Raw genomic sequence first — 114,640 nt, forward strand, 5'->3', positions numbered from 1 at the left:
CAACGGCCACGCCCGGGCCTGGGCGGCGGTGACCGCCGGGAACGTGCGGCTGAACCAGGCGCTGACGGCAGGGTGGAAGCCGCTCAGGGCACTGTCTGCGGGGATGGGCAGGTTCATGCAGCAATTTATGCGGGTGGGGGGCGCAAGATGCAAGTACCACTGGCTGGTCGGTAAACCTGTGGCGAGGGGGCTTGCCCCCGTTGGGTCGCGAAGCGGCCCCAAAATCCGCAAACGCGGTGTAACAGGCAAACCGCCTTCAACAATTTTGCGACTGCTGCGCAGCCGTACGGGGGCAAGCCCCCTCGCCACAGGGGCCAGTGGCAGCACTGCAAAACTCAGGCATCTACACTTTACGGGTGACGGTTGCGCACTAAACCCGCAAAATGCAACGATTCCGGCAATTATCAACGACATCGCCAGGGCGCGGTGTCGATAACGCCATTGTTTCAATCAGACTGGGCCTGCTGACTCTATGCGAATGCGCCTTATGTTACTGGGCGGCGGAAATGCCCTTGGGCAGGCGCTGATTCGCCTCGGTGCGGAGGAAGACATCGGTTTCCTCGCCCCCCGCCCGCCGCAAGACGGCTGGGATGCCGCGAGCCTGACACAATTGCTCGACGACACCCGTCCCGATGCATTGATCAACCTTGCCTACTACTTCGACTGGTTTCAGGCCGAGGCAGTGAGCGAATCGCGCCTGGCCGGCCAGGAGCGCGCGATCGAGCGTCTGGCGGAACTGTGCCAGCACCACAACATCGTCCTGCTGCAACCTTCCAGCTATCGCGTGTTCGACGGCTCCCGTGCCACGGCCTACAGCGAAAAAGACGAACCGGTGCCCCTGGGCCTGCGGGGTCAGGCCTTGTGGCGGATCGAGCAAAGCGTGCGCGCCACCTGCCCGCAACACGTGCTGCTGCGTTTCGGCTGGCTGCTGGACGACAGCCCGGACGGCGCCCTTGGCCGCTTCCTCGCCCGTGCCGAACAACCCGAAGAACTGCTGATGGCCGACGACCGGCGCGGCAATCCGACGCCGGTCGACGATGCTGCCCGCGTGATCATTTCAGTGCTCAAGCAACTCGATTGCGCCGCACCGCTGTGGGGCACCTACCACTACGCCGGGCATGAGGCGACCACGCCGCTGGCGCTGGGGCAGGCGATTCTGACCGAAGCCCGCAGCCTGCATCCGCTGGCCATCGAAGCCCCGACCGCCCAGGCCCACGCCGCGCGTCCGGATGCTGCCGAAGAGCCGCAACACGCGGTATTGGCCTGCAAGAAAATTCTGCACACCTTCGGGATCAAACCACGCGCCTGGCGTGCGGCGCTTCCCGGTCTACTGGACAGGTTCTATCGCCATGGCTGACGGCCCCGTTTTTATCACCGGTGGTGCCGGTTTCATTGGTTCACACCTGACTGACGCGCTGCTTGCCAAGGGCCATGCGGTGCGGATTCTCGATGACCTGTCCACCGGCAAGCGCAGCAATCTGCCGCTGGACAATCCCAGGGTCGAACTGATCGTCGGCGACGTGGCCGATGCGGCTTTGGTTGCCCAAGCGATGGCCGGTTGCAGCGCCGTGGCGCACCTCGCGGCCGTGGCTTCGGTGCAGGCCTCAGTGGACGATCCGGTGCGCACGCACCAGAGCAACTTCATCGGCACGCTGAACGTCTGCGAAGCCATGCGCCAGGCCGGGGTCAAACGCGTGCTGTTTGCCTCCAGCGCAGCGGTGTATGGCAACAATGGCGAAGGCGAGTCGATCGACGAAGAGACGCCCAAGGCGCCTCTGACGCCTTACGCGGTGGACAAACTGGCCAGCGAGCAATACTTCGACTTCTACCGCCGCCAGCATGCGCTGGAACCGGTGATTTTCCGCTTCTTCAACATCTTCGGTCCGCGCCAGGATCCGTCCTCGCCGTACTCCGGGGTGATCAGCATATTCAGCGAGCGTGCACTGAAGGGCTTGCCGATCACGGTGTTCGGCGACGGTGAGCAGACCCGGGATTTTGTCTACGTCGAAGATCTGGTCGACTTGCTGGTGCAGGCCATCGAGAAGCCCCGGGTCGAAGACGGTGCGGTCAACGTTGGCTGGAACCAGGCGACGACCCTCAAGCAAATGCTCGAAGCGCTCGAAGCCGTGGTCGGCAAGTTGCCACCGGTGAGCTACGGCCCGGCGCGCTCCGGTGACATTCGTCATTCCCGGGCGAATAACCGGCGTCTGTTGGAACGTTTCACTACCACGGAGCAGACACCAATGCGTGTCGGGCTGGCGCGGTTGCTGGGGCGCTGATGGTTTTACAAACCTGAATCGCGAACATGAAAAAGGCGCCCTTTGACAGGCGCCTTTTTCACGGCCGGAATTTACGTTACAGCTTGTGCAATTCCTGTGGCGAGGGAGCTTGTCGGAGCGCCGCATCGTCCCGCTCGACTGCGCAGCAGTCGTAAATCCAGTCAACGCGGTTTGTTTGAATCACCGCTTTTGCCGGTTTTAGGGTCGCTTCGCAACCCAGCGGGAGCACGCTCCCTCGCCACAACAGCCAGGTTCACCACCACGTGAACATTCTTCCAGCGATGTCGCTTAGAACTTGTAGCCCAGGCCGACCATGTACACAAACGGATCGACGTCTACGTTGACCTTGGCGCGGGTGCCCGGTGCAATCGAGTTGTTCTCGACGGTGGCGCGGGTATCGATGTCGATGTAGCGCACCTGGGCGTTGAGCATGACATGTTCGGTCAGCATGTAGTCGGCACCGACCTGCCAGGCCAGACCCCAGGAGTTCTTCGCGTTGAAGTTGCTGAAGCCGGCGGACTTGGCTTCGCTGCTGAGGCTTTCGTCGTAGATCCAGGTGTAGTTGATGCCACCACCGACGTACGGCTGAAAGGCCGACTTCGAATCCAGCGGGTAGTACACCACGCTCAGGGTCGGCGGCAGGTGTTTCAGGGAGCCGAGTTTGCCATTGGCGGCAGGCAGGGCGGTGCCTTTGAGTTTCACGTCATGCTCGAACGGAGTGGCGGCGAGCAGTTCGATCCCCCAATTGTTGGTGAGCATATAGGCGAAGTTCAGGCCCAGCTGTGTGTCGCTGTCCATGGTCGCCTTGCCGCCCAGGTTGGTACCGGCCAGCGGACCTTGGTCGACCTTTACGCTGGAGCTGTCGGCTTTCGGGTTAACGGTGATGGCGCCCGCACGAAGGATGATGTCGCTGGCCTCGTAGGCGTGGGCGAGCGGGGCTGCGAGCGCGAGGGCAACCAGCGAAGCGCTGAGCATGGACTTGTTCATGGGGGGCTCCAGAGGACGTTAAAAATTTGCGATGTCCAATGGTAAGCCGGCTAACTATTCGGTCTTTTGATGCAGCTCAATGAAAGTGGGAAGGGGTTGGATTTTATGGTGTTTTTGCTGGCCTCATCGCGAAGAGGGACTGACAGACAGCACAAAACCACCGGAATCACTCCGGCAATTCATACAGGTAAATCTTTTCCGCCTCCATCTGATACCCGGCATCCGCCAACTCGCTGGTGGACGCCTTGACCTGTAACGCGCCTTCGATCCAGTAAGGCTGATACAACTCGTCGAGCTTCACGCCGACTTCGCTCTTGACGTGCACGATCTGGTTCGACGGCGGTGGCGGCACATGGATGCAGGCGCCGAAATACGGTACCAGCAGAAACTCCGTGGTGCGGCCTTCCTCGCTCACTTCCAGCGGCACGATGTAGCCCGGCAGGCGAATGTTCTGGCCGTCGAGGGTCTTGACCACCGGTGCGTTGGGCATGTCCTGTTTGGCTGCTGGTGCCGACTCTGCCGAGAGCGTGCTGCTCATCTGCGACAGATCGTGCAGCGGCGTCATGTTCGGCACTTCTTTCGGCGCGTCAGGCGGGATCATCTCCGACCAGGTCAGGTCTTTTGGCTGTGCGGCCCACAGGGGCAGGGCGACCAGCATCAACAGCGAAAGTACAGCGCGGGGCATTTTCAATGTCCTCATAAGCGGATCGACAGGCCATCGGCCAGGGATTGGCGATAGGCGCGCCAGGCCGGCACGCTGCCCATCAGCAGCGCGGCGATCAGGATGCCACCGAGCAGCGTCCATTCATACTCGCTCGGCCACGAGAGCGGCAGGAACAGGCCGTAGTTGGCTTGCACATAACCCTGGGCCGCCGCGATGCACACATACAGCAACGCCACGCCGGCGATCACGCCCGACAGCGCCAGCGCAAAGGCTTCGAGCACCAACAGCGTCGCGATGTGCCAGGGGCGTGCGCCCACCGAGCGCAGGATCGCCATTTCCCGGCGGCGTTCATTGAGGCTGGTGAGAATGGCGGTGAGCATGCCGATCAACCCGGTCAGCACCACAAACAGCGAGACCACGAACAAGGCTTTTTCCGCGGTGCCCATCAGACTCCACAGCTCTTGCAACGCCACACCCGGCAGGATCGCCAGCATCGGCTCACCACGGAATTCGTTGATTTCCCGCTGCAGGGCAAAGGTCGAAATCTTGTTGTTGAGGCCGAGCATGAACGCGGTGATCGCTTGCGGCGTCAGGTCCATGTTGCGCGCCTGATCGGCGGTGATGCGCCCCTCGCCCCGGGCCGGCACGCCGTTGTGCCAGTCGATGTGAATCGCTTCCATCCCACCGAGGCTGATGTGCAGCGTGCGGTCCACCGGGGTGCCGGTGCGCTTGAGAATGCCGACCACGGTGAACGGTTTGTCGTCGTGCTTGACCAGGCTGATTGCCGCCACGCCGTGGGCCAGCACCAGTTTGTCGCCGAGATTGTAGTGCAGTGCATCGGCCACTTCGGCGCCGAGAACCACTTCGAACGGGTCAGTGGCAAAGGCCCGGCCATCGGCCAGTTCCAGGTGTTGTTGGCGTCCGTATTGATAATGCTCGAAGTAGGCTTCGGTGGTGCCCATCACCCGGTAGCCGCGATGGGAGTCGCCGAGAGACATCGGAATCGCCCACTTCACTTTCGGGTTGCTGGCGAAGTGTTCGAAGCTGTCCCAGCGGATGTTGTTGGTGGCGTTGCCGATGCGGAACACCGAGTACAGCAACAGGTTCACCGAGCCGGAGCGGGCGCCGACGATCAGATCGGTGCCGCTGATGGTGCTGGCGAAACTGGCCTTGGCTTCGGTGCGCACGCGCTCCACTGCCAGCAACAGGCACACCGACAAGGCAATGGCGAACGCCGTGAGGATCGCGGTGAAGCGACGGTTAGCCAGGCTGGCCATGGCTAGACGAAACAGATACATCTCAGACCTCGGACGGGGTAGCGGCGCGATTGAGTTCGGCCAGCGAAAGGTTGTGGTCGAACAGCGGCGCCAGGCTCTGGTCGTGGCTGACGAACAACAGGCTCGACCCGGCTTCGCGGCACTCGGCGAACAGCAGGCGAATGAAGTTCTCGCGGGCGTCGTAATCGAGGGCCGAGGTCGGCTCGTCGGCGATAACCAGTTCCGGTTGCCCGATTAGCGCGCGGGCGGCGGCGACTCGTTGCTGCTGGCCGATGGAAAGCGAGTCGGCGCGGCGACCGAGGATGTTTTCATCCTTTAAACCCAGGTGGGCGAGCAGCGTGGCGGCGGCTTTGTCGACACTGCCGTGGCGTTGTTTCGCCCGTTCCGCGCGCAGTTTCGAGAAGTGGCAGGGCAGTTCGACGTTTTCACGCACCGACAGAAACGGCAGCAGGTTGAACTGCTGAAAGATGTAGCCGGTGTGATCGACGCGGAAGTGGTCGCGGGCGCCGGCCGAAAGTTGCGTCAGTTCCTGGCCGAGCAGGCGGATGCTGCCGCGATCAGGCTTCTGCACGCCGCCGAGCAAGCCGAGCAGGGTGGTCTTGCCGCTGCCGCTGGGGCCTTTGAGGAACAGGGTCTCGCCGCGCTCCAGGCGAAACGCCGGGATGTCCAGCAGCGGCGGGTGACCGGGCCAGCTGAAGCTCAGGTCGGACAGTTCGATGAGTGCTTGGGTCATGTGAAACCGGTCTGGTTGGTGGTGAGTGAATTCAGAACTTCAGGGCCGCAGCCTTGGCCGTCACATCAACCCCTTGCTGCCCGCTCGGACCGATCAGTTGTACCTGAATTTTTTGGGTGGCTGGGAAGCTGGTGAAAATATTCGCCAGGTCCAGCGACTTCAGTGCCGCAGGCGTGGCGCAGGTGAACTGATAGCGAGCGTGGATTTCGCTGTGATCGTGATGATGTTCGTGGCCGTCTTCGTCCTTGGCGTCTTCATCGTGATCATCGTCGGCATCGGGCTTGTCGCCGAACAACGGGCTTTCCAGTTCCTGGTTCTCTACCACGCAACCGGCGGCTTTTGGCAGGTTGAACAGGGCCAGTGGTTGCTCAAGTTGTGCGCGGGTGGCGGTGACTTTGGCTTTGTCTGCGTCGCTGGTGGCGACGTGCTCGAAACCCACCAGGTTCATGGCCGGGCTTTCCAGCTCCAGCTCCAGGGTCTTGCCATCCAGCACCGCGTTCAGGCGTCCCACGCCATGTTCGTGGGCACCCAGGCTGCCATGCTCATGATCGTGTTCGTCGGCGGCATGGGCGATAGCCAGCGGCAACATGGCAAACGGCAGGGCGAGAAGCAGACGACGCATGACGAGTCTCCGAAAAGTAAAATGAAGAAATTGTTATGTAATCTTATAACGTAAGTGCGGAGAGTTTGACTGCCCGCTTGGCGTTGCACAAGTCCCATGGGAGCATGCCGGGAAGAAATGTGCGGGAGCAGACCTATGTTGCGAATTCGCGGAAGCATCGGCGACTGGCCGGTGGATTTGACCCTGGAGATGGACGACGCGGACTGGGCGCGGCTAGGGGCGCAGTTGCAGGTGGAAAAATCCCCTGTCAGCGCGCCAGCGGCGAAACCGCTGAATCCGGATGATGCGCTGTGGCAGATCGCCAGGGATTTGCTGCGCAAGGCCGGGCAGTTGAGCGGGCCGGACTTGCTCGATCAACTCGAAGGCCTGACCGGGAGCGCGGCGGCGGGCAAGCGCCTGCTGGTGCGTTTGCGCCATAGTTCGGATGTGAAGGTAGTGAGCGGCGGGGATACGCCGCTCTACAGCTGGATCGAGACGGCTTAGTACAGCGCGGCAAACAACTTGCGGCGGTAGGTACTCACCAACGGATGATCATTGCCCAGCAACTCGAACACCTGCAGCAAGGTCTTGTGCGGCAAGCCTTCGTTGTAGCTGCGATTGCGGATGAACAGCTTCAGCAAGGCATCCAGCGCGGCATCGTACTGCTGACGGGCCAGTTGCTGGATCGCCAGTTGATAGACCGCCTCATCGTCCAGCGGGTCTTTTGCCAGCCGGGCCTTCAGGTCGGCGGCATCCGGCAAGTCCTTGGCCAAACCGAGAAACTTGATCTGTGCCTTGGCGCCAGCCAGCGCGGCCTTGTGCTCGTCGCTCTTGACCGCATCCAGCACGGCTTGCGCTTCGCCCAGTTCACCGCGCTCGGTCAGGCAGCGGGCGTAGAGGATCAGTGCCTTGGCGTTGGTGTTGTCTTCACCCAGGATCACCTTGAGCAGCGCTTCGGCATCGGCAAAGCGGCTGTCATCGAACAGCGCCTGGGCTTGTTCGAACGGATCGGCAGCGGCCGGTGGCGGCATCTGCACATGGGGTTCGAGCAGGGCGCGCACGGCGGATTCCGGCTGGGCACCGGCAAAGCCGTCTACCGGCTGACCGTCCTTGAACAGCACCACGGTCGGCAGGCTGCGGATGCCGAAGCGGGCGACGATGTCTTGTTCGAGGTCGCAGTTGACCTTGGCCAGCAGCAACTCACCCTGATAGCTCTCGGCAATGCTCTGCAACATCGGCATCAGCACTTTGCAGGGCGCGCACCATTCGGCCCAGAAATCCACCAGCACCGGCTTGTGGAAAGAGTTCTCGATCACCGACTGGTCGAAATCGGCAGTCGTGGCGTCGAAGATGTACGGCGTTTCCTGACTCATGGGCAATCTCGTAAAAGCGTGAATGGGGCAACTATACGGTCAGGCGCGGGCGGCGTGGTAGAGGCTCACATGCCGAAACTCGTGGGGCTCGGCCAGATCCGGTAGGGTCATCGCCTCCAGCATCTCTATGCGCCGGTATAACGGATGGCGGAAGTCCCGCACTCGGGAATCCGCCACCAGCGCCTCTCGGCCGCGGCTGAGGAACTGGTCGAGCAGCGGCAGGTTGGCCCGGTCGTACAGCACATCCGCCACCAGGATCAGATCGAAGCGATCAGCCTCGGCGAAAAAATCCGTCGAGTAGTTGAGCTCTACGTCATTGAGCTCGGCATTGGCCCGACACGCGGCAATCGCCAGCGGGTCGAGGTCGCAGGCCAGCACTTCCAGCGCCCCGGCCTTGGCAGCGGCAATCCCCGCCACGCCAGACCCGGCGCCAAAATCCAGCACACGCTTGCCTTCGACCCAATGCGGGTTGTCAGCGAGGTAACGGGCCACGGCCAACCCGCTGGCCCAGCAAAAGCTCCAGTACGGTGGCTCATGCAGGATGCGCCGGGTTTCTTCCGGGCTGAAGGCGCGGTCCATGTTGTCGCCGTCGATCAGCCACAACTTCAGGTCGGTCCCTGGTAACTCACAGGCGACCAATTGCGCATCACCGAGTAGTTCACCCAACGCCTTTTGCAGGTCGAGCGGTGCATTCATGGGGCTTTGACGAATTGCAGTTGGCCCAGGGCCTGGGTGGTCGGCTGGGTAATCAGCTGCGACGGCAGGTGCAGGATCAACTGTCCGGACTGGCTGGCGCGGCCTCGCAGTTCAACGCGGGCCCCGGCCGGGAAGGATTCCGGGTTGAAACGCAGGTGAAACGCCAGCACCTGGTTGTTGCCGATCAGGCTGGAACTGGCGAGCAATTGCTGCGGGCGGTTCTTTTCGTCGATCACCAGCAATGCCAGTTCGACTTCAGCGCCGGCTGGAACGCCTTGTAGGGTACCGCTCAGTTCACGCTGATAGGCAGGCAGGGGGCCGAGGTTGGCGGCCTCCCGGGCCTTCTTCTGCGCTTGCTGCGGCGCCGGGCCAGGCGTTGGCGGCTGGGGCTTGGGTGCATCGCTGCCGCAAGCCACCAGCAGGCTGAAAACACTGAGCAAAATGAGCGGACGTAACGACATTGGTGGCTCCATAAAGCTGAATTCCATGGATCAAGTGATCATCCCGTCTGTATACCGCAAACCCTATGGCTTGTCTTGCCACCGGGATGCGCTACCATGGCCCTCCCTTTTTTTGTTGCCTGCCACCATGCACTGTCCCTTCTGCGGTGCCAACGACACCAAAGTCATCGACTCGCGTCTGGTCGCCGAGGGCGAACAGGTGCGCCGCCGGCGTGAATGCCTGGCCTGCGGCGAGCGCTTCACGACGTTCGAGACGGCTGAACTGGTGTTGCCGCGCCTGATCAAAACCGACGGCAGTCGCCAGCCGTTCGACGAAGAAAAACTCCGCGCCGGCATGCAGCGCGCGCTGGAAAAGCGCCCGGTGAGTGTCGAGCGCCTCGAATCGTCGCTGGTGCACATCAAACACAAACTGCGCGCCACCGGCGAGCGCGAGGTCAAATCCCTTGTGGTCGGCGAACTGGTGATGGCCGAGCTGCAGAAGCTCGATGAAGTCGCCTACATCCGCTTCGCTTCGGTATATCGCCGCTTCCAGGACCTCAACGAGTTCCGCGAAGAGATCGATCGCCTGGCCCGTGAACCGGTGAAAGAATGACCACGCCCGCAGAACAAGCCATCCTCGATGCTCATTTCATGGCCCGTGCCCTGGAGCTGGCGCGCAAGGGGCATTACACGACGCACCCCAATCCGCGGGTCGGTTGCGTGATTGTGCAGGGCGGGCAGATTGTCGGCGAAGGCTGGCACGAGCGCGCCGGCGAGCCCCACGCTGAAGTCCACGCCTTGCGCGCGGCCGGTGAGCAGGCTCGTGGCGCCACCGCTTACGTGACCCTTGAACCTTGCAGCCACCACGGCCGCACACCGCCTTGCGCCGATGCACTGGTCAATGCCGGTGTGGCCAGGGTGGTCGCGGCGATGCAGGACCCGAACCCGGAAGTCGCCGGTCGTGGTCTACAACGCCTGGAACAGGCCGGTATCGCCACCGAAAGCGGCGTACTGGAAAGCGAGGCGCGAAAGCTTAACCAAGGTTTCCTGAAACGCATGGAACACGGCTTGCCATTCGTGCGGGTCAAGTTGGCCATGAGCCTGGACGGGCGCACGGCGATGGAAAGCGGCGAAAGCCAGTGGATCACCGGTCCGGCCGCACGTTCTGCGGTGCAACGCCTTCGTGCCCAGGCCAGCGTGGTACTGACCGGCGCCGACACGGTTCTGGCGGACAACGCGCGGCTGACCGTGCGAGCCGATGAGCTGGGGCTGGATGCCGAGCAAACCGCACTGGCCATGAGCCGCCTGCCGCTGCGGGTGCTGGTCGACGGTCGTCTGCGGGTGCCACTGGATGCACCGTTCTTCAAGGCCGGCCCGGCGCTGGTTGCCACCTGCGTGGCGGTGGAAGAGCAATACGCCAATGGTCCGGAATGCCTGATCGTGCCGGGTTACGACGGCCAGGTCGATCTGCGTCAGCTATTGGTTGAACTCGCAGCCCGTGGCGTCAACGAGGTGCTGGTTGAGGCCGGTCCGCGCCTGGCAGGTGCCTTTGCCCAACTCGGTCTGGTGGACGAGTTCCAGATTTTCATTGCCGGCAAGTTCCTGGGCTCTTCGGCGCGGCCGCTGCTGGACTGGCCGCTCGCGCAAATGAAGGATGCGCCCGAGCTTAAAATCATTGAAATTCGCGCAGTGGGCGATGACTGGCGAGTCATTGCCATTCCTACGTCAACCGCGAGCGTATAATTTCCGGTCAACGCTACAGCGCTGGCTTTGTTCTCGAGGAGAACCTCATGTTTACCGGCATCATCGAATCCATCGGCAGTATTCGTGCATTGACCCCAAAGGGCGGTGATGTGCGGGTTCACGTCGAAACCGGCAAGCTCGACCTGAGCGACGTCAAACTGGGCGACAGCATCGCGGTCAACGGCGTGTGCCTGACTGCCGTTGAACTGCCGGGCAATGGCTTTGCGGCGGACGTCAGTTGCGAAACCCTCGACTGCACCGCCATGAACGACCTGAAAAGCGGCAGCCCGGTCAATCTGGAAAAAGCCCTGACCCCGACCACTCGCCTCGGCGGGCATCTGGTCAGCGGTCACGTCGACGGCGTGGGCGAAGTGGTTGCCCGTACCGAGAACGCGCGCGCCGTGGAATTCCGCATCCGCGCGCCAAAGGACCTGGCCAAGTACATCGCCCATAAAGGCTCGATCACCGTCGACGGCACCAGCCTCACCGTGAACGCAGTCGATGGCGCCGAGTTCCTGCTGACCATCATTCCCCACACCCTGAGCGAAACCATCATGGCGTCGTACCAGCCTGGCCGCCGGGTGAATCTGGAAGTGGATTTGCTGGCCCGTTACCTGGAGCGTCTGCTTTTGGGCGACAAGGCCGCAGAGCCAGGCTCTTCGCAAAAGCCTGGCAGCACCATTACCGAAAGCTTTCTGGCCCAAAACGGCTACCTCAAATCCTGACTCAAGGGGGTGCCTTGTGGCGCTCAATAGCATCGAAGAACTGGTTGAAGACATCCGCCAAGGCAAGATGGTCATCCTCATGGATGACGAAGACCGCGAGAACGAAGGCGACCTGATCATGGCCGCCGAGTGCTGCAAGCCCGAGCACATCAACTTCATGGCCAAGCACGCCCGTGGCCTGATCTGCATGCCGATGAGCCGCGAGCGCTGCGAACTGCTCAAGCTGCCGTTGATGGCCCCGCGCAACGGTTCCGGTTTCGGCACCAAGTTCACCGTATCGATCGAAGCGGCCACCGGTGTGACCACCGGTATTTCCGCCGCCGACCGTGCGCGCACTGTGCAGGCTGCCGCCGCCCGTGATGCCAAGGCTGAAGACATCGTCAGCCCGGGCCACATCTTCCCGCTGATGGCCCAGGCCGGCGGTACCCTGGCCCGTGCCGGCCACACCGAAGCGGCGTGCGACCTGGCGCGCATGGCCGGTTTCGAGCCGAGCGGCGTGATCTGCGAAGTGATGAACGACGACGGCACCATGTCCCGTCGCGCCGAGCTGGAAGCATTTGCCGCCGAGCACGACATCAAGATCGGCACCATCGCCGACCTGATTCACTACCGGATGATCCACGAACGTACCGTTCAGCGGATTGCCGAGCAGCCACTGGACAGCGAACTGGGCCAATTCAACCTGGTGACCTATCGTGATTCCGTGGAAGGCGACGTGCACATGGCGCTGACCCTGGGCAACGTGTGTGCCGAAGAACCGACCCTGGTTCGGGTGCATAACATGGACCCGCTGCGCGACCTGCTGATGGTCAAGCAACCGGGCCGCTGGAGCCTGCGCGCCGCCATGGCCACGGTTGCCGAGGCCGGCAGCGGTGTTGTGCTGTTGCTCGGTCACCCGCTCGATGGCGACGTGTTGCTCGCGCACATCCGCGAAACCGCCGATCACGCCGCGGTGAAAAAACCGACCACCTACAGCACTGTCGGTGCCGGTTCGCAGATCCTGCGTGACCTCGGCGTGCGCAAAATGCGCCTGATGTCGGCACCCATGAAATTTAATGCGATATCCGGTTTCGATCTGGAAGTTGTAGAATACGTGCCCTCCGAATAATGACCGGTTGTTTCCGGCCTTGAATTCGCGGTTCAAATATCACCGAGGGGCGCGTACGAGACGCGTCCCGGCTCTTTAAGAGATCTATCGAATGACCCTGAAGACCATCGAAGGTACCTTCATCGCCCCTAAAGGCCGCTACGCTCTGGTAGTGGGCCGTTTCAACAGCTTCGTCGTTGAAAGCCTGGTCAGCGGTGCAGTTGATGCCCTGGTTCGCCACGGCGTGAGCGAAAGCGACATCACCATCATCCGCGCGCCTGGCGCCTTCGAAATTCCGCTGGTTGCGCAGAAAGTCGCCCAGAAAGGCGAATTCGCGGCAATCATCGCCCTGGGCGCGGTCATTCGTGGCGGCACTCCGCACTTCGAATACGTGGCTGGCGAGTGCACCAAGGGCCTGGCCCAGGTGTCCATGGAGTTCGGCGTTCCGGTCGCTTTCGGCGTCCTGACCGTTGATTCCATCGAGCAAGCCATTGAACGTTCCGGCACCAAGGCCGGGAACAAAGGTGCTGAAGCTGCCCTGTCCGCTCTGGAAATGGTCAGCCTGCTGGCGCAGTTGGAGGCCAAGTGATTAGCGACGAAAGCGATCGTTTCAACCCGCGCGATCCAAAGCCTGCGGATGCCGGCAAGCCATCGAAAAGCGTCAAGCGTCGCGAAGCCCGTCAGCTCGCAACCCAGGCGCTGTACCAATGGCACATGGCCAAGCAGTCGCTGAACGAGATCGAAGCGCAGTTCCGGGTCGATAACGATTTCAGCGATGTCGACGGCGCGTACTTCCGCGAGATCCTGCACGGGGTTCCGCAGTTCAAGACCGAAATCGACACCGCGCTCACGCCATGCCTGGACCTGACCATCGAAGAGCTGGACCCGGTTGAACTGGCCGTTCTGCGCCTGTCCACCTGGGAGCTGCTCAAGCGCGTCGACGTGCCGTACCGCGTTGTGATCAACGAGGGTATCGAACTGGCCAAGGTCTTCGGTTCCACCGACGGTCACAAGTTCGTCAACGGTGTGCTCGACAAGCTGGCCCCGCGTCTGCGTGAAGCTGAAGTCAAGGCGTTCAAACGCTGATTAGCGCTTGGATCTAGTGTCCTGTCTCGCCGATACGTTCGTTTTTTAGCGAGTGACTGGTGTTGTCAGACAAGGCGCCGCGACGAGTCATAGCGTGCTATGGCGAGGAGCGGCAACGCAGTATGGCGACACCAGACGCCGCTAAAAAATGAACAGTATTGGTGAGACAGGATACCCAATGGGTGAGTTTGAGCTGATCCGCAATTTCTTCGCCGCCGCGCCTTGTGCGCAGGGCGGCGAAGGCGTTGCCCTCGGGATTGGCGATGACTGCGCCTTGCTGGCTGTTCCCTCCGGGGAACAGATGGCGATCTCTACCGATACGTTGGTGGCCGGCGTGCATTTCGCCGATCCCTGCGATCCGTTTCTGCTCGGTCAGCGCTCGCTGGCCGTTGCGGTCAGCGACCTGGCCGCCATGGGCGCTACCCCGATTGCCTTTACCCTTGCCCTGACCTTGCCGACGGTGACCGCCGATTGGCTGCAAGCCTATGCCCGAGGTTTGAACCAGATGGCGCGAAGCTGTGGCGTGGCGCTGGTGGGCGGTGACACGACCCGCGGGCCGTTGAGCCTGACCATGACCGTGTTCGGGCGCGTGCCGGCCGGTCTGGCGCTGACCCGCAGCGGTGCGCAACCGGGCGACCTGCTGTGTGTCGGCGGCAACCTGGGCAATGCCGCCGGTGCCTTGCCCTTGGTGCTCGGCCAGCGCACAGCCGAAGCGAGCATTGCCGAGCCGTTGTTGGCGCATTACTGGTCGCCGCAACCGCAGCTCGGCTTGGGTCAGGCGCTACGGGGCAAGGCCACTTCGGCAATGGATATCTCTGACGGACTGCTCGCGGATTGCGGGCATATCGCGCTGGCGTCGAAGGTCGGTATCGAGGTCGAGCGGGATCGTTTGCCGCTGTCGCAGAGCCTGGTCGACTTTCTCGGCCAATCGGATGCACAGGTTGCGGCCTTGAGCGGCGGCGACGATTACGTCCTGGCCTTCACCTTACCGTCCGTCGAGTTGCCGCTATTGCTGGCCGATGGCTGGCCGATCCATGTGATTGGGCGCGTCGTGAATGGGCAAGGTGTGACACTGCTGGATGCCAACGGACAAGACATCACCCCGCAAGCCCGGGGTTATCAACATTTTCGGGAGTCACCGTGACAGATCATCCCAAACAGGTTCCGGCGGAATTCGTACCGCCGTCGGTCTGGCGTAATCCATGGCATTTCCTGGCGTTCGGCTTCGGCTCCGGCACCTTGCCAAAGGCGCCTGGCACTTGGGGGTCGCTGGTTGCGCTACCCTTTATTCCGTTGTGGCAAATGCTGCCCGACTGGGGTTACTGGCTGATGCTGGGCATCACCATGCTGTTCGGCTTCTGGCTGTGCGGCAAAGTGGCCGACGATTTGCGGGTACACGACCATGAAGGCATCGTTTGGGACGAAATGGTCGGGATGTGGATCACCCTGTGGCTGGTGCCGGAAGGTTGGCAGTGGTTGCTGGCGGGTTTCTTGATGTTCCGCTTCTTCGACATTCTCAAGCCATGGCCGATACGCTGGATTGACCGGCACGTACATGGCGGCGTGGGCATCATGCTCGATGATGTCCTGGCCGGGGTGTTCGCCTGGTTGGCGATGCAGGGACTGGTGTGGTTTTTCGCCTGACCGGGGATTTCCAGGCGTTGATCATGAGAGCTGTTTATCGGGGGAAGCGGGGGATGGCTGTACGCGGATTGATGGTGATGGCGTTCGCGATGTTTTGCTCTTTTGTCCAGGCGGGGGGAGGGAGTGCTGCGCCGCCGTCGGTGATTCATCTGGCCAGCGAAGACTGGGAAGACTACACCGCCGCTGACGGTCATGGACTGGGTTGGGACGTACTACGGCAAGTGTTCGAGCCGGCGGGCGTCAAGGTCGACATCCGCACCGAACCCTACTTGCGTTCGCTGGGCCTGGCCGAACGTGGCGAAGTCGATGCCTGCGTCGGATCCTATCGTGACGAGTCCGAGGGTGTGCTCTATCCCCATTGGAGCTTCGACACCGATCACATCTATGCCCTGGGCCTGGCCAGCAGTCCGGTACCCACCCCGCAAACCCTGGGCAATTATCGACTGGCCTGGGTCCGCGGCTACGACTACCAGGATTACTTGCCCAATGTGCGCCACTTCGACGAAGTGCAGCGGCGTACCGGCATCGTGTCGATGCTGATCCACAATCGTGCCGACTTCTACATCGATGCCCTGACCGAAGTCGATTATGTCATCAACCGCGCCAAGGATCCGTCCCAGCTGCGGCGCACCCATATCGCCGAGTTGCCGCTGTATCTGTGCTTCGCCAAGACCCCGAAGGCGCGCACGTTAATGGCCCTGTTCGACCAGCGCATGGAGCAACTGGTGAAACGCGGCGAGCTGAAACCGATTTTTGAACGCTGGAAACAGCCGTATCCGTTTGATTCGAATGCTTCCCAGAGCCGATGACCGACACAGAACCCTGTGGGAGCGAGCTTGCTCGCGATGGCAGACTTTCCGTTGACGAATACGCTGCCGATACACCGCAATCGCGAGCAAGCTCGCTCCCACAGGGTATGTACCGGGGCGTATATCAAACATTTTGATAGTTATCGCCGATAATTCAGCCTAAGCGTCCTCCGGAACCTGCTGTTACAATGCCGGCTCTGCGAATCTTCAGACTTTTAGATCAGGAGCACACCGGTGCCTGTCGCTTTTGTCGCCGCTTGCAAGCTGCCAACACCTTTTGCGCAATTCACCATGCATGGCTTTCTCGATGAAGCCACCGGCCGCGAGCACGTTGTGCTGAGCCTGGGTGAGTTCGATGACGGTGCCCCGGTACTCGGCCGGTTGCACTCCGAATGCCTGACGGGCGATGCCCTGTTTAGCCAACGTTGCGACTGCGGCTCGCAACTGGAAGCTGCCTTGCAGGCCATCGCCCGTGAAGGTCGTGGCGTGTTGCTCTACTTGCGTCAGGAAGGCCGTGGCATTGGCCTGCTGAACAAGATCCGCGCCTATGAGCTGCAAGATGGCGGCGCCGATACCGTTGAAGCCAACGAACGTCTGGGCTTTGCCGCCGACCAGCGTGACTACGCCATGTGCCTGCCGATGCTGGAGCACATGGGCGTGAAGTCCCTGCGCCTGATGACCAACAACCCGCGCAAGGTCAAAGCCTTGACCGACATGGGGATCGTGGTCGCCGAGCGCGTGCCGCTGCACACCGGCCACAACCCGCATAACCGACTCTACCTGGCAACCAAGGCCAGCAAGCTCGACCACATGATGGGCAATGAGCATCAGGGCGAGGTTGACCGGGCGTGACCCGCGGTCAGGTGCGGCGGCGACTGTCCGTCAACTGGTGGCAATACCTGGCACTGGCCTTGTTGCCGCTGTTTGTGATCAATGTGCTGTTCGGCCAGGGCGAAGCCATTCTGCCGGTGCTGGTGATGCCGTTGTTCATCGCCGGAGTCGCCTCGATGTTTGTCAGCCTGAAGTTTTTCGGCGCCTACAAACACGCGCTGATCGCCACCCAGAAAGCCCTCGATACCCCTGACGAACCTGCCGCCTGGATCAGTCTGGCGGCCAAGCGGCGCACCGCATTCCTGGCCGCCGGGCTGCCGGCCTGGATCGGTGCCCTGGCGGTGTTCGTCGGTCTCGAAGCCGTGCCGCTGATGTTGCTGGCACTGTCGACCGCCGTGCTGTTCTACCTCTACCGTATTCCGCGTCAACTCGGTTGATGCGCGCGCTCTGGCTGGCGGTGTTGCTGCTGGCCGCCAGTGGCCCGGCCATCGCGGTCGAACGGGTTGTCAGCCTCGCACCGTCGCTCTCTGAAATCGTCGTTGAATTGGGTTCCGCCGACCTCTTGGTGGGTGTGCTGGACGCTGGTGAACGACCTGCCGAACTCAAGGACCTGCCTTCCGTTGGCCGCTATGGCCAGCTGGATATGGAGCGCTTGCTCAGCCTGAAACCCGATCTGTTGCTGCTATGGCCTGGTAGCGTCGGCCCGGCCCAGCGTGACCAGCTCAAGCGACTGAATATTCCCACCTACGTCGCCGAACCCCACAGCCTGGACCAGCTCGCCGCACAGATCGAGACCATAGCCGCTCAGCTCGGTCGACCTGAGCGCGGAATTTCATTGGCCAGCGATTTACGCCAGCGGCTGGATGAGTTGCGTCAGCGCTATCGCCGGGACAAGCCGTTACGAGTGTTCTATCAAGTCTGGGATCGGCCGCTGTACACGGTTGGTGGTGAACAGATCATCAGCGATGCGCTGGAGGTCTGCGGTGCGCAAAACGTGTTTGCCGACCTGAAACTGCCGGCACCGCAAGTCAGTGTGGAAGCGGTGTTGCAGCGCAATCCCGAGGTGATTCTGGCCAGCGAACAGGCGCAGCTCGATGCGTGGAAAGCCTGGCCGCAGGTGGCGGCCGTGGCACAGGGACAGTTGCGCCTGGTGACGGACAAGGGCCTGGAGCGGCCGAGTGGGCAGATGATTGAGGCAACTGCCAAACTCTGCCAGTTGATTGCACCGAATTTGTAACTGTGGCGAGGGAGCTTGCTCCCGCTGGGCTGCGAAGCAGCCCAAAAACTAACACTGCAATTTGTCTGATTGCCCCGGTCAGCGTTGATTGCGACTGCTACGCAGTCGAACGGGAGCAAGCTCCCTCGCCACAATGATTCGCGCCAGCCTCAGCTCTCCGGCGTCCAGGTCACCCCGAACATCCACGCCCGACCTTCCTCGCGATACCCGTACTGGCTACCTTGGAAGCTGTACAGCGCCCGGCTGTAACCCTTGTCCAGCAGGTTATCGACCTTCAGCTCCAGTTGGACTTCACGATTGAGCTCCCAACTGCTGCGCAGCCCCAACAAGGCATAACCACCCAACGGTTGTTGATTGTTCAAGTCGTCAAAGCTGCTGCTGACCGCTTGCCAACTGGCGCCGAGGCCCAGGCGATCGAACTGACGGTCCAGATCCCAGCTCAAGGTGCGCCGCGCGCGACGGGCCAGGGTGTGGCCCGTGTCACGATCTCGTGGGTCGATGATCGCCACGCCCAGATTGCTCTGCCAGCCGAACAGTTCCTGCTTCAGCGCGGCTTCGAAGCCGTTGATCCGCGCCGAGGCGACGTTTTCAGGGCGTGAGTTGCTGCCGAAAATGATCGCGTCTTCAAGGTCGGTGCGATACAGCGACGCCTCCAGGCGACTGTTCTCGGTCAATTGGCTGCGCCATTGCAGCTCATAGCTTTTCGAGGTTTCAGGCTTCAGGTCGGGGTTGCTGAAGTCCGGGTAGTACAGGTCGTTGAACGTCGGCGCGCGGAAGCCTTCGCTGTAGGTCAGCAGCACTTCGTTGTCCGGGTTCAGCGGCAGGGTGAAGGTGCCACTCCAGGTGTTCTGGCTGCCGAACTGCTGGTTATCGTCGTGACGCAGGCCCAACTCCGTGGAGAAACTGTCTGCCTGAAAGCGATGCTGGATAAACGCGGCTCGGTTCCAGCGGCTGTCTTCGTCGAACGCCGTGGTGCTGTTGATCCGGTCTTCGTACCAGTCACCACCGAGCATCAGGCTGTTGCGCTCGTTGAGCGTCAGGTCGTTCTGCCAGGTCACCGAGTCGCGATAGGTGTTGAATACGGTGCGTTCATCGCTGAGCTTGTCGAGGGTCTTCTCGCGGTTTTCACTGTGGCCGACATCAACGCGGGTTTTCCAGAGATCGTTGATCCGTGCATCGACATAGCTGCTGACACTGCTTACATCGAAGTCGCTGTAGGGCTGTTGCTGGACCGACTCGAACGTATTCATGTCGAAGCGGCCGAACGGGTTGTCGAACTCGCTCTTGCCACGGTTATCCAGCAGGTTGGCGCCGACTTCGATGTCTTCCGTCAGGGCGTGACTCAGGCTCAGGCTGAGCGACTTGTTACGATATTCGTCATGGTCGCCATCACTGGGATACGACTCATGGGTGCGATTGATGCCGGCGGTTTCATCGAGGCTGGCGCCGAGGTTGAAGCGGGTTTGCTCATCACCGCCGGACAAACCGAGACTGCGCTCCCATGTCTGGTTGCTGCCAAATCCCATGTGCAATCGAGGTTGCAGGCCTTGCTCACCACCACGGCGGGTGAAGATCTGGATCACCCCGCCAATCGCATCGCTGCCATAAATCACCGAGCGGGAGCCGCGCAGCACTTCCACGCGCTCGACCTGCTCGATATTGATGTGTTGCAGGTTGCTGTCGCCGGAGGTCGAACTGCCGATGCGTTGGCCATCCACCAGCACCAGGCTCTGGGCCGACTGGGTGCCACGGATGTAGACACCCGGAATGCTGCCGCGCCCGCCGGACTGCGAGACTTGCACACCCGGTACCCGCCGCAACAGGTCAGTGACGCTATCGGGTTGCAGGCGATCGATGTCTTCGCGGGTGAATACGGTGTTGGCGGCGCTACTGTCGTTACGCGCTTCGACCTGGCGGTTGGCGCTGATCAACACGTCGGGCAGCTTCAGGGCCTGGTCGCGTTCGAAGGTGTCGGCCAGCAATTGACCGGCCGGCAGCAGGGTCAGCGTCAGGGCGAAGGGGGAGAGTTTCATGGGGAGTCCGTTGGTGCTTTGAGGCGAATACAGTTTTGATAGACGCTGAAAACCACTGTGGGAGCGAGCTTGCTCGCGATAGCGGTGTATCAGTCAGCATTTGAGTCGACTGACAGGCCGCCATCGCGAGCAAGCTCGCTCCCACAGGGTTTTGCGTTTAGATGTTGAGCAGTTGCAGGCGCTCACGAATGGACGCTTCGATTCCCGCCTCATCCAGACCGCACTCAGCCAGCATTTGCGCAGGCTTGGCGTGTTCGACGTAAATGTCCGGCAAGCCCAGGTGCAGCACCGACTTGAGGATGTTTTCGCGGGCGAGGAATTCGCTGACCGCGCCACCGGCGCCGCCCATGATCGCGTTTTCTTCGACGGTCACCAGTAGCTCGTGGCTGCCGGCGATTTCGCGAACCAGCGCTTCATCCAGCGGCTTGACGAAACGCATGTCGACCACGGTCGCGTCCAGCGTCTCGGCGACTTTCAGGGCTTCGGCCAGTTGCACGCCGAACACCAGCAGGGCGACTTTGCTGCCCTGGCGGCGGACTACGCCTTTGCCGATCTCGATAGGCTCGAGGTCTTTCTCGATGGTCGCGTTCGGGCCGTTGCCCCGTGGATAACGCACCGCCGCCGGGCCTTCGTACAGATGGCCGGTGGTGAGCATCTTGCGCAGCTCGTTTTCATCGCTCGGGGTCATCACCAGCATGCCGGGGATGCAGCGCAGGTACGAAAGATCGAAGCTGCCGGCGTGAGTCGGGCCGTCTTCGCCCACCAGACCGGCGCGGTCGATGGCGAACAGCACGTCGAGATTCTGCACGGCGACGTCATGCACCAATTGGTCGTAACCGCGTTGCAGGAACGTCGAGTAGATTGCCACCACCGGTTTCGCGCCTTCGCAGGCCATGCCGGCGGCAAACGTCACCGCGTGCTGCTCGGCAATGGCCACGTCGAAGTAGCGCAGCGGGAAGCGTTCGCTGAAAGCGACCAGGTCCGAGCCTTCCTTCATCGCCGGGGTAATCCCGACCAGGCGTGGATCGGCAGCCGCCATGTCGCACAGCCATTCGCCGAACACACCGGAGTACTTCGGCCCGCTGGCCTTTTTCGGCGCGGCGGCCGGGGCGTCCAGGGGTTCAAGTTTGGTGATGGCGTGGTAACCGATCGGGTCGACTTCCGCTGGGGCGAAGCCTTTGCCTTTCTTGGTGACGACGTGCAGGAACTGCGGGCCTTTCAGATCGCGCATGTTGCGCAGGGTGGCGATCAGGGTCGGCAGGTCGTGGCCATCGATCGGGCCGATGTAGTTCCAGCCCAGCTCTTCGAACAGCGTGCCGGGAACCAGCATGCCTTTGGCATATTCTTCGGTCCGACGGGCGATTTCCCAGGCACCGGGCAGGCGCGACAGCACTTTCTTGCTGCCTTCGCGCATGCTCGCGTAGGTGCGGCTGGAAAGGATCTTCGCCAGGTAGTTCGACAAGCCACCGACGTTGCGTGAGATCGACATGTCGTTATCGTTGAGGATCACCAGCATGTTGGCGTCCACTTCCGGCGCATGGTTCAGCGCCTCGAACGCCATGCCCGCGGTCAACGCGCCGTCGCCGATCACCGCGATCGCCTTGCGCTCGCTGTTTTGCAGGCGGGCGGCAATCGCCATGCCCAGCGCGGCACTGATCGAGGTGCTGGAGTGGCCGACGCCAAAGGTGTCGTACTCGCTCTCGGAGCGGCGCGGGAACGCAGCGACGCCGTCCTTCTGGCGCAGGGTGCCCATGCGCTCGCGGCGACCGGTGAGGATCTTGTGTGGATAAGCCTGATGACCCACGTCCCACACCAGCCGGTCGTCCGGGGTATCGAAGACGTAATGCAGCGCGATGGTCAGCTCGATCACGCCCAGGCCGGCACCGAAATGCCCACCGGTCTGGCCGACCGTGTAGAGCAATTCCAGGCGCAACTCATCGGCCAGGGTTTCCAGCTCGGCTTCGCCTAACCGGCGCAGGCCGTCCGGCGTGTTCGCGCGGTCGAGCAGGGGCGTGGTCGGGCGCTTGCGGGGAATCTCATGAAACGTCGTGGGCATCAGGCGAATCGTTATAGGTATAAAAGATGCGGCAGTTTACCTGATGCATCGTCCCCTGCCCACGCGTTGGTCTTTTTTGGCGCAATCGCCTTCAGCTGCGGCGATCGACGATATACCGGGCCAGATCGCGCAACGGCTCGGCCGCCGCGTCAAACGGTCGCAGAGCGTGCAGGGCCTGGTCGCGCAGCTCCAGGGCATAGGCCTTGGCGGCGTCGAGGCCGAGCAGGGCCGGGTAGGTCGGCTTGTCCCGGGCAATGTCGGCGCCCTGGCGTTTGCCGAGGGTTTCGGTATCGCTTTCGACGTCGAGAATGTCGTCCTGCACCTGGAATGCCAGGCCGATGGCCTGTGCATAAGTCTGCAGGGACTTGAGTTCGTCTTTCTCGGCACGGCCGCTGGCCAGGGCACCGAGCTTGACGCTGACCTCGATCAACGCACCGGTCTTGTGCCGGTGCATGTACTCCAGGGCTTTCTGGTCGAGCTTCAGACCGACCGAGCCGAGGTCGATGGCCTGACCGCCGACCATGCCCGCCGGGCCTGCGGACAGTGCCAGGGCGCTGACCATTTGCAGGTGGACCTCGGCGTCCAATGTGCTCAGGCGCGGGTCGAGCAGGGCGCTGAAGGCCAGGCTCTGCAAGCCGTCGCCGGCGAGGATCGCGCAGGCTTCATCGAATTTCTTGTGGGTGGTGGGCTGGCCGCGACGCAGGTCGTCATCGTCCATCGCCGGCAAATCGTCATGCACCAGCGAATAGGCGTGGATCAGCTCCACGGCACAGGCCGCGCCGTTGGCTTGCTCGGCTTTGCCGCCCAACGCTTCGCACGCGGCGTAGGCCAACAGTGGACGCACCCGTTTGCCGCCATTCATCACGCTGTAGCGCATGGCTTCATACAGACGCGCCAACTCGGGGCCCGGTGCAGTGAACAGGGTTTCCAGAGCCGCATTGACGCGGGCCTGGCTGGTTGCCGAGTACGCAGCAATCATTCTGGCTGATCCGCGTCGAAGGGTTCCTCGGCCAACTCGCCATCGCGCTCGAGCAGCACCTGAACCTTTTGCTCTGCCTGGGCCAGCGCCGCCTGGCAATCGCGGGTCAGACCGATGCCTTGCTCGAAAGCGGCCAGCGAGTCCTCCAGCGACAATTCGCCATTCTCCAGACGCTCCACCAGCGTTTGCAGGTCGGCGAGGGACTGTTCGAAATCCAGTGCAGCTTTTTTGCGGGCCATGGCGGCGATTTCCGGTTGACGTTAAACCGGCGCGACACTAGCAGATAGGGGGGGTATGGGCAAATGAGCGGGGGGATTTGCTGTCGCAATTTCTGGATGAACAAACACTGTGGAGAGGGAACAAGCTTCCTGTCTACAGGCATCAGGTGTCCGTCGTATCGGGGTATTTGATCTGGTACCGGGTACTGCGCCCACCACCGGGCAGGCGTTGCAGGCAGTCTTTGTTCAGCAGTTCGCTCAGATGACGGGTCGCGGTCGCTTTGGATACTTTGGCGACGGCCTGGTACTGAGCCGCACTGATGCCGTGCTCGAAGCCTCTTTCGCCGCCATCGAGCAAGCGATTAAGTACCTTTGTTTGCTCGGCCGACAGCTCGGATCTCTGGTGTGCCTGCCAGAATCGCGCCTTACCCAGCACACTGTCGATCCGCGTCATAGCTTGTTGCAGGCTGCGCAGAAGAGTTTGCAGGAACCACTCCAGCCACTCAGTGACATCTGTCGTAGCCTTTTGACTGGTTTCCAGCACCCGGTAGTAACCGGTGCGATCCTCAAGAATGCTTGCCGACATTGCGTAAAAACGAATCGCCTGAGCCTCGCCCTGTGCCAATGCAAGATCGGTGATGGTGCGTGTGAGACGACCATTGCCGTCATCAAAAGGGTGGAGTGTGACAAACCAGAAGTGTGCGATGCCAGCACGCAGCAATGGGTCGAGTCCGGCCTGGTTTCGGCCGCTCTCAAACCAGTCGAGGAAGATTTCGAGTTGACGCTCAAGGCCCAGACGAGGCGGCGCTTCGAAGTGCACGGTCGGCTTGTCGAGACGACCGGAGACGACCTGCATCGGTTCGTCGCCTCGCAATGCACCGACACGTATCGCCCGGGCGGCGAGGTCGCCGTCCTGCTCCGGAAACAACCATCCATGCCAGTGCAGCAAGCGATCCAGCGTCAGCGGCTCGGCAAAATGCTGAGTAGCATCGAGCATCAATTGCGCAAGACCTTCACTGCGTTGGCTGACTCTATCGCCATCAAGTAGATCCAGGCCCAAGCGTCGAGCCAGCGACGAACGAACGGAGCCGACGTTCAGTTGTTCTCCTTCAATGGCCGAAGAGGTGACGATGTTTTGCAACAACGCATCCAGCTCACTTTGCGCGCTCAGCGAACTGCCCACGGAACTGGCCATGCCCATTAGCCGACCTTGAGCTTGAACGCACTCGCGTAACAAGGGCGCCAGGCGTTCGGCATTCCAGGTGAACCCCGGCCAATCAGGCTGCTGCCATATCCATTGAGGTGTCATGAACTTGATGCTCTAAGTGGGCGGTGAGCCGATTGGAAAGGTTATTCGGCTCACATAATGAGCCGAATATGGCTCGTATTCGGCTCACCGTCCACCCGTTACCGTGATTCCCACCGCAATTTCGGAGCTATCCGATTGTTAAAAAACATCCGAATGGCTAACCTTTGCGCCATCTACGACCCAATAGTCACGGGTCTTTCAGACGAAACGCAGTATTCACATCTGTGACGCGCCCAGGATCAGGCGCAAGGTTTCGTCCTGCATGGCAGGAGGCGTCGCATGCGCTCATTTCTTTTGCTGCTGATCGGGCTGGTTTTCGCGCCTGTGATTCTGGCTGCGCCGAATGCCGAGTTGTCGGAGCCGGTGGGTGGCTGGCGTTACAACGGTCTGCTGGACCGTAGCGAAAACCCGCAAGTCGCCTATCCTACGCCGCCGATTGATCGGGGCGTGCAGCGCAATCGCACGATGATCGAAGGCCAACTGAAGGCCCTCGGCACCCAGCGCGGGCCGCACACCTTGGCGGTCAACGGCAATCCGCTGAACCTCTATACCGACGAGCAAGGGCGTTTTGCCCGGCCCTATGCGTTTGGCGCCGGCTCCAACGGCGTCGAAGTGCGCAGCGCCGAAGGCCAGTCCCTCAAGCGTGTTCAATTCTATGAAGCCAACAACCTGCGCACCCCGGCGCGGATTCGCGTGGTGCTGGGTTGGGATGATCCGAAAGCCGAACTCGACCTGCATATTGTCACGCCCGATGGCCAGCATGCCTTCTGGGCGCACCCGGCCTTGACCAATGGCGGCGGTCTCGACCCTGACGGCGTCGATGGCCCGGGTCCGGAAATGTTCACCATGACCGCACCGCTACGTGGCACCTATCTTGTTTACGTGAACTATTGGGGCAACTTCGGCAGCGGCGGCTATAACTTCGATGAGTCCGGCAATCAGAACGAGGTCATTACCTCGCAAATCAATCTGGTGCTCAACGAAAACACCGTCGATGAAAAACGCGAGACGTTCATCGTGCCCCTGCGCGCAATCGGCGACCTGCTGCTGGTCAAGACTTTCAACTACTAAGCATCCCCGCTCCACGGATGAACATCGGGTTTTGTGAACATGAGTGATAGCACTGTTACTCCGGCCGCTGGCGCACCAGCGGCCAAATCTTCCCTGCATTGGCCGACGCTGCTGATCGGGATATGCCTGGTCGTTGGCGTGGCTGCTGGGTTGGGGTGGTTCATGCACAAACCCAAGGCCCCAGCGCCTGTGTTGGCCAGTGACAAACTGGGCATGAGCCGCCCGGATGGCCTGCTGGAAACCCATTCCCTGAGCCAGTTGCCCAAGGACCTGCTGGCGGTGCCGTTCTTCAAGGAAACCCTGACCGAAGACTTCGTCTTCTATTACGAAACCCATGCCGACCGCCTGGGGTTGATCGGCAGCTTGCGGCGAATCATCTACGAACATGACCTGAAACTGCAGGACACCTTGATCGAGCAACTGTTCGATCAACCGGCGGACGTAGCGTTGTGGCGCGGGGCGGATGGGCGGCTCAAGGATTTCCTGCTGGTGATGGATCGCGGCGGGTTGGCCAAGGTGCTGGAGCCGCTGGCCAAAGTGGCGCTGGACGACTCGCAGTTGAGCAAAGTCGCTGACGTGAAGGTCGGCACCGACGACGTGGGGCTCTATCAACTCAGTTACAACGCGAGCAAGGCGCTGCTGTTCGCGTCCCATGGCGACAAATTGGTGGTGCTGTCCAATCCGGCGAAACTCTACGATCCGCAAAGTGGCGCAACGGAAGAATCGGGCAGCGTGTCGACCACGGCCATTGCCGCGTTGCTCAATGGCGACAAACTGTTCCCCGAAGCCTTCGGCCTGCCGCCTCGTACGCCGGAGGTGAAACAACGCCTGTCGGTGAATGCCAGCGTGCTGGCCATGGGTTATCAACGCTTCATTCCGAATTTCGCCGGTTTGCGTTTCGACATGGACGACAAGGGCTGGCACAGCTTCCTGGCCATGGATGAACTGGAGAATCAGCCGGACTTCGATTTCAAACCGATCTGGCAAGCCATGCCCATGGGCGCCAGCGCTTGCGTGGCGTTGCCGCTGGCTGCCGAGCAACAGAAACCGCTGCTGGTGAAACTCGGTGCCGAGGAGAAGGTGGCTCAGGCGCTGACCGAACACATGGCCGGCGCGGCGGGCCTGTGCTGGTATGCCGATTCGCGGTTGTATACGCCCTTGCTGGTGGCAAGCCTCAACGATGACGACAGCGGCAAACTCGATGGGGATTTGGGCAGCCTGTTCGGCTCGATGGTCGGCGGCTACGAGAGCAATGTCGAAGAAGGGGCCTTCCCGGTGGCAGAAAAACAGGAAGGCCAGAGCCACCAGTGGCAACGTCAGGTCAGCTCCAGTTTCGGTCCCTATGCGGCCAAGGACGCTCAAGACCCCGACGCCATCACCGGCAAGGCGTTCATGAAAGTCAGTCTGGCGCGGCATGGTTCGACGCTGCTGTTTTCCCTCGACGACAAGCTTGTGGACAAGGCCCTCGGCACCCTCGACAAACGCTTCCCGCCGATGGCCGATGTGGTGCCCAAGGACCTGCTGATGCCGGTCTATTTCGGCCCGGATTCCATGGCGCAACTGATGCAGCAGGAAACCCTCGACAGCCTGCCCCAGGACATGGAGCCGGTGTTCTACAACGCCGCGCAAACCTACCTGATCCCGAAACTGCGCAAGCTCGGCGGCTACGGTAAATACGCCCTGACCTTGCCCGAAGGCAGCGAGCCGGACGGCCACTGGCAGTGGCTGCCGCTGGAGTGGAAAGCCCTGTGACGGCATTGATCCGAAGTCTCGGCCTGCTGGCGCTGTTGCTGAGCGCGGGTGCCCGCGCTATCGAGGCGCCGTCGCTCGACCCACAGCAATCCCAGGTCTTCCGTGCCTGGTTCGTGCGCATCGCCCAGGAGCAACTGAGCCAGGGGCCGAGCCCCCGTTGGTATCAGCAAGACTGCGCCGGGCTGGTGCGCTTCGCCGCCAATGAAGCGCTGAAAGTCCATGACGACAAATGGCTGCGCAGCAATGGCCTGTCCAATCGTTACCTGCCGCCGGAGCTGCAACTGAGCGACGCCCAGCGCGGTCTTGCCCAGCAATGGCAGCAGGGCGGCGGCAAGGTCGGGCCATACGTCAATGCAATCAAATTGATTCAGTTCAACAGCCATCTGGTCAGCCGCGATGTGTCTCAAGCACGCCCTGGCGACCTGATGTTTTTCGATCAGGGCGACGACCAGCACCTGATGATCTGGATGGGCCGTTACATCGCCTATCACACCGGCACCAGCACACCCACCGACAACGGCATGCGTTCGGCAAGCCTGCAGCAACTCATGACATGGAAGGACACCCGATGGATACCCGACGCAGCCAACCCCAACTTCATCGGCGTCTATCGACTGAATTTTGTTTCCCAATGACCGGTGCCCGCATGCTGCGTTTTCTGTCTCTGATGTTGGTATTGGTGCTGCCGTTCTCGGCGGTTGATGCCGACGACTCGGTCCCGTCCAGCGGCTATGCGCCGGTGGCCGGCGAGAGTTTTTTCCTGCTGGCCGACAGCAGTTTTGCCAGCGATGAACAGGCGATGGTGCGTCTCGAAGCGCCGGGCCGCGACTATCGCCGGTTTCGCATGGAGCCCTACGGCGGCGCCGACATTCGGGTGTATCGCATCGACAGACCGCTGGATTTTCTCAAGCGCCAGAAGAACCTGCATCGAGTGGTCAGCGATGGCCAGTTCAAGGGTGAAGGTCTGTCGAACACCCTCGCTTACCTGTGGGATAACTGGTATCGCAAATCCCGTCGGGTGATGCAGCGGGCGTTTTCCTACGAGTCGCGTAAACAAGTCACCGAGGAAGTGCCGGAACTGAAGATGGGCAATGCGATGGCCGCGCCAACGCCCTACGATGCGCAGCCGCAATTCGCGCTGATACCGGGTTTGCCGGTGGTCAGCCAGTTCCGTTATCCGTTGTGGCAGGCCAAGCCGATCCAGCCACCTGCGGGGGTGAACCTGGCCGGTTCTTCCAGCGAGTTCGTCAGCGTCGCGCCGGGCAACGTGTACATCCCGTTGGGCAATCTCAAACCAGGTCTTTATCTGGTGGAAGCGCTGATCGGCAAGTACCGTGCGACCACTATGGTGTTCGTCTCCAACACCGTGGCGGTGAGCAAGATCGCCGGCGACGAATTGCTGGTGTGGGCCGCGCGCAAACACGAAGGCAGTTCGGTGCCGAAGGTCAATGTGCTGTGGACTGACGGCCTCGGCGTGATGAGCAGTGGCGCCACGGATGCCGATGGTTTGCTACGCCTGAAACACGTCAGCCCCGAGCGTTCGTTCGTGATCGGCGAGGACGAAGAGGGCGGGGTGTTCGTCTCCGAGAACTTCTACTACGACAGTGAAATTTACGACACTAAACTCTATGCTTTCACCGACCGGCCGCTGTATCGGCCGGGGGACTGGGTGTCGCTGAAAATCGTCGGGCGTGAATTCAAGAACGCGCGGGACTCGGTGCAGCCAAGCGCGGCCGACGTCAATGTGACCGTGCTGGATGCGACTGGCACGGCGCTGCAATCCCTCGATCTGAAACTCGATTCCAAGGCTGGCACCCAGGGCCGTTTCCAGTTGCCGGACAACGCTGTGGCCGGTGGATATGAATTGCGTTTCAACTACAAGGATCAGGCCTACAGCAGCGCCTTTCGCGTCGCTGAATACATCAAGCCGCACTTCGAGATATCGCTCAATCTGGCCAAGCAGGATTACCGTACTGGCGAGCCGGTCAAGGGCAACCTGGTGCTGCTGTACCCGGACGGCAAGCCGGTGGCCAATGCGAAATTGAGCCTGAGCCTGCGCGCCCAACAGCTGTCGATGGTCGACAACGAATTGCAATACCTCGGGCAATTTCCGGTGGAGCTGACCAGTACCGAATTGACCACCGACGCCAAGGGCAATGCGTCCCTCGATTTGCCGGCCGCCGACAAACCGAGTCGTTACATGCTCACGGTGTTTGCCAGCGACGGTGCGGCGTATCGGGTCAAGACCACCAAGGAAATCCTCATAGACCGCGGCGCGGCGAATTTCCGCTTGAGCGCGCCCAGGCGCTTCAGCGCGGTGGGTGACAAGGTTGCCTTCAGCTACACCCGCGAAGGCGAGCAGGTCGACGCCGTTACGCCAGGCAGTTTCAGTTGGGTACGCCTAGAGGACCAGAGCACCGGCGAAGGCAAACTCGCGGCAACCGACAAAGGTTTCACCCTGGCCTTTGACCGGCCGGGCACCTACAACCTGACGCTCAAGGATGATCATGGCCGGGTGGTCGGCGCCACCGGCCATTCGGTTACCGGCGAAGGTGTCAAAGCCGTACCCGGCACCGTGGAAATCGTCCTCGACAAGCCCGAGTACATTGCAGGCGATGAAGCGCTGGCGCTGATCACTTTCCCGGAACCGGTCAGCGATGCACTGCTGTCTCTGGAGCGCGACAAGGTCGAAGCCACTGCGCTGCTGTCCAGGGGAGGCGACTGGCTGAAGATGGAAAAGCTCAGCGATACCCAGTACCGCGCGCGCATCCCGGTGAAGGAAGGTTTCGCGCCGAACCTGACGTTCTCGGTGCTGTACACCAAGGGCGGCCAGTACAGTTTCCAGAACGCCGGCATCAAGGTGGTAACGCCACAGATCGACGTGGCCATCGCCACCGATAAAGAAACCTACCAGCCGGGCGAAACCGTCTCTGTAGACCTGACCACCCAGTTCGCCGGCAAAGCGATTCCCGCGCACCTGACGGTCAGCGTGGTCGATGAAATGGTCTACGCCCTGCAACCTGAAGTCGCGCCGAGCATCGACCAGTTCTTCTATCACCCACGCCGCAACAACGTGCGTACCAGCGCCAGTTTGTCGTTCATCAGTTATGACGTCGCCTTGCCGGGCAGCCCCGGTGCACCGGGCAAAGCCAATCGCAGTGAGCGGGGCGTGAAGGTGTTGGAGCGACCCCGTCGTGAGGATGTCGACACCGCTGCGTGGCAACCTGAATTGCTGACCGATGCCAACGGCAAAACCCGCTTCACCTTCAAGATGCCCGACTCCCTGACCCGCTGGCGCATCACTGCCAGGGCCATTGCCGATGGCGGTCAGGTCGGGCAGAAGAAGCAATTCGTGCGCTCGGAAAAACCGCTGTACCTGAAGTGGAGCGGCCCGACTCGATTCCGCGCTGGCGACAAACCGGAGCTCGGTGTGTTTGCTTTCAGCCAGGCCGAGAAACCGGTCAAGGCCGAACTGGTCACCCATTTCGCCGGCAACGAACAGCGTGTGCCTGTGACCCTGAACAGCGGCATCAACTACATCCCGTTGCCGACCTTTGAACTGGCCAATGGCGAGTGGAGCGCCGAACTGGTGCAGGATGGCAAAACCGCTGATGCCCTGGCGGTACACTTGAGCGCGACCGGTGAAGGTTGGCAGGTGACTCAAACCCAGAGCCTTGATGCGGGTGAGGGCGATACGCCGCTGACGTTGCCGGCAGACGCCAGTGATATCCGCCTGCGTCTGGACGACAGCCCGCAAGCGTTGTTCCGTTCTGCACTCGACGATCTGCTGAGCTACCCCTACGGTGGCGTCGAGCAGACCGCCAGCCGCCTGTTGCCGTTGAGCATTGCCTACCCGACGCTGGCGGCGAATGCGCAGATCCGCGATCGCCTGCGCCTGATCATGCAAAACAGTCGCTTGCGCCTGGTACAAATGGCCGGCCCTTCGGCGAGCTTCACCTGGTGGGGCATGGACGGCGAGCCGGATGCCTTCCTCACCGCCTACGCCTATTACGCCGACTGGCACGCCAGCCAGGTGCTGGAACTGAGCCTGCCGCCGGAGCATTGGCAGCGGGTGCTGGAGGTCTACGCCAAGCAGGCGAAGAACACGCCGCTGTTGCAGCGGGCGCTGATCCTGTCGTTCGCCAAACAGATGCAGTTGCCGGTCAATACCTTGCTCAGTGGCTTGATGGATGACCTGGCGAAAGCGGGCGAGGGCACTGCCGCGAACCTGATGGAAGACGGCGAAGACAGCCTCGTCATGAGCGATCCGGATTCAGCCTTGGGGCTGGCGGGCGCACGAGTGCTGACGGCATCGCTGGCCAGGCAGGCGAAGGTCGCATTGCCGGATGCGTTCAACCGTCAACTGGCCGACGCACAGCAACGTCTGGCGGTCAGTTCCCAGCCGTTTGCCGAAGCGCTGAACCTGTCGCTGCAACCCTTCGATCAGTCTCACGCCCAGGCCTTGCTGCAACGCCTGTTGCCGCAGCAATCGACCCTGGAACGTGCATTGGCACTCACCTGGCTGCAACGCAGCATCGAGCAGGCATCGCCCACCATTGCATTGGCGCCTGGTGACGGCTGGAAGAAGCAGTACGGGGTTTCTGGTGAGATGTATTGGACGTGGCAGGGGCCTGCGCCAGTGCCGACGGTATTGACGCTGACTGGCGCGCAAGAGCGTCCGCTGCGCGCTGCATTGAGCTACCGCAGCCAACTGCCGGCGGTCGATCCGATGGCCGTGACCATCACCCGTCGCCTGTCGCGACTGGTGCCGGGGGATGAAGCCTTCACCTTCAAACTCGAAGCGGTCGGCAACGCGTCGTTGTCCAGCGACAACCTCTATCTCGATGAAGTGATCGTCACCAGCAAAGCCGCCAGGCCGTTGCGCTATGGCCTGCTGGAGGTGCCGCTGCCACCGGGTGCCGATGTCGAACGCACGACCTGGGGCATCAAGCTCATGGGCAAGGCTGGCACCGAACCGACATCGCTGGAGAAGGCGCGATTCGAACCGGGGCAAATGGCTTATGCCGTTCCGGTCGATGCCTTGAGTGGCGAATTGCGCCTGCGGCACTTGGTGCGTTTCTCGCAGAAGGGGCAGTTCAACTTGCCGCCGGTGCGTTTCACTCAAGTTTATGCGCCGCAGCATCAGGCGCTTGAACAAAAAGCCGCCCTTGGCCAGGTCACGGTTCACTGACGTGCACAGGCTGCTGATAGGTTGGTTGCTGTGTTTGATCCCTGTGCTGGCAACGGCGCAGGACGAACCTTTGCGCCTGGCCTTCAAGGGCGATTTGTTGTCGCTGAGCCGAACGCAGGTGATCACCCGCGAGCCATTGCCGCCGACCTTGCAGACGCCACTGGGCAGTGTGTGGAAGTTGTTCGTCTACGCCTGGCTGGTGGACACCGGCGCGCGCGAGCCGGCTTACGAATGCCGCGGGCAGTCGAAAGAAGAGGTTTATTGCTGCACGGCGGGCGGCAGGATCGAGCGTGATCAGGCGTTGGTGAAGTCATGCGGTCTGTATTTCGAACCCGCGCGGCTGGGCATTCGTGATGCCGACTGGCGAGCCTATTGGCAGGCGCGGCAGGCGCCGCAATGGTTGCTGGATTTGCCTTCGTTGCAACCAGCTACCCGGGTTTCGGTGGCGGAACTGTTGAAGGTGTTGGCCGTGCTGCCGGCGCAGGATCAAGCCCGGCGAGTTTTGCTCGATGTGCTGCTCAATGCCGCTGATGGTCATGTCGTCGGCGAACTCGGCAGCCGCCTGCGGGTGAAGACCTGGAGCTGGCTGGCGGATCAGGATGCAACATCGCGTCAGGGCGGGTTTGCCGGTTGGACGGCGGACGGTACCCCGGTCTGGGCCGGTGGACGCGGTACCAGTCAACGGGTACTTCGAGATTACGCGCAGGCACTGTCTACGGTGATTCCTGTTGCATGGCCTACGGATGCAGGGCAGTGCGTAGAGGTCGACCTGTTCTCCCGCTATCCGCTTCGGCGCGTGCTGTCAGGGAGCGGTGTGGTGTCCTCCGGGGCGTTGCAGGGTGATTACCGCGTCGAATTCGCCAACGGCAATGGGCTGGATATCCACAGCGACGGCGAACTGTTTCTGCTGAACCACAAGCTCGTGGCTCGTCTGGATCGCGAAGAGTACGTCGCCCGCGTTCTCCAGCGCGAAGCCAGTGCCGAACCGGTCGAGGCCGCCAAAGCCCTGACCGTGGCCATTCGCACATACTTGCTGCAAAACGCCACGCGCAGCGGTGACTGCCTGAGCATCGACGACAGCAGCAGCCGCCAGCGGGTCGCACCGCGTCCGGCGTCGTCCGAGTCTCGCGATATCGCGGCGTGGACCAGCGACCTGGTGCTGGCCGGCAGCACCGTCACCTACCATTCCGATCAACCCGGACCGGACAAATTGTCCTGGCAGCAAGCCGTCGAACAGGCCCGTGCCGGCCAGCGCTACGACGCCATCCTGCTGCACGCCTACCCACGCGCCAGTCTCAGTCGCTGGGACAACCCGGTCGCGTCCTGCGAAGCGTTGCCCGCCGCACAAGAATGGCTGCAGAAACAACGGCGCGGCTGGCGCCAGAAACTTGAAAGCGAAACCGGCTACAGCGAAGTCAGCACCTTCGCCGTATGCCGCCTGGCCTTCGGCCGCCCCTATATCGACCGCGAACGTCTGCGCATCTACGTGCGTGGCGCGCAGACACTGCAAGACCGCCTCGACCTGACCCATGAATACCTGCACCTGGCCTTCGAAGCACATCCCAATGGCCAGGATGAAACCTACATCGAAGGGCTCGCCCGCCACCTCTTGCTGGAATAGTCCATGAAGCTCCGTTATCCACAGGTCTTGCTGTTGCTCTGTTCGCTGGTGGCGTTGCCATCGGTGATGGCGGCTGACAGCGTCAAACTCGACACCCCCGCAGGTGGCTGGCGCACCGGCGCGCCTGAGGGCGAAGGGGAAAACTTCCGACAGACCGTCAACTACCCGGCCTCGTCGGTGAATACCCCGGCAGGGCAGGCCAACACCGCTCGCATCAGCGGGCAGATCAAGGCCACAGCCAAATCCACAGACCCCGGCCGGCTGATCGTCAACGGGGTGAGCATGCCGCTGAAAATCGACCCGGCCGGCCGCTTCGATCGCCCGTTCTCATTCCCCAACGGCAGCAACAGCGTCGAGGTTCGCAGCCCTGATGGCCAACAACGTCAGCGCACGCAATTTCTCAACAGCAGCGGCGGTGCGACTCCGGCCAAATTGCGCGTTTTGTTGTCCTGGGACAGCGACAACACCGACCTCGACCTGCACCTGATCACCCCCGACGGAGCGCACATCTGGTACGGCGACCGGGTCGCCCCCAACGGCGCCGCGCTCGACGTCGACGTCACCACCGGCTACGGCCCGGAAATCTTCGCCATGCCCGCGCCGATCAAAGGGCAATATCTGGTCTACGTGAACTACTTTGGCGGCGGCTACAGCAGTGATGAAGAGGGGCAGGAAGACGCGGTCCAACCGCTGACCACGGCGCAGGTGACGGTGATTACCGAGGAAGGCACGCCGAGCGAGAAGATGGAAACGTTCCTGGTGCCGATGCGCGCGGTGGGGGAGCTGACGTTGGTGAAGTCGTTCAGCTATCCGTGAGGTTGAGGTACAACTTGCGCAGGGTTTGCACACGATTGCGCCCGTGATCCTTGGCGCCATACAGGGCTTCATCCGCCTGTGAAAGCAGGCTCGAAAGCTCGTAGCCCGACTCGCCGGTGGTGACGACGCCGATACTGACACTGAGTATCCCCGGCTCCAGCAGCGACAGCCGGGAAAACGCCTGACGGATGCGTTCAGCCACCTGAACCGCCTCCTGCTCATCCGCCCCTTTGAGCAGGCAGGCAAACTCTTCTCCCCCGATACGACCGAACACATCGTGATTGAGCAGGTTGCCTGTCAGAATCCGGCTGAACGCGATCAGTGCCTGATCCCCCATCGGATGGCCAAAGCTATCGTTCAGGCGCTTGAAGTGATCCAGGTCGCACAGCAGCAACGCAACGGGTTCTGCCCGGCGCTTGCAGTTGGTCAGCAATTGTTCACCGTGCGACATGAAGGCGCGACGGTTGCCGATCCCTGTCAGCGGATCACAGAACGCGGCAGCTTTGAACTTCAGCTCCGCGCGCTCCTTGACCATGGCCAGCGTCACATAAGCGATCCCGATGACATACAGCATGGATTCGAACAGCATGAAGGAGAAAAAACGTACGCCATCGCCGATGCCTGACAGCGCTTGATCCAGAGGCAGGCTCTTATCGATCACGCTGCGAACGATATAGAAAGCCGTGTGCAGCAGCGTCAGAACCAGCGCCGGCATGTACGCAACTTCAAGCTTTTTCCGGCTGCGCCAGAACTCCGATGCCGTCAGCACGCCATAACCGGCCGTCAGCAGTGAATACACCACGACTCGCACGGGCATGGCGTCATAGAACGCCGGGATAAGGCACAGGATCAGCCAGATGCCGGCGCCCGCGAAAACTCCCGGCAGCGAAGGCGCGCGCCCGACAAATACGCGCATGGCGGTCCAGTTCATCGCTGCGCTCAGCAACAGAGCCATGTTGCCGAAAATCAGCGGGATAACATCGACCCCACGACCCCGCCAACTGACCAGCACCACGCCAAGGGCAGCCAGCAGCATCATTGCACCCAGATAAGCCAGAGGCCGCTCACGGGTTTCACGCCACCAGGCATGACAGGTCAACAAACCCATCAGAATGAAAACGAAGACCGAGACTACCAGCAGGGTCGGGATGTGCAGATCCATTGCGAAGGTTCCCGTTGAGCTTGAAAGCGAAGTCCGACCGGCAGAGCTTCTCCGGGGTAAGGGTAGCGGTCTTTGGACTGGGTGGATTTAGCATCGGCCATTTTGGCTTGGCAAGTGTTCTCTGGGTGGGATGGAGGCTTATTAGCGTTGTTTCATGCAGAAATACATTGTGAATGTTTCTGCGTCGGTATCAGGAGTAATTGAAAGGGCCCTCCAACCGACATGGAAATGCCCTGACGTGAATGATCTTCGTAGCGATACCTCTCTCGATTCTGCTTTCAACGAAATCACCCAACTGATTGTGACCGCGCGACAACGCGCCATGCAGGCGGTCAACACCGAACTGATTGAGTTGCACTGGCAGGTGGGGGCCTACATCAGTCGCAAAATTGAAGCGGCGGAGTGGGGTGATGGGGTGGTGGCACAACTGGCTCAGCACCTGGCCTATACGCAGGCTGGATTGCGGGGGTTCACCCGTGCGAATCTTTTTCGCATGCGCAAGTTTTACGAGGCTTATAGGCATGACGCAAAAGTCGCAGCACTGCTGCGACAATTGCCCTGGACCCAGAATCTGATCATCCTCAATCAGAGCAAACGCCCGGAAGAGCGTGAGTTTTACCTGCGCATGGCAATCCAGGAAAAGTGGTCGAGCCGCGAACTGGAACGTCAGTTCAAGGCGGCTCTGTTTGAGCGTTCAGTGGTCAGCCCGGCAAAAGTCTCAGCACCGCTGCGACAAATTCATCCCCAGGCCCTGGACGTGTTCAAGGATGCCTACGTGGTCGAGTTTCTGGCTCTGGAGCGTGGTCATGCAGAGACAGACTTGCATGGAGGCCTGCTGCACAAGCTCAGGGATTTTCTGATCGAACTGGGCAGGGACTTCTGCTTTGTGGGTTCGCAATATCCGTTGCAGGTAGGTGGACGGGACTTTGCGCTGGATCTGTTGTTTTTCCACCGTGGGCTGAACTGCCTGGTGGCGATCGAACTCAAGGTCGGGCGCTTTGAGCCGGAATACTTGGGGAAGATGGATTTTTATCTTGAAGCGTTGGACCGTAATGTCCGCAAGCCACACGAAAACCCGGCGCTCGGTGTATTGCTGTGCGCGAGCAAAGAGGACGAAATCGTCGAATACGCCCTGAACCGCTCACTGTCGCCTGCCTTGATCGCGGAGTACCACACCCAATTGCCAGACAAGAAACTGTTGCAAGCCAAGCTGCAGGAGTTTTATGCACTGAATACTGAAGGGGTTGAGTGAGTTTTGTTGTGAATCACTTTCGTTCAGGCATTAAAAAGCCGGCTTGTGGTTAGCTTTTTATTGATTCATGTTATTGAATTTAAATGATTTATTAGTTTTGTAGGGTGCGCCGTTCCCCCATTTGTTCCCCCACTTTTAGAAGTTTTGCACGACGGTTGACCGGCTTTTTGTCCTTTGACACTTTGATTTTTTGTGCGCCTTTTTCTCATCTGTCTGCAGTTAAGAAAGGGCCACGGATGTCTCGTTAACGCGATAAAAAATGCTCGGACACGAGGCGTCGTATTAGAGCTGACTGGGGTGATAGCTTCAAACAGGCTGCAACCCAAGCGCTTTTTTCATCACAATTGACTGAAGCGTGGCAAAGTCCGCTTATTTTCACCTTAGCTCACACATAATCCAGACAAGGACACACGGCGTGCCGATCAAGACGGACGTTTGGACTGTCGGCTCCATGCCGACCAGGTTGCTGCAAAGCAAGCTCGCAACCGAGCAGCTACTAGAAGACATGATCGTAAATGCTCCGAGCATACTCTCGGATGAATGGATGCTTATAGGGAGACAAGAAAGCACTGGCATGGGCGGGCGCATCGATTTGCTAGCCATCGCGCCTGACGGTGCGCTAGTGCTGATTGAGCTCAAGCGTGACCGCACGCCCCGCGAGGTGGTTGCCCAAGCACTTGACTACGCAGTTTGGGTCGAAAGTCTTCGTGCTGATGAGATTGGCGCTATTTACAAGCGATTCCGACCTGGCTGCATCTTGGACGACGACTTTCGTGAGCGCTTCGGCCGCGCCTTGGACGATGATGAATTGAACAAGAGCCATCAACTCATCATTGTTGCGACTGAATTGGATGCCAGCAGTGAGCGCATCGTCGCGTACCTCAGTGAGCGGGATATCCCAATCAATGTCCTGTGTTTTCAGGTTTTTCAATCAGGTGGCCAGCAACTATTGAGCCGTTCTTGGTTACTCGACCCTGTCCAGACTCAGGTCAATGCAGTGTCGGCGGGTGAGGGGCACAACGAGCCTTGGAATGGCGAATTCTATTGTTCGTTCGGAGATTCCACTTCCCGCTCCTGGGAGGATGCTGTTGAGTTTGGCTTCATCTCCGGAGGCGGAGGTGCCTGGTACAGTCGAACCCTTCAATTGCTTTCACCAGGGGATAGAGTTTGGGTAAATATTCCCCAGCAAGGCTACGTCGGTGTCGGTCGTGTTCTTGGATCGTCCACACCTGCGGCGGACTTCACTGTCATGCATGACGGAGTTGAAGTACCGGTGCTTGAAGTCGCTACCCGCGCAAACTATCACGCCGAGTTTGTCGACGATCCTGAACGCTGTGATCACTTTGTATCAATCGAATGGCTTCAGACAGTATCGATAACTCAAGCGGTGCGGGAGGTTGGAATGTTCGGAAACCAGAACACAATTTGCCGCCCCACCACACCAAAATGGCGATGGACGATCGAACGGCTGAAGCAGCGCTTCCCTCGTTATGATGATATTGACTCGGTAAAGGTGACAGTTGTGTAGTCGTAAACGGCCTGATAACTCGTTTTACAGGCGGTGTAGTCGTGGCTAACGCAGCCAGCCCGCTTTAAATTCCCTCCACCTCAATCCCATGCTCGGCCAACCATTCTTTGCGCTGTGCATAATCGGGCATGGCGCGCTCGAGCCGTAACCAGAACTCTGGGGTGTGGTGCGGCTCGTGGAGATGGACCATTTCGTGGGCCACTACATATTCGGCGATGCGTTTGGGTAGCAGGATGCTCTTCCAGTGGAAGTACAGCATCTCACCTTTGCCGCACGAGCCCCAGCGATAGCCAAGATCCTGCACCCGCACCCCTTCTGGGGAAACATCCATACGTCCTTGGTATTCCTTTGTCCGTAAGGCGAGCCAATTACGGGCATGCAGGCTGTACCAGCGAACAAAGTGTTCCCTTGCCTGTGGTAGCTGGCTGCGTAGCAGCAGAAAGCGCCCACCCGTCAGTTTCAACGGTACGTCCTGCTCGTCGATCAGCTTGAGCCTGTAACTGCGACCAAGATATAGGAAGCCTTCGCCATCCACATACTCCTTGGTTGGCACGGCACGCAGCAGGCGCTCCTTCTCGGCCAGGCGAGAGTAAATCCAGAAGCTCTTTTCCTGCACGAATCGGCTCAGCGATTCTTCGTCCGCCTCAGGCGGTGCCGAGAGCACCAGCGTGCCGTCACGTTCGACGGTTATCTGTAGCGTCTTGCGTCGCGCACTGCGCCGCAGCGTCAGACACAGATCGTTTACCGTCAGGCTGGCCGTCATGCTTACACCTGCATCAGCTTGTCGTGGCTGGCCCGAGCCTGATCCAGTAGCCGGTCGGCCAGTATTCCCGCGGTGTCGGAATCGACAAACGGCGGCCGCAAAAGCATCAGGTGGTCGAACAGTCGGCCGGTGAGGTCTTCCTGCGCTACTCGCTTGCGAGGACTCCAGATGTCCCGGTGGCTCTGCAGTTCATCAACCAGCAGATCGACCAACTCCACCGTCACATCTTTCAGCCGTAACAGTTCAGCCGGCTGAGGGTCCACTTCGAAACAAACGACATCCAAGACGGTGCGCAGGAAGGGCGCGTAATGCTCGGGAAGATCGGTCGGAGCAGTGTCTTCGTTGATCTGTCCCGAACGCAAGTCGGAAATTATTTTCTGCAACTGAGTGACCAGCGCATCCCACTGCTCATCGAGCGATTTGAGGATGTCGTTCAGCCGCTCGGACAGTTTGCGGAACAGCACGGGGTCTTCATCTGCATGTTTGCGGATGTGAGAGCGGATGGCGTGCTCCATTTCCGAGGCTTTGGCGCGGTCGTTGGCACTGCGTGATAGCTGTTTCTCGAAATCAGTATCGGTCAGCTGAATGGGCGGGATTTTCGGATCGACACCAAGGGATATGACGTGGTCGTCGATAAGTTTGCGCACCTTGGCCCCAATATCCTTGCCTAGTACCGGAAGGTCCTTATAACGGTTGCGGGCGCGAGCATGGATATAAGCCAGACGCTTTGCGTCCTTGATGAAGGGCAGCCCCTCTGGGCGCGGTAAAATGGTATCGAGCGAAGCGAGGAAGGCCTTGAGTTTGACGGCAAACTCCGCTCGCACCTTCTCCTGATCAAGGGCGGCTAGGCAGCCTTCGGTATCGTCCAGCGACTCGATACCCTGGCGGCGCAGCACGTCCACTACCCGCAGATGACGGTCTCGTAGGATTGGCACCTCGTCCTTGATGCTGACCAGCGCACCCTCGATATCCTCGTCGGCATAGGCCGCCAAGGCTTCTTTCAGGTGGTTGGCCACGCCGTAGTAGTCCACCACGATGCCACAGCGCTTGCCCTGGCCGGTACGGTTCACCCGGGCAATGGCCTGCAGAAGCTCTGCCTCCTTGATCGGTCGGTCCAGATACATCACGCCTTCGATGGGGGCGTCGAAACCGGTCAGCAGCATCGACTTTACGATCAGGAAGGCCAGCGGATCGGCCTTGCCCGGCTGCTCATGCCGTAGCGGCTTCTTGAAACGCTTGATCAGTTGTTCGTGTTTCCCGCCGTCGGTCCAGGTTTTCCACGACGAGTCGTCGTTATTGCTCCCGGAAATGATCGCGGCGAATTCAAGGCTACGCAGCGTGTCGCGGTAGCGCCAGGCCTGGATGCGCGCCTGCACTTTGGGTGGCCGCATGCACAGAGCTTCATCGTCGAGCATCTTGTCGGCAGCTGGCAGTGCTTCTGCCTCGCTCAGCAGTTCGTCACGAGCGCTCTGTAAGGCGCTGAAATAACGAATGGCGGCCAGCCGACTGTAAGCTACTACCTGAGCTTTGTAGCCGTTGGGCAGGATATTCGTGACGTAGTGGCGAAGGATGTCACGCGCTTTGTCGTCGATCAGGGCCGGGGCATCGAAGATATGGCCCTTGGTGGCGTACTTCTTCTTGATCAACTCCAGCTCTTCGCTACTGTGTTCGCGGAAGAGATCCTCGAACAGCTCATCCAGGCTGGCTCCGTCCTTGACCGCGCCATGGGCTGTGCGCCCTTCGTAGAGCACAGGCACCGTAGCGCCATCAGCTTCGGCTTCCTTGATCGTGTATTTGTCGATAAACGCACCGAAAATTTCATGGGTGCGCTTCTTGTCGCCCATGATGATCGGCGTGCCGGTGAAGCCGATGCGTGCGCAATTGGGCATTCCAGCCATCAGGCTGGCCTGCAGGTCGCCGGCCTGGGTACGGTGCGCCTCATCCACCAGCACCAGAATACTTTCGTCGCTGTTCAATACTTCGATGGGTCTGCTGACCCTGTAGGAGCCACGACTCTCTGCAACCTTGAGCTCTGCGCCGAGCGTTGCGGGCAGATCGTTCTCGCCGGACAGCTCTTCGTCCTCCAGTTCAGAGCTTCGGTACTTCTGGATAGTGGCGAAGATCAGTCCCGGTCCCTGACGCCGAGCCAGCACCTTCACACCCTCGGTGCTGGAAGCCACTTCCGGCAGTTCGCCGGTCAGCGTGGCAGTTGCCGACAGCTGGCTCTGCAAATCTTTGCGGTCTGTCACCACGATGACTTTGAAACGCCGTAGTTGGGTGTCCGTGCGCATCTTGCGTACCAGAAACACCATGGTCAGGCTCTTGCCAGAGCCCTGGGTGTGCCAGACGATACCGCCGCGCTGGTCGTATTCGCCATGCTCGTGGCGGGTCTGGCCGGTCTTCAGTCGGGTGATGGCACGGTTTACAGCACGGTATTGCTGGTAGCGGCAGACGGTCTTGATGGTCTGCCCGCTGACCTGCATAAACAGCATGAAATGCTGCAGCACATCCAGCAGCTGCGCAGGGGACAACAGGCCGACAATCAGCCGCTCCTGCTCGGACAAGACGGACTTGCCCAGCCGGCCTGCTACTTCCTGCTCGCTGCCCTGGCCATCCGGTCCGACTACCGTTTTCCACTGCGCAAAATGAGCGAAACCGGAGCCGATGCAACCGACTCGCGCCTCATCGAAGCTGCTGGCGATCAGTAACTGTACGCTGGCGAACAATGCTTCGTTGCCTTCGTTGTCTTCAACTTCGAAGGCCGCCTTGCGTTGGTTGCTGTAACGGCGCAGTTGGTCCACGGCCTCTGTCAGAGGCTCGGGTATGGATGGGCTCTTGCACTCCACTACTACCAGCGGAATGCCGTTTACCAGCAACACTAGATCAGGGACGATGAATTTTTTGCCACTGTTGTAGCCTGGCGGGCAGTCCACCCGATATTGGTTGATCACAGTCAAGTGGTTGTTGGCCGGCGTCTCCCAGTCGATGTACTGGATCGTCTGCCCACGACCGCCATCCCAGCCAGGAAGACCATCCACTGTGATGCCCTTGAGCAGCAGCTCGGTGGCCTTCTGGTTGGCTTCCATTAGCTTGGCGGTGCCAAGGCGGGTGATCGCTGCAACGGCTTCGGCGATGCGCTCGTCATCCAGCCAGGGTTCTTCGCTATCGCGCAGGTTGATGGCCCGCAGCCGCTCACGCAGCTGGGCTTCCTGGATGACTTCGGCAAAATTGTTGCGACCCGTCACGGCCGGGATGTCGAGATTCCCCTCGATGTGTGTCCAGCCCAGTCTTTGCAGCTGTGCGACAAAGGGTTGCTCAACGTCGTCCAGTTCCCAGCCCATCTCACCACTCCATTTTCAATGGATGAAATCTTTCCGATTTCACCCCGACTCCATCAGTTTTACTTGGCGCCCATACGGGCGGATGTCAGTTGATAGAGACTCAATTTTCAGCCAGCTCCTGCTCGATCTGCTCGATGCTGGGCAGGGTGGTTTGCAGCTCGGCCGGCAGCGCCTCCATCAATTGATACTCCGCGACGCCCATGGGTTTGGCGCTATCGCGCAGGGCGTATTCTGCCACTACCTTGTTTTTGCTCTTGCACAGCAGCAGGCCTATGGTGGGGGCATCGTGTTCGCCTTTCATCTGTACATCCACGGCCGTCAGGTAGAAGCCCAGCTGGCCCAGATGCTCGGGCTTGAATTTGTCGGCCTTCAGTTCGATTACCACATAGCAGCGTAGTTTTAGATGATAGAACAGCAGATCGATGAAAAAGTCGTCGCCGCCCACTTCCAGCGGCACCTGCCGTCCAACGAATGCAAATCCAGCGCCTAGCTCCAGCAGAAAACGGGTTACATGCTGCACCAGGGCATGTTCGATTTCGCGCTCGTTCGCTTCCCGGTTCACATCGAGAAAGTCGAAGACATAGGGGTCTTTCAGCGTCTGCTGGGCCAGGTCCGAGCCCGGTGCCGGCAGCTGCGTAGCGAAGTTGGTTTGCGCCTTGCCTTCTCGCTCCAGCAAGCGGGTTTCGATGTGCATGCCCAGCACGCTGCGCGACCATCCGTATTCTACGGCTCTTTGGGCATAGGCCAGGCGCTGCTGCGGATCTTTCAGCTTGGCGAGCAGCGCCAGGTTGTGGCCCCAAGGTAATTGTCCAACAGCCTGTTGGACGATTTCAGCGTTCGGCCAAGCCTCGGCAAAGGCGCGCATATACATTAGATTGGCGCGGGAAAAGCCCTTCATATCGGGGAATGTCGTGCGCAGGTCGTGAGCTAGTCGCTCGATCACCTTGGCACCCCAGCCCTCACGGCTCTGCCGCTCGAGTATGTCGCGTCCGATCTGCCAGTAGAGCAGCACCAACTCGCGGTTCACTGCCTGCACTGCACGCTGCTGGGCGTAGTGAATGCGGGTTTTCAGTTCGGCCAGCCAGTCGGTGTAGCCACTGGGCGGGTCGATTAGCGAGGTGGCGCTTGAGTCAGTCATGGGGTGGATCCTTCCAGTAACGGTGTGACGCGTACGCGACCGGTGAGGAGGTCGTTCATTAGGCCGGTTTTTTCAAGCTGCATCTTCGCCAAGGCAGCTTTTTCGGTATCTATCCGGTTACTGACTTGCTGCAGTCGTGCCTCGATCGCACGTTGCTCATCACGAGAGGGCACTGGCAGCAAAAGGCTTCGTAGCGTTTCGGAGCGTATCGCCATCATCGTACCGCCTTGCTGGTCCTTGGTGAAATGCTGAGCCACCCATGGTGAATAATTCACCTGAAGCATTGCCAAGTAAGGAGAATATCGGTTTTTGTCGAGCGAAATTGTCCACGTGTGCTTCGAGGACAATGCTTGGCCTATGTCATCGGGAACCAGGCAGCATCTACCGACTGTCCCCATGATCGTGATCATCAGGTCGGCCGGCCTCACGGCATACCGCGAGAGCTGCAGAAATTTTGCAGGTGTTACGAGGCGCTTGAATTCAGCTACGAATCGCTCCGTATGTACATTATCAATTCCCAAAAGCGGCAAGCCTGATTCAACGAGTTCATCCTTCAGAAGTGCACTACCGAATGGTCCTGAGCGCATAGCGGGGTCAGTATCCGCCAAAAGGTTTTCAAGCTGTTCGACATACCAATCCTTCGGAATCCAACCCAACGACGACGCCTTATAGAGCTGTGGTGCCTCGCTCTGGGACGGGCGCAGTTCGCCATTGGCGTCTATGCCACGGGTCAGTAGATCGTGCAGCAGGCCCTGCTTGACGGACTTGAGTTTGTCGATGATTGCCTCTGTTCCGCGGATGGCGGTGTCGACAGTGTCAAGTACGTTAGCCAATATTCTTTGATGATTTTGGGGTGGAAACGAGATCGGCAATGTAACCATGTCTCGCTGGAAAATATGCGGAATAGAGCTTCCGGAAACCTTATCTTCGAGAAGTTTTTTGAAGCCGTAACCATTGAGCACGTGGTATAGGAAGCGATAGTCGATTTCTTTGTGTGGCCTCAAAAGCATCATCGTGCCATTGATGGTCGCTTTTCCTGGGAGTTGATCAACCCTAGCAACACGCCCGATGGTCCCATCCTTGGTCAAGATGACATCGCCCTCGGATAGTGCAATTTCCCAAGACTCTTGATACCTAAAGTCTGAGATATGGTCGCAGCTCTCCCATTCGATTACCCCGCGCTCAAGATGTTTGCCTGCGATCAAATAGGGGCCGGATTCGGTGTATTCGGATGAGGACAAGCCTCTCCAGCCGATTCGAGCCTTGATGTAGCAGTACTTCCCCAAAGTCTCTGTCAGCCACTGCTCAGACATACCCCAATCCCCTCAAGAACCCCTGCAACGTCAGCGCTGCTGCATCGCGTTTTTGCTCAATCTCGGTTAGCGTTATCCGGTACTTGTCCCACCAGTTGTCGAAGGCGGCGACTATCTGCTTCCGCTGGGCGGCAATGTAGCGCTCGACGATGGCCTGCATGTCATTGTGCAGTATGGTCAGAAGTAGGTCGGCAGCGGCCTTGGGCGTCAGGCCATCGACGGCCTGATTAAGATGGCTGTTGAAGCTTTCTTTTTTGGTCTTGAGCCGTTTTTTCACCTCGATCAGTTCTACCTTCCAGGCTTTGATCTGGGCTTCGTCAACGATGTTTTCCTCGTCTCCTTCGGTTGCTTCGTTTTCGCCTTCAGCTTCTTCGCCATCCTCACTCTTGGTTGGGACGGAGGCCTTGAGCTGGCTTTCCAGTTCGGCTTTCTTTGTGTCCAGTTCGGCTAGTTCGGTCACAAAGGAGCCGAGTAGGAACTTCACCAGCTTGTGCTCCAGCGGGCTCTCCTTGCTTGCTTTGTCTTCCAGCGCAGTGACGATACTGGTACGCCAGGCATCGATCACGCTCTTGCTATCCCGGGCCATCAGGGTGAGGAAGTCGTATTTACTCTGGTACCAGAATCCGGCAACTATGCCGCGCACCTGGAAAGGGTCGAGCAGGCCAATGCTTTCCAGTGACTGGCTGAAGCTCTGCAGCAGCTCGCTGCGCAGGCTGACCAGGCTACTGGTGTTGTCCGTTTGCCCAGCCAGGGCAGTAATGCGCGGGCTGTGCTCGCCCCACCAGCTTTCGAAGGTATTACGAATAGAGGCTTCCTTGGCTTGCAGACCGGCATTGCCTTCGATGGCCGGTTTCAGTGCCTGGCGGCTGTCCAATTCGGGGCGGAAGTCGTAGTAGCGCCCGTCGCGGTCAATAAACAGATCCAGCGGGTCGAGGCCGTGGGCATTGAAAAGGCTAGCCTTAGCTGCCACTTCGGCCCAGGGCACGCCGCCGAGCAGGTGGGCGCGTACGTCGTGAGGCTCGGGTGGTGGAGCGTTGTCCACGTAGCGACGGATGTTGAGGTTGTAGTTGTTGGCCCGGAGGGTGGCGATGTCCACTATCTCGGATAGGCCGTCAATCTGGCGGAATTCATCGAAGGCGGTGGCGATTTTCTCGATATGTTCGGGCAGGAGGAAGCTCTGCGCGCGCCCCTCGAAGTATTCACGGTCGGCGTTGATGAACAGCACTTTGCCTTGGCGCTCGGTCGGCTTGCCGCTGACGCGATTGGCACCTTCCTGCTTCTGTTGGCGAAGGACCATGATGCAGGCCGTGATGCCGGTACCATAAAAAAGGTTGGCCGGCAGACCGATAATCGCCTCGAGAAGATCGTCCTCGATGATACCGGCGCGGATGCCTTTCTCCTCTCCGCCACGGAACAGCACTCCGTGGGGCAAAACTGTGGCAACCATACCTTCGTCGCGGCAGACGGCGAGCATGTGCTGAAGGAACATCAAGTCGGCCTTCTTAGATCCCAACGGTACCTGACCGTAATTGAACCTTTCAGGGTACTGCGGATTCCACGCCGGCTGGCCATTGGCATCTTTCTCGGTGTGGCCCCAGTTGATAGAGAACGGCGGATTGGTGAGGATGCGGTCGAAGCGCAATAGCTCACCACCTTCCGTATGGCGTGGATCGCTCAGGGTGTCATCGTTTTGCAGGTCAGCGGTGCTGATGCCGTGCAGAAGCATGTTCATCTTCGCGATGGACCAGACGGTGCCGTTAAACTCTTGGCCAAACAGGTTGGCCTTGCGGCCATCCTCGCCGTGCTCGTCGATATGTTCCTTGGCGGCAATCAGCATGCCGCCCGAGCCGCAGCAAGGGTCGTAGATGTCGTGTTTCAACTTCGGCTTGAGCAGGCGAACCATCAAGCGAACCACCGAGCGTGGGGTGTAGAACTCACCGCCCTTTTTGCCGGCAGAGTCGGCGAACTCGCCGATCAGGTATTCGTAGGCGGCGCCGAGCAGGTCGGGAAACTCAAAGTCAGAGTTGCATAGAGGCACCAGACTGAAATGGCTGATCAGCTGACGCAACTTAATATCGGGGATCTTGCTCTGGCCGACCTTACGGGTGAAGTCGATGTGTTCCAGTACCCCTTCCAGGGAAGCGTTATTCGCCTCAATACCTGCCAGCGCTTTGTTTAGCAGATCGCCGACATTGATGTGCGCCTCGTTGAGCAGGTGCTTGAATCGCGAGGAACTTGGCACCCAGAAAGCGCCGTCGCGCCTGTACCAGCGCGGATTCTCGGCAGAGACAAATGCTTCGGCCTGGCTTTTGCCAGCGTTAATTTCCTGCGCTACGACTTCCTCGTAACGCTCCTCGAACACGTCGGAGCAGCGTTTGAGGAACAGCATGCCAAAGATGTATTCCTTAAACTCCGAGGCATCCATCTTGCCGCGCAGAATGTCTGCGGCCTTGAACAGGTGACGTTCCAGTTGCTGAAGCGTGAGGGGCATTACAGTTTTCCTTTTCGTCGCCCTGCGAGCGACGTATTCCCAGAGGATATAAATGATGGGTGGGATTCTAACTCAGGATGCCTCAGCAAGCTGTCTGGCAGTACTGGACGCGATGTGTGTGGCGTCCACGATTGGTCGGGTCTTCCCTGTCCGTATAGTGCCGCCATTCGTTCAGGGAGTGCCGGACAAGGCCGCGGGCCTGGCGCATCATTTCCTTGCCGTGGCGAATGAGCACTGGACAAAGTGCTGGGCAGAAAGGAAAAGGGCCACACCTTGCACGAGCCTTAAATAGGTATTTTGTATGGTGCTGACACCAGACGAACGGTAAGTTACACAGAGCCTAGATATTCTGCTGCTCTGGAAGTCTGCAGGAAATTAGCTGTGCTCCTGCTGGTAGTTAAGTGTCGATCAGCTAGTTATAGATTTTGGTATCGAATTCGGCGCCTCTAGACTTCGATAAGTTTCTGTCTGCGTAGCCCTTGGTAAATATGTCAGGGCCCAAAGAATACGGTCTGTAAGAAAGACCGGTACTCGTTCGAAGCGGCTAAATCAGTACTTATTAAGGTCGCCAGTATTGATAGGGATATCGACCCGAAAGAAATCGATTGGTTGCTGGCAGGTTTCTTCGAGTTAAGGTATAGGGGCTTTACCTTTGTCCTGCGGGTTGAAATATAAACTTATGCCAATGTGTTTGACATTGAAGGGGGTGCCTGATCGTTCGTGGGTGTGCGTTGTATGAAAAACAAAGTCGGGCCTATCTTCGCAGTCAGATATTGAGAGGTTGGTCAGCCCTTGGGCAGTAATTCTCTCTCGCCATTCTTTAACTACGGCTGCACAATTTTTGTTTTTTATATATATAATAAGAGCTCCGCAATCTTGGTTGGTGTCTCCGGTGGTGTAGCGAGTGCACAGTTGCTGGAAGCCTTGGAATAAATAATCGTACGACCCATGTATTTTAGCCTCTCCAATCCAGAGGTAGTTGTTTTTTCCTCTGACGGATAAATCTGTATGTCCTCCTATCTTAGTCTCGTGGCCTGCCGCGTAACCCATGCCTCGAAGGATGCTTAGAATTTCTAAGGTAAGTCTATCTTCACCATCATCTTTTCTGAGTTCGGGGTTTTCTTGTAATGTGGACACTATACTATTTAGGTCAGAGTACAAGGTGTCTATGAATTGTTGGTAGGTGCTCGCGGTGTATCGTCTTATCGAGCCAGCGAGGCCAGCAACACCAAGCTGGTCTGCAAGTTCTTTGATGTCTTTAAGGGTGAATCTGTCAAGTATGTTGCTCTCGGTTTCACCCATTCTCAATTTCTCTAGAAGGAATGAAATATGGATATATATAGCGGTCATAATCTTTGACCGGATAACCAGTATCAGGATGGATTAGCGAACCTGTTATTTCTGCATGGTAAACAGTTTCGTCATCGAGAGGTATGATGTTGTCGTCTATTATTAGCTCGAACTTCATCTCAAGCAGCTTAACCCTCTCTCCTGAAAGGTATTGAGCAACTTGTAATAGCATTTCGGGTCGCTGTGTGCCGATGACTTGTGCAATGGAAGAGTAGGTGAGATGTTTGATGTCTTTTTTGTGCGCAAAAACATATTCAGCTAGACAAGCAAAAACCTTCTGATTTTCAGAAGGTCTAATGTCCTCTGCGATAGTTGCTAGCGCATAATCAAGCTTCATGGTGTCATTGATTCAAATATCTTGTCCATGACAAAATCATAGTCTATATCTGAGGCGCAAGATAGGACGAAGGCTGTGTCAATCGTCGGATTTGCTGAACTGGTTAAGGCAACAGTTCCTGGGATCACTAATTCAACGTAGCCCTGCCGAGAGGGGCTATTCCAGCATTTGGATAACATGTGAGGATTTAATTCAACGATTCCCGCGACCCCTCCAGCATGATAGGTGTCATCTCTGAAATCATGTTGCTTGGTACGCATTTTGCCGCGATGAACACCGGCGCTATCTGTTGTATGGCCTATCTCGGCTATTCTTCCATCTCCAGAAGAGTAGAGTTTTTTAATGCAAGGAAAAAAATTTATGGCGCCCGAAATGATTTTGGTGACGTCGAAAGCTGCCTCGATTACTTGAAGAACTTTACTTTCTAATATTAGCAGTCGACGCTCAATGTCTTTGGTTTTTTGTACGTCTAGTCCGTCCATACGGATCTGTAGAGTACCACTTTCTCTGTCAACACAAACGACGTCAAATAGTTGAACAGCCCTTTTGCGAACACCGTAAATCTCATCGAAATCACCATAATCATTTTGGGCGTTATCAGTCAATGATTCGGCAGGAAGTATTTCTTTCTCGACTACGTATTGCTTGGAGCAAAACACGAAAGACGATCTATCCTCGGTGGTGTAGTAATCGGCACAGGATAAGGTAAGTGGCGCAGCTACAAGATCATCATGCTCTAAAGGGAGCGGAAATCTTTTGTCATAAATAGTTTTTTTCTCAACTAGCTCCATGCTGAAGTGTTTTATCAGCTCGTCGTAATCTCCAAGTAGTTTAAATACCTTAATGAGTTTGTTGCCATTGAGCGTCAGATCTACATAGACTGCCTCTAAGCCAGTCGCGTAAGTCGCTGAGGTTTTCGGCGAATTTAAGTGTTCAGTAAGCTTGTCGATAGTGCGTTCCCAGCCCAATGATGCGGCTAAGTCGTTCTGGTGTAACGCATTTCGAAAAAGTGAAAAAGAAATTTTTCTTTCGTTTAATCCGTCAGCAAAATCAATCGCGCTCATCCCAAAATTCCTGCACTTGAGCCATTTTCCATGACACGCCTTTGGTCCAGAGGGTGCCGTTCCTTATTTTCAGAGTCGATAGCTCATAAGCGTCTAGTGCGATGTCAATTGCCAGCAACGCTACTATTTTGCAATCGCTCTGTCTACTGTCCACACTGGTCGGTTGCTGCTGCTCGGATTGGCTAATTTATCCTGGGGTCAGGGACATGGATTCTCTATTTTGCTAATGGGTACTTCTGTAGTGCTTTTGGACGAAAACATGGCTTTCCAAGACGGAGCGCTATCAACTGAATGGTTAATCGGTAGCGGTAGCGCGTTGCTTCTGCCCGACTTTCCAGTCTGTTATTTAGGAACCATGCGAGATGCTTTTTCCGCCACGTCCATGGATTGTCTCGCTGCCATCGCTGTTGGATGGCCGCTTGTATGAATCGGGCTTGCCGTAGGTGTCGGTGCTGTGTGGCTTGCGAGCCGCTCAGCACGCCGTTCAGGAACAGTGCCATATCGAAGGGCTTGGTCACGCTCTGCCTCCAATGTAGGCCGAAACCACATCGATGCGGTGATGACCGAGCTCAACGCTGATCTGTTGGCGCGCCCGTTGATCAAGGTCGCGGTCACCGCGATAGCCGGGACCACCATTGATTGGTGCTGCGTGGCCCGTGAGCTGCTCGTAACGCTCGCAGGCGTAGGCCGCTCGCAGTTCATGAAAACCCTTCAACCCTTGTTCATGCAGTATTTCGCGGGCAGAGCGCACGGTTTTTTGTAAGAACGTGGCGTAGCTTTCATCTCGGGCCAGCAAGTTGCGGCTGCCGGTCGGTGATGCGCTTTGAGCCAGCAGTAACGCCCTTTTCACTTGTTCATTAGCCTCGACCCATCGCGGCGCTGAAGCTCCCGAACGGCCGCCTTTGGTGCCGTCCTGAATGTTGATTCGACCAAACTTCTCGGCTTCACGTTGTAATCGAGGCAGATCTGCCAGGATCGCTTCGCGCAAACGTATGCCGGTTTCACGGGCCAAGTGCACGATGGCGCAGATGCGATGGTGTCCCTGATTGCGGAGTGCCTGAGTAATGCGCTCAATCTGCTGTCGATCCTGCCCTTGTGGCGCGACGGTGCGGATCGTCGAGCGCTGCCGCCCTAACGTCTGGCTCGGGCTCGGGACTTTCACATACTGATCACCGCGCAGCGCCGCGAGTGTGCGGTTGACGCTGGACAATCGGTTTTGCGCGGTGGCGATGCTGAGGTCGCCGCGGTCGATTTGCTGACGCAGGTACTGGGCATAGTTGAGGAGCGTCTGCCGATCGATTTGCCGCGCATCGTTGTAGCCAGGGCCTTGAGCGGACCGGCACCACTTAACGAACGCCAGCCAACGATCACTATGGGCTTTGACCGTGGCGAAATGGCCGCCGCCGAACAGATCCTTGAGCGCCTGCGGACCGGCGTAGCTCAGTTGGCGACCATAACCAAAGTTGCGACCGTCACGTCTGCCGACCAGGGCCATCCTGGAGCTCCTTCGCTTGTTGGTGTAGGTAAGCCAATAGTTCGCGCCACTGGCCGTTCACGCGGGGGAGTTGGCCCCAGTCACTGGGGCGAAAACACAGCCGGTTGTCCAGGCAGAACAACTCGGCACCTTCCTGGTATAGGCGCTCAATCAGATCGCTGATGTGTGAGCTATCCCCTTGGTTTTTGGCGACAGCGGCGACAGTGGCGACAAACCCCGCGGTACCTGGCGTGGAGCGTGGCGACAAAGTGGCGACAGTGGTGGCGACAAGTTGTAAATGATGAGCGTTTTTCGCCTGGGCGCGCCGGTTGCGTAGGGCTTCATTGAGTCTAAACATGGCGCACCTCGAAGGAGTGTCCGTCCGTGCCCAGCCATTGATGGGTGATCAACTCGACCAGCAGGGCTAACGTGTGATGGCTGCTTTTGCGTGCGAAGCGCGGGCCGTTGCGCAACAGATCTCGAACTGTGAAAGGTGGCCACTGTTTTTCCTGCAGCCAGCGCAGTAGCCGATCGGCTTCTTCCCGCAGGGTGTTGATCGGTTCCTGCTCGGTAAGCCGTTGGATCTCGGTCAGGTAGTAATCCATCAACGAGGAAGCGCGCTGGATGTGCGTGACCTCGATCAGGTCGCGGTCTTCCAGTACCGCAAAGACGCCGGCGATCCGTAGCAGATTGTCCGCAGCCTTGGAGGCGCTGGGGCGCACGTTGGCCAACTCGTCGAACTCGCCCAGTTGGGCTTCGATGGTGTCGTGCAGGTTGATCCAGGTTTGCCGAGCCAGGCTTCTCAAGGGCAGGGCTTTGGGTTGTAATGCGCCATCGCTGTCAACTGCCCAGGGGCGCTGCAGCAAGTCGGTGATTCGCTGGGTGTAACGTTTGAGGCTGATGTCTTGGGTGAGATCCACCGGCTGATAAAAACGCTGTCCGGCCAAGCTCTGTGGCCAGGTGATCAGGCAACGGGCGAAGATGCCTTGGCCGTTGAGCAACGGATCCTTGAGCAGTTGTCCCGCCAAGTAAGGTTGCAGCATCAAGTGCAGGCTCAAGCGCCGGTCATAGGCGCGCAGGCTTTCTCCGGCCATGGAACGAGAGCGATCGATGGGGTTACCGTCCCACAGCGAGGACAGGGTGGTCACGGCCTTGAGGCGGTTGTCCCGGCTCATGGTGCTACTGCCGAGGAATTGGCCTCCCTCGTCGCTGAACAGTCCCATGCTTGGCAGCCCCAAACACAGGCTTTTGGTCAGGGCTTCGATGGTCGGTTCGCTGCTGATCAGTCGTGGCGCTACGGGCTCTGGCTCTATCTGGATTGGCGTGCCTGTGTAGCTATCGATCGTTGCCATCTGTTTCCGAGATTGCACCAGCGTGGCGCGGTAACGACTGAGTTTTTCGCGGTAGGCCTGCCATTGCAGGCGTTCCCACTCGCGGGCTGACTGCAAGGCCAGCTTATCCACCGCCGTCTTACGGTCACCGGAAGCCGCAATGGTGAGCAGGTACAGCGACAGCGGATAAACTCGGCCATCCAATTGCACATTGGCATGCCCCTGAGTGGCCAAGGCCGAGGTTGCCAGCACCGATTGCGCTGCCATGGCCTGCGGCACACCCATCACCTCGGCCATGCGCTCGACGGCCGGCCCGAGCAGATCACCGAGGGCGGCCACCGGATAATCCAAGGGCGCCTGGCTGGCCTCCAGCAAGGGTTGGGGGGGCAAGCTCCAGCTTGATTGCAGCATCATCGTTCTCCTGTTATCCCAGTGTTGCCCTCACACTCCCGCCACGGATGTTGAGTGTTATCAGGGATAAAGGCCCCTGCGGCCTGTGAGGGTGTTCACTGACGCGGAACGGACGGCTCTTTACGACCAAGAGCTTGGGCAACTCCCATGAATCTGGCCTCCTGGACGCATCCGAGGATGCGGGCGGGTGGAGGCTGCACCGGCTGACGAATCCAGTACCGCGAGACCATGGGTGGGTGAAGGCATTAACGTAGTGATTGGGGCATGCCTGACTGTCAGTCAGGTGCAGCCTGTCCTGGGCTGCGGCATCGTCGCCAGCGTTAATGCGAGACGTGTCGAATCGGTTTTGTCACGCCGATTGTCACGAGGTGAAGTGCCGCAAAGCCCGATCAGACGTAGGCTGCAGCAGGGTGATGAGCGCCCGTCTCTTTCCAGGAGAAAGAGACGGGCGCAGTCTGGCGCAGCGAGATGAGCCAAAGGAGGAGGTTGCTGCAGGGCAGAAGTGAAGAAGCAAACAGTCTGCGGCACAGACGCACAGGAAGAGTAGGCATCCATCACAAGGGGATTGTGACCGTGCGAGCCACCGGACGCTGATCGCACTTAGGATTGAACCACCACTGTGTGGCGTAGCCTCGAAGGTTCGGGCTACCTGGGCTGGTGCTGTCAACGACAGCGATCCATGCGCCAGTAACTACGCCTGTGAATAAAATCGGTCAAGCCGTTAACCGACGCCGGCGACAAAAGTGGCGACTGTCGCCATAGGTGTCGCCAGCCTCAAAGCCACGGCTGACGGGGCTTGTCGCCGCTGTCGCCGCTGTCGCCAGTATCCTTAGCAATTAGCTGTTTGCCGGTAGGAGAAGTGGAAGGTCAGCCCACCGTCGTCGTTCCTATGAATCCCACGGAGATGCGAGGAATGCATAGCGCTTGAATGTCGTGGTGATCTTGATATCGCTAGGTTAAATCTCCGGCAGGCGGCGTGAGCAAGCTCACTTGGCCGGAGCTTTTTGAGTAAAAACGCAAAGGGCCAGACGTGTCTGGCCCTTTGATTCTCATGCTTCAAAGCGGGTGGATGCGGGAGGTGGAGAAGACTGTAATTGCACCAGTCGTTGCTGCAAACGTAACAAGAAGCCTGCCTCGAAGGAGTCCTGGCAATCGCCCGCCCAATGTCTTTTACGGTGGTGGGAAAGGGCCCACCAAAGGGGAAGTGACAATGAGTCCTTCAGCCACTCTTCTGCACATCGCACGCCGTCTTCGATCATGGGGGCGTAGTCGCTACCCCAAGGCGTTCGGATGCCGGGTCTGCCATCTGCTGCGGGAATCGAGTAGTACTCTTTATGTTTTCGCCTCGCGCGCTCGGGCGGCCGTCCCAGTAATCGTTGGAAGGCCATGTCATACAGCACTGCCGCATCGTCCAGCAGTTCAACCACCAAATCTTGCTGTTCCGTGGCGTGCAAAATCAGGCTCTGTGCGCCGTTCAGGCGAAGGCACGCTGATCGGAGCAACGTAGCGGCGGCCTCTTCTTGACTCAACGACGAGGTGTCGATGCTTTTGGGTTTGGGTAGGCTGTTTAGCAAGGAGTGATCAAGCATAGGGAAGTCCTCCCCATTGGATAACAACGATGGTTAAGCACGAAGGGTGGTGCGCGGGCGTAAAAGGGGGATAGGACATTTTCCTTATCTCCTCGGACGGTTAAGGAACCATCCACCCCTTCGTTCTGACACGATTGGGTGGCGGACCGTACGGGAGTCAGAAACCGGCGTCCGAGGGAACCGGCCAGGCCGAAGCCTGTCCCGCACGGACCGCCATAGAAAAGCAGCAGCTAAGCCTTTGTAAGCACTTTCTACTAGCTATGGCGCTATGCGCCTCGAACGAATCAGGTTCTGACACCTGGCTGCGGGATTGACCGCGGCGGTAAAAGGTTAATCGTTAAATTGTACGGAAACAAGGATCGAGGAGGAGGGAGCATGAAGGCGACAGCGCGCCATCGAACTACATCCATTCTCCCAACTCTTTATTTCCGAGTGATCAAATGGCTATTTTGCTATTTAAGGGTGCGCGGTTCAGAGGCTTGGCTGTGACATTCAATATGTCGCGAATCCTTGATAGGTCGATAGGCTCTAGTAGGCGGTTGTTCGGGACGGAGAGCGGATTGGATGATTGGGCTCCTTGAAAGTCTCCGGATACCCAACGAATTTCGATGGAGACTTTGACAGGCGGTGGGGGCTATTTTGTTAAATAGCAATATCCGGCAGAGTTATGTCTCCGCCAGTGACTCCTGTAGGTTTGCTCGGATTTGTAATGACTGGTCTGGAAGGACTCAAGGTCGTCGGTTTTGAAAACGATCGGTTAGAATCAGCCAAAAGACCAAGCTCGGTTGTAGTGGCGGATACGGGGTGCCTTTAGCTGAATATCGTGGTAAGGCTAAAGTAGGTAAAAATTTTTTGGCAGGTCTGTAGGGATTTCAAACTATGCTGCTAAAAAATGAGGGTCGAAGAGAGGTGTTTTTATTCGTTGAGCTAAATGCGCTATTATGATATGCAATATTTTTTGTAAAATTCACGCTAAGTTGAGGGTTGAGAAGTAAAATGAAAATTTCTGACATGATGAACAGTATCAATGCACAACAGGTTTCTCCGCTAGAGGAAATGAAAAATTATATAGTTTCCCTCGCTCGGGAGCTGCGTCTAGATGAAGGGCACGTTTTACCGACAAATGTTTTGCTTCACAAAACAATAAACTTAAATCCAAAGCAGCGCGATGCGTTGGAACCAGCCATAAACTCCTTGATAGATGATGGTTTTTTTGAAGAGCGTGATGGCAAAGCCTTTTTGACTGGTAAAGGGAAAGATTTACTCTACTAAATATGGTGATTTATTGTTTTTACTTGTCAGGGTGGGCTAGTGCCTGCCCTGGTTTAGATGTGTAGGTTATATAAGTCCGTATAGGTTAAAAGTCTTTATGTGCGGTGCTTGCGGGTGTATAGCTTCTGCTTGGAAAGAATCCGCAGCTAAACTTGAAGATCGCTTAAGCTATCGTATACGGATTTTTTCAATAGGCGCTGACTAAAAAAAAGCAGGAAGTCTTTGACGTCGCGGAATGGTAATTCCAAAGCTACTCATTGTAAGTGGTAGTATCGCTGCTCACTTTAGACGTAGCGTACCGCGCCCAAAGCTCCATCAATTCTCGACGTTTATTGAAGAAATCAGAGCGAGAGTACGCACTCTCTGTTTCACCTCGCTCATCATGAGCCAGTGCCAGTTCACAAATCTCTCGCGGAATGTTGGTCTGCTCGCCCGCCCAGTCTCGGAAAGTTGAACGAAACCCGTGTCGAGTGATGCTTTCATAGCCGAGAGCGTGCAACAAGTTACGAATACCGTTGGCATGCATGACCCCGCTTCGGCCGCGACCTGGAAACACGTATGGGCTCTCGCGGCTTAACGTCGGGAGATTCTTCAGCAATGAAACGGCCTCGGGGGCGAGTGGGATCGCGAAGGCTTGACGGGTTTTCATTCGTTCGTCGGGTAACGACCAGCGGCCTGCCTCAAGGTCGAATTCATCCCAACGTGCGAATCGGACCATGTGTGAGCGGGCGCCAGACAGGATCAGCAATTGAGTCGCGATAGAAACGTGGCTGGAATCCTTGTGCAGGATTTCCATGAGTCTTGGTAGGTCCTGCCATTTCAATGCCGGGTGATGTTGGCGTTTACGTGCCTTCTTCTTCTCATTGCGGCTGAGGAGATTTTCCAGATGGCCGCGCCAGCGAGCCGGATTTTCTCCAGTCCTGAGCCCCCGCGCTCTTGCGGCATCGAGTATCTGTTCGATTTGCCCTCGAACCTCGTCTGCCGTCCGTGTTTTGATTGACCAGATTGGCTGTAACGCCTTGATCAGATGTTTGGTCTCGATCTGGTCGGCTGACAGCTTCCCTATTGTAGGGAAAGCATAGAGCTCAAGTTTCCTCAGCCAGCCCTTGCGCCATTTCGCCGACCAGCTTGATCCATGGGCGTCTCGGTAGTCAGAGGCCAGCTTCTCGAAGGCAATCAACTGCGCCAGTTCCCGGCGTGTTGCTTCCCGCTGAGCGGCTTGTTCCACCTGTCGTTTCGCGAGTGGATCAGTGCCGTTGAGGATATGAACTTTATTTTCATAGGCGGCTGCACGGGCTTTTTTCAGGTCGAGCTGAGGGTAGCTTCCCAGACCCATCTCCCTGCGTTTTCCATTCAATTGAAAGCGGAGTACCCAGGTTTTTCGTCCTGAGGGTTTCACCAAAAGACGAAGCCCGTCACCGTCTTCGTACGTCCCAGCCTCAACCATATTTTTGACTTGATTGGCGGTCAGTTTGCCCATTTTTTCGCCCTCTGTTCCCCCACTTGTTCCCCACTTATACGTGGAACGCCTCGGATCAAAACGGAATTCACAGGAACGAAAATAGGCCGAAACCCTTGATCTAGCAAGGCGATCGCGGTTTTCAGTAGATGAGGGTGGCTTTCAAAAAGGCATTAAAAAGCCGGCTTGTGGCCGGCTTCTCGGGGACTGGCTTGGATCATTTTTGGTAAACCGCGCCAGCCTTCAAAACGTACACCCGGATCTTGCGTCCGGCTGTGGGACCTGGTGAGAAAGTCATCTGTCAGGCCAGAGCATCTGAGCCGCAGGGCGGATCGATGCGCAAATGTGGGGCGCAGCATACGCAGGTTTGATGGAAATTCCCAGCGGGAAGTGCCGGGCAGAGCCGTTTGGCCACCCGGGTGGGCGGCCGATGGGCGTTCTGGAGTGCTTAAAGAAACGGCACCGTCGGCCGTCGTTTGTTCAGGGTCGACCACCAGAATACCCAGCCCAGTACCCTGATGTTCTGCTCTTCGATTTGTGCGGTCCTGAATATTTCATCCGGGTATTCGGCGCGGTTGTGGCTGCGCAGTCGCAGGGAGTTGCCCGGTAGTCGGTGCAGGTACTTGATGCGCAGCATGCCGTCATGTTCGATGGCGTAGATCTCGCCATCGACAATCTGGGTCAGGCCACGGTCAATCGCCAGGGTTGAACCGTCTTCGATTTTCTCACCCATGCTGTTGCCGCTCATCAGGGCGCAGATGGCGTCGGCGTGGTTGATTTCCAGGGAGTCGAGGTGGCTGCGGGGCAGACGGATGGATTTCTCGGAGTCTTCTATGACGTGGGTTTTGTTGGAGCCCGGGGCGGTGACAGCTTCCTTGAGGAATGGCAGTTCGACGTCGACAGGCTCGATGACCGTGTAGACACCACGGATGGTCTGGGCATCGAAGGTGTTGCCGGTTTCGTCGAGCAGGCGCAGATGTTGGGCATCTTTCGAGCCTTCACCGGTTTTCAGCCAGTCGCTGCTGACGGAGAGTTTTCGAGCGACTTCCTCCATGCAATGGGCAGGCACACCGCGGGTGTACCAGTTATGTACATTTTGCGGAGCCGTATCCAGGAATTCGGCAAATCCGGTGGTCGTGATGTTCGCTGCTTCGAGGAGCGCTTTGAAGCGTGGGCCGCTAGTGTTCTTTTTCATGAACGCGAGTCTACTGGCGGCTAACAAGGGTTTGAATAAACGCCTCGTTCAAATTTCGCGGGAAATTTACGACTGGATGTAAGACGCTCTTGGGGAATTTTAAACAAGCAAAAACCATTGGAGGGTCTATTTAAACGGGGTGTTTGGCGTGCTTATCAAGCACCCACAAAAAACCCCGGATTACCCGGGGTTTTTCTTGCCGCTTACAGCTAAAAGCCAGCAGCCGAGCTTAGCCTTTGTAGGCAGCAACCGACTTGGTGATCGCTTCGCGGGCGGCGTCTGCGCCGGCCCAGCCTTCGATCTTCACCCATTTGCCTTTTTCGAGATCTTTGTAGTTCGCGAAGAAGTGCTCGATCTGCTGGATCAGCAGCGCTGGCAGGTCGGTGTATTCCTTCACATCGACGTACAGCTGGGACAGCTTGTCGTGTGGGACTGCGATGACTTTGGCATCACCGCCGCCGTCGTCGGTCATGTTCAGGATGCCGACCGGACGGGCGCGGATCACTGAACCTGGAGCAACCGGGTAAGGGGTTACGACCAGCACGTCGAGGGGATCACCGTCGTCAGCCAGGGTGTTCGGGATGTAACCGTAGTTGGCCGGGTAGAACATTGGGGTGGCCATGAAACGGTCAACGAACAGGCAATCGCTGTCTTTGTCGATTTCGTATTTGATCGGCGCGTGGTTGGCCGGAATCTCGATCGCGACGTAGATGTCGTTCGGCAGGTCTTTGCCAGCCGGAATCTTGCTGTAGCTCATTGGGCGTTGCCCCCGTTAGTTGACCAAAAACACTTGGCCGGATTGACCAAAAAGTGGCGGCGATTATAGGCATATTCCCGTGTCGACGCCATGGACCAGAAGTCGTATGGCGCTCACTGGTGTGCCTGATAGACAGGGTCATGCGCCTGAAGTTGCTTCAACCTCGCCAACGGGTCCTGGCGATAGAACAGCTTCAACTGCTGGTACACCTGTGGATAAGCCTCGTGGAGCAAATCCGGGGCGCTGAAGAAGTATTCGCTGGTGACGGCGAAGAACTCGGCAGGGTTCTCGGCGGCATACGGGTCGATGGCTGTTTCGGCATCGGGATTGCGTTCCAGTTGCCGGTCGAGGTCGTCGTAGGCCTCTTGCATGACGCTGGCCCAGTCGCTGACGCGCATGTCGGGATGCAATGGCGGCAGGCCGTTGGCGACGCCGTTGAGCATGTCGAGCTTGTGTGCCAGTTCGTGGATCACCAGGTTGTAGCCTTCCCAGCCACCACTGGCCATTACGCCGGGCCAGGCGAGGATGATCGGGCCTTGCTGCCAGGCTTCACCGCTGTGCTCACCGTCCCATTCGTGCTCGACGCCGCTGGCATCGCGATGGCGCTGGGGGCTGAGGAAGTCGTCGGGGTAGAGGATGATTTCGTGGAAGCCCTGATACCAGTTCAGGTCGCCGAGGTGCAGCAGCGGCAATTGCGCCTGGGCCGCAAGCAGCAAGCGTTGTTCCTGATGCAGTTCGACACCGGGCAGGGCGCTCAAGTGCTTGTCTTCGAGGAACAGCACGCAGGCTTCGCGCAGCCATTGGTCTTCGGCGGCGCTGATGCCATCGAGAAAGCTCAGGTGATGGCGCACCCGTTGCCACATGTCATCGGCAATCGGGTGCTTCGCCAGAGTGCGCCGGCGACGCCAGGCGCTCAGGGACCACATCGTGTCAGCGCGATTCGGCTTTGGAACTCGAGCCGGCGAGGCGGTTACGCACCATGCCAATGATCATCGGCACCAGCGAGAGCAGGATGATGCCGACTACCAGCAGCGACAGGTTCTTCTTGATGAACGGTACGTTGCCGAAGAAGTAACCGAGCGTCACCAGCCCGCCGACCCACAGAACGGTGCCAAAGACGCTGAAGGCGAAGAACCGCGGATAAGGCATTTTCCCAACACCGGCGACGAACGGTGCAAAGGTGCGGATGATCGGCAGGAAGCGCGCCAGGGTCACGGTTTTGCCGCCATGCTTGTCGTAGAAGTCGTGGGTTTGTTGCAGGTAGTCGCGACGGAAGATCTTCGAATTCGGATTGCTGAACAGTTTTTCACCCGCCGTTCGTCCGATGATGTAGTTGGTGCTGTCGCCCAGAATCGCCGCCAGCATCAGCAGGCCGCCGAGCAGTACCGGGTCCATGCCGCCACCGGCTGCCACGGCACCGGCGATGAACAGCAGGGAGTCGCCCGGCAGGAAGGGCATGACCACAAGGCCCGTTTCACAGAAGATCACCATAAACAGAATGGCGTAGATCCATGCCCCGTAGTTGGTTACAAGCATGTCGAGGTAGACGTCGAGATGCAGGACAATGTCGATCGGGTTGAAATCCATGGATAGCACCTGTGGTGACGGCCCGACTCAGCAGGCCTGTGCGGATGACTTCGCGTAAGACTACGGATAGGGGTAGTTTTTCTTACAAGCCGGGAATATCGGGATTATACGAGGCGAGAGGTGAAAATCGCGTCGAGATTGTAGCGGGGAATTTCATCGCAGGGCTGATGTTTGATAACGAACAGGTGGGAGCAAGCCTGCTCGCGATGCCGGCGCATCGTTGGGCCAGTCTAGTCCGGTCGATGCCATCGCGAGCAGGGTGCAGGTGATTCAGAGTTCGTCGCTGATCGGCAGCACATAGTTCTTGAATTCGGTGTCTTCCTTGAATCCGATGGACTCGTAGGTTTTCTGCGCGACTTTGTTGTTGCTGCTGGTGGAAACACGCATGCGCACGGCATTGGTTTCCTTGGCCATTTTTTTTGCGGTGCGGATCAGGTTGTCGGCCACCAACTGGCGGCGGGCGTCCTCGGCGACATAAATATCGTTGAGGATCCACACACGTTTGAGCGAAAGCGAAGAGAAGCTCGGGTAAAGCTGACAGAAACCCATCAGTTTGTTGCTGTCGTCATCGGACAGGGCCAGGTAGATCACCGACTCCTTGCGACGCAGGCGTTTTTCGAGGAACGCCCGGGACGAGTCCGGATACGGCAGGGAACCATAAAACTCGCGATATTTGACGAACAACGGGGTCAGCAGGTCCAGGTGTTCGAGGGTCGCTTGAATAATCCGCATGGTAGGTCTCGTCTTCAAGTGGCTGTCTTACGTCTCTGACGGCGATGGGAAACCCTTGGCGGCCGCGCAACGATCCTGCCTGAAACTGGTACGAATGTGCAATGCGGAGGTGGTTCAGGCATTCGGGGGGCCGAGCAGGAAATTACCTTTCATGTCGCCTCCTGTGTCCGACTCCAGTGTCTGAACCTGCGCTTCGTCCTTCAGATTGACCCCTGACAACTGCCGCCGGCAGGCTTCACGCATCAAATACAGCAAACGGTGTGCCGCCATGCCGTAGCTCAGCCCTTCAAGCCGGACATTGGAGATGCAATTACGGTAGGCATCGGTAAGGCCGACCTTGGGATTGTAGGTGAAATATAAACCGAGGCTGTCCGGGGAGCTGAGGCCAGGGCGTTCGCCGATGAGAATCACGGTCATTTTTGCGCCAAGTAACTCACCGATCTCATCGGCGACGGCTACCCGGCCCTGTTCCACGAGTATGACTGGCGCAACAGTCCAGCTGTCGCCTGCCATTTGCTCTTCGAGGCGTGTCAAAAACGGCAGGGTATGGCGATGAACGGCCAATGCCGACAGGCCGTCGGCGACCACAATCACCAGATCCACGCCTCCCGGATGGGCCGTCGCGTAATCACGCAGGGTCTGCGCCGATGCATCACTGAGTTTTCGCCCCAGATCGGGGCGTTGCAGGTACGTGTTGCGATCCGTCGCAGCACTGTGTAGCAAAAGACACTCGCGATCACGTTCGGCCAATTGCGCGCCGAGGGAGGCATGGTCAAACGGCAAGTGCACCGCATCCCGCGCCTGAGCGTGGGCATATTGGAAGTCCAGTTGCGCGTGGGTGGGAATGCTGGTGCCGGTGCGGCCCAGAGCGATTCGCGCTGGCGTCAGGCGCCGCAGTTCCAACCAGGGGTTGTGTGGATCGAAGGGTAGTTTATCCATATCAATGCTCATCCCAGTTGCGCCAAGGCCTGCCGGAAGGCTGGCGGCAGGCTGTCGCCGAAGAGAACCCTGCCATCGGCTTGAGTGAAAATGCCCATTTTCGCCAGCCACTGTTCGAATTCCGGAGCGGGCTTCAACCCCAGGGTCTGCCGAGCGTAGAGCGCATCGTGGAACGAGGTGGTCTGGTAATTGAGCATGATGTCGTCGGAGCCGGGGATGCCCATGATGAAGTTGATCCCGGCGACGCCCAGGAGGGTCAGCAGGGTGTCCATGTCGTCCTGGTCGGCTTCGGCGTGGTTGGTGTAGCAGATGTCGCAACCCATGGGCACACCGAGCAATTTGCCGCAGAAGTGGTCTTCCAGGCCGGCGCGGATGATCTGTTTGCCGTTGTACAGGTATTCCGGGCCAATGAAGCCTACGACTGTGTTGACCAGGAACGGTTTGAAATGCCGCGCCACGGCATAGGCCCGGGTTTCGCAGGTTTGCTGATCGACGCCATGGTGGGCGTTGGCCGACAGGGCGCTGCCCTGGCCGGTTTCGAAGTACATCAGGTTCTGGCCCAGCGTGCCGCGATTGAGGCTCAATCCTGCGTCGTAACCTTCCTGCAATATATTGAGGTTGATGCCGAAACTGGCGTTGGCCGCTTCGGTGCCGGCGATCGACTGGAACACCAGGTCCAGCGGTACACCGCGATTTACCGCTTCGATCGACGTGGTGACATGGGTCAGCACGCAAGCCTGGGTCGGGATTTCGTAGCGCTGGATGATTGCGTCGAGCATCTCCAGCATGGCGCAGATCGAGGCGATGCTGTCGGTGGCCGGGTTGATGCCGATCATGGCATCGCCGTTGCCGTGCAGCAGGCCGTCGAGAATGCTCGCGGCGATGCCGGCCGGTTCGTCGGTGGGGTGATTCGGTTGCAAGCGCGTGGACAGGCGACCGCGCAGGCCCAGGGTGCCGCGAAACTGCGTGACCACGCGGATTTTCTGCGCCACCAGCACCAGATCCTGCACACGCATGATCTTCGACACGGCGGCGGCCATTTCCGGAGTCAGGCCAGGGGCGAGGGCGCGCAGGACCGGCTCGTCGGCGGCATCGCTGAGCAGCCAGTCGCGAAAGCCGCCGACGGTAAGGTGGCTGACGACCGCGAAGGCTTGTTTGTCGTGGGTGTCGATGATCAGTCGGGTGACTTCATCGGACTCATAGGGAATCAACACTTCCTGCAGGAAGTGGGATAGCGGGATGTCGGCCAAAGTCATCTGTGCCGCGACGCGCTCGCCGTCATTGAGGGCCGCGACACCGGCCAGAAAATCCCCGGAACGCGCCGGACTGGCCTTGGCCATCACATCCTTGAGGCTGTCGAAGCGATAGGTCTGGGCGCCGACGGAATGGGCATATACGGCCATGGGGCGGGGCCTCCTGATCAATTCAAAAATTCGATCCGCTTTTCTGTGGGGAATTGCATGCACTTCAATAATGCAGGCGCCAGGCTCGGGGCCCGGCGCCGGTGCATTCATATACCTTCGAGCATAGCGTCTGCCGGTGCCTCGGAACGTTGCTTGGCGGTCAACTGGAAGTACAGGTAACCGGCAACCATGAAGCCGAGGAAAACCAGGCCGATCAGGGTGTTGAACCAGGCCATCGCCACCAGGCACACCACCGCCAGGAACAACGCGATCCCCGGCACGATCGGATAGCCCGGCGCGCGGAAGGTGCGCTCCAGGTTCGGTTCGGTCTTACGCAGCTTGAACAGGCTCAGCATACTGATGATGTACATCACGATGGCGCCGAATACCGACATGGTGATCATCGCCGCCGTCAGGGTCATGCCTTGCAGGTTGACCAGGCCGTCGCTGTAGATCGCCGCGATGCCGATCACGCCACCGGCCAGAATCGCCCGATGCGGCGTCTGGAAGCGCGAGAGTTTGGCCAGGCCTTTGGGCAAGTAACCGGCGCGAGCCAGGGCGAAGAACTGCCGGGAATAGCCAAGAATGATCCCGTGGAAGCTCGCCACCAGGCCGAACAGACCGATCCATACCAGCATGTGCATCCAGGTCGAATTATTGCCGACCACGGCTTTCATCGCCTGGGGCAACGGATCGTTGATGTTCGACAATTGACGCCAGTCGCCGACGCCGCCGGCCATCACCATCACGCCGATGGCCAGGAACACCAGGGTCAGAATGCCGCTGACGTAGGCCTTGGGGATCGTGCGTTTCGGGTCCTTGGCTTCCTCGGCGGCCATGGCCGCGCCTTCGATGGCGAGGAAGAACCAGATCGCGAAGGGAATGGCGGCGAAAATACCGGGAATCGAGCCCATCGTGAACTCGTTCGAACCGGACCAGCCATTGAGTACGAAGTTACTGAAGCTGAAGCCCGGGGCGACCACGCCCATGAACACCAGCAATTCGGCGACCGCCAGCACAGTGACCACCAACTCGAAGGTGGCCGCGATGCTGACGCCGAGGATGTTCAGGCCCATGAACACGAAATAGGCGCCAACAGCGGCGATTTTCGGGTCAAGTTCCGGGTATTGCACGTTGAGGTAGGCGCCGATGGCCATGGCGATGGCCGGTGGCGCAAAGACGAATTCGATCAGGGTGGCGATGCCGGCGATCAACCCGCCTTTCTCACCAAAGGCCCGGCGGCTGTAGGCAAACGGTCCGCCAGCGTGGGGAATCGCCGTCGTCAGTTCGGTGAAGCTGAAGATGAAGCAGGTGTACATCGTCGCCACCATCAACGCGGTGACGAGAAAACCCAGCGTGCCTGCGGTGCCCCAGCCGTAACTCCAGCCGAAGTACTCGCCGGAAATCACCAGGCCGACGGCAATACCCCATAAATGCAGGGTGCCGAGTGTGGGTTTGAGCTGTGTGGAAGAAGTAGTCATAAGTCCTCTCTAATTTTTATTGTTCGATCTTTTGGACTTTCGGGTACGACGGGTTGGGTGCAAATCCTGAATGATGGGTAGGCAAGGCCCGTGCCAGAGCGGCCAGGCCTTGAGTGTTGAGTCATTTAGGATGCCATCGCGAGCAAGCTCGCTCCCACAGGGTTCTGTGTCAGGTCTCAAAAGGTGGATTCACCACAAAAACCTGTGGGAGCGGGCTTGCTCGCGAAGGCGGTAGAAAGGGCGACACAGAAACACCTGTGTCGCCCCCGGTTTTTAGAAGAAGCCCAGCGGATTGATGTCGTAGCTCACCAGCAGGTTTTTGGTCTGCTGATAGTGGTCGAGCATCATCTTGTGGGTTTCACGACCGACGCCGGACTTCTTGTAACCACCGAACGCGGCGTGCGCCGGGTACAGGTGGTAGCAGTTGGTCCACACCCGGCCGGCCTTGATGGCACGGCCCATGCGGTAGGCGCGGTTGATATCGCGGGTCCAGAGGCCGGCACCCAGGCCGAACTCGGTGTCGTTGGCGATGGCCAGGGCTTCAGCTTCGTCCTTGAAGGTGGTGATGCTCACCACCGGGCCAAAGATTTCTTCCTGGAACACGCGCATTTTGTTGGTGCCCTTGAGCAGGGTCGGCTGGATGTAATACCCGCTTGCCAGGCTACCCTCGAGTTTTTCCACCTTGCCGCCAGTCAGCAGCTCGGCGCCTTCGCCCTTGGCGATTTCCAGGTACGAAAGGATTTTGTCGAATTGCTGCTCGGACGCCTGGGCGCCGACCATGGTGTCGGTATCCAGCGGGTCGCCACGCTTGATTTGCAGGACCTTCTTCATCACCACTTGCATGAATTCGTCGTAGATCGACTCTTGCACCAGGGCGCGGGATGGGCAGGTGCAGACTTCGCCCTGGTTGAAGAACGCCAGCACCAGGCCTTCGGCGGCCTTCTCGATGAAGGACGGTTCGGCCTTCATGATGTCTTCGAAGAAGATGTTTGGCGACTTGCCACCCAGTTCAACAGTGGACGGAATGATGTTTTCCGCCGCGCATTTCATGATGTGCGAGCCGACCGGGGTCGAGCCGGTGAAAGCGATCTTGGCGATGCGCTTGCTGGTGGCCAGCGCTTCGCCGGCTTCGCGACCGAAACCCTGGACGATGTTCAGCACGCCGGGTGGCAGCAGGTCGCCGATCAGTTCGAGCAGCACGGTGATGCCCAGCGGGGTTTGCTCGGCGGGTTTGAGTACCACGCAGTTGCCAGCGGCGAGAGCCGGGGCGAGTTTCCAGGCGGCCATCAGGATCGGGAAGTTCCACGGGATGATCTGCCCGACCACGCCCAGGGGTTCATGGATGTGATAGGCCACTGTGTTGCCGTCGATTTCGGCAGCACTGCCTTCCTGAGCGCGAATGCAGCCGGCGAAGTAGCGGAAGTGGTCGGCGGCCAGCGGGATGTCGGCGTTGAGGGTTTCACGCACGGCTTTGCCGTTGTCCCAGGACTCGGTGATCGCCAGCAGCTCCAGGTTCTGTTCGATGCGGTCGGCGATTTTCAGCAGCACCAGCGAGCGCGCCTGGGCGGACGTGGCGCCCCAGGCATCGGCAGCGGCGTGGGCAGCGTCCAGGGCCTTGTCGATGTCTTCGGCCGTGGAACGGGGGAATTCGGCAATCGGTTGGCCATTCACTGGCGAGGTATTGGTGAAGTACTGACCTTTGACAGGCGCGACGAACTCGCCGCCGATGTAGTTACCGTATTTGGCTTTGAACGAAACGATAGCGCCTTCAGTACCGGGGTGAGCGTAACGCATGGTGGTCTCTCCTTGCTTTTGTGCTTATAGGGAGTCGCGCATGTGCGCTTGCTTTAAGCGTAGAGCAAGGGCCGGGCCAGTGCCTTGCATGTCAGGTAAATCAAGGCCTTGCGAGGTTTTTGTCGGACGGGCGGGCAGCGCCTGTGACGCTTTCGGTACAGCCATGGTGACACTTTGTACCCTTTGTGGCACAGCTCGTGACCAACCGGTCTTGCAGGCATTGCAATGCGGGCCGGGCTGGAGGATGCTCGGCATCACCTCATGCACGGGACGCCGAGCCCCGGGGAGAATAATAAGAAATGCACGACAATCATTTGAGTCGCCATGCCCAGCAAGTATTGACGGTGACTCAGGGCAAGACCCACCTCCACGGTCCTGGCAGTGATCCGTCCATCGCCCGTTCCTGGCTGCGCTGCCTTGAGGACTATCACCTCGATCCGGCCCTGAGCATCGCGCCGACGGTGCTGGAACATGGCCGTGTCCTGGAAAGCCGCGAGCGCTTGCAGCAAGTGCTGCACATCGCCGGCAATGAAATGACCAGCCTGCATCAACAACTCTCCGGCGCCGGCCATGCAGTGCTGCTGACCGACGCCCGCGGCGTGATCCTCAACTGCGTCACCGCGCCCTCCGAGCGGCAGATTTTCGAGCGTGCCGGCCTCTGGCTCGGTGCCGACTGGAGCGAGGCCTGCGAAGGCACCAATGGTATCGGCACCTGCCTGGTGGAACGTCAGTCGCTGACCATCCATCAGGACGAACACTTTCGCGGCCGCCACACCGGCCTGACCTGCTCGGCGAGCCCGGTCTTCGATCCCCATGGCGAATTGCTGGCGGTGCTCGACGTGTCGTCGGCGCGGCGTGATGTGTCGCGGCAAAGCCAGTTCCACACCATGGCGCTGGTCAATCTGTCGGCGAAGATGATCGAGAGTTGCTACTTCCTGCGCTGCTTCGACAATCAATGGTTGCTGCGTTTTCACTTGCAGGCCGAGTCCGTCGGTTTGTTCAGCGAAGGGTTGCTGGCGTTCGACGGGGAAGGGCGCATTTGCGCGGTCAATCAGAGTGCGCTGAACCTGTTGGGACATATTCGTGGCGGGTTGCTGGGTAAGCCGGTTGAGGCGTTTTTCGATTGCTCGCTCGATGAGTTGCTCGGACGCGCGAGCACCAATGCCGCCGCCAGTTGGCCGTTGCGCACCCGTGATGGTCGCAAGCTGTTCGCGGTATTGCGCGGTGAGGCACGGCGACCGCTGCCGATTCCGATGGTGCCAGCGGCCAAGGTTGCACAAGCGCCGCGCCTGTCGGGCATTTGCCTGGATGACGCGACGTTGCAGGCGGACTTCCGCAAGGCCTTGCGCGTCTATGAGCGCGACGTGCCGCTGCTGATCAACGGCGAAACCGGGTCCGGCAAGGAGGCCTTTGCCAAAGCGGTGCACCACGCCAGCCAGCGGGCGGAGAAAGCCTTTGTCGCCCTCAATTGCGCGGCCATTCCCGAAAGCCTGATCGAAAGCGAGCTGTTCGGATATCGCGGCGGCAGCTTTACCGGTGCGCGCAAAGAAGGCATGCGCGGCAAGTTGCAACAGGCCGACGGCGGGACGTTGTTCCTCGATGAAATCGGTGACATGCCACTGGCCTTGCAGACGCGCTTGCTGAGGGTGCTGGAAGACCGGCAAGTGGTGCCGATCGGTGGCGAACCGGAAGCGGTGAATGTGCGGATCATCAGCGCCACTCACCGCAACTTGCTGGATCGTGTGCAGGACGGCAGCTTCCGTGAGGATTTGTATTACCGCCTCAACGGGCTGGAAGTCGCGTTGCCGGCCTTGCGTGATCGTAGCGACAAATCTCGGTTGCTCGATTTTTTGCTGGCCGAGGAGGCGGGCGGAGAAACGGTGTTGATCGACGGGCCGGCGCGGGAGGCCTTATTGGGGTTTGCCTGGCCGGGCAACGTGCGGCAGTTGCGAAATGTGCTGCGTACGTTGTCGGCGTTGTGTGAGGGCGGGCGGATCGGGCTGGAGGATTTGCCGGCGATGATTCGTTCGGCCAGGCCGGCGGTGGCACAGGCTATCGAGGAGCCATCGGAGCATCCACTGGAAGATGCCGAACGGCTGGCGTTGCTCACGGCGCTGGGGCAGACGCGCTGGCATATGACTCACACGGCTGAGCAGTTGGGGGTCAGTCGAAACACCCTCTATCGGAAGCTGCGTAAACACGGGATTGCCCGGTAGACCGTGCCGCGCCCTTCGCGAGCAGGTTCGCTCTCACAGGGTCTGCGCAGGCCTTGTGGGAGCGAGCCTGCTCGCGAAGGCGTCTTCATATACTGAAACACAAGGTGCGATTTTCCCCTCCCTAAGCTAACCTGCGGCCATGTTTTACGAGGTCGACTATGCACATTCATATTCTTGGTATCTGCGGCACTTTCATGGGGTCAATGGCGGTTCTGGCCAAGGAGTTGGGCCATCACGTGACGGGCTCCGATGCCAACGTCTATCCGCCGATGAGCACTCAGCTGCAAGCCCAGGGCATTGAATTGACCCAAGGCTATGACCCGGCGCAACTCGATCCGGCCCCTGATCTGGTGGTGATCGGCAACGCCATGTCCCGGGGCAACCCGGCTGTGGAGTACGTGCTGAACAAAGGCCTGCCTTACGTCTCCGGCCCGCAATGGCTGGCCGATCACGTGCTGCAAGGTCGCTGGGTGCTGGCGGTTGCCGGTACGCACGGCAAGACCACCACCAGCAGCATGCTGGCCTGGGTGCTGGAGCACGCGGGCATGGCCCCGGGCTTCCTGATTGGCGGCGTGCCGCAAAACTTCTCGGTGTCGGCGCGCCTGGGCGATACGCCGTTCTTCGTCATTGAAGCCGACGAGTACGACAGTGCGTTCTTCGACAAGCGCTCCAAGTTCGTGCACTACCGCCCGCGCACGGCAATCCTGAACAACCTTGAATTCGATCACGCGGACATCTTCCCGGACCTGCCGGCCATCGAGCGGCAGTTCCATCACTTGGTGCGGACCATCCCGAGCGAAGGCTTGGTGATTCATCCGACCACTGAGCCGGCCTTGCAGCGCGTGATCGAGATGGGTTGCTGGACGCCGGTGCAAACCACCGGTGCCGGCGGTCAGTGGCAGGTCAAGCTGCTCAGTGAAGATGGCTCGAAGTTCGAAGTGATGTTCGAAGGTGTCGCCCAGGGCGTGGTCGAGTGGGACATGACTGGCCAGCACAACGTCGCCAACGCCCTGGCGACCCTGGCTGCTGCACGCCACGTCGGTGTGGTGCCGTCCATGGGCATCGCCGCGTTGAGCGCTTTCAAAAGCGTGAAGCGCCGGATGGAAAAAGTCGCGGAAGTCGGTGGCATCACCATTTATGACGACTTCGCTCACCACCCGACTGCCATCGCCACCACGCTGGATGGCCTGCGCAAGCGCATCGGCGATGCACCGTTGATTGCGATCATCGAGCCGCGTTCCAACTCCATGAAGCTTGGCGCACACCGAGACGGATTGCCGGAAAGCGTGGTCGATGCCGATCAGGTGATCTGGTACGCACCGGCCAACCTCGGCTGGGATCTGGCGGGCACCGCGGCGCTGTGCACCGTGCCGTCGATTGTCAGCGACTCCCTGGAAGGCATCATCGAGCGCGTGAAAAGCCAGGCCCGGCCCGGCACCCACGTGGTGATCATGAGCAACGGCGGCTTCGGCGGCCTGCACGGCAAACTGGCCGAGGCGCTCAAATGAACAACGGCCCGGACCGCATCACCCTGGCGATGACCGGCGCTTCAGGCGCCCAGTACGGTTTGCGCCTGCTCGACTGTCTGGTGCGGGAAGATCGTGAAGTGCACTTCATGATTTCCAAGGCCGCGCAGTTGGTGATGGCCACCGAAACCGACGTCACGCTGCCGGCCAAGCCGCAGATGATGCAGGCGTTCCTCACCGAATACACGGGGGCTGCCGCCGGGCAGATTCGGGTGTACGGCAAGGAAGACTGGATGTCGCCGGTGGCTTCGGGCTCCGGCGCGCCAGCGGCAATGGTGGTGGTGCCGTGTTCCACGGGCACGTTGTCGGCCATCGCTACCGGCGCCTGCAACAACCTGATCGAACGGGCCGCCGATGTGACGCTCAAAGAGCGTCGGCAGTTGATCCTGGTGCCCCGTGAAGCGCCGTATTCGAGCATTCACCTGGAGCACATGCTCAAGTTGTCGAACATGGGCGTGACAATCCTGCCGGCATCACCGGGCTTCTATCATCAGCCGCAAACCATCGACGACCTGATCGATTTCGTCGTGGCACGGATCCTTAACCTGCTGAATATTCCTCAGGACATGTTGCCGCGCTGGGGCGAGCATCATCTGACCAGCGATGAATAAGCTGCTGGTGATGGTACTGGTGCTGCAATTGGCCGGGTGCGCCACGGCGCGCACCCTCGATGCGGCCAAGCCGGGGGCGCCGGTGGTGTACTCGGGAACTCGTCTGGATTTGTACGCGATGAACGGTGGGTGCTGCGCCATGGACCGTTTCGGCGCGGAAGCGCCGAGCTACCCGGGCGTTGATCTGCCGGCGAGTGCGTTGCTCGACACGCTGCTGTTGCCGCTGTCATTACTGACGGTGATAGGGGTGAGTTTTCAGGCGACGGGTGGTTTGTAGGTATAGCGCTTTTGTGGCGAGGGGGCTTGTCGGAACGCCGCACCGCCACGTTCGGCTGCGCAGCAGTCGTAATCCGGTGCGACTCAGTGTTACTGAACAAACGAAGAGGGCCGCTTCGCGACCCAACGGGGGCAAGCCCCCTCGCCACAGGTCCGCGGATCACTTGCCGAGTTTGCGCAGCTCATCCGACTCGACAACCCTGACCCCGTCCTGCTCTTCCAGCGCCAGACGCCACATCGCGCGAGCCAGTTGGCATGCCTCGATACCATGGTATTTGCCAGGGATCAGCCGAGACAACGGACCGGCGAACTTCTCGCCCAGTCGCGGTTCAGTGCGATCACCCAGCAACAGCGAAGGGCGGCAGATTGTCAGCTGCGGCCAGTCCTGCGCGCGCAATGCGTACTCCATCTCGCCTTTGACCCGGTTGTAGAAAATCGAGGATCTGCGATCGGCTCCCAGAGCACTGATCACGATCAGGTGCCGTGCGCCCATCTCCCGTGCGCGTTTGGCAAAGGCCACGACCATGTCCAGGTCCACCGCGCGGAACGCCTGTTCCGAGCCCGCCTGTTTGATGGTGGTGCCCAGGCAGCAGTAGGCGATGTCGACACGGCCGTTCAACTGCGGCAGAAACTCCGCCGGATTGCCGACGGGGTTTTCAAGGTGCGGGTGCTTGGCCAGCGGCCGGCGTGAGGGGGCCAATACCCGGGTAATCGTTGGCTCGTTAAGCAGGCGATCAAGCAGATGCTCACCGGTCAGCCCGGTGGCTCCGGCAAGCAATACGTGCTGAGGCGTCAAGTACATAGTGTTTCTCCCTTGATACTATTCAGCTTAGTTGCTGTTTGCATCCTTGCTTTCGATGGACGCACTTTGCAGGGCTTTTCGTGCCTGCTGTTTGCGCAGTAACTGCCAATGCGAGAGCACGGTTTTCGGTGCCCAGATCTGTGGTTCGGACGCTTCGAATCCGTCTGCCAGCTCACGTTCGGCGACAGTGGCCTTGGCCAGTTTGAAGGCTTGTTCCAGGTCATCGGTCTGGTTCAGGGCCTGGGCGAACAGGGCGTCGCCGAAGTAAGTGAAGTTGGCTTCCTCCGAGCAACCGAAGGACACTCGGTCGGCTCGCGAGGCCGTCATGATGAGGGTCCGTTCATCCTTGAGGGCGGGAATGAAACCGCCGGAGTAGCAGGACGAAATCACGATGATCTTGTCGCGGTTTTTCAGGGGGGCGAGAACAGCGGCCAATTCGTCGGCCGGCAGATCGGCCAATTCCATGCGTGGCTGGTCCAGCACCAGTTCGTGTTCGCTGGTGCCGTGGCTGGTCAGGTAGATGAAAATCAGGTCTTCCGGACCGCTGCGTTCGGCCAGCGTCAGGGCAGCCCGGCGCAGGTTTTCCCGGGTGGCCATCGGGCGGTCGGCGAGGTGGTCACGATGGTTCACCAGACGGATCTGGCCAAGGGTGCCAAAACGGGTGCTGAGCATGTTGGCGACGTAGTCGGATTCGCGCAGAAACACGCTTTGCTTGCCGTCGCCACCCAGGGTCAACGAATACAGCTCCACCGCCGGGGTCGAGGGTGGAACGTTGGCCAGCGCTGCGTCGAGCAGGCGCCCCTGGGCCAGCAGGCCGAGCTCCAGGGTGTCGGGCAATAATTTGCCCTCGGCGTCGCGTACACGCTGGCCGTTGATCCAGGTGCCGCTGAGCACGGTGCCATCGGTCAACACCAATGTGCCGCGCCCCTGGTAACTGTCGTTGTCGAACTGGCCGGTGTAAAAGCTGCCGTCGGACAGGTTCAGCCGGCCCTGGCCGGAAAAGCGCCAGTCATTGAACTGGCCGATGTAGTGGCTGCCGTCAGTGCCGATCAACTCACCCTTGCCGTTCAGCGAGCCTTCCTTGAACTGGCCCAGCCAGACATCGCCGTCGGCGTTTTCGTAGCGGCCCTTGCCGTGCAGTTGATTGTTCTTGAAGCCGCCGACATACATGTCGCCGTCGGCGCTGTTGAAAGTCCCGTTGCCTTCCAGTTGGCCGTCGACGAAGTGCCCGGTGAACTGATTGCCGTTGCCGTCGCCGCGTTGTCCTTCGCCATTGGGTTTGCCGTGGGCGAACTGGCCCTGATAGGAGCTGCCGTCTTCGAGTTCGAGGCGACCCAGGCCGGCGTATTGATCGGCCTTGAACTCTCCGCGATAGCTCATGCCGTTTTCTTTGAGGGTACCTTCGCCGTTGCGCCGGCCGGCCTTGAAGCCGCCGCTGTAGCTGCTGGCGTTGGTGGTCAGTGCCCCCTGGCCGTCGAACAGTCCCTGATTGAACTGCCCGCGATAGACTTCGCCATTGCTGCCATGCCATTCGCCCTGGCCTTGCCACTGGCCCTTGTCGAATTCGCCGGCGTACCAGCTGCCGTTCGGGTAGTCGATACGCCCCTTGCCTTGCAGCAAGCCATTGACCAGGTCACCGCGATAGCGTCCGCCGTCGGGTAGGCGTGCGTCAGGAGGCAATGGCGATTCGCCGTTGCCGCAAGCGGTGAGTATCAGGGTCAAGGCGAGGAGTGCAAGTGGGCGCATAGCGGATTCCGGGCAATTAGGCGAGGGAGTATGCCGCAGCTATGTGCCCTTATACAGGGCGAGGTACCGGCAGAGGGCGCGAAACAGCGTGAGCTGCTTCGCATCCAGGACGGTTTATACGAAGCACAGGGACAGGGGTTCGGCGATGTACGCCGGTTTGTCCGAACCTTCGATTTCCAGGGTGGTGGTGGCCTTGAGCAGCCATTGGCCGGGTTTCTTCTCGATGACTTCGGTCAGGTCGACCTTCAGACGCACTTTCGAATTGACCTTGACCGGCTGGATGAAGCGCACGCTGTCGAGGCCGTAGTTGACCACCATCTTCAAGCCTTCGGGCATGACGAGGATGTCTTCCATCAGTTTCGGGATCAGTGATAACGACAGGAAACCATGAGCGATGGTGCTGCCAAATGGCGTTTGCGCGGCCTTGACCGGGTCGACGTGGATGAACTGAAAATCCCCTGTGGCTTCAGCGAACAGGTTGATGCGGTCCTGATCGATGGTGAGCCATTCGGAACGTCCAAGTTCCTTGCCGACATAATCTTTGAGCTCTGCAACTGGAACATAGGGCATTGAGACTCTCCTTGGGTTCATCGGTTTTATGGTTTTGGCTTGCGGGGATCTGACCTCCCGGCTTACCACTTTAGATCAACATGGCCAAACGCTCCGGTCAACTGACCATGCTTTTGGCGAATGCCGGTCTATAGCGCGAGCATGCTTATAATGCCTGGCCAATGCGGGTGACGGATTTTGCGGGAGATCTTTGATGTTGTTACGGGGCCTGACGTGGCTGGTGCTGTTCCAATTGCTCGGTACTGCGATCAATCATTTGTTCTTGCCGGTGCTGCCGGGACCGATTGTGGGGTTGCTGCTATTGCTGGTGTACCTCATCTGTCGCGGACAGGTCGGCGAGCCGCTGAACCTGGCGGCCAGCAGCCTGCTGCGCTACCTGCCGCTGTTGCTGGTGCCGCCGGCCGTGGGCGTGATGGTCTACGCCGCTGACATCGCGGCGGACTTCTGGGCCATTGTCGGTGCGCTGGTGTTGTCGCTGCTGCTTTCCATGGCCTTCGCCGGGGTGCTGATGCAACGCATGGTCAAGGGTCATGCTCACTCCGAGGACAGCCAATGATCTTCGACTGGCACGGCGCCTGGACGTCGGTGATTCATCATCCCTTGTTTGGTATCGGCATTACCCTTGGCGCCTATCAACTCGTCCTGGCGGCATTCGAGAAAACCCGCTGGATCTTTTTGCAGCCGGTGTTGGTCTCCATGTTGCTGGTGATCGGCGTGCTGGTGGGCTGCGGCCTGACTTACGCCGAGTACCGCAAGAGCACCGAGATTCTCAGCATCCTGCTCGGCCCTGCCACTGTCGCCCTGGCGGTGCCGCTTTATCTCAACCTGCGACGGATTCGGCAGTTGTTCTGGCCGATATTTACTACGCTGGTGATAGGTGGGGTGGTGGCCACGGGGATGGGCGTGTTGCTGGGCTGGTCGTTCGGTGCCGAACATATGATCCTGATGACCATGGCGCCGAAATCGGTGACCTCGCCTATCGCTATGTTGGTGGCCGAGCAGATCGGTGGTGTCGCGGCGTTGGCAGCGGTGTTCGTCTTGATTACTGGCGTGATCGGGGCGATTTTCGGTCCAGCCCTGTTAACCAGGCTGGGCGTGCATAGCCCGGAAGCCAGGGGTATGGCGCTGGGCATGACGGCCCACGCGGTCGGCACGGCGGTGGCGATGCAGGAAAGTGAAGAGTGCGGCGCCTTCGCGGCGCTGGCGATGAGTTTGATGGGCGTGGCCACGGCGGTGTTCCTGCCGTTGGCGGTGTCGATGGTGGTGTAAGGAAATGTCTATGAGTCTGCCGCTTTTTCCGCTCAATACAGTGCTGTTTCCAGGCTGCATCCTCGATTTGCAGATTTTCGAGGCGCGCTATCTGGACATGATCGGCCGCTGCATGAAGCAGGGCGGTGGTTTCGGCGTGGTATGCATCCTCGAGGGTGAAGAGGTCGGGATCGCTCCGGCCGGCTACGCGCTGGTGGGCTGTGAAGCGCTGATTACCGATTTCAAACAGCAGGACAACGGCCTGCTGGGGATTCGGGTTCAGGGCGGACGGCGATTCCATGTATTGCGAACGGAAGTCCAGCGCGATCAGTTGACCGTCGCCGAGGTCGAGTGGCTGGAAGACGAACCGGAGCAGCCACTGCAGGATGAGGACGCCGATCTGGTGGCATTGCTCAAGGCCCTGGCGGAACACCCAATGGTTGAAGCCTTGAACATGGGCACCGAAGCGACCGGCCAGCAGTCGCTGGCCAATCAGTTGGCGTACCTGTTGCCTTTCGCTGAACTGGACAAGATCGACCTGCTGCAACTCGATGATCCGCAGCAACGACTGGATGCGATTCAGGCGTTGCTGGATGAGTTGCAGGGGGAGTTGTTTGCCTGACAGGCGCTTTTGCTAATACGCATACCGCAGCATCGTATGCGGCAAATGCCGCAACACGAAGAAGCCGAACAATGCCAGCAACGCCGGCAACACCAGCCACCAGACCTTGGGGGGCAAGGCGTTGAGCGGCTCCTTGCGCTGGATGAGCCACAGGCTCGCCGCGCAGACACACGCCGCTAGCATTGCGCCGGCCATTACATCCGTCGGCCAATGCGCACCCAGGTAGACCCGCGAAAGCGCAATTGCCATTGCGGGCAGGCAGCCCACCAATAACCAGGTCAGACGCATCCGGGGCGGTTGCCCGCGGCCGGCCAGTACGGCGAGGGTGAGGAACAGCGCGAAAGACCCTGAAGCATGGCCGCTGGGCATGCTGTAGCTGGTGAGCGGATCGCTCAACACTTCGGGGCGCATTCGGGCAAAGAGGTATTTGGTCGCGGTGTTCGCCAATGCCGTGCAGAGCAGGGTGCTTGCGGTGAAGATCGCCGGGCGCCATTGGCGCATCAGCAGCAGCAAACCTGTCAGCAGCACGCTGAACAACAGCATGTTGCGGAATTCGCCGATCAGCGTGAAGACCACCGCCACCTCATCAAGCATCGAGTTGCGATGCTCCTGCACCAGGGTCATCAACCCTTGATCGAGGGCGCCAAGGTGCGGATAGCCGATGAACAACCCCGTCAGAATGAGAAAGCTCATGCCAGCGATCAACGCTGTAGACCTGCGATGCTGGCGCAAGCTGCTGGTGGCGCTCAACCCCACCATCACCGCAATGCTGCCGGCAACGATCCCGGCCTGGGTCCAGAAACCTTCAGGCAATGGCAATCGAATGGCCGCCCCGGTAGCCCAGCCTGGCAGCAGATAAGCCACCGACCAGCCTGCACCGGCCAGCAGACTGACGGCAATGAAACGTGGGAAGGGCATGTCGCACATGCCGGCGACCATGGGCAGCATCGGCCGCAATGGTCCGATAAAACGCCCGACCAGCAGGCTGGCGGTGCCATAGCGCTGGAAATAGGCCTCGGCCCCGGCGATCCACTCCGGATGATGGCGCAAGCCTGGTAGGCGCCGGATGTTCTGATGAAAATGCCGTCCAAGGAAATACGAAACCACGTCACCCAACACACCGGCGAGGAAGCCCAGCAACAAGGTTTCACTCAGCGGCAACGCACCGCTGCCGGCCAGCACCGCAACGGTGAACAGTAAAACCGTGCCGGGGACGATCAGCCCGGCAATCGCCAGGCATTCCACAAAGGCCACCAGGAATATTGCCGCCGCCAGCCATTGCGGGTTGACCGTCAACCAACCGGTCACGCTATCGAGCCATAGGCCCATAAAAACCACTCCATCAAATGTTCAATTGCTTCCAGGGGATAAGTGCAACTTTGAATGCGCCACTGACCCCTGTGGGAGCGGGCTTGCCCGCGAATAGGCCCTTTCAGTCGATATCGACGTCGCCTGACACTCCGCCTTCGCGGGCAAGCCCGCTCCCACAGGGGATTCCTTCAGTTTCAAAATCCGGGTCAGTCTCAGGACAGCACAAAATAATCGCGACCTTCGACCTGGCCCCGTCGTAGCGGGTTGCGCGTGCAATAAGCCGCGTAGGCAGCGTCGACAAAACGGTACATCAGGTGTTCGTCGCGTCCGTGGGGAATGCCCAGGCGCGTGCTCTGGATGATGTGGGCAGGGGTCTGGCCGACGTGTTCTACCAGCAGCACCTCATGATCGAAGCGCTTGGCGTCCCATGCCGGCACTTTCAGGCCCAGTGCCTTGCACAGCAGGGTTTGCCCGGCGCAGAGTTTTTGTGACGGGCGAGGGCGGCCCTGGGCATCGGGATTGTTCAATAGCATCTGTGCCAGGCTGCCCGGCCCGCTCAATTGATCGACCCACGGGTAGGCGGATTTGATCAACACGGCGTTACCCGGCCCTTGGGCGCTGAAATTCAGTGAATCACCACCCCGGGCGTAATACATATAAATGTGGCCGCCATCCAGAAACAAAGCTTTACGCTTTTCTGTATAGCCGAGGGACGCGTGGCTACCCTTTTCTGCGCAGTAATAGGCTTCGGTTTCGATGATCCGGGCACTGAGCCACAGGTCACCAACCCGATGGCGAATGACTTTGCCCAGTAAGTCCCGGGCCAGAATTTGCGCGTCACGGTCGAAAAACGCGTCCGGGAGGCCCGTGGGCAGGCTCACGGCGGACGCTCGAACAGTCAGGTTGGACATGATGACCGGCATTTGTCAGGGCTGAATGAGTCGTGATGATAACAATTTGCAGCTTAATCCCGGCTGAACATCGGCAAATTGCCCTCCATTTCGACCATCCGCCCGTCACCGCTGTTAGTCAGTGGGCGCGACAGCTATAATCTGTCGCTTTACTCTTTACCAAGACCTAATCAAAGACCACGCCAGACCATGACTGAGTCCGTTCTTGACTACATGACCCGCCTGGGTCGCGCTGCCCGCGAAGCTTCCCGCGTGATCGGCCGTGCCAGTACCGCGCAGAAAAACCGCGCCCTGCAGGCCGCCGCCAATGCGCTGGACGCTGCCCGCGCCGAGCTGACGGCGGCCAATGAACAGGATTTGGCCGCCGGTCGCGCCAATGGTCTTGAGCCGGCCCTGCTTGAGCGCCTGGCACTGACCCCGGCGCGTATCGACGGCATGATCGTCGGCCTGCGTCAGGTAGCAGCGCTGCCGGACCCGGTCGGCGCGATCCGCGACATGAGCTTCCGTCCGTCCGGTATTCAGGTCGGCAAGATGCGCGTGCCATTGGGCGTGATCGGAATCATCTACGAGTCGCGGCCGAACGTGACCATCGATGCTGCGAGCCTGTGCCTGAAGTCCGGTAACGCGACCATCCTGCGTGGCGGTTCCGAGGCCATTCATTCCAATCGCGCCATCGCCGCCTGCATTCAGCGTGGCCTGGCCGAGGCCGATTTGCCGGCTGCCGTAGTGCAAGTGGTCGAAACCACCGATCGTGCTGCCGTCGGCGCGCTGATCACCATGCCCGAATACGTCGATGTCATCGTGCCGCGCGGCGGCCGTGGTCTGATCGAGCGTGTCAGCCGTGACGCCCGTGTACCGGTGATCAAGCATCTGGACGGCATCTGCCATGTTTATGTGAGTGAGCGCGCCGACCTGGCCAAGGCCCAGCGCATTGCGTTCAACGCCAAGACTTACCGTTATGGCATCTGCGGTGCCATGGAAACGTTGCTGGTGGATCAAACCGTCGCCAAGGATTTCCTGCCGGCGATGGCGGCCCAGTTCCGCGAAAAAGGCGTCGAACTGCGCGGTTGCGAGCGCACCCGGGCGATCATCGATGCCGTGCCGGCCACCGAGGAAGACTGGAGCACCGAGTACCTGGCGGCGATTCTGTCGATCCGCGTGGTCGACGGACTGGACCAGGCCATCGAGCACATCAATCATTACGGCTCCCATCACACCGATTCGATTGTCAGCGAACATCAGGGCGACACCCGGCGTTTCGTGGCTGAAGTCGACTCCTCGTCGGTGATGATCAATACCCCGACATGCTTCGCCGATGGCTTCGAATACGGATTGGGTGCCGAGATCGGCATTTCTACTGATAAGCTGCACGCCCGCGGCCCGGTGGGCCTCGAAGGACTGACCTGCGAGAAGTACATCGTGGTCGGTGACGGGCAGTTGCGCGGACAGGAGCCGGTCTGACTTGGGCGACTTCGACCCGTCAGCCCCGGTCACCGTCAGCGAGCCAGCCCCTCGCCGCATTGGCGTGCTGGGCGGAACGTTCGACCCGGTGCACATCGGCCATTTGCGCGGTGCACTGGAAGTCGCCGAAACACTGGCGCTCGATGAACTGCGCCTGACACCCAGTGCCCGGCCGCCCCATCGGGACAAGCCGCAGGTGTCGGCAAAAGACCGTCTGGCGATGGTCGAGTGCGCGGTGGCCGGTGTGGCACCGTTGGTGGTGGACGCCCGCGAATTGCAGCGGGACAAACCGTCCTACACCATTGATACCCTGGAACTGATGCGCGCCGAACTGGCCGCGGATGACCAGGTTTTTCTGCTTTTGGGCTGGGACGCTTTTTGCGGCCTGCCCACTTGGCACCGCTGGGAAGAGTTGCTCCAGCATTGCCATATCCTGGTGTTGCAACGCCCGGATGCCGACAGCGAACCGCCGGATGCCTTGCGCAACCTGCTGGCAGCGCGCTCGGTGAGCGACCCGTTGGCCCTCAAAGGGCCGAGCGGACAGATTGCATTCGTCTGGCAGACACCGCTCGCGGTATCCGCCACCCAGATCCGTCAACTGCTGGCCAGCGGTAAGTCGGTACGTTTCCTGGTGCCCGACGCGGTCCTGGCCTACATCGATGCGCACGGACTCTACCGTGCGTCGAACTGAATAGGAGTGCCTCAGGCACGTGGCAACAACGTGTATTGAAGCGCCCGAACAAACGAGCAAAACGAGTTTTATATGACGAGCAACGACGTAAGCAAAGTAAAACGCAAAGGCACATTCAAGAGTGCCCCACTGCCGGAAAAGGTCCTCGCCGCCGAGCCGCCTAAAGGCGACGAGCTGGTCAAGATCGCCGTAGCCGCCCTGGAAGACGTCAAGGCCCAGGACGTGCTGGTGATTGATGTTCGCGACAAGCAGAGCATCACTGACTACATGATCATCGCCACCGGTACCTCCAACCGCCAGATCGGCGCGATGCTGGACAAGGTTCGCGAGGCCGTCAAAGCCCTGGGTATCAAGCCGCTGGGTGAAGAAGGCAAGGGCGACAGCGACTGGGTGCTGTTGGACATGGACGACGTGATCGTCCACATGATGACCTCCAACGCCCGCCAGTTCTACGACCTGGAGCGCCTGTGGAAAGGTGCCGAGCAGAGCCGTGCGGCCGATGGCAAGCACCACAGCCCTGAAGTTGGTCACGAGCATTTCAACAAGCTCAACAAAGACCAGGAATAAGGGACCGCTGTGCGACTGCGACTGATCGCCGTCGGTTCACGCATGCCCAAGTGGGTGGAAGAAGGCTGGCATGAATATGCCAAGCGTCTTCCGTCCGAGCTGGCGCTGGAACTGGTGGAAATACCGCTCAATACCCGTGGCAAGAACGCCGACGTGGCCCGTTTCATCCGCCAGGAAGGCGAAGCCATGCTGGCCAAGGTCGGGCCGAACGAGCGGATTGTCACTCTCGAAGTCCATGGCAAGCCCTGGAGCACCGAGCAACTGGCGGTCGAGCTCGATCGCTGGCGGCTGGACTCGCGCACGGTCAACTTCATGGTCGGTGGCCCCGAGGGGTTGGCGCCGGAAGTCTGTGCCCGGGCTGACCAGCGTTGGTCGTTGTCGCCGCTGACCTTGCCGCACCCGCTGGTGCGGATCCTGATCGGCGAACAGATGTACCGTGCCTGGACCGTGCTGTCCGGTCACCCTTACCACAAGTAGTTCTGCCCTCATGTCCCAGCCGATCCGCATCAAGGACCACGAAAAAGACGCCCGTCTGGTGCGTGGCCGCGTCGTGTTCGGGGCAATTGCGGTGGTCACGCTGATTGGCGTACTGATCGCGCGCCTGTATTTCCTGCAGGTGATCCAGTACGAGTACCACTCGACCCTGTCGGAAAACAACCGCGTCCATGTACAGCCGATTCCACCCACTCGTGGATTGATTTTCGACCGCAATGGCGTGGTGATTGCCGACAACCGGCCCAGCTTCAGCTTGAGCATGACCCGCGAGCGTTCTGGCGATTGGCAGCAAGTGCTCGACGTGATCGTCGAAGTGCTGGAGCTGACGCCCGAGGACCGGGTGATCTTCGAGAAGCGCATGCGTCAGGGGCGTCGGCCGTTCGAGCCGGTGCCGATCCTGTTCGAGCTGACCGAAGAGCAGATCGCCCGCATCGCCGTGAACCAGTTCCGCCTGCCGGGGGTGGAAGTGGTCGCCCAACTGGTTCGTCACTATCCCCAGGGCGCGCATTTTGCGCACTCGGTGGGCTACATGGGGCGGATCAACGAGAAAGAGCTCAAGTCTCTGGACCCGGTCAGTTATAGCGGCACCCATCAGATCGGCAAAACCGGCATCGAGCGTTTCTATGAGCCGGAGCTGCATGGTCAGGTGGGTTACGAGGAGGTCGAGACCAACGCTCGGGGCCGTGTATTGCGGGTGCTCAAGCGCACCGAACCGGTTTCCGGCAAAGACATCGTCCTGAGCCTGGACATCAAATTGCAGGAAGCCGCCGAAACCGCGCTCGGTGGTCGTCGTGGTGCGGTGGTGGCCCTGAACCCGAAAACCGGCGAGGTGCTGGCGATGGTCAGTCAGCCGAGCTTCGATCCGAACCTGTTCGTCACCGGCATCAGCTCCAAGGCCTATTCCGAACTGCGCGACTCCATCGACCGGCCGCTATTCAATCGCGTGCTGCGCGGTCTGTACCCGCCGGGTTCGACCATCAAGCCTGCCGTGGCGATTGCCGGCCTGGATTCGGGTGTGGTGACTGCCTCGACCCGGGTGTTCGACCCCGGCTACTACATGCTGCCCAACTACGATCACAAGTACCGCAACTGGAACCGCACCGGTGATGGTTTTGTCGACCTCGACACGGCGATCATGCGTTCCAACGACACCTACTTCTATGACCTGGCCCACAAGCTGGGGATCGATCGGCTGTCGTCGTATCTGTCCAAGTTCGGTATCGGTCAGAAGGTTTCCCTGGACATGTTCGAGGAATCGCCGGGTCTGATGCCGACCCGCGAATGGAAGCGCGCGACCCGTCGCCAGGCATGGTTCCCGGGCGAAACGCTGATTCTCGGGATCGGTCAGGGCTACATGCAGTCGACCCCGTTGCAGCTGGCCCAGGCCACGGCGCTGGTGGCCAACAAAGGCATCTGGAACCGTCCGCACCTGGCCAAGACCATCGAAGGCGAGAAACCGGTGGATCAGAATCCGATGCCGGACATCATCCTGCGCGACCCGTCGGACTGGACCAAGGTCAACCACGGCATGCAGCAGGTGATGCACGGCGCCCGCGGTACGGCACGCAAGGCTTCGATCGGTGCGCAGTACCGCATCGCCGGCAAGAGTGGTACGGCCCAGGTGGTCGCGATCAAGCAGGGTGAGAAGTACGACCGCTCCAAGGTTCAGGAGCGCCATCGCGACCACGCCTTGTTCGTGGGCTTCGCCCCGGCGGACGATCCGCAGATCGTGGTGTCGGTGATGGTCGAGAACGGTGAGTCCGGCTCCGGCGTCGCCGCGCCAGTGGTGCGTCAGATCATGGACGCCTGGTTGCTCGACCAGAACGGGCACCTCAAAGCCGAATACGCCAGCCCTAATAGCGCGGAGGCCACGGCCCGTGATGAATAATTTTGATCGCATGCTCTCCAGTGAGGATGTGATGCGTCGTCGCGCGACGCTGCTGCAACGCATGCACATCGATGGCGTGTTGCTGATTTTGCTGTTGACCCTGGCCGCCGGCAGTCTGTTCGTGCTGTATTCGGCCAGTGGCAAGAGCTGGGACCTGCTGGCCAAGCAGGCTACTTCGTTCGGCATCGGTCTGGTCTCGATGATCGTCATCGCTCAGTTCGAGCCGCGCTTCATGGCCCGTTGGGTGCCGGTCGGGTATGTGATCGGTGTGCTGTTGCTGGTGGTGGTGGATGTCATGGGCCACAACGCCATGGGCGCCACGCGCTGGATCAATATCCCTGGTGTCGTGCGCTTCCAGCCCTCGGAGTTCATGAAAATCCTGATGCCGGCAACCATCGCCTGGTATCTGTCCAAGCGCACATTGCCGCCGCAACTCAAGCATGTGGGTATCAGCCTGATGTTGATCGGGGTGCCGTTCATTCTGATCGTGCGCCAGCCGGATCTCGGTACGTCGCTGCTGATCCTGGCCGGCGGCGCTTTCGTGCTGTTCATGGGTGGCCTGCGCTGGCGCTGGATCCTCAGCGTGCTGGCCGCCGCTGTTCCCGTGGCGATTGCCATGTGGTTTTTCATCATGCACGACTACCAGAAGCAGCGAATCCTGACGTTCCTCGACCCGGAGAGTGATCCGCTCGGTACGGGCTGGAACATCATCCAGTCCAAGGCCGCCATTGGCTCCGGTGGTGTGTTTGGCAAGGGCTGGTTGCTGGGCACCCAGTCGCACCTGGACTTCCTGCCGGAAAGCCACACCGACTTCATCATTGCCGTATTGGGTGAAGAGTTCGGCCTGGTGGGGATCTGCGCGCTGTTGCTGATCTACCTGCTATTGATCGGCCGTGGCCTGGTGATTACCGCCCAGGCGCAGACATTGTTCGGCAAGTTGCTCGCGGGCAGCCTGACCATGACGTTTTTTGTTTATGTTTTCGTCAACATCGGTATGGTCAGTGGCCTGTTGCCGGTGGTGGGGGTGCCGTTGCCGTTCATTAGCTACGGAGGAACTTCGCTGGTGACGCTACTGTCAGCGTTTGGGGTTTTGATGTCGATCCATACCCATCGCAAGTGGATCGCGCAGGTTTGAATAAGGTGAAATTTTCAATGCAAGTAATGCGTGGCTGGGCGACTCGATACGCGCCATGGGTCGGCCTGGTAAGCATCCTTGGCACCATGCAGGAAGCGTTGGCCGGCGACTACGAAGGCTCACCCCAGGTGGCTGAATTCGTCGGTGAAATGACCCGCGACTACGGCTTCGCCGGCGAGCAATTGATGGGTGTGTTCCGCGAAGCCGAGCGCAAGCAGTCGATTCTGGACGCCATCTCGAAGCCCGCCGAACGGGTCAAGCAGTGGAGCGAATATCGCCCGATGTTCATCACCGATGCGCGCATCGCCCGGGGTGTGGATTTCTGGCGTCAGCACGAAGCGGTGTTGGCCCGTGCCGAGCAGGAATACGGCGTGCCGGCCCAGGTGATTGTCTCGATCATTGGCGTTGAAACCTTTTTCGGCCGTAATACCGGAAATTTCCGGGTGATCGATGCCTTGTCTACCCTGGGTTTCGACTATCCTCCCCGTGCCGAGTTTTTCCGCAAGGAATTGCGTGAGTTCCTGCTGTTGGCCCGCGAAGAGCAGGTCGATCCGTTGACGCTCAAAGGCTCCTACGCCGGCGCAATGGGATTGCCGCAATTCATGCCAAGCAGTTTTCGCGCCTATGCGGTGGATTTTGACGGGGATGGCCATATCAATATCTGGACCAACCCGGACGATGCCATCGGCAGTGTCGCCAGCTACTTCAAGCGTCATGGCTGGGTCGCCGGCGAACCGGTGGTCAGCCGCGCCGATGTCCGTGGCGATCAGGTCGACGAAGGTTTGACCGCAGGTATCGAACCGACGAAAACCGTCGGGGAGTTGCGAGCCCTGGGGTGGTCAAGTCATGATGCGCTGCGCGATGATATGCCGGTTACTGCGTTCCGCCTGGAAGGCGACAATGGCCCCGAGTACTGGATGGGCCTGAAGAATTTTTACGCGATCACGCGATATAACCGCAGCGTGATGTACGCCATGGCCGTACATCAACTGTCTGAACAGCTGGTCCAAGCACGGGGCGTCAAGTAATGCGGGCATTGCCTATCAATAAACCCCTGAAGCTGATGGCATTCGCCGCGCTGGCAGTGCTGGTCGCCAGTTGTTCGACCAGCCGCGCGCCGGCCCAGAAAACCAGCAGCACCGCGGTGCGCTCGACGCCGGGGCTGGACATCAACCGTGCCCACAAGGATGGCGCGCCATGGTGGGATGTCGATGTTTCGCGTATCCCGGACGCCACGCCGACCCTGCACACCGGCCCGTACAAGGCCAACCCGTACACCGTGCTGGGCAAGACCTACTTCCCGCTGCAAGAGTCCAAGACCTACGTGCAGTCGGGTACGGCGTCCTGGTACGGCACCAAGTTCCACGGTCAGAACACCGCCAACGGCGAAGTGTATGACCTGTACGGCATGAGTGCCGCGCACAAGACATTGCCACTGCCAAGTTACGTCCGGGTGACCAACCTGGACAACAACAAGAGCGTGATCCTGCGAGTAAACGACCGCGGACCGTTCTACTCGGACCGGATCATCGACTTGTCCTACGCTGCCGCCAAGAAACTCGGTTACGCCGAAACCGGCACCGCGCGGGTCAAGGTCGAAGGTATCGACCCGCAGCAATGGTGGGCCGCCAAGGGCCGTCCGGCACCATTAATGCTCAACGAACCTAAAGTCGCGCAGAATAGCGCCCCGGTGATCACGGCTTCGGCCGGCACCGTCGAACAATGGACGCCTCCGCCGCAGCAACACGCCGCCGCGATGGTGCCAGTGCAGCTTGATGCAAAAAAAAACGCTTCTGTACCAGCCTCTGGCCAGTATCTGCAGGTGGGCGCGTTCGCCAACCCGGACGCTGCAGAACTCCTGAGATCGAAGCTCAGCGGGATGGTGAGCGCTCCGGTGTTCATCAGCTCGATCGTGCGCAATCAGCAGACCCTGCATCGGGTTCGCCTGGGCCCGATCGGATCGCCGGGTGAAATTCAGCAGGTGCAGAACAGTGTGCGCCTGGCCAATCTCGGTTCACCGAGTGTTGTGACCGAGTAAGCCACGAAGTAATACGTAGAGCTTGATTGACGGTTCGTCTGCGGTATTGGGGGGCGAACCAGGTTGTTGACTCGTTGAAGAACAAAAGCCCGGCAAGGGTGACTGAGTGAACAGCTGAACACGCGATGACTCGTAGGGTTTGTTCGAAAACTCGCCGAGCGGCGATCAGACAAGGCAAAAACAGGCGAGGAAGCGGAGTGTAGGGGCCTACATGAGCATTCCGAGCCTGTTTTTAACGCAGCATGATCGTCGCGCAGGCAGTTTTCGGGCAAGGCCTGAAGGTTATTTGATTAGTTTTGCCCTTGGGCAGTTTCCATTAGCGATTTCGAGAGACGGATGAACATCACCACCTTTGCCAAACGCCTGTTCCTGCTAGTCCCGCTGCTTCTCTCACCTGCCGCATTCGCGGTCGAGATGATGCCTTCGCCACCACAACTGGCCGCCAAGGCCTATGTGCTCATGGATGCCAGCAGCGGCAACGTGCTGGTCGAGAACAACGGTGACCAGCGTCTGCCACCGGCCAGCCTGACCAAGCTGATGACCGCGTACATCGCGACCCTGGAAATCCGTCGTGGCCAGATCGGCGAAAACGATCCGGTGACCGTCAGCGAAAACGCTTGGCGTACCGGCGGTTCGCGGATGTTCATCAAGGTCGGCTCGCAGGTCACCGTCAGCGACCTGCTGCACGGCATCATCATCCAGTCGGGCAACGACGCCAGCGTCGCGCTCTCCGAGCACATCGCCGGTAGCGAAGACGCCTTCGCCGACCTGATGAACAAGACCGTCGCCGACCTGGGCATGACCAACACCCACTTCATGAACCCGACCGGCCTGCCGAACCCTGAGCACTACTCGTCGGCTCACGACATGGCTGTGCTGGCTCGCGCGATCATCCACGAAGACCCGGCTCACTACGCGATCTACTCGCAGAAAGAGTTCTTCTGGAACGGCATCAAGCAGCCGAACCGTAACCTGCTGCTGTGGCGCGACAAGACCGTCGACGGCCTGAAAACCGGCCACACCGACGAAGCCGGCTACTGCATGGTGTCTTCGGCCGTACGTGATGGCATGCGCCTGATCGCCGTGGTGTTCGGCACCAACAGCGAAGTGGCTCGTGCCGCCGAAACCCAGAAGTTGCTGACCTACGGTTTCCGTTTCTTCGAAACCCAGACCTTCTATCAGAAGGGCACCGAGCTGGCTCAGGCTCCGGTCTGGAAAGGCTCCACCAACCAGGTCAAGGCCGGTCTGGCTGAAGACCTGACCATGACCCTGCCAAAAGGCCAGCTGAAAAAGCTCGCTGCCAGCATGACCATGAACCCGCAGCTGGTCGCGCCAATCGCCAAGGGCGACGTGATCGGTAAAGTCGAAGTGAAACTGGACGACAAGGTGGTGCACAGCGCCGATCTGATCGCTCTGGACGCTGTCGAGGAAGGTGGTATCTTCCGCCGCATGTGGGATAGCATCCGTCTATTCTTCTACGGCTTGTTCAACTGAATTTAGTGTGCACCTGCATGGCTCCGCGCTGATCTGGCGCGCAGCCATGCCCGTCGCCACGGCTTACGCTTACGAGGCCGTTACGCCATGACCGATACCGAAGTAAAGGCGCCAAAGATCGAGTTCCCTGCCAATGATTACCCGGTTAAGGTGATCAGCGACACCGGCGCGGGCAACAAGGACAGAATCATCGACATCGTCCGCAAATATGCAACGATCAACGATGAGCGTGTTGACGAGCGCCAGAGCAGCAACGGCAAATACACCACCATTCAGTTGCACATCGTCGCGACCGACCAGGACCAGCTGTACAACATCAACAGCGAACTGCGGGCAACCGGTTTCGTGCACATGGTGCTGTGATGTCCGGTGTGCTGGGTTTTCGCGAGCTCGGCCAGATGGCTTACGAGCCGGTCTGGCATGCCATGCAGCGCTTCACCAACGAACGCGGCAACGATGCCGCCGACGAGATCTGGCTGGTGGAACACCCTGCGGTGTTCACCCAAGGCCAGGCTGGCAAGGCCGAGCACCTGCTGCTTCCCGGTGATATTCCGGTGGTGCAGGTCGACCGTGGTGGTCAGGTGACCTACCACGGCCCCGGCCAGCTGGTGGCTTACCTACTGCTTGACGTGCGCAAGCTCGGGTTTGGCGTGCGCGATCTGGTCAGCCGGATGGAGCAATGCCTGATCGAGCTGCTGGCCAGTTACGGTGTCACCGCCGTGGCCAAGCCCGATGCACCGGGTGTCTACGTCGATGGGGCGAAAATCGCCTCCCTGGGTCTACGGATCCGCCACGGCTGTTCCTTTCATGGCCTGGCCTTGAACGTGGACATGAACCTGGAACCGTTTCGACGGATTAATCCCTGCGGCTATGCCGGGCTGGCGATGACCCAGCTGAGCGATCACGCAGGATCGATTGAATTTGCCGAGGTAAGTGCCCGGCTGCGCGCGCAGCTCGTCAAACACCTCGACTATGCTGAGCAGACGACCCTGACGGGCGGAATCGACTGATATGACTACTGATGCAGTGCAAACCATGATCCCGACGCTCGATGTTTCCGAGCGCCCGGCCCCGCGTCCCAAGGTTGAAGCCGGCGTCAAGCTGCGCGGCGCCGAAAAGGTTGCACGCATCCCGGTGAAGATCATTCCGACCACCGAACTGCCGAAGAAACCGGACTGGATTCGTGTACGCATCCCGGTTTCGCCGGAAGTCGACCGCATCAAGGCCCTGCTGCGCAAACACAAGCTGCACAGCGTGTGCGAAGAGGCATCCTGCCCGAACCTGGGCGAGTGCTTCTCCGGTGGCACCGCGACCTTCATGATCATGGGTGACATCTGCACCCGTCGTTGCCCGTTCTGCGACGTCGGCCACGGCCGTCCGAAGCCACTGGACGTCAACGAGCCGGAAAGCCTGGCCATTGCCATCGCCGACCTGCGCCTGAAGTACGTGGTGATCACCTCGGTAGACCGCGACGACCTGCGTGACGGCGGTGCCCAGCACTTTGCCGACTGCATCCGTGAAATCCGCAAGCTGTCGCCGAACGTGCAGCTCGAGACCCTGGTCCCGGACTACCGTGGCCGCATGGACATCGCGCTGGAAATCACCGCCGCTGAGCCACCGGATGTGTTCAACCACAACCTGGAAACCGTGCCGCGCCTGTACAAGGCTGCACGTCCGGGTTCGGACTACCAGTGGTCGCTGACCCTGCTGCAACGCTTCAAGCAGATGATGCCGCACATTCCAACCAAGTCCGGCCTGATGCTGGGCCTGGGCGAGACCGACGAAGAAGTCATCGAAGTCATGAAGCGCATGCGCGAGCACGACATCGACATGCTGACCCTCGGCCAGTACCTGCAACCGTCCCGCAGCCACTTGCCGGTACAGCGTTTCGTGCACCCGGACACCTTCGCCTGGTTCGCCGAGGAAGGCTACAAGATGGGCTTCAAGAACGTTGCCTCGGGTCCGTTGGTACGCTCCTCGTATCACGCCGACGAGCAGGCCAAGCTGGTCAAGGCCGAGCTGATGTCGTCCTGATCGACGCAATGAAATGAAAAGCGCCCGCACGGCATCCAGCCTCGCGGGCGTTTTTTTGCCTGGCCCATGGCAATGGCTGTTTTTTCTGCAACCTGCGGGGCAACGGTACCTCTTCTGTTTGTCCCCGTTCCTGACTACTGTGTGCTGAAGATTTCACGCAGGGAGATTCACGGATGACCGCTCGACCGACCCACACCCTTTGCCCTCATGCTCCCGTCCCGGCACTGCCGTCGGAAGGCATGATCGGCGTTATCGCACCCGCCGGTCCCGCGCCGCTGGACACCGACAAGGCGGTGCAATGGATGCGTGCCCGGGGTTATTCACTGAAAGTGTTTCCCGGGGTCTACGAAAAAAACGGCTATCTGGCCGGTAGCGACGAAGTGCGACTTGGCGATCTGCACGCAGCGTTCGCCGACAGCGAGGTGGATGCGATTATCTGCCTGCGCGGTGGTTACGGCACACCCCGGCTGCTCGACCGCATCGATTTTGATTTGCTGCGTGACAACGCCAAGCCGTTCGTCGGCTACAGCGACATCACCGCGCTGCATCTGGCGATCAGTCGTTATGCCGGCTTCGTGACCTTTCATGGTCCGTTGCTCAATGCCGACCTGCTGGGTGACAAGCAAATACCTACCGAGTCTTCATTCTTCAACATGCTGCGCGGGCAGGTGAGGGCGGGCACGGTGCTGGCTCATCCGGTGGCTTACCCGCTGACCACGATCGAGCCGGGTGTGGCACATGGGCGCTTGCTCGGAGGCAATCTGGCCATGATCGCCGCGACCATGGGCACGCCCTACGAGATGGACGCCGAGGGCGTCATTCTGTTGATCGAGGACATCAACGAGCCGCTGTATCGCATTGACCGGTTGCTGACCCAACTGCGGCTGGCTGGCACGTTGCACAAGCTGCGCGGCGTGTTGGTCGGGGATGTGGCGGGGGTTGAGGTAGCAGCGCTGGACAGGTTGCTCAAGCAGACCTTCGAGCCATTGAAGATTCCGGTGCTGTCCGGGTGGCGCAGTGGGCATTGCGACCCGAACCTGACGCTGCCCATGGGGGCGTTGGTCAGGCTGGATGCTGGGAACAAGGAGTTGGTGTTGGAGCAGGATGTGGTGGTCGGGCGTTAGATTTTTATCGCCTGTCAGTCAGTCTTCGTCGGAACGCCGCCCGGAGCAAGCCCGCTCCCACAGTGTTCGCGTCGTACACAAATCATGTGAACGCCCCTGAACCTGTGGGAGCGGGCTTGCCCGCGAAGCTTTTAGCGGTTCCGCAACCCTTCCAGCAACTTGTGCGTCGGATACCCATCCGCCGGCCAGCCAAACGACTGCTGGGCGCTACGGATCGCCTTGCGGGTGTTGGCGCCGATGATCCCGTCGGCGGTGCCGGCGTCATAGTTTTGCCCGCTCAGCAGGTTCTGCAGCTCGATCCGCTCGGTACGACTCAGAGGCAGGTCATCCTTTGGCCACGTACCGCTGATCAAGCCAGCGCCATTGAAGCGTTCGGACAACAGGCTCACCCCCAGGGCGTAGGACGACGAGTTGTTGTACTTGAGAATCGCGCGGAAGTTGTCGAGCACCAGGAAGGCCGGGCCGCGGTAGCCAGCCGGCAATAGCAGTGCCGCAGACAGTTGTTCCGAGCCTGCCGGGACCTGGCCACCGTTGGGCAGCGTAACGCCCAGTTGGCGCCACTCGGCGACACTCTTGCGAATCGTGCCATCGGCCAGTACGTAGTTGAAACCGCTCGGTAGCTGGACTTCAAAGCCCCACGGCTGACCTCTCTGCCAGCCGGAGCTTTGCAGGTAATGCGCGGTCGAGGCCAGGGCATCAGCCGAACTGCCCCAGATATCGCGACGGCCGTCGCCGTCGAAATCGACGGCGTGGGTATTGTAGGTGGTCGGGATGAACTGGGTCTGGCCCATGGCGCCGGCCCAGGAACCCAGCATCTTCTCGGGTTCGATGTCGCCTTGTTGCAGGATTTGCAAGGCCGCGATCAATTGCGCGTGGGCGAAGCCGGGACGGCGGCCTTCGTAAGCCAAGGTCGCCAGGGAGTTGATCACCGACTTGCTGCCCTGGAACTGTCCGAAGTTACTCTCCATGCCCCACACCGCCACCAGTGCCTGGCGGTCGACGCCGTAGCGCTGCTCGATGTTTTGCAGGATGTCGGCGTACTGGATGATCAGCGACTGGCCTTTGCGTACCCGCAGCGGCGACAAGGCGCCGTCGAGGTATTCCCAAACCGGTTTTGCGAACTCCGGTTGGCTGCGATCGGCATTAATCACACTGGGGTCGAAGCTGACATTGGCGAAAGCGCGATCAAACAGATCGGCGCGGATGCCGGCGGCCAGGGCATCTTTGCGGAAACCCGCCTGCCATTCGGCGAAGGTCTGGGTTGGCTGGATGTCAAGGTTCTCACCGGTCGGAACCACAGGCGGAACAACCGCCGGGGCGGTAGCGACAGGAAGTGTCTGAAGCGGCTGAGCGTCGGCTGCGGTCGGTTTTTCCGCACAGGCGACAAGCAAAACAAGGCTGGAGGCAGCGATCAATTGGCGTAAGTGCCAACGACGGGGAAGACAAAAGGGCATGCACGGGTCCAGGGAATACGAATCAGGTACAGACCTTACCATGTCAAAGGGGTGTTCTGCTTTACGCAGCCAGAAAGTAAGAAGCCTCCCAGCTGTCAGACTGGAAGGCTTCGCGGCGGTAACTGCCTTTGCCCTTGGCCGGGCGTACCTGGCGGCTACGGAACAATGGCTGGGCGATGATGGATTTGGCCTTGTTGGGGCCATGCGTTGATGGCTTTTTGCTCATGATGAAGCCTCGCAAGTGAGTGGTTTTTGCGGGGCAAATCATCGGCCGAAGTTGGGGGGATGTCTAGTCCCTTGTGGCGAGGGGGCTTGCCCCCGTTCGGCTGCGGAGCAGCCGTAGAACCGGAGTGTGCGGTGTGCCTGGAAGAACTCAGTAACGAATGGGGGCCGCTTCGCGCCCCAGCGGGGGCAAGCCCCCTCGCCACAGAAAGCCTTACTCGGCAGGTAACGACAATCTTTGCCCGGCCATCAACAACGTCAACCGGCTCAAACTCATCCACGGCGAACCAGCTGCCTGGCCCTTGATCTGGGCATCGATGCGCTGCGCTTCGAGCAGCAGCTGCGCCCAGCGTTGGGCCGAGTAGCGCTGCAGGGCTTTGCTCACCAACGGTTTACGTTTGTCCCAGACCGGAGGTTTGGCCTGGCTGAAGGCCTTGTCCAGTGGCGTGCCCTGGCTGTATTGCAGGGAGATATTGGCCAGCAGGCGCAACTCCCGGGCCAGGGCCCAGAGAATCACCGGCGGCTCGACGCCTTCACCGCGCAACCCTTCGAGCATGCGCAAGGCGTGGGCTGCTTCACCATTGAGCACCGCATCGGTCAGGCCGAAGACGTCGAAGCGCGCACTGTCGGCCACCGCAGCCTGCACGGTTTCAACGGTGATCTGGCCGCCTTCGGCCATCAGTTTGAGCTTTTCGATTTCCTGGGCGGCGGCCAGCAGATTGCCCTCGACCCGTGCCGCGATCAGCTCAACGGCGTCCTGGCTGGCGGAAAGCCCGGCCTGGGACAAACGTTGGCGGATCCAGCTTGGCAACTGGGCGACATCGACCGGCCAGATCTGCACGAACTGGGTCTGCTGTCCTTCGACCAACGCCTTGCCCCACTTGGTTTTCTGCGCGCTGCCATCGAGTTTCGGCAAGCTGATCAGCAGTACGGTGTCGTCGGCCGGGCGCGAGCAGTACTCGATCAGCGCGGCGGCACCCTTGTCGCCGGGTTTGCCGGAAGGCAGGCGCAGTTCCAGCAGGCGCTTTTCGGCGAACAGCGACATGCTGGCACCGGCTTGCAGCAGCGTCCCCCAGTCGAAACTGGCGTCGGCGGCAAACACCTGGCGTTCATCGAATCCCTGCTGGCGGACGGCAGCGCGAACAGCGTCGGCCGCCTCCTGGCACAACAACGGGTCGTCGCCGCTGATGATATAGACCGGCGCAAGGGTGCCTTGCAGGTGTTTGGCGAGTTGGGCGGGGGCGAGCTTCATAAGAGGGGGGCGAACGGGGCGCCCGAGCGCCCCGTAAGTCTTACTGCTGCGGCAGTTCGATAGGCGACTGACGCGGGGTTTCCGCTTCAGCCTTCTTTGCCGCTTCCAGTGCCGCGGCATCCGCCTTGGCCTTGGCTTCGGCAGTCTGCTGCAACTGGTCCAGTTGGGCCGGGCTCAGTTGTTCCAGGCGCAGCATCATGCGCTGGACCATCTCCCGGCGGCCTTCTGTGCGGGCCGTTTCAGCTTCCTGGTCAGAGCCCACCAGGTTGTTGCCGTCGTGCATGTAGATTTTCTGCACTTCAATCTTGTCGCTCATCAGTGGCAGATCGCCGCGACCACGGATGTCGTAGTTCAGCACGGTGGTGATCTGGTACTCGCCGGCACGACCGGCACCTGCGTAGCTGAGGATGCGCTGGTTTTCCTGTTCATTGGTCAGCACCAGCTTGTAAGGAGCGCCGGTATAGACCTTGACGCCGCTGCCAATCAGTATTTGACGCAACTGGGTAACGGTTGGGCCATAAGCGTTACGGGCGCTCAGGTCGAGTTCCTTGATCGCCAGTTCATTGGTGCCGGTGCCGCGCAGCTGGAAACCGCAGGCGCTCAGCAGAACCGCGAGGCCCATCACCAGCAGATTGCGTTTGATCATCTTGTTGCTCCCCTTGAAACCATGTGGGCCGATCAAGCGGCCCGAAAGGTTTTACTCGGCGCCAGGCTCACCTGGCGCCTGATCCAATTAGCTGGCGACGATATTGACCAGTTTCCCGGGCACTACGATCACTTTACGAATGGTCAGACCGTCGACGAAGCGCAGCACGTTCTCGTTGGCACGGGCGGCGGCTTCGACTTCTTCACGGGTGGCGCTGGCCGGCATTTCGATGTGGCCACGCAGCTTGCCGTTGACCTGAATCACCAGTTGCAGGCTGTCCTGAACCAAAGCGCTGTCATCCACCACCGGCCAGCCGGCGTCGATCACAGGTTCAGCGTGACCCAGTCGATTCCACAGCTCGTGGCTGATGTGCGGCGTGATCGGAGCCAGCAGCAGCGTCACGGTTTCCAGGCCTTCGTGAATCAGTGCGCAGTCCTGTTCGGTGCCTTGCGCGGCTTTTTCCAGCACGTTCATCAGCGTCATCACCTGAGCGATGGCGGTGTTGAATTTGTGGTTCTGGCCGACGTCCTGGCTGGCCTGCTTGATGGCCAGGTGGATCGAGCGACGAACGGCTTTCTGCTCGTCATTCAGGCCGGCGACGTCCAGTTTGCCCGGCAGGCCCTGAGTGACGTGGGCTTGAGCCAGGCGCCAGACGCGCTTGAGGAAACGGTGCGAACCCTCTACGCCGGAGTCGGACCACTCCGCGCTCATGTCAGGTGGCGAGGCGAACATCATGAACAGGCGGCAGGTGTCTGCACCGAACTGGTCGATCATCGACTGTGGGTCGACGCCGTTGTTCTTCGACTTGGCCATCTTCTCGGTGCCGCCGATTTCCACCGGCAGGCCGTCAGATTTCAATTTGGCGCTGATAACCTTGGCTTTGCTGTCACGCTCAAGCTCGACGTCCGCCGGGTTGAACCAGGTGTAAGCGCCATTGGCTTCGCGGCGATAGTAAGTCTCGGCGATCACCATGCCCTGGGTCAGCAGGTTCTTGAACGGCTCGTTGGAGCTCACCAGGCCTTCGTCGCGCATCAGTTTGTGGAAGAAGCGCGCGTAGAGCAGGTGAAGAATCGCGTGTTCGATACCGCCGATGTACTGATCCACCGGCAGCCAGTGGTCGGCCGCCGATTTTTCCACCAGGCCGCCTTCAAAGTGAGGCGAGGCGTAACGGGCGTAGTACCACGAGGACTCGACGAAGGTGTCCATGGTGTCGGTTTCACGCTTGGCAGGCTGGCCGCATTTAGGGCAGCTGCACTCGTAGAACTCGGGCATGCGCGCCAGTGGCGAACCGGCGCCGTCGGGTACGACGTCTTCCGGCAGCACGACAGGCAGTTGATCTTCCGGTACCGGCACGTCACCGCAAGTGTTGCAGTGGATGATCGGGATCGGGCAGCCCCAGTAACGCTGGCGGCTGATGCCCCAGTCGCGCAGGCGGAACTGGGTGCGCGAGGCGCCCAGCTCTTTCTTGATCAGCGCGACTTCGATGGCGTCGAAGGCGCCCGCGAAGTCGAGGCCGTCGAACTCACCGGAATTGATCAGCGTGCCGTGCTCGCCGTAGGCGTCTTGCCATGGCGCCGGGTTGCTGTCACCGGAACTGGTGCGCACTACCGATTTGACCGGCAGGTTGTACTTGTGGGCGAATTCGAAATCGCGCTCGTCGTGGGCCGGAACCGCCATCACCGCGCCGTCGCCGTAGTGCATCAGCACATAGTTGGCGACCCAGACCGGCAGCTTTTCGCCAGTCAGCGGGTGCTCGACGAACAGGCCGGTCGGCAGGCCTTTTTTCTCCTGGGTGGCGACGTCGGCTTCGGCCACGCTGCCGCCCTTGCATTCAGCGATGAACGCTTGCAGCTCAGGATTGTTCTGTGCGGCCAGGGTGGCCAAATGGTGTTCGGCGGCGACGGCGACGTAGGTCGCGCCCATCAGGGTGTCCGGACGGGTGGTGAAGACTTTCAGCGCGCCGGTTTCGCCGATGGAATCGACGTTGTACGGGAACTGCACTTCCATGCCGCGGGATTTGCCGATCCAGTTGCGCTGCATGGTCTTGACCTGTTCAGGCCAGCCAGTCAGTTCGTCGAGGCTCTCCAGCAGCTCATCCGCGTAGGCGGTGATCTTGAAGTAGTACATCGGGATTTCGCGCTTTTCGATCAGCGCGCCGGAACGCCAGCCGCGACCGTCGATCACTTGTTCGTTGGCCAGGACGGTCTGGTCGACCGGGTCCCAGTTCACGGTGCCGCTTTTCTTGTAAATCACGCCTTTTTCGAACAGGCGGGTGAACAGCCATTGTTCCCAGCGGTAGTAATCGGGCTTGCAGGTGGTCACTTCGCGCGACCAGTCCACCGCCAGGCCCAGGCTGCGCAGCTGGGATTTCATGTAGGCGATGTTTTCGTAGGTCCACTTGGCGGGCGCTACGTTGTTCTTCATCGCGGCGTTTTCCGCCGGCATGCCGAAGGCGTCCCAACCCATGGGTTGCAGAACGTTCTTGCCTTGCATGCGCTGGTAGCGGGAGATCACGTCGCCGATGGTGTAGTTGCGCACGTGCCCCATGTGTAGCTTGCCGCTGGGGTAAGGGAACATCGACAGGCAGTAGTAAGTCTCCTTGCCTGGCTGTTCACTGACTTCAAAGGACTTTTGCTCGTCCCAGAACGACTGGGCGGCGGCTTCGATTTCACGGGGCTGATATTGTTCGTGCATGGCTACTTTTGAACTGAATAGGGGTGGCCTAATCCTCTTCAATGCAACGCTGGACGCTGATCACGCCGCATTGGCGTTTTCGATGTCCAGCCGAGCTGGAAGTGGAGTTACAGGAAGCGCCGTAGCATACATGACCGCGCTCTACCGAGGGAAACCCTGATTGCTGCCGCGCGTCTCGCAAAAACCGCTGCGAGGGCCGTTGGTCGCGGCGTTCAGCCGGTTTGTTCATGGAAGCTAAGCTCTAACTGGGGAGTAAGTCTTATCTTCCAATGAGGTGAGGGATGGTTGAGTCACAGCAAAAAGCTACAAAACCGGAGCTGTACGAAAGGCTGATCGATCGTTTGGCCCTGGCCCTGGAAGCGGCAAGAACTGCTGACCGGTTGCGCGACGTACGCCCTCTGGAACTGGAACTGCGTGGCCTGAGCCCCGCAGAGTTTGCACTGGTCAAGGCGTATCTGGATCGCAGTGAGCGTGAGACACACGGATGCTTGTCAGAGGCGGTAAAGCAACTCGATGCACCACGTTCGGCCAAGATCATCTGGCTCAAGGACAAAGTTCCCGGCAGAGACGCGGTAAAGGTCCGGTCTTTGCAGTTCAAATAAGACGCAGAGCGGTGCTCCATGGTTTTTTTGAAGCATAGTCCTCCTGTATTGATTGTCGCATTGCGCTAACCCACTTAGGCTTCGGGCATCTCCGGGAGATGCTTGATGCCTTTTCGTTACTTTTTAAAACAACTTCTTTTGCCCCCCGGCATTCTATTGCTGCTGCTTTTGCTTGCCTGGTGGTTGCGCCGCTCAAGGCCAAGGCTTGCCGGTGTGTGCTTTGTACTGGGGCTGGGAGGCCTTTGGCTGATGAGCCTGCCGATTGTGGTGCAGTGGAGTGCCGGCCTGCTCGAGCGTGAGCCACCGCTGGCCCGCGAGGAATGGGCGGGGCTGGGGCAGCGCGCGGACGCCATCGTTGTCCTTGGTTCCGGTCGCGAGCGTGGTGACGTGGCCTGGGGTGCCGACCAGCCCACGGGCATCGGCCTGGAACGCCAGCGCTTTGCCGCGCGGCTGGCCAAGGCGTCCGGCCTGCCGGTACTGACCAGCGGCGGCTTGCATTACGGCACTCCGCCAAGCGAAGCGCAGATGATGGCTGACTCCTTGCGCGACGATTTTGGTGTGACCGTGCGCTGGCAGGAAGGGAGCAGCCGTACGACCTGGGAAAATGCGCAGTTCAGTGCCCTGGTGTTGCTGCCACAGGGCATCAAGCGTGTAGTGCTCGTGACTCATGCCGGGCATATGCCACGAGCGGTCTGGAGTTTCCGCAAGGCCGGGTTTGAGGTGGTGCCGGCGCCGGTAGGGTTTCTGGGTGGCGACAATGCGCGGCCACTGGGTGGCTGGATGCCGGAGTTCAAGGCGATCTGGCAGAACGGGCAGTTGATGAACGAGGCGGTGGGGCAGATCGGTTATTCGTTGTTCTATCGCTGAGAGCTAAACCTTGTGGCGAGGGAGCAAGCTCCCTCGCCACAAATGATTTCAGACAGTCTTGGCCATCCGGCTCGCAATCAACGCCCAGCCAAACAACAACACGCAGAGAATGAGCAATGGCCATGAACGCCATTCCAGATACGGCGTGAGGTTGTGCATCGGCACCACTTCGCCATACAGGATGCCGCGTTCGAACTGCGGGATCTGATCGGTAATCTGACCGAACGGGTTGATCAGGCCGGATACGCCGTTGTTGGTGGCGCGGATCATCCAGCGGCCGGCCTCCAGCGCACGCATCTGCGCCATCTGCAGGTGTTGCAGCGGGCCGATGGAGGTGCCGAACCAGGTGTCGTTGCTGATGGTCAGCAACAGGTCGCTGCGGGCGGCAAGGCTGGCGGCGAATTCCGGGTAAACCACTTCATAACAGATGAACGGCGCGATCTGATAACCCTTGGCTTGCAGCAGCGGCTGGTCGGCCGGTCCGCGGGCAAAGTCCGACATCGGCAGGTCGAAGAAGGCGATCAGTCCGCGCAGCACATCCTCCAGCGGAACATATTCACCAAACGGCACCAGTTTTTGCTTGAGGTAATTGCCGTCGCCTTCGCCGACAACGGTGATGCCGTTGAAGAAGCGCTTCTCGTGGCGGACCTCCATGCGGACCGGGACGCCGGTAATCAGCGCCGATTTACGCTCGGCCGCGAAGCTGCCCATCATGTTCAGGTAGCCCTCGGCGGACTCCTTGAGCACCGGGATCGCCGTTTCCGGCCAGATGAGAAGGTCGGCTCGCCTGGAGCTGAAACTCATGTCGCGGTACAACGCCAGTTGCGCGTTGAGCTGCGCCGGGTCCCACTTCATGCTTTGTTCGATGTTGCCCTGAATGGCCGCGACGCTCAGTGGCGGGCCCGACGGGCTGGTCCAGGCATGATGTTTGAGGGCCATGCCGAGCAGCCATGGACCGACCAGCAGCAATGCACCGGCAGCGATGAAGCCTTTGTGCCCCGTGCGAACCAGGCGCAAGCCGTTGTAGATCAACGCAGCTGTCAGGGCCAGGGTGAAGGAAATCAGCCACATCCCGCCGATGGGGGCGAGCCCGGCCAGCGGGCCGTCGAGCTGGCTGTACCCGGAATACAGCCATGGGAAACCTGTCAGGAACCAGCCGCGGAAGGCTTCCTGGCCGACCCACAGCGCCGCGAAGGCCAAGGCGTCGGCCAGCGGCGCCTCATTTCGGCGCAGCCAGCGCGCCCAGATCCAGGCGGGCAGGGCAAAGAACCAGGCAATCGCCGCCGTGAAGAGCAGCATCAGGAAACCGGCCAGCAATACCGAAGCGCCACCGAAATGGTGAATGCTGTAGTAGATCCAGCTGGTGCCGGCACCGAACAGGCCGAAACCGAAACACCAGCCGCGACCCAGTGCCTGACGTGGGCTCAGCTCGCGCAGGCCGGCATAGAACAGGCCGACGGCGAGCAGTGCCAGTGGCCAGATATCGAACGGCGCCAGGGCCAGTGTGGTGATTGCACCGGCCGCCACGGCCAGCAGGTTACCGGGCCAGCCGGGGCGGGTTGTCCAGCGCATTTCAATCCTTAGCGAGCAATGGGCGTCAGGCGAAGCAAGTGAATCCGACGGCTGTCGGCGTTCAGGATGCGGAAACGGTACGGGCCGATTTCGGTGATTTCGTTACGTTTTGGCAAATGCCCGAACGCGCTCATCACCAGGCCGCCAACGGTGTCGAATTCATCGTCGGAGAATTCGCTGTCGAAAAACTCGTTGAAGTTCTCGATCGGCGTCAGGGCCTTGATCAGGAAGTCACCGCTGGGTAGCGGCTTGATGTAGCTATCCTCTTCGACGTCGTGTTCGTCTTCAATGTCGCCGACGATCTGTTCCAGCACGTCTTCGATGGTCACCAAACCGGCCACGCCGCCGTACTCGTCGATGACGATGGCCATGTGGTTGTGGTTGGCGCGAAACTCGCGCAGCAGCACGTTAAGGCGCTTGGACTCCGGCACGAAGGTGGCCGGGCGCAGCAGGTCCTTGATGTTGAAGCTGTCGCCGTTCTCCTTGAGGATCAACGGCAGCAGGTCCTTGGCCAGCAACACGCCCATCACGTCATCGTGGCTTTCGCCGATCACCGGGTAGCGGGAGTGGGCCGAGTCGACCACGGCAGGCAGGAACTCGCGGGGTGTCTGGGTCGCCTTGATGCTGACCATCTGCGAGCGCGGGACCATGATGTCCCGGACCTGCAAGTCAGCCACCTGGATGGCGCCTTCGACGATGGCCAGCGCTTCGCTGTCCAGCAGTTTGTTCTGGTGTGCATCGCGCAGCAGCTCAAGCAGCTCCTGGCGGTTTTTCGGCTCGTGGGCAAAAGCCTGGGTGAGCTTACCCAGCCATGACTTCTGCCCGTTGCTCGATCGATCTTCGCTCATAGCGATTACTCTGAATCCTTTGTTGTTTCGGTAGGGGATGCATCTGCTTCGTCGTCCGCGTACGGATCGGGAAAGCCCAGCTCTGCAAGCAACGTTCGTTCCAGTGCTTCCATTTCTTCGGCTTCCTCGTCATCAATATGGTCGTAACCAAGCAGATGCAAGCAGCCGTGAATCACCAGGTGTGCCCAATGGGCCTTGAGTTCCTTGCCCTGTTCAGCGGCTTCGCGCTCGACCACGGCCACGCAGATCACCAGATCGCCCAGCAGCGGGATGTCGAGAAACTCATCCGGCACATCGGCCGGGAATGACAAGACGTTAGTTGCGTAATCCTTTTGCCGCCAGGTGTGGTTCAGCTCGCGTCCTTCGGCTTCGTCGACCAGACGAATGGTCATCTCCGAATCGGCGGTACGCTGGCGCAAAGCCAGTTCGCACCACTGGCGGAACTCGGCTTCGCTGGGGGCGTTGGCTTCGGTGGCGATTTGCAGGTCAAGCTCAAGCATCGCGGCGGCTATCCTTGGCGGCGGCATCATCGGCCGCTTTGTTTTCGAAGCGCTCGTAGGCTTCGACGATGCGCTGCACCAGCGGATGGCGCACGACGTCCTTGGGCTGGAAGTGGGTGAAGCTGATCCCCGGCACATCCTTGAGCACTTCAATTACGTGGTGCAGGCCGGACTTGGTGCCGCGTGGCAGGTCGACCTGGGTGATGTCCCCGGTGATGACGGCCGTGGAGCCGAAGCCGATTCGGGTCAGGAACATCTTCATTTGCTCGACCGTGGTGTTCTGGCTTTCGTCGAGAATGATGAAGCTGTTGTTCAGCGTACGGCCGCGCATGTAGGCCAGCGGCGCGACTTCGATCACCTGGCGCTCGATCAGCTTGGCGACGTATTCGAAGCCGAGCATTTCGTAGAGCGCGTCGTAGAGTGGGCGCAGGTACGGGTCGATTTTTTGCGAAAGGTCGCCGGGCAGGAAGCCGAGTTTTTCACCCGCTTCGACCGCCGGACGAACCAGCAGGATGCGGCGAATCTGCTCGCGCTCCAGTGCATCCACTGCGCAGGCCACGGCCAGGTAGGTCTTGCCGGTACCGGCCGGGCCGATGCCGAAGTTGATATCGTTACCGAGGATTTCCTTCACGTAGCGCAGCTGATTCAAGCCACGGGGGCGAATCATGCCTTTCTTGGTGCGCAGGGCCACGGACGGTTCGGCGGGGGAGTGGTTGTCCAGCTGCTCGACGGCCGATTCCTGCAGGAACAGGTGCACCATGTCCGGCGACAGCTCCGTACCCTTGGTTTCCCGGTACAGGCGGCGCAGGAGGTTTTCCGCGGAGGTGGTGTGTTTGGGTTCGCCGATCAGCTCGAACTGGTTTCCGCGATTGCGGATCTCGATGGTCAGGCGCTGTTCGATCAAGCGCAGATGCTCGTCGAATTGCCCGCACAGATTGGCGAAGCGACGAGCTTCAAAAGGCTCGAGGATGAAACGATGTGGTTCTATGGGTGCGTTCAAGGTCGTATTTAGCCGCCCTGGGGCAATAGTGATGAATCAAGGATAGCGCCAGTGGGCTGGGTGCGAAAGCTCTTAAATATTGCAATCCGATCCCTGTGTCCGGCGTGGCCCCTGTGGGAGCGAGCTTGCTCGCGATGACGGCCTTACATTCAACAAGTGAGTTGTCTGGCCTGACGCTATCGCGAGCAAGCTCGCTCCCACAGGGATCTTCGGTGTTACTGAATTAGCGAACCCCGCAGCGAGTGCGGTTGTGCTGCATCGATGTGCACATCCGCGAACTGGCCGATCAGGGTCGGATTGTCGCAGCGGAAGTTGACGATACGATTATTCTCGGTCCGGCCCTGCAGCTCGCCCGGGTCCTTTTTCGAGTAATCGGTCACCAGGATCCGCTGGATCGAGCCGACCATTTGTCGGCTGATCTCGAAACCTTGCTGGTTCAAGCGATGTTGCAGCGCGTTCAGGCGTTCTTTTTTCAACTCTTCCGGGGTGTCATCGGCCAAGTCGGCGGCCGGTGTGCCCGGGCGCTGGCTGTAGACGAACGAGTAGGAAAAGTCGAAACCCACGTCGGCAATCAGCTTCATGGTTTGTTCGAAATCTTTCTCGGTCTCGCCCGGGAAACCGACAATAAAGTCCGAACTGATGCAGATTCCGGGCACGGCGGCGCGCAGTTTGCGTAGCTTGGATTTGTATTCCAGCGCTGTGTGGTTGCGTTTCATCGCCGCGAGGATGCGGTCCGAGCCCGATTGCACCGGCAAGTGCAGGTGCTTGACCAGTTCCGGCACATCGGCGTGGGCCTGGATCAGGCTGTCGGAAAATTCCAACGGGTGCGACGTGGTGTAGCGGATGCGGTCGATGCCGTCGACCGCGGCGACTACGCGGATAAGCTCGGCCAGGTCGGCCAGGCGCCCATCATGAGTAGTCCCACGATAGCCGTTGACGTTCTGCCCCAACAGCGTCACTTCGCGTACGCCGTTTTCGGCCAAGTGAATGATCTCGGCAAGCACGTCGTCGAACGGCCGGCTGACCTCTTCGCCGCGGGTGTAGGGCACCACGCAGAACGTGCAGTACTTGCTGCAACCTTCCATCACCGACACGTAAGCGCTAGGGCCGTCGATGCGGGGCTCGGGCAAATGGTCGAACTTTTCGATTTCCGGGAACGAGACGTCGACTTGCGGCAGCTTGCTGATGCGTGCGGCGTCAATCATTTCCGGCAGGCGGTGCAGGGTCTGCGGGCCGAAGACCACGTCGACATAGGGGGCGCGATCACGGATGGCTGCGCCCTCCTGGCTGGCCACGCAACCGCCGACGGCGATCACCATGTCCGGGTTGGCCAGTTTCAGTTCGCGCCAGCGACCGAGCTGGGAGTAGACGCGATCCTGTGCACGTTCGCGGATCGAGCAGGTATTGAGCAGGATCACGTCGGCGTCTTCAGCGCGGGCGGTGACTTCCAGGGCCTGATGTTCGCCCAGCAGATCGACCATGCGCGAGCTGTCGTACTCGTTCATCTGGCAACCGTGGGTTTCGATGTAAAGCTTCTTGGCCATGGAATAGAGTCATCACGTGATTCAAAGAACCGCGCATTATAGGGAACATGCACCCAGGTTCCTACCGCTGCGCGTCCGATGGCTATGCTATAGTTCGCGCCCTCATTTTTATCCCCCGATGTGTTGCTCGCCTGCCATGACCAAACGTGAAGCTCCAATCTACAAGGTGATTTTCCTCAACCAGGGCCAGGTGTTCGAAATGTACGCCAAGCAGATCTATCAAAGTGATCTGTGGGGCTTTCTGGAAGTGGAAGAGTTCGTCTTTGGCGAGCGCACGCAAGTGGTCGTCGATCCGAGCGAAGAAAAGCTCAAGGCTCAGTTCGAAGGCGTGGTGCGCAGTTTTGTGCCGATGCATTCGATCGTGCGCATCGACGAAGTCGAGCGTATGGGAACACCGAAAATCAGCGAAGCCCGTGGCGCGGTCGGCAATGTCATGCCGTTTCCGATGCCGATGCCTGAGAAGTAAGCAGCTAGGGCTAGAGAGGCTTGTTGTGGCGAGGGAGCTTGCTCCCGCTCGGCTGCGAAGCAGTCGCAAGACCGAAATGCGCGGTGTGCCAGGCAGAGTGTGATTGCAGGATTTAGGGCCGCTTCGCGCCCCAGCGGGAGCAAGCTCCCTCGCCACAACAAGCCACCCCGCAGTCAGAAGTGCTCAGGGCAGTGGTGCGAAAGGCGTACGCCCGTCAGCGCTCTGCAATTCCATCAAATATTTACGGAAGATTTGCCCGAGCACCTGGGTCGCAAGCTCCAGTTCTTCGCGGGGCATCTTTTCGGTGACTTCGTCGGCGGTGTCCAGTGCGTCTTCGGCGCCGTTGACCGCCGCCATCTTCAGCAGGATGTACGCCTGAACGTTATTGGCCGGCACGCCTTCGCCGTGGAAGAACATGGTGCCGAGTTTGAATTGTGCCTGGGCGTGCCCTTGCAGCGAGGCTTTTTCGAAATAGCTCAGGGCTTGGTTGAGGTCGCGCGGGGCGTTTTTGCCTTCGTAGTAGAACTCACCCAACTCGTATTGCGCTTGCGCATCCCCTTCTTCCGACGCTTTCTGGCAGGCGGCGAGCGCCTGTTCCAGGTCTTGCGGCTGGGTATTGAGGGTGCAGCGACCCATCGCTGGGATTAACAACGAGTTGCCGCCTGCTTGTGCGTGCGCGAGCAGGGGCTGAAGAAGCAACAGGCAGCCCAGTGCAAGGGTGCGGCCGGTGCGGTTCATGGGAATCGACTTACCTCTGAAGGGCGCGCGGACCCATCGAGGGATCCAATAAGCGCGCATTATGAAATAAGCAGGGCCAACCTTACAAAGTCTTTACTCGTTTTTCTGCTGCGCGGGAAATTTATCGCCCACTTTGCGGGGGATTATCAGCAGATGAGCAGGAAAAAACCTGGGAATGCAGGCGAAAGCTGACGCTGGCAAGGGCCAGCGTCAGCATTTGAGCGCTACTTCAAGGCCGCGAAGGCGCGCTCGGCGGCGTCCAGGGTCAGCTTCCGTTCAGCTTCGCCGTGGGCGATCGAAGTGAAACCGGCTTCGAATGCGCTCGGTGCCAGGTACACGCCACCTTCAAGCATCAGGTGGAAGAAACGACCGAATAGGGCTGCGTCGCTGGCCATGACGTCATCGAAGGTGACGATGTTGTCGGCACCGCTGAAGTACAGGCCGAACATGCCGCCGGCCTGGGTGGTCACGAACGGAATGCCGGCCGCATCGGCGCGCTGTTGCAGGCCGTCGAGCAGGCGAGTGGTGTAGTCGGTCAGCTCGGCGTGGAAGCCCGGACGGCTGATCAGGCGCAGGGTGGTCAGGCCAGCGGCCATCGCCAGCGGGTTACCGGACAGCGTACCTGCCTGGTAGACCGGACCCAGCGGGGCGATGCGCTGCATGATTTCACGCTTGCCGCCGAAGCAGCCGACCGGCATGCCGCCACCGATGATTTTGCCGAAGGTGGTCAGGTCCGGCGTCACGCCGTAGTACGCCTGGGCGCCGCCGAGGGCGACACGGAAACCGGTCATCACTTCGTCGAAAATCAGCACCACGCCATGCTTGTCGCACAGGGTCCGCAGGCCTTCGAGGAAACCCGGTGCCGGCGGCACGCAGTTCATATTGCCGGCCACTGGCTCGACGATGATGCAGGCCACGTCCTGGCCGACTTCGGCGAGCATGGTTTCTACCGCGTCGATGTCGTTGAACGGCAGGGTCAGGGTGTGTTTGGCGAATGCTGCCGGTACACCGGCCGAGCTCGGTACGCCCTGGGTCAGTGCACCGGAGCCGGCCTTGACCAGCAGGCTGTCGGAGTGACCGTGGTAGCAGCCTTCGAACTTGATGATGCTGTCGCGACCGGTGAAACCACGGGCCAGGCGAATGGCGCTCATGGTCGCTTCGGTGCCGGAGCTGACCATGCGCACCATTTCCATTGACGGCACCAGAGAGCAGACCAGGTCGGCCATCTGGGTTTCCATCTCGGTCGGGGCGCCGTAGGACAGACCGTGCTCAAGCTGCTTGCGCACCGCGTCCAGTACGTCCGGGTGGCTGTGGCCGAGAATCATCGGACCCCAGGAACCGACGTAATCCACATAGCGCTTGTCATCTTCGTCGGTGACGTAGGCGCCTTCGGCGTGTTTGAAGAACAGCGGCGTGCCGCCGACACTCTTGAACGCGCGAACCGGCGAGTTCACGCCACCGGGAATGTGTTTCTGGGCATTGGCAAACAGCGTTTCGGAACGAGACATGATCGGGCTCTCAAATCAGATTTAAAGCTTAAATAGAAAACAATTCGTTGAAGGCGCGGGCGCGGCGGGTCACCTCAGCCGTGCTCTCGGCACCGAACAGGCCATGCACCACCGCCAGCAGATCGACGCCATGGGCCACCAACGGGGCGGCGTTATCCAGGGTGATGCCGCCGATCGCGCAGATCGGCAAGTGCAACTGCTTGCGGGCCTGGTCGAGCAGGTCGAGGCTGCAGGTCGGGGCGCCGGGTTTGGTGTTCGAATTGAAGAAGCGGCCGAAGGCGACGTAGCTGGCGCCTTCCCTGGCGGCCTGTTCGGCCAGTTCGAGCTGCGCGTGGCAGGTCGAGCCGATGATCGCCTGGCGCCCGAGCAGTGCACGGGCCGGAGTCAGTGGGCCGTCGGTCTGGCCCAGGTGCACGCCTACATTCAGGCGCGCCGCCAACTCGGCGTCATCGTTGATGATCAGATGCGTCTTGTAGCGTTCGCACAGCTCGCGCAAGGCTTCGGCCTCACGCAGGCGGCGGGCCTCGTCGCTGCTTTTGTCGCGGTATTGCAGCAAGGTGACGCCGCCTTCCAGCGCCGCCTCCACGTACTTGAGCAACTTACCGTCCAGCAAATGGCTGTCGGTAATGGCGTACAGGCCACGTAGTTTCATCGGACAAGCCTCACCGCATACAAATAGAAGTTACGAACAGAAATCCAGCGGCAAGCGGCGCGGCACGAACTGGCCTTTGCCCAGTTGCTCGGCATCACGCAGTGTGCGCCACGTGTAGTTAAGCGCGGTCTGCACGGCGCTGGCGAGGTTTTCGCCATGGGCCAGACGACCGGCCAGGGCACTGGCCAGGGTGCAACCGGAACCGTGATAACTGCCCGGCAAACGCTGGCAAGTATAGGTTTCGCGCAGACCATCGCGGCTGTACAGGCGATTGTGGATTTCGGTTTCGTCGCCATGGCCGCCGGTGATCAGCAGGTGTTTGACGAACGGCAAGAGTTTTTCAGCGCACTCGTCCGCGGTGCCTTCGGGCAGTTCGGCGAGGATGCGGGCTTCGGGAAGGTTGGGGGTCGCAATGATCGATAGGGGCAGCAGGCGTTCGCGCATGGCGTAGCCGACCTCGTCCTTGCCCAGGCGTCCGCCGCCGCCGGCGCGCAGTACCGGGTCGCAGACCACCGGCAAATGCGGATGCGCCGAAAGCAGTTCGACCACGGTGTCGACCATTTCCAGGGAACCGAGCATGCCCAGTTTGACCGCCGCGACTTCGGAGTCGTTGAGCACGGCATTGGCCTGGGCCAGTACCCACTCACGGTCCAGAACGCGGAAGTCCGTGACATTGACGGTGTCTTGCACGGTCAGGGCGGTGACGGCCGGAGCCGCATGGCAACCCTGAGCGAGCAGGGCTTCGATATCTGCCTGCAAGCCGGCGCCACCACTTGGGTCGTGGCCGGAGAGACAGAGGACAACGGGGCGAGAGCTGTAGATATTCATGGTGCGCGAGCTTACCACCAAACATTCTTTTTCGGGTGCAGCGACACTCCATTGTGGCGAGGGAGCTTGCTCCCGCTGGGTCGCGAAGCGGCCCCAAAAAACCTTCACGTTCATTGCGTCGACTGGTTTTACGACTGCTTCGCAGCTGAACGGGGGCAAGCCCCCTTGCCACAGTGATTTTCCTGCCATTGATAATCGTTCAGAGGTATCGCTGAAACGCCCGTCCTAGAGCCTTTTCTGGAAAAATTTCAATGGTGTTTAATGGCCATCAACGGCTATGCTAGAGTGGATCCAAACCAATAACAGGTGATGCCGGTTTTACGTCTGCTCAAAAGGAATGGGGGGCTTCCTGACAGAACCGGACAGGCCACGCTGGGGCTTCAATGCGCTATTTGCTGATGTTGCTGTTATGTTTGCCCCTCCTGGCAAACGCCGTCGAGTTCGATGAGTTCACTCAAAGCCTCCCTTTGGGTCGTACCCTGCAGGTCTATGAGGATGCAGGTGGTCAGGCGACCATCGAGGATATCCGTGCGCAAGCGGCGGCCGGCAACTTCAAACCGCACCTCAAGGACACGCTCAACGCCGGGTACTCGCGTTCGGTGTTCTGGCTGAAAATCGACCTGCATTACCGTCCGGCCAATCCGGCGGCGCAAAGGACCTGGCTGCTGGAACTGGCCTATCCACCCCTTGATCATCTCGATCTCTATTTGCCCGATGCGGCCGGCAACTATCAGTTGGTCAGGCAGACCGGCGATGCCTTGCCCTTCGCTAGCCGCGAGATTCGTCAGAACAACTATCTGTTCGACCTGACGTTCAAGCCGGATCAGGCCGAAACCGTATTCATGCGCTTGCAAAGCGAAGGTTCGATCCAGGCGCCGCTCACCTTGTGGTCTAGCACCGCCTACCTCGAAGAACAGCCCGTGCGCCTCTACGTATTGGGGCTGATCTATGGCGTGCTGCTGGGGATGCTGGTCTATAACCTGTTCATCTACCTCAGCGTGCGCGACACCAGTTACCTCTACTACATCTTCTATATCGCCTCGTTCGGCTTGTATCAGCTGTCGGTAAATGGTGCGGCCGTGCAGTATTTCTGGCCGGACAATCCATGGTGGGCCAACGCCGCGACGCCGTTTTTCATCGGTTGTGCGGGGCTGTTCGGCAGTCAGTTCGCCCGCAGTTTCCTGCAAATGGCTACCCACAGTCGCTGGCTCGACCGCCTGTTGCTGGTGCTGGTTGGCTTCGGTGCGCTGGTGGTCGGCCTGTCGTTGATGACCAGCTATGCCCTGGCCTTGCGCCTGGCCACGGCCCTGGCGCTGACATTCACCGTGGTGATTTTTGCCTCCGGGATCTTTGCCTGGCTGCGGGGCCTGCGGGTGGCGCGGTATTTCATCATTGCCTGGTCGGCGTTTTTGCTCGGTGGCATCGTCAATACGCTGATGGTGCTGGGATACCTGCCGAATGTGTTCCTGACCATGTACTCCAGCCAGATCGGCTCGGCCATCGAAGTGGCGTTGCTGTCCCTGGCACTGGCCGACCGCATCAACGCCATGCGCGAGCAACAGGCTCAAACCCTGTTCGACGCCAGCCAGAAGCTTGAAGTCCTCAACCAGCAACTGGCCCGCAGTAACAAGCTCAAGGACGAGTTCCTTGCCACTCTGACCCACGAATTGCGCACGCCCATGAACGGTGTGATCGGTTCGCTGGAGCTGATGCAGACGGTCGATATGGACCCGGAGCTCGAGCAGTACCAGCAGACGGCTTCGGGGTCGGCGCGGGACATGATGCGCATGGTCAACGGCATCCTCACCCTCACCGAATTGCAGGCCGGCAAACTCAAGGCCTCGGCCGACACCTTCAGCTTGCGTGGCGTGGTCGAGGCACTGCGCACGCAGTTCGAGGGCAACGCATCGAGCAAGTCGCTGGACTTCAAGGTCGATGTCGCGCCAGGTGTGCCGGATCGTTTGCACGGCGACAACGTCAAGATCGCGCAGTGCCTGGAATGCCTGCTGGATAACGCCATCAAGTTCACCAAGGTCGGCGGCCTGGCCCTGCGAGTGACCGGCAAGACCATCGAGCCCGACCGGCTGGCCTTGAACTTTGCGGTGATCGACACGGGCATTGGTTTCACCGATTTGGGGGAGGCCACGATGTATCAACGGTTCTTCCAGCTCGATGGCTCAATGACTCGTGAATACGGTGGCCTGGGGGTTGGCCTGGCGATTTGCCGACAGTTGGTCGAATTGCTCGGTGGACGCCTGACTCATCGCTCCGAGCCAGGACGCGGCAGCCGATTTCAGCTGGATGTGGAAGTCGGGTTGCCGGTGGTAGAGCGTCCGGTGGTGCCATTGATGACCCGGGACTTTCCGCGCCTGCGCTTGCCTCAGGATTGTGCCGTGCTGTTGGTGGATGACAACGGCATCAGCCAGTTGGTGATGCGCGGCATGTTGCTCAAGCTGGGCTTTCGCGTACGTACGGCCGACAGCGTCGATGCCGCGCTCGATCTCTTGCAGCACGAAGTGTTTGACGCGGTGCTGGTCGATTGTCAGTTGCCGCTGCTGGACGGTGAGTCGGTGTGCTGCCAAATCCGCGCGTTACCCGGTTATGCCGAACTGCCATTGTTCTTGATCGCCCTGGGCGGTGACCGTGAGCGCTGCCCGACCGGCGCGGTGATTGATCATTTGAACAAACCGGTGAAATTCGAAGACTTGCAGGCCGCGCTCTATCGCCGCGTGCTTTGTTCACAGCAGGGCGAAAGCGCCGGCAGTTAGGCGGATATGACACTTTGATCGGCCGAGGGGCGGTGCTTAACTGAAGTTCCTTGGCCGACCAAAGGAGCCCTGTCATGAACCTGCATCAGTTCGCCGAAACCCACGAAGTCACCAACCAGCCACCGTCACTGGACGGCGCCAACCTGTACCGCATCGACTTGCCGTTGCAGGAGTGGTCGCGGCGGTTCGGGGCCGGTTGGGCCGAATCGCGGATCGACGCCTATGGCGCGCTGGCCGGTGGCCCGTTGATGGAAGCGGGGTTCCTGGCCAATCAGAACAAGCCGGTGTTCAACAGCCATGACCGGTTTGGTCATCGCATCGACCTGGTGGAATTTCACCCGGCCTATCACCAATTGATGCGCACGGCGGTCGAGTACGGCCTGACCTCGCTGCCCTGGGCGCACCCGCAGGACGGCGCCCATGTCGCCCGCGCTAGCATGTCGTACCTGCACAGCCAGGCCGAAGCCGGCAGTGGCTGCCCTCTGACCATGACTTTCGCCAGCGTTCCGGCCATGCGCCTGCAACCGGACCTGGCGGAAAAGTGGCTGCCGAAAATCCTCGCCACCGAATACGACCCGCGCAACGTCGGTATGGCCCACAAGGCCGGGGTTACCATCGGCATGGCCATGACCGAGAAGCAGGGCGGCACCGATGTGCGGGCCAATACCACCAAGGCCTATCCGGTCGGTGCCAGCGGTCCGGGCCAGGCCTATGAACTGGTCGGGCACAAGTGGTTTTGCTCGGCGCCGATGTGCGACGCCTTCCTGACCTTGGCGCAGACCGACAAGGGCCTGACCTGTTTCCTGTTGCCGCGCCATCGTCCGGACGACACGCGCAATCAGTTCTATATCCAGCGCCTGAAGAACAAGCTCGGCAATTGCTCCAACGCTTCCAGCGAAGTGGAGTTCCGTGGCGCACTGGCGTGGATGGTCGGTGAGGAGGGCCGTGGCGTTCCGACGATCATCGAGATGGTCGCCATGACCCGCTTCGATTGCATGGTCGGTTCCAGTTCGCTGATGCGCCAGGCGCTGACCCAGGCCAGCCATCACTGCGCTCACCGTTCCGTTGGCGGCAAGCTACTCAGCGAGCAGCCGTTGATGCAGAACGTGCTGGCGGATCTGGCCCTGGAAAGCGAAGCCGCCCTGGCCTTGAGCTTGCGAATGGGCCGGGCGCTGGATCATCTGGACGATTCGCAGGAAGCCAAATTCGCCCGGCTGGTGACGGCGGTGGGCAAGTACTGGATCTGCAAGCGGGCGCCGGCCATGATCAACGAAGCGGCCGAATGCATGGGT

The 114,640-nt window shown here is 59.8% G+C and carries 105 protein-coding genes (2 of these 105 cut by a window edge); 49 read left to right on the forward strand and 56 right to left on the reverse strand.

Features of this window, described 5'->3' with window-relative positions:
• Positions 1–117 carry the 5' end (the start) of a DNA glycosylase AlkZ-like family protein gene (locus KGB07_RS24375; RefSeq protein WP_223466758.1) on the reverse strand. 4,191 nt of this gene lie to the left of the window's left edge, so 117 of the gene's 4,308 nt are visible here — the first part of the coding sequence; the start codon lies at positions 115–117; its stop codon lies off the left edge, out of view.
• A gap of 355 nt (positions 118–472) precedes the next feature.
• Between KGB07_RS24375 and KGB07_RS24380 the strand changes: the two genes are divergently transcribed.
• Both KGB07_RS24380 and KGB07_RS24385 read left to right on the forward strand, forming a co-directional pair.
• Positions 473–1,357 carry a sugar nucleotide-binding protein gene (locus KGB07_RS24380; protein WP_046041630.1) on the forward strand — a complete coding sequence of 295 codons (885 nt, stop codon included), beginning with the start codon at positions 473–475 and terminating at the stop codon, positions 1,355–1,357.
• Positions 1,350–2,279: an NAD-dependent epimerase/dehydratase family protein gene (locus KGB07_RS24385; protein ID WP_046041631.1), complete on the forward strand. Its 930-nt coding sequence runs from the start codon at positions 1,350–1,352 to the stop codon at positions 2,277–2,279. The genes KGB07_RS24380 and KGB07_RS24385 overlap by 8 nt, the downstream gene beginning before the upstream one ends.
• A gap of 288 nt (positions 2,280–2,567) precedes the next feature.
• Here the strand turns inward: KGB07_RS24385 and KGB07_RS24390 are convergent, their stop codons facing one another.
• The 5 genes from KGB07_RS24390 to KGB07_RS24410 form a co-directional block, all read right to left on the reverse strand.
• Positions 2,568–3,266 (reverse strand): OmpW/AlkL family protein, encoded by a 699-nt coding sequence (locus KGB07_RS24390; RefSeq protein ID WP_223466759.1) that lies wholly within the window; start codon positions 3,264–3,266, stop codon positions 2,568–2,570.
• Between the two features lie 166 nt (positions 3,267–3,432).
• A complete protein-coding gene (locus tag KGB07_RS24395) occupies positions 3,433–3,951 on the reverse strand; it encodes a DUF3299 domain-containing protein (RefSeq protein WP_223466760.1) in 519 nt (172 codons plus the stop codon).
• An 11-nt stretch (positions 3,952–3,962) separates the two neighbouring features.
• Entirely contained in the window at positions 3,963–5,228 is a 1,266-nt protein-coding gene (locus KGB07_RS24400; RefSeq protein ID WP_223466761.1) for an ABC transporter permease, read from the reverse strand.
• A 1-nt stretch (position 5,229) separates the two neighbouring features.
• Positions 5,230–5,940 carry an ABC transporter ATP-binding protein gene (locus tag KGB07_RS24405; RefSeq protein WP_046041635.1) on the reverse strand — a complete coding sequence of 237 codons (711 nt, stop codon included), beginning with the start codon at positions 5,938–5,940 and terminating at the stop codon, positions 5,230–5,232.
• Positions 5,941–5,971: 31 nt separating this feature from the next.
• Complete coding sequence (locus KGB07_RS24410) at positions 5,972–6,562, reverse strand: DUF2796 domain-containing protein (protein WP_046041636.1); 591 nt, start codon at positions 6,560–6,562, stop codon at positions 5,972–5,974.
• A gap of 135 nt (positions 6,563–6,697) precedes the next feature.
• Between KGB07_RS24410 and KGB07_RS24415 the strand changes: the two genes are divergently transcribed.
• Positions 6,698–7,045, forward strand: coding sequence for a hypothetical protein (locus tag KGB07_RS24415; protein ID WP_223466763.1), 348 nt, complete (start codon positions 6,698–6,700; stop codon positions 7,043–7,045).
• Here the strand turns inward: KGB07_RS24415 and trxA are convergent.
• From trxA to KGB07_RS24430, 3 genes are read right to left on the reverse strand one after another with little or no spacing between them, the layout of a single operon-like run.
• Complete coding sequence (gene trxA / locus KGB07_RS24420; RefSeq protein WP_046041638.1) at positions 7,042–7,914, reverse strand: thioredoxin; 873 nt, start codon at positions 7,912–7,914, stop codon at positions 7,042–7,044. The two genes, KGB07_RS24415 and trxA, sit on opposite strands and share 4 nt — an antisense overlap.
• Before the next feature lie 39 nt (positions 7,915–7,953).
• Entirely contained in the window at positions 7,954–8,610 is a 657-nt protein-coding gene (locus KGB07_RS24425; protein ID WP_046041639.1) for a class I SAM-dependent methyltransferase, read from the reverse strand.
• Positions 8,607–9,071, reverse strand: a complete 465-nt coding sequence (locus KGB07_RS24430) for a YbaY family lipoprotein (protein ID WP_046041640.1) — start codon at positions 9,069–9,071, stop codon at positions 8,607–8,609. The genes KGB07_RS24425 and KGB07_RS24430 overlap by 4 nt, the downstream gene beginning before the upstream one ends.
• A gap of 127 nt (positions 9,072–9,198) precedes the next feature.
• Between KGB07_RS24430 and nrdR the strand changes: the two genes are divergently transcribed.
• From nrdR to KGB07_RS24490, 12 genes are all read left to right on the forward strand, one after another.
• Positions 9,199–9,663: a transcriptional regulator NrdR gene (gene nrdR / locus KGB07_RS24435; protein WP_003228656.1), complete on the forward strand. Its 465-nt coding sequence runs from the start codon at positions 9,199–9,201 to the stop codon at positions 9,661–9,663.
• Positions 9,660–10,793, forward strand: coding sequence for a bifunctional diaminohydroxyphosphoribosylaminopyrimidine deaminase/5-amino-6-(5-phosphoribosylamino)uracil reductase RibD (ribD, locus tag KGB07_RS24440; protein WP_046041641.1), 1,134 nt, complete (start codon positions 9,660–9,662; stop codon positions 10,791–10,793). The genes nrdR and ribD overlap by 4 nt, the downstream gene beginning before the upstream one ends.
• Positions 10,794–10,840: 47 nt before the next feature.
• The gene (locus tag KGB07_RS24445) at positions 10,841–11,518 is read left to right on the forward strand and encodes a riboflavin synthase (protein WP_223466765.1); all 678 of its coding nucleotides are present in this window, start codon (positions 10,841–10,843) and stop codon (positions 11,516–11,518) included.
• 16 nt (positions 11,519–11,534) lie between these two features.
• The gene (ribBA, locus tag KGB07_RS24450; RefSeq protein WP_007984459.1) at positions 11,535–12,626 is read left to right on the forward strand and encodes a bifunctional 3,4-dihydroxy-2-butanone-4-phosphate synthase/GTP cyclohydrolase II; all 1,092 of its coding nucleotides are present in this window, start codon (positions 11,535–11,537) and stop codon (positions 12,624–12,626) included.
• A 91-nt stretch (positions 12,627–12,717) separates the two neighbouring features.
• Positions 12,718–13,194 (forward strand): 6,7-dimethyl-8-ribityllumazine synthase, encoded by a 477-nt coding sequence (ribE, locus tag KGB07_RS24455; RefSeq protein ID WP_003228649.1) that lies wholly within the window; start codon positions 12,718–12,720, stop codon positions 13,192–13,194.
• Entirely contained in the window at positions 13,191–13,691 is a 501-nt protein-coding gene (gene nusB / locus KGB07_RS24460) for a transcription antitermination factor NusB (protein ID WP_003185935.1), read from the forward strand. Before ribE ends, nusB begins: the two co-directional genes overlap by 4 nt.
• Positions 13,692–13,869: 178 nt before the next feature.
• Positions 13,870–14,835: a thiamine-phosphate kinase gene (gene thiL, locus KGB07_RS24465; RefSeq protein ID WP_046041643.1), complete on the forward strand. Its 966-nt coding sequence runs from the start codon at positions 13,870–13,872 to the stop codon at positions 14,833–14,835.
• On the forward strand, positions 14,832–15,335 hold the full coding sequence (locus tag KGB07_RS24470) for a phosphatidylglycerophosphatase A (protein ID WP_007970166.1): 504 nt from the start codon (positions 14,832–14,834) through the stop codon (positions 15,333–15,335). Before thiL ends, KGB07_RS24470 begins: the two co-directional genes overlap by 4 nt.
• A 53-nt stretch (positions 15,336–15,388) precedes the next feature.
• The gene (locus tag KGB07_RS24475) at positions 15,389–16,144 is read left to right on the forward strand and encodes a substrate-binding periplasmic protein (RefSeq protein ID WP_046041644.1); all 756 of its coding nucleotides are present in this window, start codon (positions 15,389–15,391) and stop codon (positions 16,142–16,144) included.
• A gap of 234 nt (positions 16,145–16,378) precedes the next feature.
• Entirely contained in the window at positions 16,379–16,996 is a 618-nt protein-coding gene (ribA, locus tag KGB07_RS24480; protein ID WP_046041645.1) for a GTP cyclohydrolase II, read from the forward strand.
• On the forward strand, positions 16,993–17,412 hold the full coding sequence (locus KGB07_RS24485; protein WP_223466766.1) for an MFS transporter: 420 nt from the start codon (positions 16,993–16,995) through the stop codon (positions 17,410–17,412). The genes ribA and KGB07_RS24485 overlap by 4 nt, the downstream gene beginning before the upstream one ends.
• The gene (locus KGB07_RS24490; protein ID WP_223466767.1) at positions 17,412–18,212 is read left to right on the forward strand and encodes a cobalamin-binding protein; all 801 of its coding nucleotides are present in this window, start codon (positions 17,412–17,414) and stop codon (positions 18,210–18,212) included. Before KGB07_RS24485 ends, KGB07_RS24490 begins: the two co-directional genes overlap by 1 nt.
• Before the next feature lie 149 nt (positions 18,213–18,361).
• On the opposite strand, the gene KGB07_RS24495 is transcribed toward KGB07_RS24490, so the two are convergent.
• The 5 genes from KGB07_RS24495 to KGB07_RS24515 form a co-directional block, all read right to left on the reverse strand.
• The gene (locus KGB07_RS24495) at positions 18,362–20,245 is read right to left on the reverse strand and encodes a TonB-dependent receptor domain-containing protein (RefSeq protein WP_223466768.1); all 1,884 of its coding nucleotides are present in this window, start codon (positions 20,243–20,245) and stop codon (positions 18,362–18,364) included.
• Positions 20,246–20,402: 157 nt separating this feature from the next.
• Positions 20,403–22,301 (reverse strand): 1-deoxy-D-xylulose-5-phosphate synthase, encoded by a 1,899-nt coding sequence (gene dxs, locus KGB07_RS24500; RefSeq protein ID WP_046041649.1) that lies wholly within the window; start codon positions 22,299–22,301, stop codon positions 20,403–20,405.
• A 91-nt stretch (positions 22,302–22,392) separates the two neighbouring features.
• The gene (locus KGB07_RS24505) at positions 22,393–23,280 is read right to left on the reverse strand and encodes a polyprenyl synthetase family protein (protein WP_223466769.1); all 888 of its coding nucleotides are present in this window, start codon (positions 23,278–23,280) and stop codon (positions 22,393–22,395) included.
• Positions 23,277–23,519, reverse strand: a complete 243-nt coding sequence (locus KGB07_RS24510; RefSeq protein ID WP_007970180.1) for an exodeoxyribonuclease VII small subunit — start codon at positions 23,517–23,519, stop codon at positions 23,277–23,279. The genes KGB07_RS24505 and KGB07_RS24510 overlap by 4 nt, the downstream gene beginning before the upstream one ends.
• A 142-nt stretch (positions 23,520–23,661) precedes the next feature.
• Positions 23,662–24,807, reverse strand: coding sequence for a Fic family protein (locus tag KGB07_RS24515; protein ID WP_223466770.1), 1,146 nt, complete (start codon positions 24,805–24,807; stop codon positions 23,662–23,664).
• 279 nt (positions 24,808–25,086) lie between these two features.
• Here KGB07_RS24515 and KGB07_RS24520 point away from each other — a divergent pair, with 279 nt between their 5' ends.
• From KGB07_RS24520 to KGB07_RS24545, 6 genes are read left to right on the forward strand one after another with little or no spacing between them, the layout of a single operon-like run.
• Positions 25,087–25,878: a YfaP family protein gene (locus KGB07_RS24520; protein ID WP_223466771.1), complete on the forward strand. Its 792-nt coding sequence runs from the start codon at positions 25,087–25,089 to the stop codon at positions 25,876–25,878.
• 39 nt (positions 25,879–25,917) lie between these two features.
• On the forward strand, positions 25,918–27,630 hold the full coding sequence (locus KGB07_RS24525; RefSeq protein WP_223466773.1) for a DUF2138 domain-containing protein: 1,713 nt from the start codon (positions 25,918–25,920) through the stop codon (positions 27,628–27,630).
• The gene (locus tag KGB07_RS24530) at positions 27,627–28,265 is read left to right on the forward strand and encodes a DUF1175 domain-containing protein (protein WP_223466775.1); all 639 of its coding nucleotides are present in this window, start codon (positions 27,627–27,629) and stop codon (positions 28,263–28,265) included. Before KGB07_RS24525 ends, KGB07_RS24530 begins: the two co-directional genes overlap by 4 nt.
• Positions 28,262–32,821 (forward strand): alpha-2-macroglobulin family protein, encoded by a 4,560-nt coding sequence (locus KGB07_RS24535; RefSeq protein WP_223466777.1) that lies wholly within the window; start codon positions 28,262–28,264, stop codon positions 32,819–32,821. Before KGB07_RS24530 ends, KGB07_RS24535 begins: the two co-directional genes overlap by 4 nt.
• Positions 32,799–34,442: a DUF2300 domain-containing protein gene (locus tag KGB07_RS24540; RefSeq protein ID WP_263290491.1), complete on the forward strand. Its 1,644-nt coding sequence runs from the start codon at positions 32,799–32,801 to the stop codon at positions 34,440–34,442. Before KGB07_RS24535 ends, KGB07_RS24540 begins: the two co-directional genes overlap by 23 nt.
• A gap of 3 nt (positions 34,443–34,445) precedes the next feature.
• On the forward strand, positions 34,446–35,258 hold the full coding sequence (locus tag KGB07_RS24545) for a YfaP family protein (protein ID WP_223466781.1): 813 nt from the start codon (positions 34,446–34,448) through the stop codon (positions 35,256–35,258).
• Here the strand turns inward: KGB07_RS24545 and KGB07_RS24550 are convergent.
• Positions 35,245–36,420: a sensor domain-containing diguanylate cyclase gene (locus tag KGB07_RS24550; protein WP_046041657.1), complete on the reverse strand. Its 1,176-nt coding sequence runs from the start codon at positions 36,418–36,420 to the stop codon at positions 35,245–35,247. The two genes, KGB07_RS24545 and KGB07_RS24550, sit on opposite strands and share 14 nt — an antisense overlap.
• Positions 36,421–36,658: 238 nt before the next feature.
• On the opposite strand from KGB07_RS24550, the gene KGB07_RS24555 reads away from it, so the two are divergent.
• Together KGB07_RS24555 and KGB07_RS24560 are read left to right on the forward strand one after the other, a co-directional pair.
• Positions 36,659–37,672: a YhcG family protein gene (locus KGB07_RS24555; RefSeq protein WP_046041658.1), complete on the forward strand. Its 1,014-nt coding sequence runs from the start codon at positions 36,659–36,661 to the stop codon at positions 37,670–37,672.
• A 415-nt stretch (positions 37,673–38,087) separates the two neighbouring features.
• Complete coding sequence (locus KGB07_RS24560) at positions 38,088–39,200, forward strand: endonuclease NucS domain-containing protein (protein ID WP_223466783.1); 1,113 nt, start codon at positions 38,088–38,090, stop codon at positions 39,198–39,200.
• Between the two features lie 64 nt (positions 39,201–39,264).
• Here the strand turns inward: KGB07_RS24560 and KGB07_RS24565 are convergent, their stop codons facing one another.
• The 12 genes from KGB07_RS24565 to KGB07_RS24620 all read right to left on the reverse strand — a co-directional run bounded on the left by KGB07_RS24565 (position 39,265) and on the right by KGB07_RS24620 (position 55,802).
• Positions 39,265–39,963 (reverse strand): M48 family metallopeptidase, encoded by a 699-nt coding sequence (locus tag KGB07_RS24565; RefSeq protein WP_223466784.1) that lies wholly within the window; start codon positions 39,961–39,963, stop codon positions 39,265–39,267.
• A 2-nt stretch (positions 39,964–39,965) separates the two neighbouring features.
• Entirely contained in the window at positions 39,966–43,304 is a 3,339-nt protein-coding gene (locus tag KGB07_RS24570; RefSeq protein WP_223466785.1) for a type I restriction endonuclease subunit R, read from the reverse strand.
• A gap of 100 nt (positions 43,305–43,404) precedes the next feature.
• Positions 43,405–44,442: a YhcG family protein gene (locus tag KGB07_RS24575; RefSeq protein ID WP_223466786.1), complete on the reverse strand. Its 1,038-nt coding sequence runs from the start codon at positions 44,440–44,442 to the stop codon at positions 43,405–43,407.
• Positions 44,439–45,755: a restriction endonuclease subunit S gene (locus KGB07_RS24580; protein WP_223466787.1), complete on the reverse strand. Its 1,317-nt coding sequence runs from the start codon at positions 45,753–45,755 to the stop codon at positions 44,439–44,441. Before KGB07_RS24580 ends, KGB07_RS24575 begins: the two co-directional genes overlap by 4 nt.
• The gene (locus KGB07_RS24585) at positions 45,748–48,246 is read right to left on the reverse strand and encodes a class I SAM-dependent DNA methyltransferase (RefSeq protein WP_223466788.1); all 2,499 of its coding nucleotides are present in this window, start codon (positions 48,244–48,246) and stop codon (positions 45,748–45,750) included. The genes KGB07_RS24580 and KGB07_RS24585 overlap by 8 nt, the downstream gene beginning before the upstream one ends.
• A gap of 630 nt (positions 48,247–48,876) precedes the next feature.
• Positions 48,877–49,548: a hypothetical protein gene (locus KGB07_RS24590; protein WP_223466789.1), complete on the reverse strand. Its 672-nt coding sequence runs from the start codon at positions 49,546–49,548 to the stop codon at positions 48,877–48,879.
• Complete coding sequence (locus tag KGB07_RS24595) at positions 49,541–49,933, reverse strand: hypothetical protein (RefSeq protein WP_223466790.1); 393 nt, start codon at positions 49,931–49,933, stop codon at positions 49,541–49,543. Before KGB07_RS24595 ends, KGB07_RS24590 begins: the two co-directional genes overlap by 8 nt.
• Entirely contained in the window at positions 49,930–50,997 is a 1,068-nt protein-coding gene (locus KGB07_RS24600) for a hypothetical protein (protein WP_223466791.1), read from the reverse strand. The genes KGB07_RS24595 and KGB07_RS24600 overlap by 4 nt, the downstream gene beginning before the upstream one ends.
• Positions 50,998–51,212: 215 nt before the next feature.
• Positions 51,213–51,515: a hypothetical protein gene (locus KGB07_RS24605; RefSeq protein ID WP_223466792.1), complete on the reverse strand. Its 303-nt coding sequence runs from the start codon at positions 51,513–51,515 to the stop codon at positions 51,213–51,215.
• The gene (locus KGB07_RS24610; protein WP_223466794.1) at positions 51,512–52,492 is read right to left on the reverse strand and encodes an integrase domain-containing protein; all 981 of its coding nucleotides are present in this window, start codon (positions 52,490–52,492) and stop codon (positions 51,512–51,514) included. Before KGB07_RS24610 ends, KGB07_RS24605 begins: the two co-directional genes overlap by 4 nt.
• Positions 52,493–52,821: 329 nt before the next feature.
• The gene (locus KGB07_RS24615; protein ID WP_411741543.1) at positions 52,822–54,213 is read right to left on the reverse strand and encodes a YfjI family protein; all 1,392 of its coding nucleotides are present in this window, start codon (positions 54,211–54,213) and stop codon (positions 52,822–52,824) included.
• A 1,049-nt stretch (positions 54,214–55,262) separates the two neighbouring features.
• Positions 55,263–55,802, reverse strand: coding sequence for a LasR-specific antiactivator QslA (locus KGB07_RS24620; RefSeq protein ID WP_223466799.1), 540 nt, complete (start codon positions 55,800–55,802; stop codon positions 55,263–55,265).
• Positions 55,803–56,798: 996 nt separating this feature from the next.
• Here KGB07_RS24620 and KGB07_RS24625 point away from each other — a divergent pair.
• Positions 56,799–57,074: a hypothetical protein gene (locus tag KGB07_RS24625; protein ID WP_223466800.1), complete on the forward strand. Its 276-nt coding sequence runs from the start codon at positions 56,799–56,801 to the stop codon at positions 57,072–57,074.
• 250 nt (positions 57,075–57,324) lie between these two features.
• On the opposite strand, the gene KGB07_RS24630 is transcribed toward KGB07_RS24625, so the two are convergent.
• From KGB07_RS24630 to KGB07_RS24675, 10 genes are all read right to left on the reverse strand, one after another.
• Positions 57,325–58,554 (reverse strand): tyrosine-type recombinase/integrase, encoded by a 1,230-nt coding sequence (locus KGB07_RS24630; protein ID WP_223466801.1) that lies wholly within the window; start codon positions 58,552–58,554, stop codon positions 57,325–57,327.
• A 427-nt stretch (positions 58,555–58,981) separates the two neighbouring features.
• Entirely contained in the window at positions 58,982–59,728 is a 747-nt protein-coding gene (locus KGB07_RS24635; RefSeq protein ID WP_046041659.1) for a helix-turn-helix transcriptional regulator, read from the reverse strand.
• A 229-nt stretch (positions 59,729–59,957) separates the two neighbouring features.
• A complete protein-coding gene (gene ppa / locus KGB07_RS24640) occupies positions 59,958–60,485 on the reverse strand; it encodes an inorganic diphosphatase (RefSeq protein ID WP_007990564.1) in 528 nt (175 codons plus the stop codon).
• 113 nt (positions 60,486–60,598) lie between these two features.
• Positions 60,599–61,411, reverse strand: a complete 813-nt coding sequence (locus KGB07_RS24645; RefSeq protein WP_046041660.1) for a zinc-dependent peptidase — start codon at positions 61,409–61,411, stop codon at positions 60,599–60,601.
• A 4-nt stretch (positions 61,412–61,415) separates the two neighbouring features.
• Entirely contained in the window at positions 61,416–62,072 is a 657-nt protein-coding gene (locus KGB07_RS24650; RefSeq protein ID WP_046041661.1) for a DedA family protein, read from the reverse strand.
• A gap of 270 nt (positions 62,073–62,342) precedes the next feature.
• A complete protein-coding gene (locus KGB07_RS24655) occupies positions 62,343–62,804 on the reverse strand; it encodes a GNAT family N-acetyltransferase (protein ID WP_046041662.1) in 462 nt (153 codons plus the stop codon).
• A gap of 114 nt (positions 62,805–62,918) precedes the next feature.
• Positions 62,919–63,743: an ethanolamine ammonia-lyase subunit EutC gene (eutC, locus tag KGB07_RS24660; RefSeq protein ID WP_046041663.1), complete on the reverse strand. Its 825-nt coding sequence runs from the start codon at positions 63,741–63,743 to the stop codon at positions 62,919–62,921.
• A gap of 8 nt (positions 63,744–63,751) precedes the next feature.
• On the reverse strand, positions 63,752–65,146 hold the full coding sequence (locus KGB07_RS24665; RefSeq protein ID WP_046041664.1) for an ethanolamine ammonia-lyase subunit EutB: 1,395 nt from the start codon (positions 65,144–65,146) through the stop codon (positions 63,752–63,754).
• A gap of 107 nt (positions 65,147–65,253) precedes the next feature.
• Complete coding sequence (gene eat / locus KGB07_RS24670; protein WP_008052345.1) at positions 65,254–66,627, reverse strand: ethanolamine permease; 1,374 nt, start codon at positions 66,625–66,627, stop codon at positions 65,254–65,256.
• A gap of 273 nt (positions 66,628–66,900) precedes the next feature.
• Positions 66,901–68,421 carry an aldehyde dehydrogenase family protein gene (locus KGB07_RS24675; RefSeq protein ID WP_046041665.1) on the reverse strand — a complete coding sequence of 507 codons (1,521 nt, stop codon included), beginning with the start codon at positions 68,419–68,421 and terminating at the stop codon, positions 66,901–66,903.
• Positions 68,422–68,720: 299 nt separating this feature from the next.
• On the opposite strand from KGB07_RS24675, the gene KGB07_RS24680 reads away from it, so the two are divergent.
• The 4 genes from KGB07_RS24680 to KGB07_RS24695 all read left to right on the forward strand — a co-directional run bounded on the left by KGB07_RS24680 (position 68,721) and on the right by KGB07_RS24695 (position 73,051).
• The gene (locus KGB07_RS24680) at positions 68,721–70,637 is read left to right on the forward strand and encodes a sigma-54-dependent Fis family transcriptional regulator (RefSeq protein WP_223466803.1); all 1,917 of its coding nucleotides are present in this window, start codon (positions 68,721–68,723) and stop codon (positions 70,635–70,637) included.
• A gap of 158 nt (positions 70,638–70,795) precedes the next feature.
• A complete protein-coding gene (gene mpl / locus KGB07_RS24685; RefSeq protein ID WP_046041667.1) occupies positions 70,796–72,145 on the forward strand; it encodes a UDP-N-acetylmuramate:L-alanyl-gamma-D-glutamyl-meso-diaminopimelate ligase in 1,350 nt (449 codons plus the stop codon).
• A complete protein-coding gene (gene ubiX / locus KGB07_RS24690; protein ID WP_046041668.1) occupies positions 72,142–72,774 on the forward strand; it encodes a flavin prenyltransferase UbiX in 633 nt (210 codons plus the stop codon). The genes mpl and ubiX overlap by 4 nt, the downstream gene beginning before the upstream one ends.
• Positions 72,767–73,051, forward strand: coding sequence for a YceK/YidQ family lipoprotein (locus tag KGB07_RS24695; RefSeq protein WP_223466804.1), 285 nt, complete (start codon positions 72,767–72,769; stop codon positions 73,049–73,051). The genes ubiX and KGB07_RS24695 overlap by 8 nt, the downstream gene beginning before the upstream one ends.
• 159 nt (positions 73,052–73,210) lie before the next feature.
• Here KGB07_RS24695 and KGB07_RS24700 read toward each other — a convergent pair whose 3' ends face one another.
• The 3 genes from KGB07_RS24700 to KGB07_RS24710 all read right to left on the reverse strand — a co-directional run bounded on the left by KGB07_RS24700 (position 73,211) and on the right by KGB07_RS24710 (position 76,168).
• Positions 73,211–73,852 carry an oxidoreductase gene (locus KGB07_RS24700; protein ID WP_046041670.1) on the reverse strand — a complete coding sequence of 214 codons (642 nt, stop codon included), beginning with the start codon at positions 73,850–73,852 and terminating at the stop codon, positions 73,211–73,213.
• Between the two features lie 27 nt (positions 73,853–73,879).
• Complete coding sequence (locus tag KGB07_RS24705) at positions 73,880–75,598, reverse strand: C13 family peptidase (protein WP_223466805.1); 1,719 nt, start codon at positions 75,596–75,598, stop codon at positions 73,880–73,882.
• A gap of 114 nt (positions 75,599–75,712) precedes the next feature.
• Positions 75,713–76,168 (reverse strand): MaoC family dehydratase, encoded by a 456-nt coding sequence (locus tag KGB07_RS24710; RefSeq protein ID WP_046041672.1) that lies wholly within the window; start codon positions 76,166–76,168, stop codon positions 75,713–75,715.
• A gap of 193 nt (positions 76,169–76,361) precedes the next feature.
• On the opposite strand from KGB07_RS24710, the gene KGB07_RS24715 reads away from it, so the two are divergent.
• From KGB07_RS24715 to KGB07_RS24725, 3 genes are read left to right on the forward strand one after another with little or no spacing between them, the layout of a single operon-like run.
• On the forward strand, positions 76,362–76,724 hold the full coding sequence (locus KGB07_RS24715) for a CidA/LrgA family protein (protein WP_046041673.1): 363 nt from the start codon (positions 76,362–76,364) through the stop codon (positions 76,722–76,724).
• On the forward strand, positions 76,721–77,437 hold the full coding sequence (locus tag KGB07_RS24720) for an LrgB family protein (protein WP_046041674.1): 717 nt from the start codon (positions 76,721–76,723) through the stop codon (positions 77,435–77,437). Before KGB07_RS24715 ends, KGB07_RS24720 begins: the two co-directional genes overlap by 4 nt.
• A 10-nt stretch (positions 77,438–77,447) precedes the next feature.
• Positions 77,448–78,038, forward strand: coding sequence for an LON peptidase substrate-binding domain-containing protein (locus tag KGB07_RS24725; RefSeq protein WP_046041675.1), 591 nt, complete (start codon positions 77,448–77,450; stop codon positions 78,036–78,038).
• Positions 78,039–78,050: 12 nt separating this feature from the next.
• Here KGB07_RS24725 and KGB07_RS24730 read toward each other — a convergent pair whose 3' ends face one another.
• Together KGB07_RS24730 and KGB07_RS24735 are read right to left on the reverse strand one after the other, a co-directional pair.
• Positions 78,051–79,367, reverse strand: a complete 1,317-nt coding sequence (locus KGB07_RS24730; RefSeq protein WP_223466806.1) for a bifunctional DedA family/phosphatase PAP2 family protein — start codon at positions 79,365–79,367, stop codon at positions 78,051–78,053.
• Between the two features lie 194 nt (positions 79,368–79,561).
• Positions 79,562–80,260: a DNA-3-methyladenine glycosylase gene (locus KGB07_RS24735; protein WP_046041833.1), complete on the reverse strand. Its 699-nt coding sequence runs from the start codon at positions 80,258–80,260 to the stop codon at positions 79,562–79,564.
• A 189-nt stretch (positions 80,261–80,449) separates the two neighbouring features.
• On the opposite strand from KGB07_RS24735, the gene KGB07_RS24740 reads away from it, so the two are divergent.
• From KGB07_RS24740 to KGB07_RS24800, 13 genes are all read left to right on the forward strand, one after another.
• Positions 80,450–81,721, forward strand: a complete 1,272-nt coding sequence (locus KGB07_RS24740; protein ID WP_046041677.1) for a glutamate-5-semialdehyde dehydrogenase — start codon at positions 80,450–80,452, stop codon at positions 81,719–81,721.
• A gap of 1 nt (position 81,722) precedes the next feature.
• On the forward strand, positions 81,723–82,412 hold the full coding sequence (gene nadD, locus KGB07_RS24745) for a nicotinate-nucleotide adenylyltransferase (RefSeq protein WP_046041678.1): 690 nt from the start codon (positions 81,723–81,725) through the stop codon (positions 82,410–82,412).
• A gap of 72 nt (positions 82,413–82,484) precedes the next feature.
• Positions 82,485–82,979, forward strand: coding sequence for a ribosome silencing factor (rsfS, locus tag KGB07_RS24750; RefSeq protein ID WP_046041679.1), 495 nt, complete (start codon positions 82,485–82,487; stop codon positions 82,977–82,979).
• A 9-nt stretch (positions 82,980–82,988) separates the two neighbouring features.
• Entirely contained in the window at positions 82,989–83,456 is a 468-nt protein-coding gene (gene rlmH, locus KGB07_RS24755; RefSeq protein ID WP_008052376.1) for a 23S rRNA (pseudouridine(1915)-N(3))-methyltransferase RlmH, read from the forward strand.
• A gap of 10 nt (positions 83,457–83,466) precedes the next feature.
• Positions 83,467–85,362, forward strand: a complete 1,896-nt coding sequence (gene mrdA, locus KGB07_RS24760; protein WP_046041680.1) for a penicillin-binding protein 2 — start codon at positions 83,467–83,469, stop codon at positions 85,360–85,362.
• A 31-nt stretch (positions 85,363–85,393) separates the two neighbouring features.
• The gene (gene rodA / locus KGB07_RS24765; RefSeq protein WP_046041681.1) at positions 85,394–86,497 is read left to right on the forward strand and encodes a rod shape-determining protein RodA; all 1,104 of its coding nucleotides are present in this window, start codon (positions 85,394–85,396) and stop codon (positions 86,495–86,497) included.
• 17 nt (positions 86,498–86,514) lie between these two features.
• Positions 86,515–87,525, forward strand: coding sequence for a lytic murein transglycosylase B (mltB, locus tag KGB07_RS24770; protein ID WP_046041682.1), 1,011 nt, complete (start codon positions 86,515–86,517; stop codon positions 87,523–87,525).
• Complete coding sequence (locus KGB07_RS24775; protein ID WP_046041683.1) at positions 87,525–88,535, forward strand: septal ring lytic transglycosylase RlpA family protein; 1,011 nt, start codon at positions 87,525–87,527, stop codon at positions 88,533–88,535. Before mltB ends, KGB07_RS24775 begins: the two co-directional genes overlap by 1 nt.
• 336 nt (positions 88,536–88,871) lie before the next feature.
• A complete protein-coding gene (locus KGB07_RS24780; RefSeq protein WP_046041684.1) occupies positions 88,872–90,029 on the forward strand; it encodes a D-alanyl-D-alanine carboxypeptidase family protein in 1,158 nt (385 codons plus the stop codon).
• A gap of 87 nt (positions 90,030–90,116) precedes the next feature.
• Positions 90,117–90,392 (forward strand): DUF493 domain-containing protein, encoded by a 276-nt coding sequence (locus KGB07_RS24785; protein ID WP_046041685.1) that lies wholly within the window; start codon positions 90,117–90,119, stop codon positions 90,390–90,392.
• Positions 90,392–91,039, forward strand: a complete 648-nt coding sequence (gene lipB, locus KGB07_RS24790; RefSeq protein ID WP_046041686.1) for a lipoyl(octanoyl) transferase LipB — start codon at positions 90,392–90,394, stop codon at positions 91,037–91,039. The genes KGB07_RS24785 and lipB overlap by 1 nt, the downstream gene beginning before the upstream one ends.
• A gap of 25 nt (positions 91,040–91,064) precedes the next feature.
• Positions 91,065–92,063, forward strand: coding sequence for a lipoyl synthase (gene lipA / locus KGB07_RS24795; RefSeq protein WP_162130451.1), 999 nt, complete (start codon positions 91,065–91,067; stop codon positions 92,061–92,063).
• Between the two features lie 173 nt (positions 92,064–92,236).
• The gene (locus KGB07_RS24800) at positions 92,237–93,187 is read left to right on the forward strand and encodes an LD-carboxypeptidase (protein WP_046041687.1); all 951 of its coding nucleotides are present in this window, start codon (positions 92,237–92,239) and stop codon (positions 93,185–93,187) included.
• Between the two features lie 131 nt (positions 93,188–93,318).
• Here the strand turns inward: KGB07_RS24800 and KGB07_RS24805 are convergent, their stop codons facing one another.
• The 5 genes from KGB07_RS24805 to leuS all read right to left on the reverse strand — a co-directional run bounded on the left by KGB07_RS24805 (position 93,319) and on the right by leuS (position 99,455).
• Positions 93,319–94,641: a lytic murein transglycosylase gene (locus KGB07_RS24805; RefSeq protein WP_046041688.1), complete on the reverse strand. Its 1,323-nt coding sequence runs from the start codon at positions 94,639–94,641 to the stop codon at positions 93,319–93,321.
• A gap of 61 nt (positions 94,642–94,702) precedes the next feature.
• Complete coding sequence (arfA, locus tag KGB07_RS24810; protein ID WP_046041689.1) at positions 94,703–94,867, reverse strand: alternative ribosome rescue factor ArfA; 165 nt, start codon at positions 94,865–94,867, stop codon at positions 94,703–94,705.
• A gap of 210 nt (positions 94,868–95,077) precedes the next feature.
• Positions 95,078–96,115: a DNA polymerase III subunit delta gene (holA, locus tag KGB07_RS24815; protein ID WP_046041690.1), complete on the reverse strand. Its 1,038-nt coding sequence runs from the start codon at positions 96,113–96,115 to the stop codon at positions 95,078–95,080.
• Between the two features lie 40 nt (positions 96,116–96,155).
• The gene (gene lptE / locus KGB07_RS24820; protein WP_046041691.1) at positions 96,156–96,761 is read right to left on the reverse strand and encodes an LPS assembly lipoprotein LptE; all 606 of its coding nucleotides are present in this window, start codon (positions 96,759–96,761) and stop codon (positions 96,156–96,158) included.
• Positions 96,762–96,848: 87 nt separating this feature from the next.
• Positions 96,849–99,455 carry a leucine--tRNA ligase gene (gene leuS, locus KGB07_RS24825; protein WP_046041692.1) on the reverse strand — a complete coding sequence of 869 codons (2,607 nt, stop codon included), beginning with the start codon at positions 99,453–99,455 and terminating at the stop codon, positions 96,849–96,851.
• 281 nt (positions 99,456–99,736) lie between these two features.
• Between leuS and KGB07_RS24830 the strand changes: the two genes are divergently transcribed.
• Both KGB07_RS24830 and KGB07_RS24835 read left to right on the forward strand, forming a co-directional pair.
• A complete protein-coding gene (locus tag KGB07_RS24830) occupies positions 99,737–100,057 on the forward strand; it encodes a hypothetical protein (protein WP_046041693.1) in 321 nt (106 codons plus the stop codon).
• Positions 100,058–100,162: 105 nt separating this feature from the next.
• Positions 100,163–100,924 (forward strand): YdcF family protein, encoded by a 762-nt coding sequence (locus KGB07_RS24835; protein ID WP_046041694.1) that lies wholly within the window; start codon positions 100,163–100,165, stop codon positions 100,922–100,924.
• A 48-nt stretch (positions 100,925–100,972) separates the two neighbouring features.
• Here the strand turns inward: KGB07_RS24835 and lnt are convergent, their stop codons facing one another.
• The 5 genes from lnt to miaB all read right to left on the reverse strand — a co-directional run bounded on the left by lnt (position 100,973) and on the right by miaB (position 106,388).
• Positions 100,973–102,496 carry an apolipoprotein N-acyltransferase gene (lnt, locus tag KGB07_RS24840; protein ID WP_046041695.1) on the reverse strand — a complete coding sequence of 508 codons (1,524 nt, stop codon included), beginning with the start codon at positions 102,494–102,496 and terminating at the stop codon, positions 100,973–100,975.
• A gap of 8 nt (positions 102,497–102,504) precedes the next feature.
• On the reverse strand, positions 102,505–103,344 hold the full coding sequence (locus KGB07_RS24845) for an HlyC/CorC family transporter (RefSeq protein ID WP_027924283.1): 840 nt from the start codon (positions 103,342–103,344) through the stop codon (positions 102,505–102,507).
• A gap of 5 nt (positions 103,345–103,349) precedes the next feature.
• A complete protein-coding gene (gene ybeY, locus KGB07_RS24850) occupies positions 103,350–103,844 on the reverse strand; it encodes an rRNA maturation RNase YbeY (RefSeq protein WP_046041696.1) in 495 nt (164 codons plus the stop codon).
• Positions 103,837–104,844, reverse strand: coding sequence for a PhoH family protein (locus KGB07_RS24855; protein ID WP_046041697.1), 1,008 nt, complete (start codon positions 104,842–104,844; stop codon positions 103,837–103,839). Before KGB07_RS24855 ends, ybeY begins: the two co-directional genes overlap by 8 nt.
• A 215-nt stretch (positions 104,845–105,059) precedes the next feature.
• Positions 105,060–106,388 (reverse strand): tRNA (N6-isopentenyl adenosine(37)-C2)-methylthiotransferase MiaB, encoded by a 1,329-nt coding sequence (gene miaB, locus KGB07_RS24860; RefSeq protein WP_046041698.1) that lies wholly within the window; start codon positions 106,386–106,388, stop codon positions 105,060–105,062.
• Between the two features lie 136 nt (positions 106,389–106,524).
• Between miaB and KGB07_RS24865 the strand changes: the two genes are divergently transcribed.
• Entirely contained in the window at positions 106,525–106,854 is a 330-nt protein-coding gene (locus KGB07_RS24865) for a DUF1820 family protein (protein ID WP_008052403.1), read from the forward strand.
• Positions 106,855–107,037: 183 nt separating this feature from the next.
• Here KGB07_RS24865 and KGB07_RS24870 read toward each other — a convergent pair whose 3' ends face one another.
• The 4 genes from KGB07_RS24870 to KGB07_RS24885 form a co-directional block, all read right to left on the reverse strand.
• A complete protein-coding gene (locus KGB07_RS24870) occupies positions 107,038–107,592 on the reverse strand; it encodes a tetratricopeptide repeat protein (RefSeq protein WP_046041699.1) in 555 nt (184 codons plus the stop codon).
• Positions 107,593–107,816: 224 nt separating this feature from the next.
• Entirely contained in the window at positions 107,817–109,100 is a 1,284-nt protein-coding gene (hemL, locus tag KGB07_RS24875) for a glutamate-1-semialdehyde 2,1-aminomutase (RefSeq protein WP_223466807.1), read from the reverse strand.
• Positions 109,101–109,128: 28 nt separating this feature from the next.
• On the reverse strand, positions 109,129–109,752 hold the full coding sequence (gene thiE / locus KGB07_RS24880; protein ID WP_046041701.1) for a thiamine phosphate synthase: 624 nt from the start codon (positions 109,750–109,752) through the stop codon (positions 109,129–109,131).
• A gap of 30 nt (positions 109,753–109,782) precedes the next feature.
• The gene (locus KGB07_RS24885) at positions 109,783–110,580 is read right to left on the reverse strand and encodes a hydroxymethylpyrimidine/phosphomethylpyrimidine kinase (protein ID WP_046041702.1); all 798 of its coding nucleotides are present in this window, start codon (positions 110,578–110,580) and stop codon (positions 109,783–109,785) included.
• 383 nt (positions 110,581–110,963) lie between these two features.
• Between KGB07_RS24885 and KGB07_RS24890 the strand changes: the two genes are divergently transcribed.
• Positions 110,964–113,348, forward strand: a complete 2,385-nt coding sequence (locus KGB07_RS24890) for a hybrid sensor histidine kinase/response regulator (protein WP_223466808.1) — start codon at positions 110,964–110,966, stop codon at positions 113,346–113,348.
• A gap of 74 nt (positions 113,349–113,422) precedes the next feature.
• Positions 113,423–114,640: the 5' portion of an acyl-CoA dehydrogenase family protein gene (locus KGB07_RS24895; RefSeq protein ID WP_223466810.1), read on the forward strand. Its footprint extends 438 nt past the window's final position; 1,218 of the gene's 1,656 nt are visible here — the first part of the coding sequence; the start codon lies at positions 113,423–113,425; its stop codon lies off the right edge, out of view.

The organism is Pseudomonas sp. GL-RE-26 (assembly GCF_019956275.1).
Classification (GTDB): Bacteria; Pseudomonadota; Gammaproteobacteria; order Pseudomonadales; family Pseudomonadaceae; genus Aquipseudomonas; species Aquipseudomonas grandcourensis.

Bases quoted from the DNA above. Each gene is read 5' to 3' on its own strand.
- KGB07_RS24380 (WP_046041630.1), top strand. From the start codon at position 473: ATGCGAATGCGCCTTATGTTACTGGGCGGCGGAAATGCCCTTGGGCAG.
- KGB07_RS24385 (WP_046041631.1), top strand. From the start codon at position 1,350: ATGGCTGACGGCCCCGTTTTTATCACCGGTGGTGCCGGTTTCATTGGT.
- KGB07_RS24390 (WP_223466759.1), bottom strand. From the start codon at position 3,266: ATGAACAAGTCCATGCTCAGCGCTTCGCTGGTTGCCCTCGCGCTCGCA.
- KGB07_RS24395 (WP_223466760.1), bottom strand. From the start codon at position 3,951: ATGCCCCGCGCTGTACTTTCGCTGTTGATGCTGGTCGCCCTGCCCCTG.
- KGB07_RS24400 (WP_223466761.1), bottom strand. From the start codon at position 5,228: ATGTATCTGTTTCGTCTAGCCATGGCCAGCCTGGCTAACCGTCGCTTC.
- KGB07_RS24405 (WP_046041635.1), bottom strand. From the start codon at position 5,940: ATGACCCAAGCACTCATCGAACTGTCCGACCTGAGCTTCAGCTGGCCC.
- KGB07_RS24410 (WP_046041636.1), bottom strand. From the start codon at position 6,562: ATGCGTCGTCTGCTTCTCGCCCTGCCGTTTGCCATGTTGCCGCTGGCT.
- KGB07_RS24415 (WP_223466763.1), top strand. From the start codon at position 6,698: ATGTTGCGAATTCGCGGAAGCATCGGCGACTGGCCGGTGGATTTGACC.
- trxA (WP_046041638.1), bottom strand. From the start codon at position 7,914: ATGAGTCAGGAAACGCCGTACATCTTCGACGCCACGACTGCCGATTTC.
- KGB07_RS24425 (WP_046041639.1), bottom strand. From the start codon at position 8,610: ATGAATGCACCGCTCGACCTGCAAAAGGCGTTGGGTGAACTACTCGGT.
- KGB07_RS24430 (WP_046041640.1), bottom strand. From the start codon at position 9,071: ATGTCGTTACGTCCGCTCATTTTGCTCAGTGTTTTCAGCCTGCTGGTG.
- nrdR (WP_003228656.1), top strand. From the start codon at position 9,199: ATGCACTGTCCCTTCTGCGGTGCCAACGACACCAAAGTCATCGACTCG.
- ribD (WP_046041641.1), top strand. From the start codon at position 9,660: ATGACCACGCCCGCAGAACAAGCCATCCTCGATGCTCATTTCATGGCC.
- KGB07_RS24445 (WP_223466765.1), top strand. From the start codon at position 10,841: ATGTTTACCGGCATCATCGAATCCATCGGCAGTATTCGTGCATTGACC.
- ribE (WP_003228649.1), top strand. From the start codon at position 12,718: ATGACCCTGAAGACCATCGAAGGTACCTTCATCGCCCCTAAAGGCCGC.
- thiL (WP_046041643.1), top strand. From the start codon at position 13,870: ATGGGTGAGTTTGAGCTGATCCGCAATTTCTTCGCCGCCGCGCCTTGT.
- KGB07_RS24475 (WP_046041644.1), top strand. From the start codon at position 15,389: ATGGCTGTACGCGGATTGATGGTGATGGCGTTCGCGATGTTTTGCTCT.
- KGB07_RS24490 (WP_223466767.1), top strand. From the start codon at position 17,412: ATGCGCGCGCTCTGGCTGGCGGTGTTGCTGCTGGCCGCCAGTGGCCCG.
- KGB07_RS24495 (WP_223466768.1), bottom strand. From the start codon at position 20,245: ATGAAACTCTCCCCCTTCGCCCTGACGCTGACCCTGCTGCCGGCCGGT.
- dxs (WP_046041649.1), bottom strand. From the start codon at position 22,301: ATGCCCACGACGTTTCATGAGATTCCCCGCAAGCGCCCGACCACGCCC.
- KGB07_RS24505 (WP_223466769.1), bottom strand. From the start codon at position 23,280: ATGATTGCTGCGTACTCGGCAACCAGCCAGGCCCGCGTCAATGCGGCT.
- KGB07_RS24510 (WP_007970180.1), bottom strand. From the start codon at position 23,519: ATGGCCCGCAAAAAAGCTGCACTGGATTTCGAACAGTCCCTCGCCGAC.
- KGB07_RS24515 (WP_223466770.1), bottom strand. From the start codon at position 24,807: ATGACACCTCAATGGATATGGCAGCAGCCTGATTGGCCGGGGTTCACC.
- KGB07_RS24520 (WP_223466771.1), top strand. From the start codon at position 25,087: ATGCGCTCATTTCTTTTGCTGCTGATCGGGCTGGTTTTCGCGCCTGTG.
- KGB07_RS24525 (WP_223466773.1), top strand. From the start codon at position 25,918: ATGAGTGATAGCACTGTTACTCCGGCCGCTGGCGCACCAGCGGCCAAA.
- KGB07_RS24535 (WP_223466777.1), top strand. From the start codon at position 28,262: ATGACCGGTGCCCGCATGCTGCGTTTTCTGTCTCTGATGTTGGTATTG.
- KGB07_RS24545 (WP_223466781.1), top strand. From the start codon at position 34,446: ATGAAGCTCCGTTATCCACAGGTCTTGCTGTTGCTCTGTTCGCTGGTG.
- KGB07_RS24550 (WP_046041657.1), bottom strand. From the start codon at position 36,420: ATGGATCTGCACATCCCGACCCTGCTGGTAGTCTCGGTCTTCGTTTTC.
- KGB07_RS24565 (WP_223466784.1), bottom strand. From the start codon at position 39,963: ATGACGGCCAGCCTGACGGTAAACGATCTGTGTCTGACGCTGCGGCGC.
- KGB07_RS24570 (WP_223466785.1), bottom strand. From the start codon at position 43,304: ATGGGCTGGGAACTGGACGACGTTGAGCAACCCTTTGTCGCACAGCTG.
- KGB07_RS24575 (WP_223466786.1), bottom strand. From the start codon at position 44,442: ATGACTGACTCAAGCGCCACCTCGCTAATCGACCCGCCCAGTGGCTAC.
- KGB07_RS24580 (WP_223466787.1), bottom strand. From the start codon at position 45,755: ATGTCTGAGCAGTGGCTGACAGAGACTTTGGGGAAGTACTGCTACATC.
- KGB07_RS24585 (WP_223466788.1), bottom strand. From the start codon at position 48,246: ATGCCCCTCACGCTTCAGCAACTGGAACGTCACCTGTTCAAGGCCGCA.
- KGB07_RS24590 (WP_223466789.1), bottom strand. From the start codon at position 49,548: ATGGGTGAAACCGAGAGCAACATACTTGACAGATTCACCCTTAAAGAC.
- KGB07_RS24595 (WP_223466790.1), bottom strand. From the start codon at position 49,933: ATGAAGCTTGATTATGCGCTAGCAACTATCGCAGAGGACATTAGACCT.
- KGB07_RS24600 (WP_223466791.1), bottom strand. From the start codon at position 50,997: ATGAGCGCGATTGATTTTGCTGACGGATTAAACGAAAGAAAAATTTCT.
- KGB07_RS24610 (WP_223466794.1), bottom strand. From the start codon at position 52,492: ATGGCCCTGGTCGGCAGACGTGACGGTCGCAACTTTGGTTATGGTCGC.
- KGB07_RS24615 (WP_411741543.1), bottom strand. From the start codon at position 54,213: ATGCTGCAATCAAGCTGGAGCTTGCCCCCCCAACCCTTGCTGGAGGCC.
- KGB07_RS24620 (WP_223466799.1), bottom strand. From the start codon at position 55,802: ATGCTTGATCACTCCTTGCTAAACAGCCTACCCAAACCCAAAAGCATC.
- KGB07_RS24625 (WP_223466800.1), top strand. From the start codon at position 56,799: ATGAAAATTTCTGACATGATGAACAGTATCAATGCACAACAGGTTTCT.
- KGB07_RS24630 (WP_223466801.1), bottom strand. From the start codon at position 58,554: ATGGGCAAACTGACCGCCAATCAAGTCAAAAATATGGTTGAGGCTGGG.
- KGB07_RS24635 (WP_046041659.1), bottom strand. From the start codon at position 59,728: ATGAAAAAGAACACTAGCGGCCCACGCTTCAAAGCGCTCCTCGAAGCA.
- ppa (WP_007990564.1), bottom strand. From the start codon at position 60,485: ATGAGCTACAGCAAGATTCCGGCTGGCAAAGACCTGCCGAACGACATC.
- KGB07_RS24645 (WP_046041660.1), bottom strand. From the start codon at position 61,411: ATGTGGTCCCTGAGCGCCTGGCGTCGCCGGCGCACTCTGGCGAAGCAC.
- KGB07_RS24650 (WP_046041661.1), bottom strand. From the start codon at position 62,072: ATGGATTTCAACCCGATCGACATTGTCCTGCATCTCGACGTCTACCTC.
- KGB07_RS24655 (WP_046041662.1), bottom strand. From the start codon at position 62,804: ATGCGGATTATTCAAGCGACCCTCGAACACCTGGACCTGCTGACCCCG.
- eutC (WP_046041663.1), bottom strand. From the start codon at position 63,743: ATGGATAAACTACCCTTCGATCCACACAACCCCTGGTTGGAACTGCGG.
- KGB07_RS24665 (WP_046041664.1), bottom strand. From the start codon at position 65,146: ATGGCCGTATATGCCCATTCCGTCGGCGCCCAGACCTATCGCTTCGAC.
- eat (WP_008052345.1), bottom strand. From the start codon at position 66,627: ATGACTACTTCTTCCACACAGCTCAAACCCACACTCGGCACCCTGCAT.
- KGB07_RS24675 (WP_046041665.1), bottom strand. From the start codon at position 68,421: ATGCGTTACGCTCACCCCGGTACTGAAGGCGCTATCGTTTCGTTCAAA.
- KGB07_RS24680 (WP_223466803.1), top strand. From the start codon at position 68,721: ATGCACGACAATCATTTGAGTCGCCATGCCCAGCAAGTATTGACGGTG.
- mpl (WP_046041667.1), top strand. From the start codon at position 70,796: ATGCACATTCATATTCTTGGTATCTGCGGCACTTTCATGGGGTCAATG.
- ubiX (WP_046041668.1), top strand. From the start codon at position 72,142: ATGAACAACGGCCCGGACCGCATCACCCTGGCGATGACCGGCGCTTCA.
- KGB07_RS24695 (WP_223466804.1), top strand. From the start codon at position 72,767: ATGAATAAGCTGCTGGTGATGGTACTGGTGCTGCAATTGGCCGGGTGC.
- KGB07_RS24700 (WP_046041670.1), bottom strand. From the start codon at position 73,852: ATGTACTTGACGCCTCAGCACGTATTGCTTGCCGGAGCCACCGGGCTG.
- KGB07_RS24705 (WP_223466805.1), bottom strand. From the start codon at position 75,598: ATGCGCCCACTTGCACTCCTCGCCTTGACCCTGATACTCACCGCTTGC.
- KGB07_RS24710 (WP_046041672.1), bottom strand. From the start codon at position 76,168: ATGCCCTATGTTCCAGTTGCAGAGCTCAAAGATTATGTCGGCAAGGAA.
- KGB07_RS24715 (WP_046041673.1), top strand. From the start codon at position 76,362: ATGTTGTTACGGGGCCTGACGTGGCTGGTGCTGTTCCAATTGCTCGGT.
- KGB07_RS24720 (WP_046041674.1), top strand. From the start codon at position 76,721: ATGATCTTCGACTGGCACGGCGCCTGGACGTCGGTGATTCATCATCCC.
- KGB07_RS24725 (WP_046041675.1), top strand. From the start codon at position 77,448: ATGAGTCTGCCGCTTTTTCCGCTCAATACAGTGCTGTTTCCAGGCTGC.
- KGB07_RS24730 (WP_223466806.1), bottom strand. From the start codon at position 79,367: ATGGGCCTATGGCTCGATAGCGTGACCGGTTGGTTGACGGTCAACCCG.
- KGB07_RS24735 (WP_046041833.1), bottom strand. From the start codon at position 80,260: ATGTCCAACCTGACTGTTCGAGCGTCCGCCGTGAGCCTGCCCACGGGC.
- KGB07_RS24740 (WP_046041677.1), top strand. From the start codon at position 80,450: ATGACTGAGTCCGTTCTTGACTACATGACCCGCCTGGGTCGCGCTGCC.
- rsfS (WP_046041679.1), top strand. From the start codon at position 82,485: ATGACGAGCAACGACGTAAGCAAAGTAAAACGCAAAGGCACATTCAAG.
- mrdA (WP_046041680.1), top strand. From the start codon at position 83,467: ATGTCCCAGCCGATCCGCATCAAGGACCACGAAAAAGACGCCCGTCTG.
- rodA (WP_046041681.1), top strand. From the start codon at position 85,394: ATGCGTCGTCGCGCGACGCTGCTGCAACGCATGCACATCGATGGCGTG.
- mltB (WP_046041682.1), top strand. From the start codon at position 86,515: ATGCAAGTAATGCGTGGCTGGGCGACTCGATACGCGCCATGGGTCGGC.
- KGB07_RS24775 (WP_046041683.1), top strand. From the start codon at position 87,525: ATGCGGGCATTGCCTATCAATAAACCCCTGAAGCTGATGGCATTCGCC.
- KGB07_RS24780 (WP_046041684.1), top strand. From the start codon at position 88,872: ATGAACATCACCACCTTTGCCAAACGCCTGTTCCTGCTAGTCCCGCTG.
- KGB07_RS24785 (WP_046041685.1), top strand. From the start codon at position 90,117: ATGACCGATACCGAAGTAAAGGCGCCAAAGATCGAGTTCCCTGCCAAT.
- lipB (WP_046041686.1), top strand. From the start codon at position 90,392: ATGTCCGGTGTGCTGGGTTTTCGCGAGCTCGGCCAGATGGCTTACGAG.
- lipA (WP_162130451.1), top strand. From the start codon at position 91,065: ATGATCCCGACGCTCGATGTTTCCGAGCGCCCGGCCCCGCGTCCCAAG.
- KGB07_RS24800 (WP_046041687.1), top strand. From the start codon at position 92,237: ATGACCGCTCGACCGACCCACACCCTTTGCCCTCATGCTCCCGTCCCG.
- KGB07_RS24805 (WP_046041688.1), bottom strand. From the start codon at position 94,641: ATGCCCTTTTGTCTTCCCCGTCGTTGGCACTTACGCCAATTGATCGCT.
- arfA (WP_046041689.1), bottom strand. From the start codon at position 94,867: ATGAGCAAAAAGCCATCAACGCATGGCCCCAACAAGGCCAAATCCATC.
- holA (WP_046041690.1), bottom strand. From the start codon at position 96,115: ATGAAGCTCGCCCCCGCCCAACTCGCCAAACACCTGCAAGGCACCCTT.
- lptE (WP_046041691.1), bottom strand. From the start codon at position 96,761: ATGATCAAACGCAATCTGCTGGTGATGGGCCTCGCGGTTCTGCTGAGC.
- leuS (WP_046041692.1), bottom strand. From the start codon at position 99,455: ATGCACGAACAATATCAGCCCCGTGAAATCGAAGCCGCCGCCCAGTCG.
- KGB07_RS24830 (WP_046041693.1), top strand. From the start codon at position 99,737: ATGGTTGAGTCACAGCAAAAAGCTACAAAACCGGAGCTGTACGAAAGG.
- KGB07_RS24835 (WP_046041694.1), top strand. From the start codon at position 100,163: ATGCCTTTTCGTTACTTTTTAAAACAACTTCTTTTGCCCCCCGGCATT.
- lnt (WP_046041695.1), bottom strand. From the start codon at position 102,496: ATGCGCTGGACAACCCGCCCCGGCTGGCCCGGTAACCTGCTGGCCGTG.
- KGB07_RS24845 (WP_027924283.1), bottom strand. From the start codon at position 103,344: ATGAGCGAAGATCGATCGAGCAACGGGCAGAAGTCATGGCTGGGTAAG.
- ybeY (WP_046041696.1), bottom strand. From the start codon at position 103,844: ATGCTTGAGCTTGACCTGCAAATCGCCACCGAAGCCAACGCCCCCAGC.
- miaB (WP_046041698.1), bottom strand. From the start codon at position 106,388: ATGGCCAAGAAGCTTTACATCGAAACCCACGGTTGCCAGATGAACGAG.
- KGB07_RS24865 (WP_008052403.1), top strand. From the start codon at position 106,525: ATGACCAAACGTGAAGCTCCAATCTACAAGGTGATTTTCCTCAACCAG.
- KGB07_RS24870 (WP_046041699.1), bottom strand. From the start codon at position 107,592: ATGAACCGCACCGGCCGCACCCTTGCACTGGGCTGCCTGTTGCTTCTT.
- hemL (WP_223466807.1), bottom strand. From the start codon at position 109,100: ATGTCTCGTTCCGAAACGCTGTTTGCCAATGCCCAGAAACACATTCCC.
- thiE (WP_046041701.1), bottom strand. From the start codon at position 109,752: ATGAAACTACGTGGCCTGTACGCCATTACCGACAGCCATTTGCTGGAC.
- KGB07_RS24885 (WP_046041702.1), bottom strand. From the start codon at position 110,580: ATGAATATCTACAGCTCTCGCCCCGTTGTCCTCTGTCTCTCCGGCCAC.
- KGB07_RS24890 (WP_223466808.1), top strand. From the start codon at position 110,964: ATGCGCTATTTGCTGATGTTGCTGTTATGTTTGCCCCTCCTGGCAAAC.